This window comes from Corynebacterium sp. HMSC05D08, assembly GCF_001807215.1.
Classification (GTDB): Bacteria; Actinomycetota; Actinomycetes; order Mycobacteriales; family Mycobacteriaceae; genus Corynebacterium; species Corynebacterium striatum.
The window spans coordinates 1-85,493 of record NZ_KV788324.1 but is presented as its reverse complement, the minus strand read 5'-3'; the positions used below and the strand labels follow the sequence as shown (position 1 = coordinate 85,493).

The window sequence follows — 85,493 nt, the reverse complement described above, 5'->3', positions numbered from 1 at the left end:
TACAACGTCAGGGACCAGCCCTCTTTTGATCGTTATGCCGTAGTTGACCATAAAGGTTGTCCGGAATGTGACCCGCAGGTGCGCGGTGTTACCTATGGGGCGCTAGTGTAGGGGAGATAGTTTTGTTTCATTTCATCCCTCACCGTTAGGAGACCCCTTTATGAGTCCAACAAGCAGCGCAGCGGCCCGCGCCGTCGAGCTATTCAAGCAATACGGTCAAGGCGATACCGCAGTTACTGCACTGGACCATGTCAACGTGGAATTCGAGCGCAACAAGTTCACCGCAATCATGGGCCCGTCTGGCTCCGGCAAGTCGACGCTGATGCACACAATGGCTGGCCTGGACTCCGCAACGAGCGGCTCGGCTTTCATCGGCGATACGGACATGTCGCAGCTCAAGGATAAAGAGATCACCGCGCTGCGCCGAGACCGTCTAGGCTTTATCTTCCAGTCCTTCAATCTGGTGCCTACCCTCACCGCTGCAGAAAACATCACTCTGCCGATGAACATTGCGGGCAAGGACGTCGACCAGGCGTGGTTTGAAGAAGTGACCACGCGTCTAGGGCTCGCACAACGACTTACCCACAGGCCGGCTGAACTCTCCGGCGGTCAGCAGCAGCGCGTCGCCTGTGCGCGTGCGCTCGTGGCACGTCCAGAGATCATCTTTGGCGATGAACCCACCGGTAACCTAGACTCCAATTCCTCGGCGGAAGTGCTCGATATTCTTCGTACCGCCGTTGACCAGGATGATCAGACTGTGGTCATCGTGACGCACGACGCTAAGGCGGCGTCATACGCAGATCGCGTAATTTTCCTCGCCGACGGCAAGCTCGTTAATGAGCTAGAGAACCCAACCATGGAATCCATCCACAAGGTCATGGCGGAGATTGAGAGCTAATGGCAAAAAACAACACTATGCGCAAGGTCTCCTTGCGCAATATCATCGCGCATAAGCTGCGACTTACGCTGACGCTCCTTGCGGTGGTGCTGGGCACCGCGTTCATCGCTGGTTCCTTCATGTTCACCAACTCGCTTTCGAACACGTTTGATGCCGCGGTCTCCAACAGCTTCACCGGCGTGGACGCTGCGGTGAGCAAGAAGGACTCGGGCCCAGAGCTGGACGAGAAGCTGCGTAGTGAGCTCGCCAAGGACACCAAGGTGGGCAACGTTAACATCGAAGGCGCCCAGACGGTCGTTGTGGCGAATGACAAGGCAGAAGCCTTCCAGACCTCCGGGGGTACTGCCCACGTGCGCCCCTATTACCCGGCCGACCAGACCGTGGGCGAGCCCGGCGAGATCGTCGAGGGCGAGGCGCCGCAGGGCCCCGGCGAGGTTCTCATCAATGACTCCGCAGCAGAAAAGTTTGGTGTCACGGTGGGGCAGAAGCTCATCGTGGTCCATCCGGACAAGCGTGACGAGGTGAAGGTGGTTGGCATCGAGAAGCCAGCTGTCGACGCAGGTCAGGCGCTGACACTGCAGATGGACAACAAGGCCTTCGCGCAGCGCTATGGAAATCCCCGGCAGCTGAAGGTCTCTGCGGCGGAAGGTGTAACTCCCGAGCAACTCGTGAACCACCTGAACAAGACATACGACGTCGAGGCAGAGTCCGGCGAGAAGCTAGCCGAGGAGATCTCTGACGCCATTTCTTCCGCGCTGAAGTTCGTGAACTATTTTCTTATCGCCTTCGGCCTCATTGCGCTGTTGGTCGGCACCTTCATCATCGCTAATACCTTCTCGATGATCGTCGCGCAGCGCACCAAGGAATTCGCTCTCTTGCGCGCCCTTGGCGCCTCCCGCCGCCAGATCACCCGCTCCGTGGTGGTCGAGTCCTTTATCGTGGGCCTCATCGGTTCCGCGGTGGGCGTCGTCGCAGGCATGGGCTTGGTGGCCATCATCAAGGCAGTGCTGAAGTCCCAGGGCATGCCGATGGATGGCAACCTTGGCTTGAGCCTGAGCGCCATTATCGTCCCCATTTTGTTGGGCGCAGCGGTCACGGTGGTATCGGCGTGGGCGCCGGCTCGCCGTGCCGGTACGGTGGAACCCGTCGAGGCAATGCGTACCACCGAATCGGCCGCTGGTTCCTCGCTGAAGGTCCGCACCATCATCGGCGGTTTGCTCATGGTGCTGGGCGCCATTTTCGTTGTGGTGGGTGTGCTTATCGACGCCGGTACCGGCATCCGAGCCAGCCTCGTCGGCCTCGGAGCCCTCAATTTGATTCTGGGATTTGCCCTCGCAGGCCCGGCGTTGTCGCTGCCCATCGTTCCTACTTTGGGAAGAGTCATCGGTGCACCTTTCGGGGCCGTCGGCAAGCTTGCGTCTACTAACTCCAAGCGCAACCCACGGCGTACCGCTGCTACCGCCTTTGCTTTGACCTTGGGCGTGGCGCTGGTGACGGCGATCGGCATGCTTGGCGCCACGATGAAGTCTTCCGTTGCGGATACTCTGGAAAAGGACATCAGTGCCGATTACCTGCTCTCCGGCCCATCCCAGGGCAATTTCCCGACTCCGGCCGAAACTGGCGAGCGCGCTGCAGACACCGAGGGGGTGGGTCAGGTGGTTACGGTGGGTACCGCTCCGGTACAGATCGATGGCCAGGCCTCGATGCAATATGGCTCGCGATATTCCATGACTGAGACGGTCAGCGGCAATCCGAGCGATGTCTTCAAACTTACGATGACGCAGGGAGATGCGGGCATCGCCGAGGGCGGATTCGTGGCTGATAAGACCACTGCGGAGAAGCAGGGCTGGAAAGTCGGTGAGTCCTATAAATTGACTGGCCCGATTCCTGGCAAGTCCGCCAAGGTGAAGCTCAAGGGCATCTACGAGGACTTCCAGATGCTGCCCAAACTTGCGGTATCCCAGAAGAGCGCCGAGGAGCTCGTGCCTGCCGACGCCATCACGGTCGCCATGGTGGGTGTCAACGGCGAGGAAGGCGTGGATCTCGAGCACCTGCGTGGCAACCTCGAGGAAGCAGTTAAGGACCTAGTCGTGGTCCAGGTTGCATCTGGTGAAGAATACGCCGGCGAAGCTGCTGGCATGATCAACCAAATGCTGTCCATCCTTTACGCGTTGCTCGCCCTCGCGGTGATCATCGCGGTGCTGGGCATCGTCAACACGCTCACGCTGGGCGTTATCGAGCGCCGCCAGGAGATTGGCATGCTGCGTGCGGTGGGCACCCAGCGTCGCCAGATCCGCACCATGATCACGCTTGAGTCTGTGCAGATCGCCGTCTTCGGTGCGGTCATGGGCATGTTGATGGGCCTCGGACTTGGTTGGTCCTTCATCAAGGTCTTGGCAGATGAAGGCCTTAATAACGCCGTTGTACCGTGGGGCATGCTGGCAATTCTGCTCGTGGGTTCCGCGGTGGTTGGTGTGCTCGCCGCACTGTGGCCAGCGCAGGGCGCATCGAAGACGCCGCCACTCGATGCCATTGCGGACTAGAAGTTGTTGTAGATAAGCGGGGCCCACATGGCCCCGCGCCAAGCCAGGACCACGCCGAGGGCGAGGGTCCAGAAGAGGTACTGGGTGAATTTCCAGTACCTCTTCTTTTTGATCATTTCGCCTAGTTCCTTGGCCAAGGTCGACCAGGTGGAAAGGCCACCTGCGAAACCTACGATGGCGAGGGGATAGATGGTGTTGGCTAAGGAGGCGTCGACAAGCATGGCGAAGCCATAAGCCAAGCCGATTGCCAGCGCTCCGCACATGTTGGAAGCGAAGGTACAGACCGGCGCGGGGAGCACCTTGGTGAAGCCGTAGCGCCCCATGCCGCCTAAGAAAGCGCCAAACAGGATATAGAAAAGTGTCATCGTGGGGCCACCTTGTCACCGATGAGGTAAGCGCTCACGCATCCAAGCACCGTGGCCACCACGTAGCCCGCAGCGATGGCGGGGGAGGCGCCCGAGGTGAGGTAGGCGAACGTGGCGAAGCTGGTAAAACCTCCCAGCACACCCGTGCCCCAGAAAGGCTTGGGCTTGAAATAGCCCATTAGTGCGCTGCCGAAGATGTTAATAATAAGCAGCGGCAACATCCCGCCGCCTAAGAGTGCGGACAAAAAATAGCGGGCCACGGCGCCAAGTGCGGCGCCGGACCCGACTACTAGTGCTTGAGGCATGCCCTACATGTTACTTCCAGTCCATCTGCTGGGAGCGCACGAACTCCTCAACGTCCTCGATTGGCTTGTTGAGCTTGGGATCGAACTCCAGGTAGGCCTTGGTCTCGCGGGCGATGAGACCGGAGAGGATAAGCAGGCCGATGAGGTTCGGGATGGCCATGAGGCCGTTGGCCAGGTCGGAGAAGGACCATACGACGTCAAGCTCGGTCACCGCGCCGATGAAGACGACGACGGTGAAGAACATGCGGTATGGGATGGTGGCCACTCGGCCGAAGAGGGAGGACAGTGCACGCTCGCCGTAGTAAGACCAGCCGACGATGGTGGAGAAGGCGAAGAAGATGATGGACAGGGAGACAATAGTGCCGCCCCAATGGCCGGGCAGGCCGGCCTCGAAAGCCTTGGCGGTCATGATGCCGGCTTCGTCGCGTCCCATGTCCCACACGCCGGTCACCACGATGACAAGGCCGGTGATAGTCACGACGATGAGCGTATCGATGAATGTCTGAGTCATGGAGACGAGTGCCTGACGGGCTGGGTGCGGGGTCTTGGCGGCAGCTGCTGCGATTGCGGCGGAACCCATACCAGACTCGTTGGAGAAGATACCGCGGGCGACACCGTATTGGATGACCATGATGATGGAGGAACCGACGAAGCCGCCGGCCGCGGAGGTGCCGGTGAAGGCATCAGTGAAGATGAGGCCCAGTGCTTCTGGAATCTGGCCGGCGTTGACGATAAGGACTACGAGGCCGCCGACCACGTAGATGATGATCATCAGCGGAACGAAGGCGGAGGTGATACGGCCAATGGCCTGGATGCCGCCCAGAAGAACTGCGCCGACGAGTACGAACATGAGCGCGCCGGAGGCTACTGGGGTGACTCCGAAGGCGGATTCCATGTTGGTGGCCACGGAGTTGGCCTGCGTCAGGTTGCCGATACCGAAGGATGCAAATACTGCGAAGATGGCGAAGGCGGTAGCGAGAGTTGTGCCGAGTGGGCCTTTGATGCCGCGTTTCAGGTAGTACTGCGGTCCGCCGGCCTGCTCACCCTTGGAGTCGGTAGTGCGGAAGCGGACACCGAGGTAAGCCTCGGCGTACTTCGAGGCCATGCCCATGAGGCCCGTGACCCAGATCCAGACGAGGGAACCTGGGCCGCCGATGGACAGCGCGGTGGCGACGCCGACGATGTTGCCCACACCGACGGTGGCGGCGAGTGCAGTGGTAAGCGCCTGGTAGTTGGAGATATCGCCTTCGGCGGACTTGTCGTCGGGGTGGTCGACGAAGGCGTGGCGCAGGGCACGACCGAGCGTGCGGAACTGAATGCCGCCGAGGCGGATGGTCAGCCATAGTCCAGTACCGAGCAGGAGCGGAATAAGGACGAAGGGTCCCCAGACCACACCGCCCACCGTATCGAGAGTATTTTGCACTGAATCCATGCTGAGAAACTACTACATAATAGAAATTCAGTTAAGGGAGTTAGTGATTTGAGTTCGCATTTTCCCCCTTGTGGGGGTTGAAAGTGCTGCGAAATCATGTGGGAAAGGGCAAGCTTGGCAGGAGAATTAATCGCAGACGTCTAAGGAGACTCCCCCCATGGCCCACGAGCGCGCCGGTCAGTTGGCTCAGACGAGTGACCTCATTGATATTGCTGAGCTGGTCACCGCGTACTACACCCGTACTCCGGATGTGGAGAATCCGGATCAGCAGGTAGCTTTCGGCACCTCGGGCCACCGCGGTTCCGCGTTGGATACGGCCTTCAATGAGAACCACATTCTGGCGATTACCCAGGCGATCGTGGACTACCGCGCGGAGCAGGGGACTACCGGTGCTATCTTTATCGGTCGCGATACCCACGCGCTTTCGGAGCCGGCAATGGTCTCGGCCTTGAAGGTTCTCTTGGCTAATGGCCTCGAGGTCCGCGTCGATGACCGCGGCCGCTACACCCCGACTCCGGCTGTCTCCCACGCGATTCTCACCCACCCGGGTACCGACGGCATCGTGATTACGCCGTCCCACAACCCACCGCGCGATGGTGGCTTCAAGTACAACCCGCCAACTGGTGGACCGGCCGATACCTCTGCCACGGACTGGATTGCGGAGCGCGCCAACAACTACCTGCGTGCTGGCCTTGAGGGCGTCAAGCGCGTGCCTGTCGACGGCGTGCTCGACGAGCGCTGCGTCAAGCACAACTACGTGGATAACTACGTGGCTGATCTGCGCAACGTGGTGGACATGGATGCCATCAAGAAGTCTGGCCTGCGCATCGGCGCGGACCCGATGGGCGGCGCTTCTGTCGATTATTGGGCAGCAATCGCCGCGCACTACGAACTCAACATGACCGTGGTTAATCCGGAGGTAGACGGAACTTTCCGCTTCATGACCCTGGATACAGACGGCAAGATTCGCATGGACTGCTCTTCGCCGAACGCCATGGCTTCTCTCATCGGCAACCGTGACAAGTACGATCTCGCCACCGGCAACGATGCCGACGCTGACCGCCACGGCATCGTCACCCCGGATGCTGGTCTCATGAACCCGAATCACTACCTCGCTGTGGCTATCGAGTACCTGTTTAGCCACCGCCCCAACTGGGGCAATGCCGGCGTGGGTAAGACCTTGGTTTCCTCTTCCATGATCGATCGCGTGGTGGCCAAGCTGGGCCGCGAGCTCGTCGAGGTGCCGGTAGGTTTCAAGTGGTTTGTGCCGGGTCTCGTGGAGGGAACCATCGGCTTCGGTGGCGAGGAATCTGCGGGTGCTTCCTTCCTGCGCTTTGACGGAACCGTGTGGTCGACTGACAAGGATGGCATCATCTTGGACCTGCTTGCGGCCGAAATCACAGCGGTGACTGGAAAGACCCCTTCGCAACGCTACGCGGAGCTGGCCGAAGAGTTTGGTGCGCCTGCCTATGCGCGTACCGACGCCCCCGCCAACCGTGAGCAGAAGGCGGTTCTGAAGAAGCTGTCGCCGGAGCAGGTTACCGCCACTGAGCTGGCCGGAGAGGAAATCACTGCCAAGCTGACGGAGGCGCCAGGCAACGGTGCGGCCATCGGTGGTCTCAAGGTGACAACGCAAAATGCATGGTTTGCCGCGCGCCCATCTGGTACGGAAGACAAGTACAAGATCTATGCCGAATCCTTCCTCGGTGAGGAACATCTCAGGAAAGCCCAAGAGGAAGCACAGGCTCTCGTTTCCCAAGTCCTAGAAGTTTAGGGTTAAACTAAATCGCGTGACCAAGAAAATTGACAAGAAGCTGATTCTGGACGTCGTCAGTGCGTTTGCTCGCTTCTATATGGCTTATATCTGGATTAAGGCCGGCGTGGCCAAGCTTGGCGAACCGCTGTCCGTAATGCAATCCATCAAGGCCTATGAAATCTTTACCCTGGAATGGTCGGGGTACCTGGCCAACATCATCGGACCGCTTGAGATTATCGGCGGAGTGCTTTTGCTCCTCGGCTTGTTCCTGAAGACTTCCGCCAAGGTGGGGACCATCGTTTTGGCGCTGTTCATGATTGGAATTGGTCAGGCTTGGTTGCGTGGTCTTGGGATTGACTGCGGCTGCTTTGAAGCAAATCCGGAACAGGATGCGCAGGTTATGAACTATATGATGACCTTGTTGCGCGATACCTTCTACATCTTCCTCATGGCGTGGACGATGGTGCGTCCGTTCAAGAAGTTTGCACTCCACCCATAGTCCCACTGATTTCCAAGACAATTCATTGCCAATGTCACGTTTTTTCTGATGGAAATGCCCAGTGTGTTGGGTATATTCTCTGTTGAGATCGTGAAACAAAACCCGCGCGAGCGGGCAACCCATAAAGGCTAGGTTTATTCACTATGGCTTCTAAAGCTACAAAAGTTTCGGACCCTAACGCGAAGGGAAGCAGTGGCTTCCTCTGGGCAGTTGGTGTCCTCCTCGTCATCGTCGCCGTGGTCATAGGCTTCATTGTGTGGAAGGGTCAGGGTGCAAAGACCGAGGCCCTCGGCGATATGCCGACTGAAGAAACTTCCATGAACATGGAGTATGACGACAACGCGGTTGTCCTCAAGGCTGCTGACGCTAAGAAGGACGCCGTTGAGGTTGAGCTCTACGAGGACTACTCGTGCCCTCACTGCGGTGATCTTGCTATTGCGAGCGACGGCGACATGAAGACTGCCATCGAAGAGGGCAAGCTCATTGTGCATGTCCGTACCCTGAACTTCCTCGACGGTAGGGATATCGAAGGTAACACCGGTCACTCCACTAAGGCTGCCGCCGCGATGGAGCAGATTGCCAAGGCCGGTGACGTTAAGACCTACTGGAACCTCCGCAAGTACCTGATGGAAAACCAGCAGGAAGTTGCTAACCAGTGGTCCTTTGAAGACTTTGCTGATGCTGCTAAGCAGCTCGGTGCTGATGACTCCTTGGTTGACTCCATCAAGAACGTTGACATCAAGAATGGCAACAAGCTGGCCAAGTTCAACTACGACAAGCTGGAGAAGGACACCGGCTCGGTTTCCTCCCCGCGCATCATCAAGGATGGCAAGGACTTCCCAGAAGAAGGCTCCGGCAAGTCAATCATGGAGTGGGTCTCCCTGATCACTGCCTAATGTGCAGGACAATCGGCATCTAGCTGGATGCTGTTCTGCTTTTCAAATTTGCGCGCTTGAACACCAGAAATATTGTTCAAGCGCGCGATTTGGTTGGGTGAAACATTAAACGATATATTTAAACGAGTTGCAACCGTCACGGTTGTACCTCCTAAGAGGGGCTATGGCGCAGTTGGTAGCGCACCACACTGGCAGTGTGGGGGTCACGGGTTCGAATCCCGTTAGCTCCACCGCATCGCAACTACGCGAAGCAACCACAATTTAAATACCTACTCTGGGGCTATGGCGCAGCTGGTAGCGCACCACACTGGCAGTGTGGGGGTCACGGGTTCGAATCCCGTTAGCTCCACCACCTAGAGGGCAGACCGTGATGTCTGCCCTCTCTTTTTTGTTTTCCCACGGCAGAGGTGCTGTTTCGGCGCGCTGCTTTGGCATTGGATCTGCGTATCTGCCAACGAAGGTGTCAGTTTCTCGTTGGTGGGGCGCTTCGTTGTCAGTTATGCAGGTTTTGGGCCTAGGTAGTCTGGGCGCCATGGATGTTTACACCAAGAAAGTGCGCACCGCCGACCAAGCTGGCGCCGAGGCCGCTGGTCTGCGGTGGCTGGCCGAAGCCCGCCCCGACGCGGTGGTAGAGGTGACGGGGGTTAGTGCGACGTCGATAAGCACGCGGCGTGTTGTGCAAGCGACGCCAACCGCGAAAGCTGCCCGTGCGTTCGGCAGGGCGCTGCGCGAGGTCCATGAAGCAGGCGCCCCGGCATTTGGTGCGCCGCCAGCGGGATGGGAAGGCAAGAACTACATCGGACGAATCGAGCAGGACTGCACGCCCACCAGCGAGTGGGGTGAGTTCTACGTGGAGCAGCGCGTTTTACCCTTTGTGGAGGGCACGGATCTGCCAGGCGACGTCGCAGACGTAGTGCGCCGGGCTGCCGACGCCGTCCGTAGCACGCAGTGGGACGTGTCCCCAGCCCGCATCCACGGCGACTTGTGGGCGGGAAACGTGCTCTTCACGGCAGATAGTGCAGTGATGATCGATCCGGCAGCGCACGGCGGTCACCCGTATACCGACCTAGCCATGCTGGAGCTTTTTGGAACGCCCTTCTACGACGACATCCTCCGCGGCTACGGTGCCGGGGACGATGTGGCGACGTGGATTCCGATGCATCAGCTGCATCCGCTGGCGGTGCACGCGCTCACCCACGGACCGGTGTATTACCGGCCATTGGGTGCGGCAGCGCAGGCTACTTTGGAAGCGCTGGGGGAGAGCTAACGCGCCAGCGTGTGCGGGCCCGGCGGCATGATGCGCTTGTGTGCGCCGCGGTACCAGAGTTCCTCGATGCGCTGGCGTGCGGCTTCGGGAACATCTTTGCCCTCCAGGTAGTCGTCGATGTGGGTGTAGGAGACGCCGAGTGCTTCTTCGTCGGCTAACTGTGGGCGGTCTTCTTCGAGGTCAGCCGTGGGGATCTTTTTCCAGGTGGACTCAGGAGCACCCAAGTGCTGGAGCAGCAGTGCGCCCTGGCGTTTGTTGAGTCCCTCGAGTGGGAGCAGGTCGGCGGCGCCGTCGCCCCACTTGGTGAAGAACGCCGTGATGTTTTCTGCAGCATGGTCGCTGCCGAGAACGAGTGCGCCGACCTCGCCGGCGATGGCATACTGCGCGGTCATGCGCACGCGAGCCTTGACGTTGCCGCGGTTAAAGTCGCCGAGGTTGAACTCGCCGTTGTCAGAGTTGCCGAGTGCAGTGGCGACGGCGTCGTCAAGCTCCTTGGTCGCAGGGGCAATGTTGACCGTAAGGCGGTGATCCGGCTGGATGAAGTCCAACGCAATTTGGGCGTCGTCCTCGTCGGCCTGCACACCGTGCGGCAGGCGCACAGCCCAGAACTGAGTTTCCTCCACGCGCGCCACAGCAAGCTGTGCCAAGCGGCCGGCCAAAGTGGAGTCTTGGCCGCCAGAAATCCCCAGCACGAAGCCCTTCGCGCCAGTCTTGCGAAGGTAGTCTGCGAGAAATTCGACGCGTGACTCCACCTCTTGTTCTGGATCGATCAAGGGCTTTGTACCCAGGTGTTTTATGATGTTTTGCTGCAGTTGCGCTCCGGTCTGTGACATGACGCCCATGGTAGCGGCCTGTAAGGATAAACGAGTGAAAAATCATTCTTTCGTCAAAGCCGTTGCCATCGTTGCCGCGCTCGGTGGCTTGCTCTTTGGCTACGACACCGGCGTCATGTCCGGTGCTCTTCTGTTTATTGGCCCCGAGTTCGACATGAATTCCCACGAAGAAGGCTGGGTTACCTCCATGCTGCTCGTGGGCGCGGCTTTCGGTGCGCTCGTTGCCGGCCGCGTGGCAGATGCGTTGGGCCGCCGCAAGACGCTGATTCTCGGCGGCTGCGTCTTTGTCCTTGGCTCCATCTGGTGTGCCCTGGCCGACTCCGTATTTATGCTGGCCCTGGCGCGCGCGTTTCTAGGCGTGGCGGTCGGTGCGGTATCTATTGTCTCGCCGATGTACATTTCGGAAATCTCACCGGCGCGTGTACGCGGGCGTTTGGTCTCGCTTAATACCTTGATGATCGTGGTGGGCCAGCTGCTGGCTTACCTGGTCAATTCCGCACTGGCTGGAACCGGCTCCTGGCGCTGGATGCTAGGTCTTGCCGCAGTCCCTGGTCTGCTGCTGGCAGTGGGCATGCTCTTCCTGCCCGATACGCCGGTGTGGCTGCTGAAGAAACGCAGAGTCGATGAAGCCTGGAAGCTGGCTGCGCGCGTGGGCATCCGCGGCACGGAACTCGGCACGGGTGGATCCGCGGATAGCGGAGCCGCTGGGGGAGCGGTTAAGCGTAGCGAGTGGCAGCGCCTGAAGGGGGAGCGTTGGCTCCAGGTCACCGTCCTGCTCGCAATGCTCATGGGGCTCACGCAGCAAATCACGGGTGTAAACGCGATTGTCTACTTTGCCCCGACCATGATGAATCAGGTGGGTATTTCCACCTCGAACGCGGTCTACACCTCGATCCTCATCGGCACCGTGTCCGTCATTGCCTGCTGGTTCGGGCTCAAGGCTGTGGACCGCATCGGGCGCAAGCGCCTGCTCATGATCGGCCTCATCGGCAATGTGGTTTCCTTGTTGGTGCTCTCTATCGCCTATCGCTTCGCCGAAGGCTCTACCACGATGGCTTTGGTTTCGCTGGCGTTCATGGCGCTATTCATTGCTTTCCAACAAGCTGCGGTCTCGCCAACGACCTGGCTGCTCATCTCGGAACTCGTACCCGTCGAGGTGCGCGGCATTGGCATGGGCATCGCGGGCCTGTCCCTGTGGGTGACTAACTGGGCGGTGGCGCAGTTCTTCCTGCCAATGGTGGACTGGTTGACTGGCCCGGTTGCTTTCATGGTCTTCGGTTTTCTTGGCATCTTGGCTATTGCCTACACCAAGCTACTCATCCCGGAAACGATGGGGCGCAGCCTCGAGGATGTGGGCGATGAGATGCAAGAGCGATACGCTAATTAATCAGTGTTTTGGTTATGGCGCGCGCGTGGGGTAATATTTTCCCTCGTGTCATGGCCGAGCATCATCTCGGTCACGCTTTAATTATTCAACCGCATGATGTTTGCGCATAACGAAAGGAGCGCCCGATGAAGGTTCGCAAGTCGCTTCGGTCGCTGAAGAAGAAGCCGGGCGCCCAGGTTATTCGCCGCCACGGTAAGGTCTTCGTGATCAACAAGAAGGATCCGCGCTTCAAGGCTCGCCAGGGCTAAGAGTAAAAGGATTTACCTTCCAGACGCCTCCCCGGGACTTCGGTCTCGATGGGAGGCGTCTTTTTGCTTTGGGCTACGTTTGGGCGGCTTTTGAGCGGCGTTTGAGCACTGTGCTTGGCGACGCCTTCCTGGGGCGCCGGCGGCAAGCGGTGCAGGTGGTGCGTGAGTGGCTGGAGTGAATTATGGGTTAAAATTTAGGGGCTAATTGTGTTCTTGGTCATAGTTTTAGGTTACGGCCAGGTAAACCTGCAGGAAATCTCATCGGTGTAGTTACAGGGCTGATCGACCCTCGGGTCAACATGTGGGGTGTGGCCGGGTTGCATCCTGGGAATATCAGGCATGTAACTACTACATGTAGTGCCGTTTGCGGCTTTTGGGCACAAAGTATAGTGTCGTTGATGTTGCTCCGGAGGGCTTAGGGGAGCGCGATAAGCGCACCTGCTCGGCCGGAATCCCAGCACACTGCATACCTGAAAATCGCGTCAAAGGACTTCCCAAATGAGCATCACCCTCTACACCAAGCCAGCCTGCGTCCAGTGCAATGCAACCAAGAAGGCTCTCGACCGTGCAGGTCTCGAGTACACCTCCGTGGACGTTACCCTCGACGAGGAGGCTCGTGACTACGTGATGGCTCTCGGATACGTCCAGGCTCCAGTGGTTGAGGCTAACGGTGAGCACTGGTCCGGTTTCCGTCCAGAGCGCATCAAGGCCCTGGCTACCGTCGCTGCTTCTGCCTAAGCACCAGCTGCGCTAGGAGTTAAGCAATGCTGGTCGTGTATTTTTCCTCAGCGACGGAAAATACCCGCCGCTTTGTAGACAAACTGGGTCTGCCAAGCGCTCGCATTCCTTTGTATAAGAATGACGAGCCGCTTATCGTGAACGAGCCCTACGTCCTCGTTTGCCCCACGTACGGTGGAGGCGCTTCTATTAGCCACGAGAATTCGCGCCCGGTACCTAAGCAAGTAATTCGATTCCTAAATAATGAGCACAACCGCGGTTTGATTCGAGCCGTCATTTCTGGCGGCAACAGTAACTTTGGCGCAGACTTCGGTAAGGCGGGGGATGTCATCTCCGCAAAGTGCAAGGTCCCTTACGTCTATCGCTTCGAGCTGATGGGCTCAGATGAAGACGTAAAGATCTGCAGGGAAGGCCTCATCTCCCAGGCGGCAGCCCTCGGGCTGGACGCCGCGGCCTAAACCTTGAACAATAGGTAACTGTGAATCGAGCCAAGACGGCTCGGGCCAGCTACCTTACATATTTTCTCCACCATTTTCTCCAGCAGCGCTGCGGCGCTGTTTCACACCTCAAGAGAAAGGCTCCATCAGCCGTGACCACGCAATTGGGCAAGACCGTAGCCGAACCAGTAAAGCCAGAAGAACAGCTGGATTACCACGCGCTGAATGCATTGCTCAATCTCTATGACGAGAATGGAAAGATTCAGTTCGACAAGGATCGCGAGGCTGCGAACCAGTTCTTCCTGCAACACGTCAACCAGAACACGGTCTACTTCCACGACTTGGAAGAGAAGATGCGTTACCTGGTGGAAAACAAGTACTACGAGCCGGAGCTGCTCGAGCAGTATGACTTTGACTTCATCAAGTCCCTGTTTAAGCGCGCCTACTCCTACAAGTTCCGTTTCAAGTCCTTCCTTGGCGCGTACAAGTACTACACCTCCTACACGCTGAAGACCTTCGACGGCCGCCGTTACCTGGAGCGCTTCGAGGATCGTGTCTCCATGACTGCTTTGTTCTTGGCAGACGGTGACACCACCGTGGCTGAGCACTTGGTTGATGAAATCATGACTGGCCGTTTCCAGCCGGCCACCCCAACCTTCCTCAACGCCGGCAAGGCCCAGCGCGGCGAGCTGGTTTCCTGCTTCCTGCTGCGCATCGAGGACAACATGGAGTCCATCGGCCGTTCCATCAACTCCGCTCTGCAGCTGTCCAAGCGCGGTGGCGGCGTTGCCCTGCTGCTGTCGAATATCCGCGAGTCCGGTGCGCCGATTAAGCACATCGAGAACCAGTCCTCCGGCGTCATCCCGGTCATGAAGCTTCTGGAGGATTCCTTCTCCTACGCTAACCAGCTGGGTGCTCGCCAGGGGGCAGGTGCGGTCTACTTGAACGCCCACCACCCAGACATCATGAACTTCCTCGATACCAAGCGCGAGAACGCTGACGAGAAGATTCGCATCAAGACCCTGTCTCTCGGCGTCGTTATCCCAGATATCACCTTCGAGCTGGCCAAGAAGAACGACGATATGTACCTGTTCTCGCCATATGACGTCGAGCGCGTTTACGGCAAGGCCTTCGCTGACATCTCCATCACGGAGCATTACGAAGAGATGGTCGAGGATCCACGCATTCGCAAGAAGAAGATCAACGCCCGTCACTTCTTCCAGACCGTTGCTGAGCTGCAGTTCGAGTCCGGCTACCCGTACATCATGTTCGAGGACACCGTGAACAAGGCCAACCCAGTCAAGACCGGCTGGATTAACATGTCCAACCTGTGCTCGGAGATCCTCCAGGTTAACTCTCCGTCCGTGTTCGCCGATGACCTGAGCTACGAAACCATGGGTTCCGATATCTCCTGCAACCTAGGCTCGCTCAACATCGCGATGACCATGGACTCGCCGGACTTTGGCTTGACCGTTGAGACTGCTATCCGTGGCTTGACCGCCGTGGCAGATAAGACCGCCATCAACTCCGTGCCTTCCGTGCGTAAGGGTAACGATGACTCCCACGCCATCGGCCTTGGCCAGATGAATCTGCATGGATACTTGGGCCGCGAGCACATCGAGTACGGCTCTGAGGAAGGCTTGGACTTCACCAACGCCTACTTCGCGGCAATCATGTACGCAGCGCTGCGTGCTTCCAACAAGATCGCTCGCGAACGCGGGGAGTACTTCTCCGAGTTCCCACAGTCTGAGTACGCATCTGGCGAGTTCTTCGACCGCTACGATCCAGAAGAGTTCAAGCCACGTACCGCACGTGTGCAGGAGCTTTTCGACGCCTCCTCCATCCACACCCCAACCGCTGAGGACTGGGCGGCGCTGAAGGCGGACGTCGCCAAGCATGGCCTCTACAACCGTAACCTGCAGGCAGTGCCGCCAACGGGCTCGATTTCCTACATCAACAACTCGACCTCCTCGATCCACCCGATCGCTTCGAAGATTGAGATTCGTAAGGAAGGCAAGATCGGCCGCGTCTACTACCCGGCGCCGCACATGGATAACGACAATCTCGAATACTTCAAGGACTCCTACGAGATTGGCTACGAGAAGATCATCGACACCTACGCTGAAGCCACCAAGTACGTGGACCAAGGCCTGTCCCTGACCTTGTTCTTCAAGGACACCGCCACCACGCGTGACATCAACAAGGCGCAGATCTACGCATGGCGAAAGGGGATTAAGACCCTGTATTACATCCGCCTGCGCCAGATGGCACTGGAAGGTACCGAGATCGAGGGCTGCGTCTCCTGCATGCTCTAGAAATCGGCAGCGTCTAATCAGCAAACGAATCACGCCCCCAACCACCGTGAGTGGCTGGGGGCGTGATTTGGTCTTGTTGAGACTTTTGCGGCGAAACTATGGACTTTACGCGTTCTCGTCGACGCTAGCGCGTGCTTCGTCGAGGATGGAACGAGCAATTCGCTCGGCATCGTCAGGGCGGGAATTCTGGATCGCGTGCGCCAAGTCCTGGTGCAGATCGGAGGTACCGGCGATTGGGTTTCGCTTTTCAGAGCCGAAGACGGACTTGCCCTTGAGCATCGACAGAAGGGAAGGCGTCAAAGCGGCGAACATCTCGTTTCCTGAAGCATATAGAACCATGCTGTGGAAACGCAGGTCCGTCGCAAGCTCTTCGCCAACTCGGCGGGAAGGGTTGATCTCAAGTTCGTGGAGGCGATCTGCCAGTTCCACGATCTCTTGCTTCTCGGCCTCTGAGGCACGGGTAGCTGCCATACGAGCGGCAATAGGCTCGATGGCAAGGCGCAGTTGATTGAGGGAATCTAGCTGCTCTTGTCGGCCTTTTTCGCAGGCTAGACGCCAATTAATGATGGATTGATCGAAGACGGCCCATTCACTTAACGGCAACACAGTGATTCCAACTCGGCGAGATGAAGACACCATGCGCAGTTGCTCGAGTGCACGCATAGCCTCTCGGGCGACGGTACGGGAAATGTCGAAACGCGCGCAGATATCTTGCAGGGTAAACCGTTGTCCGGTTTCGATAGTTCCGCTAACAATTTCGGCCCCTATTTGATCGAGCACGGCGGTGAGCAGAGGAACTGGAGACTCGCTGGAATTAGCCACGGTAGGGGGGGCCTCCTTGTGCAGAATTTGAAAACTAAAAGCGCTTACCGGCAATTGAATGCGAAATCCATATCAAGAAAAGAATGGCCTTGAATTGGCACCCCTTCCATGAAACGTAAATACATCCTAAGGGATGCCAATGTTAACTACCCGTAAGAGCTGTAAAACTATTGAATTGCGTTCAATTTACCGCTTATTCTGGGGGTTAGGAAGCCTTCTTCTGTGGAATGGGTCGAAATGGCTGCCGAGGCGCGGTGTAGATCTGCTCAATTGCTGCTTTATGGAGCGTTGATACGGCTACCAGTGGCAATGCGTTTAGACCGTCGATTGAGTACGATTGAGCAAGTTAGAGTCCATTTAAATAAAGAGGTGGAAGCCCCTTGTCTCACGAGTATGACGAGTACATCGCAAGCCATGCGGAGCCAGTGAAAGCCATCAACTGGAACACTGTTCCGGATGACAAAGATTCTGAGGTGTGGGACCGCCTCACCGGTAATTTCTGGTTGCCTGAAAAGGTCCCAGTGTCCAATGATCTGCAGAGCTGGAAGACGCTTACCGAGCATGAGCAGCAGACCACTATGCGCGTTTTTGCTGGGCTGACCCTCCTGGACACTATCCAGGGAACCGTCGGTGCGGTTTCCTTGCTGCCTGACGCCAAGACCCCGCATGAAGAGGCGGTCTATACAAATATCGCCTTCATGGAGTCTGTGCATGCGAAGTCTTACTCCAACATCTTCATGACACTGGCCTCCACGCCAATGATCAATGATGCTTTCCGTTGGTCTGAAGAGAATGAGAATCTTCAGCGCAAGGCAAAGATCGTAATGTCTTACTACAAGGGTGCAGACCCGCTGAAGAAGAAGGTCGCCTCCACGCTGCTGGAGTCCTTCCTTTTCTACTCCGGGTTCTACCTGCCGATGTATTTCTCTTCCCGTGCGAAGCTGACCAATACCGCGGACATCATCCGCCTTATCATCCGTGACGAGGCAGTGCACGGTTACTACATTGGCTACAAGTTCCAGAATGGTTACAACGAGCTGCCGGCTGAGAAGCAGGAGGAAATTAAGGGATACACCTTTGATCTTCTCTACGAGCTCTACGACAACGAGATTGATTACACCGAGGATCTCTACGACGAGCTCGGCTGGACCGAGGATGTAAAGCGCTTCCTGCGATACAACGCCAATAAGGCGCTGAACAACCTCGGCTTTGAGGGGCTGTTCCCGGCTGACGAGACCCGCGTTTCCCCGGCCATCCTGTCTTCCCTGTCGCCGAATGCGGATGAGAACCACGACTTCTTCTCTGGCTCCGGTTCCTCCTATGTCATTGGCAAGGCTGAGGACACCACTGACGATGACTGGGATTTCTAAGAACTAGGAACCTCAAAGGGAAGTGGACGGCTTTATGAGCCGTCCACTTCTTTGGTTTTCGGGTGAATAAAATACTGAATAAAAGGTGGAATAGTTCACTGAAGTATTCTCTTTTATGCGGAAATCCCATTGGGCGCACCTATAACAGGTGAATTAGGCGAGCGGGAGGGACTCGCGGCGCCGCCCGCGAATCAACCTTAAGGATGATTACCTTAGGGGGTGTGTTTTCTCCTTCTGGCTCAAAGGTCCGAATAAAACTTGTGGCGAGGATCACGTGCTTTGAGGTGAGTTTTTGAGCTTATTGCAGAAACGCAGCCCGCGTGCTGGGGGTTCTTTAGTTGGGGTGCCTAAAAACGGGGTTAACTAGCTTTGATGGGCATTGGGGAAAGCTGGAAATTTCACAGGTGAGTCCCCTAATATAAGTCGAGTAAACTTAGGTGTTGTGCCGACAGGTCCATTTAACCGGAGCTGGCGTGCATAACACTTGTTCTTCAGGAGGAATTAAATGACCGCTGTGGCGCCAAGGCTCGACGATTACGTCGCGCCAACTCGTCCAGAGCCGACTGGCAATGCCAAGACCGGCTCTAAGGCTTGGGTAATGCTCACCACCACCGACCACAAGCAGCTGGGCATCATGTACTTGATCATGTCCTTCAGCTTCTTCTTCCTCGGTGGCTTCATGGCCCTGCTGATTCGTGCTGAGCTCTTCAGCCCGGGTCTGCAGTTCCTGTCCAACGAGCAGTTCAACCAGCTGTTTACCATGCACGGCACCGTGATGCTGCTGCTGTTTGCTACCCCGGTTGTCTGGGGCTTCGCTAACTACATCCTGCCGCTCCAGATTGGTGCACCTGACGTGGCCTTCCCGCGTTTGAACGCATTCGGCTTCTGGATCACCCTGACCGGCGGTATCGTCATGCTGCTCGGTTTCGCTACCCCAGGTGGTGCTGCTGACTTCGGTTGGACCATGTACGTCCCGCTCGCTGACTCTGTCCACACCCCGGGTATCGGTGCTGACATGTGGATCGTCGGCGTCGGTGCAACCGGTGTCGGTACCATTGCTTCCGCAGTCAACATGATCACCACCATCCTCACCCTGCGTGCGCCAGGTATGACCATGTTCCGTCTGCCGGTATTCACCTGGTGTATCTTCACCGCTTCCGTCATCGCCCTGATGATCTTCCCGCTGCTGACCGCAGGTGCACTTGGTGTGCTCTACGACCGTAAGCTTGGCGGCCACATTTACGACTCCGGCAACGGCGGCGCGATCCTGTGGCAACACCTCTTCTGGTTCTTTGGCCACCCTGAGGTTTACGTCCTGGCACTGCCATTCTTCGGCGTTATTTCTGAGGTCATTCCGGTCTTCTCCCGTAAGCCAGTCTTTGGCTACATCGGCTTGGTCTTCGCGGTTCTGGCTATCGGCTCCCTGTCCATGGCTGTGTGGGCACACCACATGTTCGTTACCGGCGCTGTCCTGCTGCCGTTCTTCTCCTTTATGACCTTCCTCATCGCCGTTCCTACCGGCGTTAAGTTCTTCAACTGGGTTGGCACCATGTGGAAGGGCCACATCACCTGGGATACCCCGATGATTTGGGCAATGGGTTTCCTGTCCACCTTCCTCTTCGGCGGCATGACCGGCGTTATGCTCGCTTCCCCGGCACTTGACTTCCACTTGGCAGAGTCCTACTTCCTGATTGCTCACTTCCACTACACCCTGTTCGGTACGGTTGTGTTCTCCGCTTTCGCAGGCCTCTACTTCTGGTTCCCGAAGATGACCGGCCGTATGCTCGACGAGCGTCTTGGCAAGATTCACTTCTGGCTGACCTTCATCGGCTTCCACGGCACCTTCCTGGTCCAGCACTGGGTGGGCAACATGGGTATGCCACGTCGATACGCTGACTACCTTGAGTCCGACGGCTTCACCGTTTACAACCAGATCTCCACGATCTTCTCCTTCGTTCTCGGTGCTTCCGTTATCCCGCTGGTTTGGAACGTCTTCAAGTCTTGGCGCTACGGCGAGATCGTCACCGTCGACGACCCATGGGGCTACGGTAACTCCCTCGAGTGGGCTACCTCCTGCCCGCCGCCACGCCACAACTTCGTTTCCCTGCCGCGCATCCGTTCTGAGCGTCCGGCATTCGAGCTGCACTACCCACACATGGTTAAGCGCATGCGCGAGGAAGCACACTACGGCCACACTACAAAGGATTCCGGTGCTCACTAAAGCTATAGGCTGAGACACCTAACTCCTGGCAAACCGCCTCCCCAAAAGCACCACGCGGTGCACTGGGGAGGCGGTTTTGTGATCTCTCCCGAACAAGTGGGCTTAGTTGAGTAACAGAACAGGCCGAATAGCCCCAATTCTTTCCAAAAATATGTCTTGACGTGCGATACTGTGCACGTGGAAAACCAAACTGAAAACAATGTCACGCACGCACAGGCTCCTGAACCGGCCACCAACCTGGATACCTTTGCCGTCATTACGACCTCGGGGCCAGATAAGCCGGGCGTGTCTGCGGCATTCTTTCGAGTGCTGTCGTCGCACAACATCGAACTGGTCGACGTCGAACAAGCGATCTTCTCTGGCCGCATTTCGCTCGCAGCTTACGTGCGCCTCGATAGCGCGCGTCTAGAGCAACTAGAGCAGGGACTGCGCAATACCCTGAGCATCTATAACCAAGTCATCAGTCTCGATATCAAAGCGGATGAAACGACTTCCCGCGCGCGTTCGACCCACTCGGTTGTCATCCTGGGGGAAAGCGTCACAGCGCGCACGATGTCGGCAGTCGCACAGGAGCTAGCAAACTTCGACGCCAACATTGATCGCATCCGCGGTTTGTCTACCTATCCGCTGATGGGCTTCGAGCTCTTTATCAGTCTGCAGGGCTCTGGGGACCCCGTGCGTTCCGCGCTGGCGCAGCTATCGAAGGAACTCGGCGTCGACATCGCAATTGAGCGTGCCGGCCTTCAGCGCCGCGCTAAGCGTCTCGTTTGCTTTGACTGCGACTCCACCCTTATCACCGGCGAGGTCATCGAGATGCTTGCCGCACACGCGGGTAAGGAAGCAGAGGTCGCTGCCGTAACCGAGCGTGCCATGCGCGGCGAGCTCGACTTTGAAGAATCTCTTCGTGAACGTGTTGCCACTTTGGCTGGGTTGGACGCTAGCGTCATCGACGAGGTGGCCGCGCAAATTCAGCTTACGCCGGGTGCTCGCACCACAGTGCGCACTCTCAACCGCATGGGATACCGCACGGCGGTCGTCTCTGGCGGCTTCATCCAAGTGCTTGAAGACTTGGCAGCGGACCTGCAGTTGGATTACGTCCGTGCCAACACGCTCGAGATCGTCGACGGCAAGCTCACCGGCCGCGTCATAGGCAAGGTCGTTGACCGCAAGGCCAAAGAGGAGTTCTTGCGCGAGTTCGCTGCAGACTCAGGTTTGCGCATGAGTCAGACCGTTGCGGTGGGCGATGGCGCTAACGATATCGACATGATTAGTGCCGCTGGCTTGGGAATTGCCTTCAACGCAAAGCCAGCGCTGCGCGAGGTCGCGGATGCGTCAGTCAGCCATCCATACATGGATGAAATCCTGCAGATTCTAGGAATCCCAGCTGAGGAGGTCGTCAGTGAGTGACCCCGAGTTACTGCGGGTAGCCCACGAGCGGCTGGTGCGAGCTTGCGATGATCGGAGCTGGCGAGAAGACCCTGAGGATCCCGATCGCCCTGAGACCATCCAGGCCATGCAGCTGGCGCTGAACCTGCCGAAGGAGGATACGCCTGCACGCTCGGTGGTCCTAGAGTCCGCCGCGCGTGCCGTCGTGGCGCTGTGCTTAGACGACCGCGCCGGCCAGGACTCAGCCTTTGCTGCGGCCCTGGGCCAGTGGTACGGCCATCGTATCCGCAAGGTAGCGCGTCGCGCGCGTAACAAGGCATGGACGGACGTTCAAACGGTCCCCGGTGTCACCGTAGATAATATCGCCCGCGCCTTCGTACCATCGGCGGTCTCCGAGGTAGATCCGCTCGTGCGCAAGCTCCAGATCGGGCACACCGATCTGGAAAAGGATGAGCCAGGAGCCCCGCTTGGCGACGCTCCGGTAATCTACGTCGATTCGAGCCTTGAGATGAGCGCAGGAAAAGCCGCGGCCCAGGTGGGCCACGGCTCCATGTTGTTGGCTGCGAAGATGAGCTTCGAGGAAGTTAAGCGATGGGCAGCACGCGACTTCGTGCTGTCTGTGCGCGAGATCGACTCTGAGGGCTTCCTCCGTGCGTGCGCAGCGCCTGGGGCAGTCGTGGTGCGTGACGCCGGATTCACCGAAGTTGCGCCCGACTCAGCTACGGTCTGCGCGTTGCGCGCGCCGCTGAGCTAGCGGTCCGTAACGAGGCGCTGCAATGCCCCCTGGACCACCGTGGAGTCGGTGGTCTGCCAGAACTGCGGCATCGATGCCTTGAGGAACCCACCGTAGCGTTTTGTTTCGAGGCGGTTATCGAGGACTGCGACGACGCCACGATCAGTAACTGAACGCAGCAATCGCCCAGCCCCCTGTGCCATGAGGAGTGCCGCATGGGTTGCGGAGACCTCCATGAAGCCGTTGCGTCCAGCGGCCTGGGCGGCTTCGGTGCGCGCCTGCATGAGGGGATTGTCCGGGCGGGGAAACGGGATTCGGTCGATGAGGACCAAAGAGCAGGCGGGGCCGGGCACGTCGACGCCCTGCCACAAGGTGAGGGTGCCAAAGAGGCAAGAATTCTCGTTCTTAGAGAAACGCTCCACCAGCGCGCCGATTGAGTCCTCGCCTTGGACGAAGACGTCGAAAGGCAGCTTTGGTTTGAGCTCTAGCGCAGCCTGCTCGGCAGCACGACGCGAGGAGAACAACCCTAGCGTGCGCCCGCCGGCGGCCATGATGAGCTCGCGCATCTCCTCGATGGTCTCCGGTGCAAGGCCATCGCGGCCGGGCTGTGGCAGATGCTTGGCCACGTAGAGAATGCCCTTCTTAGCAGGATCGAAAGGATAACCCACGTCGAGTGAGTCCCAGGTTCCCTTCGGCATGCCCCACTGCGCGGCCATAGCATCGAAGCGCCCGCCGAGCGCCAAGGTCGCGGAGGTAAGCACCACGGTCTGTTCGCCGAAGAGCTTCTCGTGCAACATGCCGGCGATGGAAAGCGGTGCCACGGCAAGGGTGTCGGTGAAGCTGCGTTCGTCGCGCTCGAGCCAAACCACGTCTTCGTGGGCCGAGGGGTCCCCGGTGGCAAAGACGTCAAGGATGCGGGCTACGGCCTCGGCCATGGTGGCGAGGTGGTTGGCCAAGTTCTGGCGCTCAGCAAACTTCTCCGGATCATTGGCCTGCTCGCCTTCGGGCGTCCGGGCAATTGCCTCGCGGCATTCGCGCAGGGTGTCGCCTAAGGCAGTGAGCTGAGACTTGGCGTTGTCCGGCATGTCTGTCCAGCGGCCAGGCCCGAATTCGCTGAGGAGGATGGTGAATTCATCGGCGAGTTCCGCCAAGCGCTGGTCTTTGCCGTTCGCGCCCAGGCTCTTGGCACGGTTGGCAGCCATCTTGATGGCGCGGGCGGTGATCTCTGCGGTGGACACCGATGTGATTCGGCCATCGAGCTCGTGGGCCTCGTCCACGATTACTACCTCGTGCTCGGGAAGCACGTTGACGTCAGAGACGGCGTCGATTGCCAGTAGCGCGTGGTTGGTCACCACGACGTTGACGTCCGCGGCCTTGCGGCGAGCCAGTTCGGCGAAGCACTCCTCTCCGTGAGGGCAACGCGTGGCACCGAGACACTCCGCGGAAGTTACCGATACCTGGCGCCACGCCAAGTCCGGAACACCTTGGTCCAGATCGTCGCGGTCGCCAGTCTCGGTCTCATCAGCCCAGTCGTAGAGCCGCTTGATGTGGCGGCCTAGACGTGAGGCTTCGTGCTCTTCGAGCAGTTCGCCTTGTTCCTCAGCGAGCTCGTCGGCGCGTGCCACTTTGTTGAGGCACAGGTAGTTGGAGCGTCCCTTCATGATTGCGAAGGTGGGCTTGGACTCCATGACGGGCTCGAGAGCGTCGACAAGCCGCGGCAAATCGCGCTCGACCAGCTGACGCTGCAGTGCCAGTGTCGCTGTCGAGACGATGACGGTGTGCCCGGTGTTTTGGGCGTGACGAATAGCGGGCACCAAGTAAGCAAGGGACTTACCAGTACCGGTGCCGGCCTGGACGGCTAAGTGACGCTCGGATTCCAGGGCCTTGGTGACGGCGTTAGCCATTTTCAGCTGCCCCTCGCGACGCGCGCCGCCGAGGGATTCAACGGCGGCGTCGAGAAGCGTCTCAGTGCTTTGGTTTAAAGGCTCGTCACTCACTCGGTCGAGTCTAGCGCAGCCGCAGAATCTTTCAGGAAGCCTGCAAGCCCCAGGCTCTTCCAGGTAACTTTCGTGACCAACTAACGCGAGGTGGGCTTAAAACCCACCATGCGGGTTGGCACTGCCGGCTCGTCACGGGTCAGCGCGAGGCCTTCCCACGGCAAGGTGGTGATTGCCTTGGCCCGGTACTCGCGGGATTCCTGCAGGGTGGGCAGGTCCTTGACGATCTCGCCGTCGCGCATCAGCGGGACGGTGATCTCGCGCGCGCTAAGAGTGCCCGTCTCTGGGTCTGGGGCGCTGAATGGAAGCACGAGCTCCTCCACGGCAACACCCGTGGAGCGGTAGGTACGGATTGCGCGCTTGGCGCCGCCTTGGGACTTCTTGGAGGAGGAACGCTTCGCCACCGGATGGCCCTCAACCTCAACGACCTTGTAGACCATGCCCGCGGTAGGGGCACCGGAGCCGGTGACCACGGAGGTGCCGACACCGTACACGTCAACTGGGTCGCCTCGTAGTCCGGCGATGGCGAACTCGTCGAGGTCGGAGGAGACCACGATCTTGGTGTTGTGGTTGCCTAGCTCGTCGAGCTGCTTGCGCACACGGCGAGTCACAGGGCCGAGGTCGCCGGAGTCGATGCGCACGCCGCCGAGCTCAGGGCCGGCCACCTTTACTGCGGTCTCGACGCCCTTGGTGATGTCGTAGGTATCGACCAAAAGCGTGGTCTCTACGCCGAGGGTCTCAATCTGGGTGCGGAAAGCTGCTTCCTCATTAGGGGTGCCGTCTTCGTTGACGTGTGCGAGGGTCCACGCGTGTGCGGCAGTGCCGGAGACTGGGATGTCGTAGCGGTAGCCAGCCTCGAGGTTCGACGTGGCCTGGAAGCCCGCGAGGTAAGCGGCGCGAGCTGCGGTTACTGCAGCGTACTCTTGGGTGCGGCGCGAGCCCATCTCAATGATCGGGCGGCCATCGGCAGCGACCACCATGCGGGATGCGGCGGAGGCCACGGCGGAGTCGGAGTTCATGATGGAGAGGATGACCGTCTCCAGGATGAGGCACTCGCCAAAAGTACCGCGCACCGTCAAAAGCGGGGAGTTAGGGAAATAGATCTCGCCCTCACGGTAGCCATCAATCTGCCCAGAGAAACGGTAATTGCGCAGGTATTCCTTAGTCTGCTCATCCAAGAAATCCATCTGGGCTAGTTGTTTTGCGGTGAATTGGAAGTCACGCACTGCGCGTAGCACGCGCTCGGTTCCAGCCACCACACCATAACGGCGCTCGTTGGGGAGGCGGCGTGCGAAGACCTCGCAGGCCACTTGACGATGCGCAGAACCGTCCTTGAGCGCCGCTTGGAGCATGGTTAGCTCGTATTTATCAGTCAGCAGCGCGGTAGAGCGATCGGTAGTGGAAGGATGGCTAGGGATAGTTTCGGAGATGTTAGTCACATCGCAAATGGTACCTAGCGGGTGATTGCCTTGCAGCTATTGCTCCCAAAAGAGGTAGATCTATTTTTCCAGCTGAATGACCACGTACACCTGGCCGTTGGCGTAGGCGGTACCCACGGCAGCGAAAGTAGCGTGCGGATCGCGCAGAACCGCGACGTGTTCAGGTGACTGGCGCCACGCCTCGATGAAGGCGTAACCACTGGCTTTGCTCAGGGGTAGATGGTGCTGGACCATCGAGACATTTTCACTGGTGAAGCTCTCTGTCCCGGTTGCTGCGTTGTACTCTGCCTTCTTGCGTGCTGCAGATTGGCGGTCAATCCACGGGGCAAGTGGTGCGCTCCCTGCATCTATGCGCCATTGATTGAGGGCCTCGTTGATATCGATCGCAATTGCATCGAGTTGTAGCTGAATCTCTGGAGAAGGCACCTCGTAATGGTTTTCGGGCGAGTCTTGAGAAGAACCACTCGGATCTCCACCGCCAGGGGCGCTCGATGTGCCTAACCCGATGCCCGCCATGATGATTGTGCCGAGAAGCGCCACGACGGTGATCACGCCTTGTGCAAGGTGCACGATCTCTTCATGGCTAGGCATGCGGCCTTCCCGGATAGCCGTGAATGCGGGTGGAATTGAGGAGAGGTTCATCGTTGGGTATTCCTGAAGCTCGGGGAAACATGAAATACAGTGAGAATCCCCGTCAGTCTATCGTGAATTTTCAATGTCGGGGGCGAAAATTGGTTAGGGTAGAGGGCATGAATCCGCACTTTGCCCAATTAGTTGCCCTGCCAGGCGGTGGAGTCCGCCTCGGGTCACCGATGGCTACTCCTGAACTGGATGAGGCCATTGAGGTCGATGTTGCATCCAGCGAAAACCTGCCTTGGATGTGCATCGTTTGGGATGATCCAGTCAACCTGATGAGCTATGTTTCCTACGTCTTTCAGACGGTTCTGGGCTATGACAAAAAACGCGCCAATGAGCTGATGATGCAAGTCCACACCGAGGGTAAAGCCGCGGTGTCCACGGGCGAGCGTGACAAAGTAGAAGCCGACGTCAAAAAGCTCCAGATCGCTGGCCTTTGGGCCACGATGCAGCAGGCGGGCTAAGGGAGTAACTACAGCTAATGCAGGCTTGGAAAAAGAAGAAGTCGCTCATGCGTGCGGCCAAGTTCACCACCGTCTTGGAGCCCATGGAGCGCGAGGTTTTAGGTGATCTCACGGCCACCGTCTCGGAAGCAATCATCGCCCGTGCACAGTCCGCCCCCAAGGACGAACTGGCACAAATGCTGGACATGCCCACCGGCCACACAGAAGCTCCAGAGGATCCTTCCCTGGCGCGCCTGTTCCCAGACTTTGAAAAACCTGGGGACGAAGAATACGACGGCGATAATTCGCTGCTGCGTTCCTTGCACGAGAATGACATCGCCCGTGCGAAGCTACAGAACCTGCAGGTCATCAACGCCGCACTCGGCCCAACCGGTGGGGTAGAGGTCACGATCTCCGAAGAGGAAGCGCATGCGTTCCTGATTGGTCTCAATGATCTGCGCCTTTTCGTTGCCGCCGGTGACGTCCCCGAGGAGTCGATGCAGGATGACCGCGACACATTGGTGGAATGGCTGGCTTATTGCCAGGATTCCCTTCTCCAAGTGTTGATGGGATAGACAGTGTCTGACGTACCATCGCCTGCCACAACGTCCGGCCTCTTTGGTCCCACCGGAGTGTCGATTGGCCACGTCAGCCACAACAACACGGGCGTGACGGTTCTGTACTGTGGCTCGCAAGGCGCGGTCGCTAGCATCGATGTGCGTGGCGGCGGACCAGGCACCCGCGAGACGGATCTGCTGGAACCACACAATACCGTCGAGCGCGTCCATGCCATCACGTTGGCGGGCGGCTCGGCCTTTGGCTTGGCTGCTGCTGACGGCGTTATGCGCGAGCTGGAATCCCAGGGAATTGGTTTCCCGGTCCTTGGCGAGGGCAAGCCAGGTCCGCGCGTTCCCATCGTGCCCGGCGCGGTCATCTTTGATTTGCTACTGGGTGACGAGCGCCCCACCGCTGAAGATGGCGCGGAGGCGGTAAAGCGCGCCGTCGCCAAGCATGATGCGTCAACCGGAACCGTGGGCGCGGGAGTGGGCGCAACCGCCGGAAAGATGCGCGGCGGCTTTGGCTTGGCCGAGTTGCCAGTGGAAACCCTGCAGGGGACCTTCGCTGTGGGTGCCGTGGTGGTGGCCAATCCGGTCGGTAGTGTCGTGGACCCGCGCACAGGCCGTCTGTTCGGCGCCCCAGATGAGCAGGCGGTGAACCTGGAGCGTTTCGCGGCGCTGCGTCACCCGGCGGAGTCCAAGCTCAACACCACCATCGGAGCTGTGCTTTGCGACGCCCCACTGACCAAGGCCCAAGCCAAGCGCTTGGCGCTGACAGGGCACGATGGAATCGCACGCGCGATTCACCCGGCGCACTCGCCGCTGGACGGGGATACGCTCTTTGCACTGTCGACGGCGTCAGATACCGCAACGCGGGGCGTCGACACCCCAACCATGGCGGCGCTGTGCCAGGCTGCGGCCGAAGCCGTGGAACAAGCAATCGTTGCGGCAATCGTGAAAGCTAAGCCTGGCCTGGGATTAGAGACCTATTCTTCGTTGCTGGACTAGAGTTGTTGCCATTATGACTTCAGGTGGCACCTCTGGATATTCCTTCCCTAATTCAGCCTTCGGGGCAAACCAGCCCCACGGCGCTTCTTCGCCCGTGCGCACAAATCGCGGCGACCCGAAGAACTACACGCGCGGTGGCCGCATCCGCACCGGCATCAGCCTCGCCGTGGGCTTCCTCGTAGTGGAATGGCTCGTTCAGATAATCAACTTCCTCATCTTCGGCGGGGCGCTGTCGAACTACGGCATTCGCCCCCTCGACTTCAACGGCATCTGGGGCATCTTTACCGCCCCGCTCTTGCACGCGAACTTCGAGCACCTCATCGGTAACTCCGTGCCGGGCGCAATCTTCTGCTTCCTCATCGGCTTGTCCGGACGCAAGGCCTGGTGGGAAGTCACCATTATCACCGTACTGGTCGCCGGCATCGGCACATGGTTGCTGGGTGGGCCGGGTACCTCCCACATCGGCGCATCCTCGCTGGTCTATGGCTGGCTGGCCTACCTTATTATCCGCGGCCTGTTTAACCGTTCCTTCTCGCAAACGGCACTGGGCGTGGTTCTCGGCTTTGCCTACTCCGGCCTGGTGTGGGGCGTGCTGCCGGTCTATGAAGGCGTGTCCTGGCAGGGCCACCTTTTCGGTGCAATTGGTGGCGTGATTGCCGGCATGACTATCACATCGGATGACCCGGTAAAGGTGGCGAAGCGCTAATGCCGGACGCAACCTCGCCTATTGGAATTTTCGACTCGGGCGTGGGCGGACTTACCGTGGCGCGCACGATTATTGAGCAGCTGCCCAACGAGTCGGTGATCTACATCGGCGACACCGAGCATTCCCCGTATGGCCCGCGTCCCATCGCGGAGGTGCGCGAGCTCTCCACGAAGATCGCTGACGAGCTGGTGGAGCGCGGCTGCAAGATGATCGTCATCGCCTGCAACACAGCTACTGCGGCCTTCTTACACGATGCTCGCGAGCGCTATGACATCCCGGTGGTGGAGGTCATCCGCCCGGCAGTGCGCCGCGCGATTGCCACGACCCGTAACGGAAAGATCGGCGTCATCGGTACCGAAGGCACCGTGAACTCCGGGGCTTATCAGGACCTCTTTGCCGTTAACCCGCACGTGGAGGCCCACGCCGTCGCCTGCCCTGACTTCGTCGGTTTCGTTGAGCGCGGCATTACCGCCGGGCGTCAGATCCTAGGTGTCGCCGAGGGCTACCTTGCGCCCCTGCAGTCCGCAGGCGTGGATACATTGGTGCTGGGATGTACCCACTACCCGTTGCTGACCGGCGTTATTCAGTTGGCGATGGGGGACAACGTCACTTTGGTCTCCTCTGCGGAGGAAACGGCCAAGGACGTCATGCGAACTTTGACGGAGACCGACATGCTGGCGCCGGAGGGACAAGAAGCGGTGTGCAAGTTTGAGTCCACCGGAGACCCAGAGACTTTCTCCCGCCTGGCCACGCGTTTTCTAGGCCCGCAGATCTAAAATGCACGGCTCACGTGCGTGAGCCCGGTGTTGCAGGCAGGCGCCTGTCCTAGAAATGTGACCTGTGGCTGCTTAGACTGCTTTAGGTCTTTTTCACCCCAAATCCAGCAATCGAGAAGGTTTCGTGGAACTATTGAACCCATGAAGCTGACGATTCTTGGCTGTTCCGGCTCAGTTCCCGTTCCGGGAAACGCTGCCTCCGGATACGTTGTGTCCTTCCCGGACGCGCCATCCATCGTGATGGACATGGGCCCGGGCACGCTTGCTCGCCTCCAAGAAGTGCAGGATCCTTGCGATGCGCACATCACCTTTAGCCATCTCCATGCTGATCACTGCCTGGACTTTCCGTCCCTGATGGTCTGGCGCCGCTTCCATCCCACCGCGCCTGCGGCTTCACGCAACTTCTGCATTGGGCCGGAGCATGCGCCTCGCCATCTGGGGCGCTTGTCCGCTGATGAGGTCGATGGCGTCGACGACATGTCGGATACCTTCGCTTTTTCCCCGTGGATCGACCGCGAGCGTCAGCTGCTCGATGACGTCTACATGACGCCCTTTAGGGTCATCCACCCAGTTGAGGCGTATGCGTTGCGCATGGAACATGCCAAGACGGGCAAGACCATTGCTTACTCTGGGGATACGGCGTTTACGCCTGCGCTTGTCGACGCCGCACGGGGCGCCGATGTGTTTCTTTGCGAAGCCGCCTGGGGCGAGACCTCTGAGGGCAAGGCCCCGAACATGCACATGTCGGGTGCGGAAGCGGGACGCGTGGCACGTGAGGCCGGCGTCGCAAAGCTGGTGCTCGTTCACCTGCAGCCTTGGGGCGATACCGCGGCAACGTTGCGTGCTGCGCAAGCGGAATTCAAGGGGGAGATCATCCTGGGCGCGCCGGGCATGGAGTTTGAGCTCTAGCTAAGCCGGTAGGGTGGTGGGCATGACTGATTTTTCTCGTGCCGATGGTCGCGCGCTCGACCAGATGCGTAGCGTTCGCATTACCCGTAATTTCACCACCAACCCGGCGGGCTCCGTGCTCGTTGAGTTCGGCAACACCCGCGTGATGTGCACTGCCTCCGTGGAGTTCGGTGTGCCGCGCTTTAAGAAGGATTCCGGTGAAGGCTGGCTGACCGCTGAGTACTCCATGCTGCCGGCTGCCACCCACGACCGCATGCCGCGTGAGTCCATGAAGGGCAAGGTCAAGGGGCGCACCCACGAGATTTCCCGCTTGGTGGGTCGATCCCTGCGTGCCGCCGTGGACCTTTCTGAGCTGGGTGAAAACACCATTCAGCTCGACTGCGATGTGCTCCAGGCTGATGGTGGTACCCGCACCGCGTCCATCACCGGTGCTTATGTGGCCTTGGCGGATGCGATTGAGTACTTGAAGTCCGAGGGCGTCGTCCCTGGTGAGCCTCTCTTGGACCCGATTGCTGCGGTTTCCGTGGGCATCATCGACGGTCAGATTTGCCTGGACTTGCCATATGAGGAGGACTCCCGCGCGGAAGTTGACCTCAACGTGGTCATGCAGGAAGGCGGTGACTTCGTAGAGATTCAGGGCACCGGCGAGCACGGCCTGTTCGGCCGCGACGAGCTGAACTCCATGCTCGATGTGGCGCAGAAGGGCTGCGAGGAGCTGATCGAGGCACAGAAGGCAGCGCTGGGATGGTAAAGCTCCTTGTCGCCTCGAATAACAAGAAGAAGCTAGGAGAGCTCGAACGCATCCTCGCAGACGCGGGAATCGAAGGCGTCGAACTGCTGTCGCTTTCCGCTGTGCCAGCGTATGACGAACCGGTGGAGGACGGGCGCACGTTTGCTGATAATGCACTGATTAAGGCCCGTGCTGGCGTTGCCAATACTGGTATCGCCACGATTGCGGATGACTCGGGTATCGCCGTCGAAGAACTCAACGGTATGCCGGGCGTGCTCTCGGCACGCTGGTCCGGCCAGCACGGCAACGACCAGGCGAACAATGACCTGTTGCTCGCGCAGATGTCCGACGTTCCTGACGAGCGTAGGGCAGCTGCATTCGTTTCGGTTTGCGCGCTCGTGACGCCAGCCGGCAAGGAGTACGTTGCCGAGGGGCGCTGGCCAGGGACCCTCCTGCGCGCGCCGCAGGGCGAGAACGGCTTTGGCTATGACCCGCTCTTCCAGCCGGAAGGCGAGCAGCGTTCCTCCGCCGAGATGAGCCCCGAGGAAAAGAACGCGGTTTCTCACCGCGGCCGTGCGCTGGCGCAGCTCACCGACATCATCGCTCAGCTCGCAGCCATCAACTAGTAAGCAGGCTGCAAGCACTAATTTCGCAAAACAAAAAGCAGGGAGACACCGGCGCTAGCCGGAGCCTCCCTGCTTATTTTAAGTTTTGTGTGCTTTAACGCTCAGTCATGCTTGAGCACGGAAACGGTGCTCATAGCCGCGCTGGTATTAGCGGTTGAGCTGGAACTGTTCTGTGACTTCGAGGCGGCGCTTGTGCTCCATCCAGAAGGAGAGGAAAGGAACAACACCAGCGAGGGCGGTAGTGATGAGCTTGCCCGCCGGCCACAGTGCACGTGGTCCGAGGATCAAGATGGAGACCAAGTAGACCATGTACGCGAGGCCGTGGGCCTGCGCGATGTAGGTGGCCCAGTGCGGAATCTCGACGCCGACGATGTACTGCAGGATCATGCGGGCTACGAGGATGAGCAGGAAAATACCGGTGACCGTTGCCGCGATGGAGAAGAACTTCAGCGGGCCGCGGATGCGGGCCTGGCGGTCTGGGTGAACTTGGTTAGTCATGGATTCTCTTTCTAAAACTGATCATCGTAGGCGGCGCCGCGCTTGCGGCGCTGTTGGTTCATGGCATTGAAAGTCTCCACGTCCATCTGCGGACGCTGCGGAAGGAAGTCCTCATCTATCTTCGTGACCTCACCGCGTTTTTCTTTCTCGGCTGCCGCTTCATGTTTATAGTCGGTAATGCCCATGGCGGAGGCTTCATTTTCAGCCTCAATACGCTCGTTCTCGTAGCTCAGTGCTGTCTTGTAGGCGTAGACCACAAAGACTGCGAAGAGCGGCCATTGGAGGGCATAGCCCAAGTTCTGGAATGTGCCCGACCCGGAGCGAAAGCGGGTCCACTGCCAGTAGGCGAGGAACAAAAAGAGCACTACGAAAAAAGCGATGAGGACGATATGCCACCATCGCACCTTCAACTTCTGCTTTTTCGGCATGCTGTCATTGCTCACCCGTAATAGCCTACCCATTGTTTTGGGAAAAGTGGATTTATGCTTTAGCCTGCACGATTGTGGGGCAGCGCACGGTTGTGAGAAGGAACGGGTGCGTCCCCGCGCGTGCCTGGGTTTAGTGATACTGAAATCAGTGTGTAAACTACTGTCGCAGTTGCATTGCGGTACTCCTCCCCGCACTTGAGTGGAGTGGTGGTTCCAATGTAATGAATGCGCCCGTGGCGGAATTGGCAGACGCGCTAGATTTAGGTTCTAGTGTCTTATGACGTGAGAGTTCAAGTCTCTCCGGGCGCACAGCACGCCTCCGCACTGTTGCGGGGGTCTTTGTTTGTGCCCGGTTTGTGCCCGGATTAGGGCAGAATCTAGCGCTTTTTTATGTCCGTTTAGTAACGAATAGACCACAACTATGTCCGATGGGAAATCGGAAGAGATGGGGCGTCGTTGACCTCAATGGATAACAAACTTTGCTGACCTCCCCGTGCGCATTTCGGCGCGTATCCCAAGTACGTGCTGCGATTGCCCGCCACGGGAAAGACGGCCGCCAATTCACTGACAGTGAGGAAGTAAACCGATGAAAAAGTTCAAGACAGCCCTGATTGCCATTCTTTTGGTCGCCGTAGTAGCGCTTGGCGGAGTTGCAATTTTGCAGAACAAGGGCATCATTGGCACCCAGGGGGATGCGTTGAACACACAGGTTATCAAGTCTGTGGAACGGGAAGAACAGGTTGTGCTGCTTAGCCTGGGTATCGAGGGCTTGGCCGAAAAACCATCGAATAAAGAGGTACTCGGCGTCGGTATTCCGTGGACTGACCGTACCCAGTTCGTGCAATACTCTTACAAGGCCAAACTTGGAATCGAAGGCAAGGACGTAAAAGTCGAGCAAACCGGCGAGCACGCCTACAAAGTGACCATCCCGAGGTTCATTTTCATTGGCCACTCCGATGAGCATTTTAAGACCGCCGTCAACGATAATGGTGCTCTTAGCTGGATTACCCCCGAGCTCGGTGCTGCCGATACGGTTTCGAAAATTCTTGACGAAGGTGAGAAAAAACAGAACATTTCGGACAACCGGGGTGTCTTGCAGGACCAGGCAAAAGACTTCTACACGGGAATCATTAGGTCAGTAGATAATAATGCTGAGCTGGAGTTTAGCTTCAAGTAGGAGTGGAAAATGATGGGGTCGCTACGGCGACCCTTTGCTCGTTTTGATGATAAAAAATCTATCAATTTAACGTGTGGAAACTCACGTTCGGGGGCAAAATACCCCCGATATAAACGGTATATTCGTCTTTTTTAAAATGGGTGACCTGCAAGGGGGCTGATTTGTTACGGATGTGCCCTGTTGCACATTTTCTCAAGTAGGAGGGGTGCAGTCACGGCTTCTAAACTTGGAGACAAGAGGCGCTCGTCGCTTAGAAGGTGAGACCAAAGTTTCCGGCAGGAAACGCGTGGAACACAGTGACAGGTAACAGCGGCAAGGCGCCCCGACTCACTTGAATGAAACGTGTCAAACAAGAAGGGAGTCACAACAGTGACCACCGCAACGCAACCGCTGCAGTTTGAAGCCTGGAAGGGATTCGAGCCTGGCCCATGGGCTGAAGGCATCAACGTCAGGGACTTCATCCAGCGCAACTACACTCCGTACGATGGAGACGCTTCCTTCCTCGCGGGCCCAACCGAAAAGACTCAGCGCACGTGGGACACCCTCGAAAAGGACTACCTGTCAGTAGAGCGCCAAAAGCGCATTTTCGATGTCGACACTCACACCCCAACCGACATCGACGCTTTCCCAGCCGGCTACATATCAGAGGACGATGACGTCATCGTCGGGCTGCAGACCGACACCCCGTTGAAGCGTGCCATGATGCCGAACGGTGGTTGGCGCATGGTCGAGCAGGCCATCCGCGAAGCGGGCAAGGAGCCAGAGGCTGAGATCAAGAAGATCTTCACTCGCTACCGCAAGACCCACAATGATGCCGTCTTCGACATCTACACTCCGCGCATCCGCGCTGCCCGATCATCACACATCATCACCGGTCTGCCTGACGCATACGGCCGCGGCCGCATCATCGGTGACTACCGTCGTGTCGCCCTCTACGGCGTTGACTACCTCATCGCCGAAAAGGAAGCTAAGAAGCACGAGGTCGGCGACCTGGGCTTCAGCGAGCACTGGGCACGCTACCGTGAAGAGCACGCAGAGCAGATCAAGGCCCTGAAGAAACTCAAGATCATGGCAGAGTCCTACGGCTTTGACATTTCCGGCCCTGCAAAGACTGCTCATGAGGCAGTCCAGTGGACCTACTTCGGCTACCTGGCTTCCATCAAATCCCAGGACGGCGCCGCAATGTCCATCGGCCGCCTGTCCGCATTCTTCGACTGCTACTTCGAGCGCGACCTCGCAGCCGGCCTCATCACTGAAGAGGATGCACAGGAAATCATCGACCAGCTCGTCCTGAAGCTGCGCATCGTCCGCTTCCTGCGCACCGAGGACTACGACCAGATCTTCTCCGGTGACCCATACTGGGCAACCTGGTCCGACGCTGGCTTCGGCAACGACGGCCGCCACATGGTCACCAAGACTTCCTTCCGTCTGCTGCAGACCCTGGTCAACCTTGGCCCATCACCAGAGCCGAACATCACTATCTTCTGGGACCCAGCACTGCCAGAGGGCTACAAGAAGTTCTGTGCGCACATCTCGATCACCACTTCTTCCATCCAGTACGAGTCTGACAAGCAGATTCGTGAGCAGTGGGGCGATGACGCAGCGATTGCTTGCTGTGTTTCCCCGATGGAAGTTGGCAAGCAGATGCAGTTCTTCGGCGCTCGCGTTAACGCTGCAAAGGCCCTGCTTTACGCCATCAACGGCGGTCGTGACGAGGTCACCGGCAAGCAGGTCGTCGAAGGCTACGACGCAATCCAGGGCGACGGCCCACTGGACTTCGACGAAGTCTGGAAGAAGTACGAAGAGATGCTGGACTGGGTCGTTGGTACCTACGTCGAGGCACTGAACATCATCCACTTCTGCCACGATAAGTACGCTTACGAGGCAATCGAGATGGCTCTGCACGACTCCAACATCGTCCGCTCCATGGGCTGCGGCATCGCAGGTCTGTCCATCGTTGCTGACTCCCTGTCCGCCATCAAGTACGCAAAGGTTTACCCAGTGCGTGACGAGACCGGCCTGATTGTGGACTACAAGACCGAGGGCGACTTCCCGTTCTACGGCAACGACGATGACCGCGCCGATGACATCGCCGCCACCATCGTCCACACCGTGATGGCAAAGATTAAGGCCATCCCGATGTACCGCAACGCAATCCCAACCCAGTCCGTTCTGACCATTACCTCCAACGTGGTCTACGGCAAGGCAACCGGTGCCTTCCCATCCGGCCACAAGGCTGGTACCCCGTTCGCACCAGGTGCTAACCCAGAAAACGGCGCCGACAGCCACGGCATGGTCGCTTCCATGCTGTCCGTGGGCAAGCTGGACTACAAGGATGCGCTGGACGGCATCTCGCTGACCAACACCATCACCCCGTCTGGTCTCGGCCGCACTCCGGAGGAGCGCATCGACAACCTGGTGGGCGTTCTGGATGCAGGCTTCATCATGGAGTCCGAGTAAGCCACCCGCAGTCAATCAAGTTTCCCAAACCAACCTCAACCAATTTCAAGGAGAAAACCATGGCAACCCCAACCTTCGACGAGCGTCTTGCAGCCATGAAGGCAAACCGTGACGAGCACCAGATGAACTCAGGTCTCTACCACGCAAACATCAACGTTCTGGATAAGGCAACCCTCGAGGACGCTGTCGAGCACCCAGAGAAGTACCCGAACCTGACCGTTCGTGTTTCCGGCTACGCAGTGAACTTCGTCAAGCTCACCAAGGAGCAGCAGCTCGACGTCATCTCCCGTACCTTCCACCAGGGTTCATAAACAATGGCTGATGGCATTACTGGAGTGGTGCACCTCGACCCCCAAGCGGGCGAGAAGGTGCGCGGAGCGGCCGCCGGCCTAGGTACCGATAACTCCCTCGACGAGATCAAGCGCCCAGAGCTCATGGAGGCACGTCGCACTGGCGACATCGCCCTCGTACATTCCTGGGAGCTAGTAACCTCCGTCGATGGTCCCGGTACTCGCATGACGATGTTCATGTCCGGATGCCCGCTGCGCTGTCAGTACTGCCACAACCCTGACACGATGGAGATGAAGGTGGGCACCCTCGAGCGCATCGAGGACGTCGTCAAGCGCATCAAGCGCTACAAGCCCATCTTCAAAGCCTCCGGTGGCGGACTGACCATCTCAGGTGGCGAGCCGCTGTTCCAGATTGCGTTCACGCGACGTGTGCTCAAGGAAATCCACGATGCTGGTATTCACACCACCATCGATACCTCCGGTTTCTTGGGCTCCCGTCTGCGGGACGAAGACCTGGAAAACATCGACCTCGTCCTCCTCGACGTCAAATCTGGTGACGAGGAAACCTACAAGTTGGTCACCCGCCGCGAGCTGCAGCCGACTATCGACTTCGGTGACCGGCTGTCGGCGATGGGTAAGCCGGTGTGGATCCGCTTTGTTGTGGTTCCAGGACTTACGGATTCCCCTGAAAACGTGCGAAACGTCGCTGAGATCGTGGGGCGTTGGAGCAACAACGTCGAGCGTATCGAGGTGCTTCCGTTCCACAACATGGGTGCTGATAAGTGGCATGAACTGGGCTATCCGTACACGCTGGAAGACACGAAGCCGCCAAAGCCGGAGGACATCGAAGCAATTCGTGACGTCTTCCGCGCGAAGGGATTCACCGTTTACTAAACGAGTCTTCCCTGAATAAGAAAAGCTTTTAGCGCTGCGCCACTATGGTGCGGCGCTAAACTTTTATCTATGACTCGTCGATTTGGATACCCAGTAAAAGAGCACACACTTTCCGTCCCGTGGGACTACAACGACCCGCAACAGGGCACGTTTGAGCTCTATGCTCGTGAAATCGGTGACCCGGATAAGCCCGCCATTCTCTATAACCAGGGCGGGCCAGGCTTCCCAGCCCCGCGTCCACTGGGGGCGTCAGGTGTCATCGGCAAGGGCCTGGAGCGCTACCGCTGGATCCTCATGGACCAGCGTGGCACCGGCCGCAGCCATCGCATTGATGAGCTTTCCGACGCCGCCGACTTAAGCGTCGAGCGCCTTAAACTGCTGCGCCAGGACAACATCGTGCGCGATGCGGAGCGGCTGCGTGAGTACCTTGGCATCGACAAGTGGTCTTTGTTCGGCCAGTCCTTTGGCGGATTTTGCATCACGAGCTACGTCTCCTTGTTCCCCGAGTCTGTGGACAAGGCCTTCCTGACCGGCGGCCTCCCGACCTTGGACAAGGGCGCAGACGATCTTTATCGTTCCACGTTCACCAAGCTCAAGATGCGCCAACAGCGCTTCTTCGACTACGTACCTTTCGCGCAGCAGCGCATCGCGGAAATCATCGATCACCTGGACAACTCGCAGGAGGTTTTGCCTACTGGGGAGCGCTTGAGCTCGCTTCGCTTCCGCACCATCGGCATCGAGCTGGGCCGTGGCTCCGGATTCGATTCCCTGGGCTACCTGCTTGAGGAGCCTTTCCGCACCGTGGGTGGGGAGAAGCGCTTGCGCTCCGATTTCCTCCACGAGGTCGGTGCTCGCGTGAGCTTCCAGGGTGGGCCATTGTATGCGGCCATCCACGAATCCATCTATGGCAGTGTGGGCGGCCAGCACGTCACGGGCTGGGCGGCGCACCGCGTGCGCGAGGAGTTCCCGGAGTTTGCTGAGTCAGGCACGTGGCTGACAGGCGAGCACATCTTCCCGTGGCAGTTCGATGAGGATCCGGCGCTGCTTGCCTTCAAGGATTCGGCAGAAGCGTTGGCGCAGCTTGAGTGGGACGCCGCGCCTTACGACGCCGCGGCATTGGGCAACGCCGAAGTGCAGGCCGCCGCAGCTGTCTATCTGGATGACATCTTCGTGCCCTTCGAAGAGTCGATGCAGACCGCTAGTGCCTACCGTGACCTGCGCCCAATGGTGACCAACAAGTTCCAACACAACGGAATCGGCCACGACGGCGAGGGCATTCTGGGCGAGCTCTTCCGCTTGGTTGATGACCACTAGAACGCCCGTTTGCGCCGGCCGGCCCCCGGGGTCGGTCCCCGCTGCCTAGCCCCTTGTCTTGTTCGATAGCAGTTTCATTAAGATTTTTCTTTCCCGCTCGCGCACTTATTTAAGGTGTGGAAAGGTGAGGAGGAATCAAGAATTGAACGAAAAATGGACGAGAGGAAGAACCAATGTTCGGAATGTTTTTTGTTGGTGTTGTGCTGCTGGCGATTGTTTTGACCATTTTCGATGGTTACTACATCGTGCGCACCCGTGAGGCTGCCATTGTGGAACGCCTGGGTAAGTTCGTGACCGTGGCGCACGCTGGCCTGCACTTCAAGCTGCCGTGGGTTGATCGCGTGCGCGACAAGATCAGCTTGCAGGTGCGCCAGCTCGATGTCATGGTGGAGACCAAGACCAAGGACAACGTCTTCGTACAGATTCCGGTCGCCGTCCAATACGAGGTTGTGCAAGGCCGTGAGCGCGAGGCCTACTACATGCTCTCCAACCACGAACAGCAGATCGTGGCTTATGTCCAGGACAACGTTCGCTCCTCCGTGGCGAACATGGACCTGGATGATTCCTTCTCTTCGAAGGACACCATCGCGCAGAACGTTGCGATGTCGCTGCGCGACAACATGGCTGCATATGGCTGGCACTTCGTGAACACCCTGGTTACCGATATTCGTCCGGATACCCGCGTGCGCGAGTCGATGAACTCCATTAACGCTGCGCAGCGTGAGCGTGAGGCGGCTATCGCACAGGCTGAGGCGGAGAAGATTCGCGTGGTTAAGGAAGCCGAAGGTGCCGCTGAGGCTAAGAAGCTGCAGGGTCGCGGCGTGGCTGAGCAGCGTAAGGAAATTGTTGAGGGTATCGCGCAGCAGTACGAGATGCTGCGTGCTGCAGGCGTTCAGGAAAACCCAGAGACCCTGATGTTGGTTTCCCAGTACCTGGACGCCATGGTTGATGTTGCTGATCGCTCCCACACCAACGTCCTTTACATGCCGTCCAACCCAGGTGGCATGCAGGATCTCTTCGGCGGCATGCGCGACGTACTGCTGTCGACTCAGGCTATTAACAACGAAGCCTCTGGTGGACTCGACCGCGAGCAGCGCGAGCGCTTGGAGCAGCTGCGTGCGCAGAAGACGCAGCGCGCGCAGCAGGCGGCGCGCGAGGTGCAGCAGCAAGCCCAACAGAGCGCTCAAGCTATTGAGCAGCCGCCGTACTCCGGCGGTGCACCACAGAGCAATACACCGCAGACGGCACGCCAGTATTTCGACGAGCTGCGTAACCAGCTCAAGGGCGATAACTAGGGCGATTACTAAGACAAAAAAGCTGGCTCCACCAAATGACTCATTGTCAACGAGTGGAGCCAGCTTATTGTTTGCGGCTGAGGTTTTACTCGGTGTAGCCGATGTTTTCGACCTCGAGTACAGCGAAGGAAGCAGCACCGAAGTTAGCTAGTTTCGGGCTGGTAGCGACCATGGCCGGGCCGTTGTAGATAGGCATGATGCCATAGGTGGACAGGGCCTCGCGCTCCAGCTCGTTGCCCTTCTTGATCTGCTCGTCAGGATCTGCGATCTTGGCCAGCTCCTCGATCTTCTTATCCATCTCCGGGGTACCGGTGCCGGACTTGTTCAGCTCGGAGTCGGAGCGGTAGACCTGACCAAAGTACGCGACGCCGAATGGATCGCCGGCGGTGAACCCCATCGGGAAGATATCGAAATCCTTCTTGGTGGCGATCTCCGAGAAATCGGAGGAAGGACGCTCTTCGACCTTCAGATCGATTCCGATGTCCTTGAGCATCTTCTGCGTTGCGGTGGCCATTGCTTTGATAATGGAGCTGTCACCCAGCATGGTATAGCGCAGCGAGAGCTTCTTGCCGTTCTTCTCGCGGATTCCGTCGGCTCCTTCCTTCCAGCCGGCTTCGTCCAGCAGCGACTTGGCCTTTTCGGCATCGAATTTCACGACGGCACCAAAGTTGTCCTCGTAGCCCTTCTGGGTCTGATAGAGGTTGAGGGAGCCCGGCAGCTCTTCCTTGTAACCGTCGAGACCGTTGAAGCGAATAGCGGCTAGCTGGGAGCGGTCGATGCCGGTCAGCACTGCTTCGCGGACCTTGATGTCCTTCAGGATCTCGTTGCCAGAGTTCAAAACAATCAGGGAGTTAGAAGGCATCATTGCGGTGCGGATCTCAATGTCATTCATGCCCTTAACCGCAGCTAGGCGATCCTTATTGCCCACGCCGGTGGCATCGATTTCGCCTGCCTTGAAGGCATTGATGGAAGCTTGGTCTTCCATCTGGCGGTAGGTGACCTTGTCGAGGAATGGCTTGTCGCCCCACCACTTTTCGTTTGGCACGAAGGAAACCGTGCCACCGACGAAGTCGACATTGTCGACCTTGTACGGGCCAGCACCCCACTCTGGGCGCAGCTTGCCCAGGTATGCCTTGTTGAACTTCTCGGCGGAGTCGACCTGCGGAGGAAGCAAGAAGTTGAACAGGCCCTGCCACCATGGGTATGCATGCTTGTAGGTGACCACAGCTTGCTTGTCGGTCTCGCCCTTGGTCACAGACTCGATGAGATTGTAACCTTCGATGCTGGAGACATTGAGGGACTTATCCTCGCCGTTGTTGTACTTCCAGGTGTGCTCGAAGGACTTCCAGTCAATCGGCGTGCCATCGTTGTACTGGGCCTTGTCGTGGATGGTGTAGGTGATGACGGTCTTGCCGTTCTTCTCCTCTTCTTTGATGTCGGTGATGTAGTCGTTGTTGGGGTGGAACTCACCGGAGCCGTCGAAAAGCCCGATTTGCGGGTTGTAGTACTTCCACACGTCGCTGGTATACCGGGTGCCGTCAGCGTGGAATGGGTTTTCCTGCTGGGAAATCTCATCCAGTGCCAGGCGAAGTTCGCCGCCTTCCTTCAGCTCGGAGCGGTCCTTTGGATTGTAGGAACCGTCGAGCTTGACGTCGATGGCTTCGCCCGAGGATTCTGAATCGCTGCTAGAGCAGCCGGAGATGACGAGAGCGGAGGCAGCGATGACCGCCAACGTAGCATTACGGAGTTTTAGGTTCATGGTTCGAATCTTCCTTGTGGGAGGGGGGAGGAATTACAAAGAGATGAAATATTGAGTTTTAGGTCGAGCGCGGGGGTTCTAAGAGGCATGTTCCTCGTAGATCACCCGCTTGCGGTTGCGTTCCACGGCAGGATCCGGGATAGGGATAGCGGACAGCAGCGCCTTGGTGTACGCGTGCTGCGGGTTATCGAAGACCTCGTCGGTGGCGCCGTATTCCACGAAGTCGCCCTTGTACATGACGGCGACTTTGTCGGAAAGATTGCGCACCACGGATAGGTCGTGAGCCACGAAGACCAAGGAGATACCCAGGCGGTTTTTCAGGTCATGCAGCAGATTGATGATGCCGGCCTGGATGGATACGTCCAGAGCAGATACTGGCTCGTCGAGGACGATGATTGACGGGTTTGTAGCCAGTGCGCGGGCCAGGCCGATGCGCTGACGCTGGCCACCAGAAAAATGCCCTGGGAAGCGGTCTACCTGGTGGGATTCCAAGCCGACGAGCTTCATGAGCTCGCTCACGCGCTTGCCGACGTCGCCGTCATAGCCCAGCGATTCCAGCGGTTCCGCGATGATCTCGCGGATTGTCATGCGCGGGTTCAGCGAGCTCATTGGGTCCTGGAAGACGATCTGGATGTCCTTGCGCAGGCTGCGGCGAGCTGAGCTGCTAAGACCGGAGGTGTCGGTGCCATTAACAACGATGGTGGAACCCTTAGGTGGGTTAAGATCCATGATTTCGAGCAAGGTGGTGGTCTTGCCGGAACCGGATTCGCCCACGATGGCGAAGCACTCGCCTTGGTGCACCGTGAAGCTGATGTTGTTGACCGCATGCACGGTGCCCACGCGACGCTTGAGGATGGCGCCCTTGATGAGTGGGAATTCCTTGACGAGGTTTTCTACCTCCAGGGTCACGGGGCGCTCGTCATACGGGGTATCGCCTAGGGCATCGGGGGAAATCTGTGGCAGCGGGTACATTCGCTCGCCACCGATGCTGCCCTGATTGATCTCATCGGAGCGCAGGCAAGCGGCGGCGTGCCGCGGGGCGTCGTCAAGTGCACGCAATTCAGGCTCCTGCTTCCAGCAGCCTTCCTGCGCCACGGGACAGCGGGCAGCAAACGAGCATTCCGGCACAATCTCGATGAGGCGCGGCGGGGTGCCGTTAATCGGTACGAGGGGCTGGTCGCTTGACTTATCCACGCGTGGGGTAGAGCCGAGCAGTCCCACCGTGTAGGGCATCTTGGGGTTGCTAAAGATGGTGTCTACGTCGCCATATTCGACGGCGCGCCCGGCATACATGACGAGGACGTCATCTGCCGTGCCCGCGACGACTCCCATGTCGTGGGTAATCATGATGACCGCAGCGCCGGTTTCGCGCTGAGCGACCTTGAGGACCTCAAGAATCTGCGCCTGGATGGTGACGTCGAGAGCGGTGGTTGGCTCGTCGGCGATGATGACCTTGGGGTTGTTGGCCATCGCGATAGCGATGACCACGCGCTGGCGCATACCGCCGGAGAATTCATGCGGGAAGGACTTGATGCGCTTTTCAGGCTCGGGGATACCCACCAAATCCAGAAGGCGGATGGCCTCTTGCTCGGCTTCCTTATCCGACAGTGAGCGGTGAATCTGGATGGCTTCCTTGAGCTGGTCACCGATGGAAAAGACGGGAGTCAGCGAAGAGAGCGGATCCTGGAAAATCATGGCGATGTCTTGGCCACGGATTTCGGACATCTTTCTGTCGGACATTCCGATCAGCTCAGTGTCCTGGAATTTAACAGAGCCCTCAACCTTGGCGTAGCCAGGCAAAAGCCCCATAATGGCCATCGACGTCACGGACTTTCCGGAGCCGGATTCACCCACAATCGCGAGGGTGCGCCCTGGCAGAAGATCGAAGTTGACGCCACGGACAGCATGGACCGAACCAGCTTCAGAAGGAAAGGTGACGGCGAGGTCGCGGACTTGCAGCAATGGGGTAGTAGGCGTTGTCATGCTCGGCCTCCGGAGTTCGAGTTGGGGTCAATGGCATCGCGCAGGCCATCCGCGATGAATGCCATGGACACAGTGAGTAGGGTCAGCACGCCCGCTGGGAAGTAGAACTGCCAAGGCGAGGATTCGACGGCGTTGGCGCCGACGGAAAGCAGCGTGCCCAAAGAGACGTCGGGAAGCTTCACGCCCAAACCCAAGAAGGACAGTGCTGTTTCTGACATGACGGTGCTCACGACGCCCAGTGCGAACTGGATGATGAGCAGCGATCCGATGTTGGGCACGATGTGGCGAACGATGGTGCGAAAGCGCGATACGCCCATGTAGTCGGCCGCTCGCACGTAGTCGTTTTCGCGCACGGACAGCGCCATCGCCCAAATAACACGGGCGGGGTACATCCAGCCAAAGGCGATGAGGACCACGATGAGCAGCTTCCAATCGCCGCCGGAATCCGCCACCACGAGGGCGATGAGCAGGAAGGTCGGGATGGCGAGCAAGAAGTGGATAATAGCCAGAATCGCCTTTTCGATGCGTCCGCCGTACATGGCTGCGGCAGCGCCGATGAGCGCCGAAAGGACGGTCGTGGCAATGGAGACGACCAACGCGATGATGAGCGAGCGCCCCAAGCCATGAACGGTTTGGGCGAAAAGGTCGTTACCGGAATCGGTGGTGCCAAACCAGTGCTCCGGCGAAGGTCCTGTGGCGAGGTTTAAGAAGTCAGGCTCGTCGTAAGGCCACTTCGCAACAAAGCCGCCGAAGAGAGCCAACAAGGTTAGAAGCAGGAAGATGAGTGCGCCGATTAAAGCGAACTTGTTGCGGAAGAAGCGCCGCGTGTACAGCTTCAGCTTCGACGTGCCGCGGAAGACCTCTTCCTTTTCGTCTCCGTCGTTGCCTGTGAATTGGCGGCGTTGGGCATCATCGACATCAACACCGGAAGCCAGTGCAGATTGGGCGCTTGGCTCCGAGGCCATGCTGAAGTCGGCGGTGGCGGCGTGTGGGCGAACACCGAGGTTATCCGCCGCGGAGTCGATAGCGAGGTCGTTTCGCCGGTGGCGTTCCGAGTGACGTGCCGAAGCGCGAGGAGTCGTGGACTTTTTCTCTGGAGACATTTAGCTCACCCTCACTCGTGGGTCGAGTGCAACAACGACGAGGTCGGCCAGAATTGCTGAGAATGCAATCATCACTGCGCCGAAGGCGGCGACCGCGGTGGTGCCGTTGACGTCGTTGCGGCTGATGGTTTCGATGAAGTACTGGCCCATGCCTTTCCAAGCGAAGATCTGCTCGGTCATGATCGCGCCAGTGAAGATTCCGGGCACGGAGAAAGCAACTGACGTTGCCACCGGGATGATGGAGGTTCTTAGCGCGTGCTTGCGGATGGCTTGGGCACGGGTTAGCCCTTTCGCGCGGGCAGTGCGAACGTAGTCGGCATTGAGGTTGTCCAGCAGGAGAGTGCGCTGCATCATGTGGTAGCCGGCGTAGCTGATGACGACCAGGGAGATGGTGGGAAGGACAAGGTGCTGGGCGTAGTCAATCAGCTTGGGGATAAAACCAGTGATGTCCGGATTAGCAGATCCGGTGACGTAGACGACGCGGTGGCCAGTCACGCGGTTTAACCAAAGGCCACCTGCAACCACCAGGATGGAAGCAACTACGACGTGGGTGTTCATCGTGATAATCGAAACACCCTGCCATACGCGGTCAGCAGCCTTGTACTGGCGCGCAGCGGTGTAGACACCCAAACCAACACCGATGACAACAGAAAGCACGGTTGCTAGGAGGAGAAGCTGGGCAGACACGAGCGCACGGTGGCCGATCTGGGCGCTGACTGGGTCTCCCAAAGGGGAGCTGCCCCAGTCCCAGTGGAACAAAATCCCACTAAACCAGTTCCACCAGCGCTCAAGGAGGGGCGTTTCTGGGTCGAGACCCAATGGCTGGAGGATATTGGAGATTTCTTCCGGGCGAAGAGGCGGGTTGCGGCCTATGTAATTCGAACGCGGATCAAGGAAGGTTGCCGCGAGAAAGTAGGCGATGTTGGTCGCGAGGAAGATAACTAGCAACCAGCTAGCGGTCTTCTTCAGGATGTATTTGAACATCGGGTGGGTTCCGTTCGCAGAGACGACAGTTGAGAGTTGCGTCTTTGAGCCCTTCGGCACATACGTGAGGGAAATGTGACTTGGCTATCAATTTCGCTGAAGTTGATACTAGGAAATTGGAAAAGGGTTGGCCGCCTATTTGTTCAAATTTTTAAAGTTTGGGGGTGAAGCTTATTAGCCCCGGATTGTATTTATTTCGGGTCTTTATATAAGCCGTTACTTTGCTTGGGTGCTCACGTTTTCTGTGACATACAGGCATATTGTCTAAAAGGTATGCTCTATTTTAGGGTCAAACTATGCGCAAAATATGCAGATTCTTGGCAGGTAAAAAGTGGGGGTAGCTCAAGGGCAGGTTGCTAGCTGGGTAGCCAGCGCGTCATATTCGGCCTGTGTTACCCACAGCCCGTAGGTAGCTTTAACTTCAATGATTTTCTGCGCGTAGGTGCAGCGGTATTCCTTGCTTGGTGGAAGCCAAGTGGCTGCGTCGCCTGCGGATTTCTGCTGGTTAAGTGGGCCGTCGACCGCGAGGAGGTTGCGCGGGTCGTTGGCAAAGTCGCGGCGCTTTTCCGGTGACCATTCTTGGGCGCCTTTTTGCCAGGCGTCGGCAAGCGGCACGATGTGATCAATCTGTACCAACTCGGAGGTGCCTTGCCCGCGCTGGAAGCTGATATCAGTGCCGGAATAGGGATCATGCAGTGTACCTGTCAGGACCACGCAGTCATGAGTGTTTTCTTTGAGCGTGATATCCACGAGGTCACGGCGCAGAATGTCGTTTCGCGTATCGCAGCCGTTGTGGCCAAATTCCACGGTGACATCGTCAGACCATGCCTGCCCGAACTGCTTACGTTCGTAGCCAGTCTTTGGCGCGCGGCCCTTAACCGGCAGGGCGGTGAGCTGTTCTAATGCTGGATTTGGGGCAGGTGCCGCAGGGGGTTCGGGGGCTGCCGGAGCTGCGTCTGAAGCTGTTGCTGGAGCCGGTGCTGCGGGGGTGTTGGGTGCAGTCGCTGAGGTGGACGAAGTCGGGGCGTCGAGAGTTGCGCCAAAGATGACGAGAGCTGCGACGATGAGGTTGAGGATGCCGACTACGTAGTACGGGCGAAAAGGGGAGCGGGCTGCCATGATGGGGATGATTTTAGCGGCTAGACTGGCGCCGGTAATGAGTATCGATAAGTTCTTTGATGAATACACGCAACAGCGCGGGATTGTCCGTAGTGCGCCTGTGGTTCCGGCGAGTGCATGCGAGATTTATGCAGAGGTAGAGCCCGAAGGACCTGTCGGGGATGGCGTGCGCCGGGGTCAATCGCGCGTGGAACTAGAGCGTGCTAAAGAGCTAGTTTCCCGGCTCTTGGGTGATTTCTAGCCGTATCCTCGCCACCGTGATTTACGGGCAGCATCCACACACGCCGTCAAAAGATGATGGTTTCCTCATGATTTTGTGGCATGCTGTATCTCTGACTTTCTGATACGAAACAATTCTGGCCGCACTCGCATAGGAGCAGCAACCACAGTGAGCATCACCCCGCGTACCGAAACTACGACCATTACCCAGCCGCTTTCCACAGGCAAACGCTTGGTCAACCGCCTAGACGCCGAACCCTTCGCGCTGTCATTTTCAGGACAGGGCTATGCCTGGCTTCCCAATCTGCAGGCATCTATCGCCGCAGGCGCAGGCACCCGCCTTGCCGGGCACCTGAAGCAGGCGGAAGAGATCCTCGAGCCACTCGCAGACGATCTCGCCGCCGCCTTCCCGCACGGCTTCGCCCCGCTCGAGTGGGCAGCAGCAGCGAACTCGCCGCGCATTAACCTGGCGGATTCTGCTATCTCTACCCCGGGCATCGTCACCGCCCAGGTTGGTGTGCTTGAAGCGCTTGCTGCCCAGGGGCTCGACGTCTCGCAGGCGGTCGCGGCCATTGGACATTCCCAGGGCACCTTGAGCACGTTTGTTGCCACCGGCCGCGCCGCAGCCGGCGAGGTCATCGCCTTGGCGCAGCTCATCGGTGCCGCTATCACGCGTACAGCCCGCACTCACGGTTTGGTCCGCAACGCTGAGGGTTCTCCTATGGTGGCAGTCTCCGGTGCCACTCAAGAGCAGATTGAAAAGGCCGGCGGTCGCATCGGCCTGCGCAATGGCCGCGACAAGTTCATCATCGTCGGTACCCCGGCGGAGGTAACCGCAGTTCAAGGCCGCCTCGAAGCGGCGGCCTCCAAGGACGCCAAGCTCGTCGAATCCAAGCAGCGCGGCGGCGCCCCGTTCGCACCTCGCTTTAGCCAGCTCGACATCCAGGCTGCCTACCACCACCCGGCAATGGAAGAGGCCGTTGCGCAGGTCATCGAGTGGGGCAAAACCGCAGGTCTTGACCCCGTGCTCGTGGAGGAGGGCGCCCGCGCCGTCCTCACCGACATCGTCGATTGGCCAGCCCGCGTCACCGAGGCCATCGAGGCAGGCGCCCGCTGGATCTTCGAGTGCGGCCCTGATGGCGGCGTCGAGCCGCTGACCCGAGACATCGTCGCAGGACGAGGAATCGGCACCTTGGTGGTGTGCGGTTCGCACGGGCAGTCGCAGCTTTTCGACGCCGGCCAGGCACCCGCCCTGACCATGTCCTGGGAGTGCTTCCGCCCGACCCTGCGCGCAGGTCGCCTTTCCACCAAGTTCACCGAGGCAACCGGCTACTCGCCAGTCATGCTGCCCGGCATGACCCCTTCCACCGTCGACTCAGAAATCGTGGCTGCAGCAGCCAACGCCGGTCACTGGGCAGAGCTCGCAGGCGGTGGCCAGACCACCAACGCCTTGCTGGCACGCAACTTGGAGAAGCTAGAGGAACTCCTCGAGCCAGGCGTGAACGCACAGTTCAACGCCATGTATCTCTCCGCATCGCAGTGGCGCCGCCAGATCGCTGGCGAGCGCGCCCTCCCCAAGGCACGCGCAAACGGTGCGCCCATCAACGGCGTGGTTGTCTCTGCTGGTATCCCACCGCTCGAAGAGGCAGTGGAACTCGTAGAGTCCCTGCACGCGGACAACTTCCCGTGGGTCGCATTCAAGCCAGGCACCATCAAGCAGATCGACCAAGTACTGCGCATCGCTGAGCAGGCCCCAGGACTTATCATCATGCAGATCGAAGGCGGTCACGCCGGTGGCCACCACTCGTGGGAGGACCTCGACGAGCTGCTCGCTGCCACCTATGGCCGCATCCGCGAGCACGACAACGTGGTGCTGGCCGTCGGCGGCGGTATCGGCACCCCAGCCCGCGGTGTTCAGTACCTGCTGGGCACCTGGGCACACAAGCAGGGGCTGCCGGATGCGCCTGTCGACGCCATCATGGTGGGCACCGCCGCCATGGCGACCAAGGAATCCACCGCTTCCGAATCCGTGAAGCGCGCACTCGTGGCCGCGCAGCCGACCGTCCAGAACGGCGGCTGGGCCGGCGTGGGCGCTGCAGCCCAGGACTTCGGCGGCTCCGTGACCTCCGGACTGTCCCAGCTGGGCGCGGACATCCACGAGATCGACAACTCCTTCGCACGCGCCGGGCGCCTGCTCGACGAGGTCGCGGGCGACGCTGAGGCCGTGGCCGCACGTCGTGACGAGATCATCGAGGCCATCGGCAAGACCTGCAAGCCTTACTTCGGTGACCTTGACTCTATAACCTACGCGCAGTGGCTCGAGCGCTACCTTGAACTTTCCTACATGGGGCAGTGGGTCGACGAATCCTGGTTCCAGCGCTTCGTCGCAATGGTGGAGCGCACCGAAGCCCGCCTCAACCCGGCGGACCACGGCGAGATCGAACTTCAGGTCACCGCAGAGCGCGAGAACCCGGAGCAGGCAGTCATGCAGCTGCGCGAGCTCTTGGGCAGCGCCGCCGTCGACCAGCTCGTCCACCCAGGCGACGCCGCGTGGTTCCTGCAGCTGCTCAACCAGAAGGGCAAGCCCGCCAACTTCGTCCCCGTCATCGACGCGGAGGTCCGCCGTCTGTGGCGCCAGGACTCCCTGTGGCAGGCCCACGACGAGCGCTACGATGCCGACCAAGTCTGCATCATCCCAGGCACCACCGCAGTCGGCGGCATTGAGCGCGTTGACGAGCCGGTGGCTGAGCTGCTTGCCCGCTTCGAGCAGGCCGCAACAGATGAGCTGACCCAGGCCGGTGTACAAGACAAACCAGAGCACTCGGACTTCGACAAAATCCTCAAGGCACCAATGGTCAATTGGGCAGGCCGCGAGCAGCTTAACCCGCTTCGCCTCGTGCTTGGCACCGGCCAGTTCCTGGCTGAGTCGATCGAGAGCAAAGACAACGGCTCCCGCTTTGAGAAGCTTGCCGAAGACGAGTACTGGCTGAGCGTCCCGCTCAAGGGCGCGATTGCAGGCGCGCAGCTGCGCCTGCGCATCACCCCACCGCAGATTCCGGGCGCCTCGCCGCTTATCACCGAGGCCGATGCCGCTGAGTCCATGCGCGAGCTGGCTCGCGTCGCTGCCGGCGGCACCCTGCCGGAGGTAACCGGTGGCACCGCCATCTGGTCCGGCGAGCTCAGCGCCGCGGATTCCGCAGACTATGAAAACGTCACCGCGGGCTATGCGCCTGCCGACGCCCTTTCCGCAGACGTTGCCGAGGGCGCACACGTGGCCCCAGACGTCCTCGTGGGCAAGGCCTGGCCAGCCGTGTTCGCGGTCATCGCCGATGCAGTTACCGAAGACGGAACTAACGTCGTTGAAGGCCTGCTCAACCTGGTCCACTTGGAACACAACCTCGAACTCAAGTCCGCGCTGCCGCGCGAGGCGAAGCTGCGTATCACCGCCACCGCGGGCGAGGTCCGCGACACCCCAGTCGGCCGCGTCGTCGACGTCGCAGTAGATATTGACACGGCCACTGATGGTGCTTCCGCAGCTGGTGCAGACACCGCAGGCACCCCGGTTGCACGCCTCTTCGAGCGCTTCGCCATCCAGGGCCGTCGCGGCGAGCAGGAACTCGGCGCAGCGGACTCCGTCGCAGGTGCAGCGTCCACCACTGCGGAAAAGCCGCGCAGCTTCCGCCACGAAATGACCGTGACCGCCCCGCAGTCGATGCACCCATTCGCCGTGGTCACGGGCGACCGCAACCCGATCCACGTTGCCGATCTCGCCGCCCAGCTGGCTGGATTGAAGGACGGCGTCATCGTCCACGGCATGTGGACCTCCGCGCTGGCGCAGCTGGCCGCCGCTTTCGACGGCGCCGCAGTCCGTGAGTGGAGCGCCACCATGCAGGCGCCTGTCCTGCCCGGCGCGCAGGTCACCTTCGTGGTCGAGCGCGTGGGCCTGGACACCCGCCCAGGCTTCGGCGAGGTCCGAGCCGTCACCGCTTCCGTCGACGGCGTTCCAGTCCTTGAGGCTCGCGCAACTGTCGCTGACAAGCTGACCTTCTACGGCTTCCCCGGCCAGGGCATCCAGTCGCAGGGGATGGGCATGGACGCCTTCGCGGCGTCGTCAAGCGCCCGCTCCGTATGGGAACGCGCGGACAAGCACACCCGCTCCAAGTTGGGATTCTCCATCCTGGAGATCGTGCGCAACAATCCGCAGTCCGTCACCGTGCGCGGCGAGGAGTTCACGCACCCAGACGGCGCTCTTTTCCTGACCCAGTTCACGCAGGTAGCCATGGCCACCCTGGGCTGCGCGCAGATCGCCGAGATGCAGGAGGCCGGCGTCCTTGACTCTGGCGCCTACTTTGCGGGCCACTCCGTGGGCGAGTACAACGCCCTCGCCGCCTACGCGCAGGTGCTCTCCCTCGAAGCAGTAGTGGAGATCGTCTACGCCCGTGGCCTGACCATGCACCGCCTGGTCGAGCGCGACGCCGAGGGCAACTCCAACTATGGACTGGCGGCGCTGCGTCCGAACAAGATCGGCGTCTCCGCCAAGGACGTGTTCCCGTACGTTGCTGAGATTTCCGCGCAGACCGGCGAGTTCCTGGAGATCGTCAACTACAACATTGCAGGCGTCCAGTACGCCGTCGCCGGTACTCGCGCGGGGCTTAACGCCCTGCGTGCCGACGCCGAGCGCCGCGCGCCGGGGGCGCGTGCCTTCATCCAGATCCCGGGCATCGACGTGCCGTTCCACTCCTCTCATCTGCTGGACGGCGTGCCTGCCTTCCGCGAGCACCTCGATTCCCTCATTCCGGCGGACATCGACCTGGATATCCTCGTGGGCCACTACGTGCCGAACCTGGTTGCGCGTCCATTTGAGCTCACTGAAGAGTTCGTGCAGGCCATTGACTCCGTGGTGGACTCTGATCCCGTCAAGGCCATCCTGTCTGACTTCGCGGGCGCCCTTGAGAACCCGGTTCAGTTGGGCCGCACCCTGCTCATTGAGCTTCTGGCCTGGCAGTTCGCTTCACCTGTCCGATGGATCGAAACCCAGGATCTCCTGCTTAGCGAGCCGGGCGCCATCGGCGGCGCCGGCACCCCGGGCCTGGGCGTGGAGCGCTTTGTTGAGGTGGGCGTGGGTTCCTCGCCAACGCTGGCGAACATGCTGGGCCAGACCCTGCGCCTGCCGCAGTATGCAGGCCACGGCATCGAGGTGCTCAACATCGAGCGCGACCGCGGCGTCGTCTTCGCTGAGGATGCCATCGCTCGCCCGGAGCCGGAGCAGACTGCGGCGGCGGATGCAGCGGCTGAATCTGGTGCCGAGGATGGCGCCGAATCTGGCGCTACCGCAGCAAGCCTGGTCTCTGAGACCCCGGCAGCAGCGGAGACCGCGACCCTCGTGGCTCCGGTTCCGGCACCTGCTGCGGGTGGGGAGACCCCAGCGGATAAGCCGCTGAGCGCGCAGTTCGCCACCGAAATGCTCGTGGCGGTGTGGACCAAGGTCCGCCTGGATCAGATGGGTCCTGCCGATACCATCGAACTGCTCGTCGAGGGCGTGTCCTCCCGCCGCAACCAGCTCCTGCTGGATCTGGGTGTGGAGTTCGGATTGGGCGCTATCGATGGCGCGGCCGATGCTGCGCTGTCGGAACTCAAGGAGACTGTCGCAGGCATGGCCAAGGGCTATAAGACCTTTGGCCCGGTCCTGGGCGGGCAGGTCGCTGATGCGCTGCGCCGCCTTACTGGACCTGCCGGAAAGAAGCCTGGCTACGTGGCTGAGCGTGTCACCGGCGCCTGGGGCTTGGGCGAAGGCTGGGCAGATCGCGTCATCGCTGAGCTTGTCCTCGGCACTCGCGAGGGCGCGTCCCTGCGTGGCGGCGACCTGGCCACGCTCGGCACGGGCGCTGCGAATGTCAAGGAGCTGGATTCGCTAATCGACGCCGCCGTGACCGTCGCCGGACAGCGCGAGGGGATTAGCATCGCGATGCCTTCCGCGGGTGGTGCTGCGGGCGGTGGGGTAGTGGACTCCGCTGCTTTGGATGCCTACACCGCGGAAATGACCGATACCCTTGCGGAGACCGCCCGCACCTTGCTGTCCAAGCTGGGAGTTGCGGCGCCTGCCACCGAGTTTTCGGAAGTAGATGAGAACGCCGCACTGGCGGAGCTAGTCTCCCGTGAGCTGGGCTCCGATTGGGCTAAGCAGGTCGCGCCGTCCTTCGATGCGGATAAGGCAGTGCTAATCGACGACCGCTGGGCTTCTGCCCGCGAGGATCTTGCGCGTGTTGCCGCGGGCGAGCTCAACGCTGCGGACGTCGATGTTCTGGGCGCTGGCGAAGCCGTGGCGCGGCTGGCGGAGCACTTTGGTCTGCCGGATCACGCGCAGGATGCGCGTGAGGATGCCGCTGTCTTGACCATGAGCAACGACGTTGCCGTGGTTACTGGTGGCTCCCCGAACTCGATTGCGGCCGCTGTCATCGGCGAGCTGCTCAACGAGGGCGCCACCGTGGTGGCAACCACCTCGCGCCTAAACCATGACCGCGTGGAGTTCTACAAGGAGCTCTACCGCACGCACGCCGCTGGTTCCGCCGCGTTGTGGGTGGTCCCTGCGAACTTGAGCTCCTTTAAAGATCTCGACGCCTTGGTGGAGTGGATTGCTAACGAGCAGACAGCCACAGTGGGCGGCAAGTCCAAGCTGGTCAAGCCGGCGCTGGTGCCGACCTTGCTCTTCCCGTTCGCTGCTCCGCGCGTGCAGGGCACGCTGGCCGACGCCGGCGCCCAGGCCGAGTCGCAGATGCGTCTGCTGCTGTGGTCGGTGGAGAAGCTCATCGCGGGCCTGTCTCAGCTGGGCGCGGATACCCACGTGGGCCAGCGCCTGCACGTGGTGCTGCCAGGCAGCCCGAACCGTGGTCGCTTCGGTGGCGACGGCGCCTATGGTGAGGCCAAGGCGGCACTCGACGCCCTGGTTACCCGCTGGAAGGCGGAGCCTGTCTGGGGCGAGCGTACCTCGCTGGTCCACGCCCACATCGGTTGGGTACGTGGCACTGGCCTGATGGGCGGAAACGACCCAATGGTCGAGCTTGTCGAGGCCAAGGGCGTGGAAACCTACTCCACCGAGGAAATGTCTATCAAGCTGGTCGACGGCGGCGCCAACGCCGACGTGCGTGAGCAGGCGGCCCAGGACCCGGTCACCCTTGACTTCACCGGCGGTCTGGGCGAGGCCGACCTCAACCTGCCTGAACTGGCCCGCGAGGCCGCACGGCGGGCGGAGCAAACAAGCGCATCCAATGGCGGCGTCATCCAGGCCCCGAAGACGGTGCAAGCACTGCCGAACCCGCTGTCCCCGTTGCAGTGGACCACGCCAGACTTCAGGGGCGTGACGCAGTCGCTCGATGACATGGTCGTCATCGTCGGCGCAGGTGAGCTCGGCCCGCTGGGTTCCTCGCGTACCCGCTTCGAGGTCGAGCTTACCGGCGAGCTTTCCGCTGCCGGCGTGCTTGAGTTGGCCTGGACCATGGGCCTCATCGAGTGGGATGCCCAGTCGGCCCAGTGGACCGTGCTGGAGACCGGCGAAGCCATTGCCGAGGAAGACGTCTACGAACAATTCCATGACCAAGTGATGGCCAACATCGGGGTGCGCCGCTACCACGATGACTTCGGCCCGCACATGCCGATGGTGGACAACCTCGCTCCTGAATTGACCACCATCTACCTGGAGAAGCCGCTGACCTTCACCGTGGACGATGAAGCAACCGCCAAGTCCTTCGTAGAAGAAGTTGAGGGCGCTACGGCGCACTTCGATGGTGAGGAATGGCAGGTTACCCGCCCGGCCGGCTCGCCAGTGCGTGTGCCGCGCCGCGTGGCAATGTCGCGCTTCGTCGGCGGCCAGGTGCCGACCGGATTCGACCCGGCGGTCTATGGCATCCCGGCCGACATGATCGACAACCTCGACCGTGTGGCGCTGTGGAACATCGTGTGCACCGTGGAGGCATTCCTTTCGGCGGGCTTCAGCCCGGCAGAGCTGCTCGCGAGCGTTCATCCCGCACGCGTGTCCTCGACGCAGGGCACCGGCATGGGCGGCATGGCCTCCCTGCGCTCGCTCTACGTGGACAAGCTGCTGGCGCAGTCGCGCCCGAACGACATCCTGCAGGAAGCCCTGCCGAATGTGGTGGCAGCGCACGTGATGCAGTCCTACGTGGGCGGCTACGGCCAGATGGTCCACCCGGTTGCAGCCTGCGCTACCGCTGCGGTCTCCGTGGAGGAAGCGATGGATAAGCTGCGCCTGCACAAGGCAGACTTCGTGGTCGCTGGTGGTGTCGATGACCTATCTATTGAGAGCATCACCGGCTTCGGCGACATGGCTGCGACCGCGGAGACCGCAGAGATGGAAGCAAAGGGCATCGACCACAAGTACTTCTCCCGCGCCAACGACAGGCGCCGCGGAGGCTTCATCGAGTCTGAAGGTGGCGGCACCCTGCTGCTGGCCCGTGGCTCATTCGCCGCGGAGCAGGGACTGCCGGTTCTGGGCGTGGTGGCCTTCGCGGAGTCCTTCGCGGACGGCGCTCACACCTCCATCCCCGCGCCGGGCCTGGGCGCGCTGTCTGCGGCCCGTGGCGGCGTGGATTCCCGCTTGGCGCAGGCCCTGCGTGCGCATGGCGTCACGCCGGATGAGGTGTCCATCATCTCCAAGCACGACACCTCGACCAATGCGAATGACCCGAACGAGTCGGATCTGCACGAGCGCATTGCTGCCGCGATGGGACGCCACAACGGCAACCCGATGTACGTGATTTCGCAGAAGACCCTGACTGGCCACGCCAAGGGTGGTGCCGCCGCGTTCCAGATGGTTGGCCTGACGCAGGTCCTGCGTGAGGGCATCCTGCCGCCGAATCGTTCCCTGGATTGCGTGGACCCAGTGCTGGCTAAGCATGAGCACCTGGTTTGGCTACGTCATCAGCTGGACCTGCGCGGTCGTGACGAGTACGCACCGAAGGCAGGCCTGGTTACCTCGCTGGGCTTCGGTCACGTGTCTGCGCTAGTGGCAATTGTGCACCCGGGCGCATTCCTGGCTGCACTGGCGGCGGCGCAGGATGCGGAGGCCGTTGCTCAGTGGCAGCAGCAGGCGCACGAGCGTGAGCGCGCCGGGCTGCGCCGCATCGAGTCTGCGATGCGCGGCGGGGCAGTTCTCTACGAGCGTCCGGTGGATCGCAACCTGGGCGGTACTGGTGACGCTGTGAAGGAACGTGAGGCCGCAGTGCTGCTTGACGACGCCGCTCGTCTGCGCGACGGAATCCTTGAAACCGGGCAGATGCTGAACTAATCAAGAAGGAAAAACGCCTTTAGGACATTCACGCCAGTCACCGAAGCGGCAGAGAGGGCTTCCCAGAAATGGGGAGCCCTCCCTTTTGTGTATTTGTGGCTTTGTGTTGGGGGTTTGGGAAGCTGTAACGGGGGTAAAAACGGCGTCGAAAGTGCCAGCTTGCGCCACCTGAAACGATAAAGATGCAGGTCAGCGGTTTGAGTCCCTGTTGCAGGTGGGGCACTATGCAAGCATGAACTTCAACGTTAAAGCTTGCAAGATTGTGGGAACCGGGGTGGCTTTGGCCGCCGCGCTAGCAGTGACGGGATGCTCCTCCACCGGTGGTGCGCCGCGCGAAAACAGTGAGAACGAACTCGCCGGGGGAGTGGACACCGAGCGCATCGTCGTATCGATGATCTCCCACGGTGCCCCTGGCGATACCTACTGGGATCTCGTGCGCAAGGGCGCCGAGGACGCAGCCAAGAAGGACAACATCGAGTTGCGCTACTCTTCCGATCCGCAGGCCCCTAACCAGGCCAACCTCGTGCAGTCCGCCATTGACTCCGGCGTCGACGGCATCGCCGTCACCATGCCAAACGCCAGCGCCATCGGTCCTGTAGCCAAGAAGGCCGCCGACGCAGGAATCCCCACCGTCGGCCTTAACGCCGGCATGGATTCCTACCAGAAGTACGGCATGACCGCGTTCTTCGGCCAAGAGGAGAAGGTCGCCGGCACCAAGGCAGGCGAGCGCCTCAAGAAGGACGGCGCCAAGCACACCCTGTGCGTCATCCACGAACAAGGCAACAAGTCCCAGGAGGATCGCTGCGCGGGTCTGCAGGACGGACAGGGCGGCAAGGTTGAGCTGCTCTATGTCAACGGTCAGGACCTCACTGCAGCACAGTCCACCCTGAACGCGAAGCTCGAGCAGGATAAATCCATTGACTGGGTCATGGCTCTCCAAGCGCCCGTCGCCATGCGCGCCGTCGACGCCATCGCTGACTCCGGCGCCAAGGCAAAGGTAGCCACCTTCGATACCAACGCTGAGCTTGTCGACGCCATCGCTTCCGGCGACGTCGCCTGGGCCGTGGACCAGCAGCCTTACATGCAGGGCTACATGGCTGTCGACGCCTTGTGGCTCGCACACCGCAACGGCTCCACCGTGGGCGGCGGCCGTCCCGTCTACACCGGCCCTTCCTTCGTCGACTCCACCAACGTCGACGTAATCTCAGAGTCCGCTAAGGCAGGCTTGCGATGACCGAGACGTCGCCAAGCATCGATGCGCGGCTAGCATCGCGGAGCCTAAGCGCCCGCATCATGCGCCGCCCCGAGCTAGCCAGTGTCCTTGGTGCCATCGTCATCTTTGCCCTGTTCATGATTGTCGCTCCATCGTTTCGTTCGATGGAGGCCTTCTCCACGGTGCTCTACGCCAGCTCCACCCTGGGCATCGTAGCCTTGGCCGTGGGCCTGCTTATGATTGGCAACGAGTTCGACTTATCCTCCGGCGTCGCCGTGACTACCTCTGCGCTCGTGGCCACCATGCTCAACTACAACCTGCACCTCAACTCCTGGGTTGGAGCAGCCCTCGCCCTCGTGACGGCCCTGACCATTGGTGCCATCAACGGCCTGCTTGTCGTGCGTACGAAGATCGACTCTTTCCTCATCACCCTTGCCGCATTCCTCATGCTGCAGGGGCTGAACCTGGCCGTGACCAAGCTCGTTACCGGCCAGGTGGCCACACCTCCCATCTCTGACATGCAGGGCTTTGCTGCCGCACGCGCCATCTTCGCTGGCACTATTCACCTCGGCTCGCTGAGCATCCGTGCCACCGTGTTGTGGTGGATCTTGTTCGTCGCTGTGGCCTCCTTCGTCCTCTACAAGACCCGCTTCGGTAACTGGATCTTCGCCGTCGGTGGTGACGAGGACGCCGCCCGTGCCGTCGGTGTTCCTGTGCGCCGCGTCAAGGTTATCCTGTTCATGGTCGTCGGTTTCGCCGCCTGGTTTGTGGGCATGCACACGCTTTTTGCCTTCGACTCCATCCAGGCGGGCCAGGGCATTGGCAACGAGTTCCTCTATATTATCGCGGCGGTTATCGGTGGCTGTTCGATGACGGGCGGCCGCGGCACTGCCGTAGGCACGGCCATCGGTGCAGTCATATTCGGCATGACCAACCAGGGCATCGTTTACGCGGGGTGGAACCCCGACTGGTTCAAGTTCTTCCTCGGCGCCATGCTGCTGTTTGCGGTTCTTACCAACATGTCTGTGGCCAACTTCAACAAGCGGAAATAGGAGGCAGTGATGACTGAGAATGCACACAGCATCGAGCTGCACGATATTCAGCAATCCTTCGGTAATTTCCATGCCCTGCGTGGTGTCAACATGACGCTGCGCCCAGGCACTGTCACCTGCGTCCTTGGCGACAACGGTGCAGGCAAGTCCACGCTCATCAAAATCCTGTCGGGTCTCAACACACCCACCTCGGGCGAGCTGCTTGTCGACGCCGCCCCTACCACCTTTTCCAGCCCCCGCGACGCCCTCGATGCGGGCATCGCTACCGTGTACCAGGATCTCGCGCTGGTGCCGCAGCTTTCCGTGTGGCGCAACTTCTTCTTAGGCCAGGAACTCGCAGGTCCTTTCGGCCTGTTGAAGGAAAAGGAGATGCGCACCATTGCCCGCGAGCAGCTGCAAGAAATGGGCGTAGACCTAGCCGACATCGACGTGCAGCTGGAAGCGCTCTCCGGCGGCCAGCGCCAAGTGGTGGCCATCGCGCGCGCCATCTACTTCGGTGCGCGCTACATCGTGCTGGATGAGCCCACGGCGGCGCTTGGCGTTAAGCAGTCCGGCATGGTGCTGCGCTTTATCGATGCCGCTCGTGAACGCGGCATGGGAGTGGTGCTGATTACCCACAACCCGCAGCACGCGTTCTTGGTCGGGGACCGCTTCGTGGTACTTAACATGGGCGAAGTGGTTCTCAACGCTTCGAAGGCGGAAGTAAGCGTCGAAGATCTGACCCAGTGGATGGCTGGTGGCGGAGAACTCGAAATGCTCAAGACTGAGCTCGCGAGTTAGAGTGAGAGGCTATGAACGCCGCTACCTTCGCCGTGGGAACTGACCTTGTTTGTATCTCGGAGTTTGCCCAGCAGCTCAGCGTGCCGGGCACTCGTTTCGAGGCGGTATTCAGCGCCACGGAGCTGCGCGTGGCTACGCGCAAAGGCGACTCCGCGCGCCGCGCCGAGCACCTCGCCGGGCGGTGGGCGGCGAAGGAAGCTTTTATTAAGGCATGGTCGCAGGCGCTTTATGGCCGCCCGCCGGTGGTGGCAGAAAACGACGTCGACTGGCAAGAAATCGAGGTTCAGCCGGACGCCTGGGGGAGAGTCGGACTGGTCCTGCGCGGCCACATCAAAGAGAGCGTGGCTGCAAGTCTCGGGGATATGCGAACGAGCCTGAGCATCAGCCACGACGGAGACTACGCCACCGCTACCGTCCTGCTCACGGTTCCTAACCTTTAGCTAGTGGCTACGGAGAACAAGTACGCAATAAGCATACGCTTGATTTCGCCCACGACGTCGTCAAAGTTCTCTGGCTCGCCAGATGCTGCGTAGTTGAGCATCGAGACCACCGTGTGTACGAGGAATCCGGCCAGCTCCACGCGCTCGTCATAGGTCATACGCTGGGCCAGCGGCTCCAGGATTTCCGCCACGGGCTTGAGCAGCTGCAGCTCCGTATCTGCGGCCGTGGCGCGTGTGGCCGGAGTGGACTGCACCGCATGCCACACCGCACGGCGGGAGGGGTCTTCGCGCCACATGCGGGCGAGGTGGTCGATGAACTCATCAAGGAAGTCCGGCCACTGCAGGGCCGGGACGTGCTCAGAAAAGCGCCGAATCTCCTCCAGATTCTCGCCGGTATCCTCGCGGTCCAACTCGCAGATCAGCACGTACTTGTTGGCAAAGAATTGGTACAGCGTGCCGATCGGCACTTCCGCGCGGCGCGAGACTTCGTCGAAGGTGAAGGACTCGAAGCCAACGTCGACAAGCACGCTTCGCGCAGCCTTGAGGATCCTGTTGTATCTCTCGCGGCTACGTGCCTGGGCCGGGCGCCGGCGTGGAACCAGCAGCTCGGTATCGTGCTTGATGCTCATCTGAATTGTTTAGGTGATTGTGTACGTGCCGAAGTTTAAGACAGCCCCTTCATCACACGGGCGACGTGACCTGTAGCCTTCACGTTGTACATGGCCTGGCCGATGGTGCCATCTGGCTCAACGAGGAAAGTTGAGCGAATAACGCCTTGTACCACCTTGCCGTAGTTCTTCTTCTCGCCGAACGCGCCGTATGCCGCGAGCGTTTCCTTCTCAGGGTCAGACAGAAGTGGGAAGTTCAGCTCGTGATCGGCGCGGAACTTAGCCAGGGCCTCTGGCTTATCAGGGGAGATGCCTACGACCGCGATGTCGAGACCATTGAGCTGCTCAAGGGAATCACGGAAGTCACACGCCTCTTTGGTGCAGCCTGGCGTGTTGGCGCGCGGGTAGAAATACACGAGCACGCGCTTTCCAGCGAAGTCGCTGAGGCTTACAGAATTGCCCTGATCGTCGCTCAAGGTGAAAGAGGGGGCAACGTCTCCGATTTCCAAACGCTTTGCTTCAGTCATGTCTTTAACCATACCGTGCCCTCGCGATGGTCTGGGCCATCCTAGGCGCAGGTGCCGGTATCCCCGCGTGCACGTATTGCGTCGATGCCTGTAGACTGGTCCTTTGACTGACTCGGTGGAAGCTGAGCCAAAAGGCCTATAAAGCGAAATTACGAATTCAGGAGTTACAACGTGGCACGCGATATTAATGACATTCAGCGCGACATCGAGCGCACCCGCCGCCAGCTGGCTAGCACCCTCGACGAGCTCGCTGACCGCAGCAAGCCAAAGAACTTGGTCGATGACGCAAAGGGCGCCGCAACCGAGAAGCTGCAGGATCGCAACGTTCAGATGGCACTCGCCGGCGTTGGCGCAGCTGTAGTCGGCCTCGTAGCGCTAGCAGTCTTCCGCTCCAACCGTCGCAAGAACGACATCAAGGAGCTGCAGCGCCTGCTCGCTGAGCGTCGCTAATTCGACGCGGCATTTTTGCCCCCCGCCTTAGACGACCTTTGCCCCTGCCTCGCGCAGTTCGGCAAAGGTCTTTTTTGCGCGCTCTTCACTGACTGGAGAGCAGTAGCTCTCCAAGACGTTGACGGTGAAGCCTTCCCGTAACGCGTCGATTGCGGTGGCGCGCACACAGTGATCGGTGGCGATGCCCACGATGTCGAGCTCGCTTACCTCACGCTCGCGCAGCCACTCCGCCAGGGTTGCACCATCGTCGACGCACTCGGCCTCAAACCCGGAATAAGCTGCGGTGTAGGCACCTTTGTGGAAGAAGGTGTCGATGGGGGCGTCGGCAAGCGCGGCGTGCATGGCCGCGCCCTCCGTGTCGGCGACGCAGTGCACCGGCCACGTGTCCACGAAGTCCGGGTCTTCAGAGAAGTGCCCCTTGGGGTCGATGTGCCAGTCCTGCGTAGCAACAATGAAGTCATAATCCTGGGTGCGCACCAGCTTGGCGACGTCGCGCGCTACCTCGTTTCCACGATCCGTCGCGAGGGAGCCGCCAGGACAAAAGTCGTTTTGCACGTCCACAATGACAAGAGTTCTGTTCATGCGGGCAATCATAGTCATCCGTAAGCTGGGCGGAGATGAAAACACCAATCCCATTTTATTTGCAGGAAATCCTCGACAGCGTCCGTGATAAGGACGGTGGAAAGGTAGCTGACTATATCCCAGAGCTCGCGGCTGCGGAACCGGAATACCTAGGCGCTGCGCTGTGCACCACCACGGGCCACGTGTATTCGGCGGGTGACGCGGACGTCGAGTTCACCATGCAGTCTTTGTCCAAGCCATTTGTCTACGCCTTGGCGCTGCAGGAACTGGGGTTGGACGCAGTGCGTGAAATCGTCGGAATGGAGCCTTCCGGCGAAGCGTTCAACGAGCTCTCCCTCAACCGCGATGACCACCGTCCGGTCAACCCAATGATCAATGCTGGTGCAATTGCGGTTACCCAGCTCATCAATGGCGTTGACTCCGGGGTTGAGGAACGCGTGGAGCGCATCCTTACCTATATGTCGCGCCTGGCGGGACGCGAGCTGGAGATCGATGAGAGCGCGTTCAGCTCGGAGCTAGACCACGCGGATCGCAACCTCTCTTTGGCGCACATGCTGCGCAACTACGACATTATTAAGGACGAAGCGCACGACGCCGTGCTTACTTATACCAAACAGTGCTCTATTCGAGTGACGGTGAAGGACCTGGCGGTGATGTCGGCGACCTTGGCTAATGGTGGCCGCCAGCCAGTAACGAATGACAAGATTCTGGACGCCGATGTCTGCCGGCTAACTCTGGCGCTGATGAGCTCGGCCGGAATGCATGACGGTGCCGGCCGCTGGATGGCCGAGGTAGGTATTCCGGCGAAGTCCGGTGTGGCCGGCGGCTTGCTCGGAACGCTGCCGGGGCAGCTGGGTGTTGCTACCTTCTCGCCGCGTCTGAACGAGGAAGGCAATTCTGTCCGTGGCGTGGAAGCTTTCAAGCTCTTATCTAAGGACATGGGCTTGCACCTGATGTCAACAGAGGAGCGCTACGGTGTCCAGCCGATTCGCCACATTATTGACGACGGCGACGCTACGGTCATCTATCTCCAGGGTGTTCTCAACTTCAACGCGGCTGAGACGGTCCTGCACGAGTTGGAGCGCTATGACTTGAGCGCGGACAAGGTGGTCTTGGAGTTGTCCAACGTGACCGCGACGAACAAGATGGGTCGTAGGATGCTCAAGGAGGGGCTGCGCCGAATTCGCGAGTCGGGCTTCGACATCGAGCTGGTCGACCCTGAACAAGAGTTGGAGGATCTGAAGATGTCCGACGGCACCGAGGTACCTGTGGGCGACCCGGAGGACTACCAAATCGCGGGCGAGCAGATTTAAAACCTGCGTAGTTGCCAACGGGGCGTCGGAAAGCTACGCCGGCGCCCCCTTCGTTGTCAGTTATGCAGATCCTGGGGTGGGGGCTCCCTCGCAAAACCAAAAGTCCCGCAACCTCATTTTTGGGAATGAAGCCGCGAGACTTTCTATTGTGCGCCATCAGGGACTTGAACCCCGAACCCACTGATTAAGAGTCAGTTGCTCTGCCAATTGAGCTAATGGCGCATGTGTTGTCCGGCTGGCTTGTTTGCCTGCCGTGCAACGAGAAGTAACTTTAACACTCTTGTTGGAAAACTGTAAAATCGGCAGGTCACTTATGGTTTTCGTGGCCGTTTTGGCGTTTTGCTTTGCTTGCGCATGGGAGGGGGTGCCGAGCAGATAACAATTGGTTAACACGTGAAGCGCCGTGTGGTGTTTTAAAGAAGCTCGTTATAGGCTGATTGAGAAATTCTTAACCGACTCCTCTGTGCTTTATAAAAGGGCTCCCGTGATTAATCCCCTACCTCTTGCCCGTCGTGTTATCGCAGTCACCGCCGTTGCTTTGACTGCGACTGTTGCCGCAGCTTGCACCATTGATTCCACAGCTCAAGATAAGAGCTCCGAGCAGTCCGCAGCTGCCGCCGCTGGAAATGATGCTGCTGCAGAAAGCTCTGCCGCCGCTAAGAAGAAAGGACTTGAAGTCTCCGTTAAGGACGGTGCGACCGACGTCGATCCTTCCGAAACCATTACGGTAAAGACCGAAGGCAAAATGAAGACGGTTACTATGACGAACGAGCTTGGCGTCGAAGTCGCAGAAAAGCTGTCCGCCGACTCTAAGACCTGGTCCACCGATGAGGTCCTTGGATACAATCACACCTACACAATCCAGGCAGAAGACGTTGACGGAAACAAGAAGACCGTAACTTTCGCTACCCCACAGGCAGCGGGTGTTTCTGAGGTCGCTTTGTCGCCGATCCCCGGCGCCGAAGTAGGCGTTGGACAGGTTATTGGTGTTCGCTTTGGCAACTATGTCACTGACCGCAAGGCCGCCGAGGAAGCTATCACCGTCAAGACCACCCCTGAGGTTGAGGGCGCTTTCTACTGGATCAATAACCAGGAAGTTCGCTGGCGTCCGAAGGAGTACTGGGAGCCTGGTACCAAGGTAGAGGTTAACGTTGATCTCTACGGCAAGAATCTCGGTGGCGGTATTTACGGTGGCGAGGACTCTTCCACGAACTTCACTATTGGGGACCGCGTAATTTCCTTAGTCGATAACGCCACTAAGACCATGCAGGTCTTCAAGAACGGTCAGTTGCTGCGTTCTATCCCAGTTTCCTTGGGCACTGACGGTATGTGGGATACGCCGAACGGCCGCTACATCATTGGTGATGAGTACGAGTCCCTCGTCATGGATTCCACTACATATGGTCTAGCACTGGATGCAGGTGGTTACCGCACGAACGTTAACTACGCGACCCAGATGTCTTACTCCGGAATTTACGTCCACTCGGCTCCATGGTCCATTGGTGCCCAGGGCGTCTACAACCAGTCCCACGGTTGCATCAACGTCTCTCCAGAGGCTGCGCAGTGGTTCCAGTCGGTGGTTAAGCGTGGCGACATCGTGCGCGTGTTCAACACCGGCGGCGAGCAACTCAGTGCGTTTGATGGCCTCGGCGACTGGAACATGGACTGGGAGACGTGGTCCAAGGGCAATACAAACGCAAACGCTTAGAATAAGTTTCACTTCGAAACGGGGCGCATGGCTACAGTGGTGGACATGCGCTTTTCTGTTTTGGACCGCGCGGATTCAGGTTGGCACGGCGGGCATTATGGTGCCGAATCACCCGCCATTGATCATCGCGGAGCAGGCCGCGATGTTGGAGTCGCTGTATCCAGGGCGCATCATTATCGGCTTGGGCTCTTCGGTGGGGTTTACTAAACCAGTACGCGAGGCGTTGCGGCAGACCGTGGAGGCCAAGCAACGCTTCGATTCCGACCTTGCCCAAGTACGCAATTTCTTGCTTGGCGACGCCCCCATCACCCTCCGGCCCCATGCTGGGCCGCCGCTTTTTGTCTTGGCCGGTTTCCGCTCTGCGCTTTCTGCGGCCAAGCTGGGCTTGGGCGTCATCCTTGGCGGCCCAGCCGAGACGCAGGTTGAGGCTGCACGGGTTTATCGGGAGAACTTCCAAGGCACCTCGCCGGTGGTCATTTCCTCACTCAACATTGCGGTGGCCGAAGACGAGGCCTATGCCCGGCGCCTTCTCCTTCCCGAGGCCTATGCCCAGGTGCTTTCCCGAAGCACCGGCGTGTTTGGTGCACTCGACCCAGATCCCGACTTGAAAGGATTAACCGGCCAACAACGCGAACGCCTCGAGCAGACGCTTGCCAATACGGTCTACGGTACTCCCGCTGCGGTGGAAGCCAAGCTTGCCGACATCGCAGAGAAACTCGGCGTCGAGGAGTTCTTAGTCACCGGCGATATGCCCGACCGCGAGGGCAGAGCGCATTCAGAGGAGCTGCTCGCCGGGCTGGACTTGTTCATTCGCTAGCGCTCGTGTGCATTCGAACCATCTAGTGCGGCTGAGCGGGTTTCGTAGGGGCAGAAAGATGGTTCGAATGCACGCACCGCCGAAAAAGAGGCCTAATGAAGATGCGCGAGCGGCGCAGCCGTGGTGTCGCCGTGCATTCGCTTGAGAATGTTCTCTGCGGAGATAAGACACATAGGTACGCCAACGCCAGGAACGGTCGTGGCGCCGGCATAGTAGAGGCCTTTGACCTTGGAGGAGACATTTTTGCCGCGGAAAAAGGCCGACTGCGCCAGAGTGTGCGCTGGGCCAATCGAGCCGCCGCGCCAGGCGTGGTAGCGCTCCGCAAAGTCGGCCGGCCCGAGGGTGTGGCGCACGACGATGCGAGAGGCGAAGTCGTCGATGCCAGCCCAGCGGCCGATTTGTGCGATGGCGGCATCGGCAATGGCTTCCACGCGAGCAGACGGGTGAGCGCCGTAGGCATCGCCGTGGCCCAACGCGGTGTCCGCGGGGACCGGAACCAGCACGAATAGGTTCTCGTGGCCGACCGGCGCCACCGCCGGATCGGTGGCGGAGGTCTTAGAAATATAGATGGAATGCGAAGCATCCAGCACACGCGTGGGCTCTGGGCCGTGGTAGACCGCACGGAAATCAGGCTCCCAGTCCTTACTGAACAGCAGCGTGTGGTGCGCCAACTGCGGCAGCTCACCCTTTACGCCCAGCAGTACCAAGACCGTGCCCAAACCAGCATCGCGCCCCGCAAAGTACTTCGCTGAGTAGGAACGCAGATGCGCAGGCAGCAGCGAGGTTTCGGTGTGGTGTAGATCGGCGGCGGAGACGACGGCGTCGGCAAGCAGCTCTTGGGAGCCTGCGGAAGTCATGATCCGGACACCTGTTGCGCGGGCCGAATCGTCGGTGAGGATTCCCGTGACCTCCGTTCCCAGCAAGAAGGTAACGCCAGCATTGCGGGCCTGCCGCGCTATAGCCTCGACCACCGCACTGAAGCCGCCGAGCGGATAGCGCACGCCTTCAACCAGATCAGTGTGGCTCATTAGCGAGTATATTGCCGGTGCTGCGGAAGGCTCGCTAGAAAGAAAGACCGCCGGGTAACTGAGCACCTGGCGTAGGCGGTAATCCCGGAAAGACGCCGCCACGTGCTTATCTAAGGTGCGGGTGAGTAGCTGAGCCAAAGTTCCTAAACGGGAGCGAACAGTTGGCGCGAGGAGCTCGCGGGCATCACTAAATGTGGTGTACAGGAAGCGCTCAAGGGCCACGTTGTAGACGTCCGTGGCCTGGTCCAGATAGTCCCTTACGCGCTGGCCCGCGCCGGGCTCGATGGACTCGAAGAGCGTGGCCACCTTATCCACGCCGGTCTCGACGTCGATGAACTGGCCCGAGTCGTCATAGACGCGGTAGGCGGGCGTGAGGTCAACCAGCGAAAGCTCCTCCGCAGTCGAGGTACCGCACAGCTCAAAGAAGTGATCGAAGGCCTCCGGCATCAGGTACCACGACGGGCCGGTATCCCAGCGGAAGCCCTCTGCAGACAGCGAACCTGCGCGCCCACCGACCTCTTCGAGTTTGTCCACCACCGTAACCTGCTTGCCGTCGCGAGCGAGCAAAGCCGCAGTTGCAAGCCCTGCAATGCCAGCACCAATCACGATGACGGACTCTGGCTGTTTAGCCACAGCGCCACGCCTAAAGGTTTTCATCAACGCGTCCTCCTTAGGGACTTCACGGTTGCCCGCAGCAGAAGGGCCAGCTTGCGCGGGATGCTGACGCTGACGCGCTTAGTGGGCAAGGCGCGAGCGGGCAGTGCAGCAATATCGTCGGTCAAAGCTTCGAAGAGATCCGTGGCGGCGATGACTCCCACCCGTGCCGTGAGCGGCAGCTGATCCATCACCGCGCGGGCGGCGGCTAAGTCGGCGCGGATGTCGGTGATGAGTTCATCCTTTGACTCCGCGGACAAGCCTGCCGAGCCGGCCTGGGGAAAGTAGGAGCGACCAAGCTGGCCGGTGTCCGCGCCCAAATCCCGCAGGAAGTTGACCTTTTGGAAGGCCGCGCCCAAGCGGCGGGCGCCGGCCTCGAGCTCCCGGCGTTGCGCGCTGGAAACCGGCTGGCCCACCAGAAACGCGTCCAGGCACAGCAAGCCGATGACCTCAGCTGAGCCATAGACATACTGATTCAGCTCGGCCGCCGTAAAGTAAACGCTCTGGTGCAGGTCGCGCCGCATCGACGCAAAAAAGGCCTGGATGTGCTCGTCCTTGAATCCACAACGGCGTGCGCTCAATCCATAGGAATGCAGAATCGGGTCGGTATGAAAGCGGCGATGCGGTGCTTGCAAGACAGCTTGCTCGTATGCGTCGAGGGTCTCTTGGACCTCCTGCGGGCTTAGTCCAGCTGCGGCGGCGGCACCGTCGACAATCTCATCTGCAATACGGACCACGGCATAAAGATTGCGGATGTCCGTGCGGGTTTGTGGGCTCAGCATTTGAGAGGCCAGCGAAAAACTAGTGGAGTAGGCCGCGATGATTTGCTCAGCAGCCCGCTCAGCGCCGTTGTCATAACGGGGCAGTGGGTTGGGGGTGTGAGTAAAGAGCCTGAACAATGTACGCCACCTTTTGAAGGAGAAAGACCTGCCACCGCGCGGGCATTACGCAAGTCGCTCACGGCTATCGTAGCCCGTCATATCAAGAAAGACCCTAGTCTGCGAAAGTGCAGGCTAGGGTCTCATTCGGGGTGGCTGACGGGGCTCGAACCCGCGACACCCAGGATCACAACCTGGTGCTCTACCAGCTGAACTACAGCCACCATCGCTGCCTTAAAAGCAGCACGGATAAGATTAACTCACACCGCGAGATTTACAAAAACGCCTGGTAATCGGCGGTAGTTGACTCCTTGAGTTTCGCTGCTTCCTCGGAAGAGGGGCCTTCGTCGGTGCGGAACACACTGCGGCGGTAGTAGTCCAACTCGCGGATGGACTCGATGATGTCCTGGAGCGCGCGGTGCGCCATGCCCTTGTCAGGCTGGTTGTAGTAGGCGCGCGGGAACCAGCGGCGACTGAGCTCCTTGATGGTGGAAACGTCAATCATGCGGTAGTGCAGCGCTTCATCCAGGCGTGGCATATAGGCGCGAATGAAGGTGCGGTCGGTGGCGATGGAGTTGCCTGCCAGGGGGGCGGGATGCTCAGGGTTGCAGTGCTCAGTGATGAGCGCCAGGACGGCATCTTCGGCTTCCCGCAGGGTGGTGGTAGATTCGCGGATTTCCTTATCCAGGCCGGAGTTGGCGTGCATGTTGGTGACAAAGTCATCCATCTCAGCGAGCTCCGCTTCCGTGGCATGGACCACTAGGTCGATTCCCTCACCAATGACGTTGAGGTTGCCGTCGGTGATGATGGCGGCCACCTCCACGATGACGTGGCGCTTCGGGTCGAGCCCGGTCATTTCCAAGTCAATCCAGACGAGTCGGTCATTCTTCGGGGCGATGTCAGTCATGGGTTTAACCTTAGTCCTCCTAGAGCCGTGCTTGTCGACGCCTCCCTTCCCGCCGTCTGACTCAAACCACCGGCGTGGAAGGTGTGGCGGGGGTAGGCAAAGGGTGTGTTTTAACGCAGATAGTTCAGATTTTCTAAAAGGTTTCTGTTAGCGGTATTGACGGTTCTTGAGCTGTACATTAAATTTTGGTCAACCAACAGGTAATGCGAAGAATTAGATTCTTTCAAAAACATTTCCGTGATTGCCCTCACAAATTTCGATTGAAGTAGTGCATGATTCTTTATGTCACTCTTTATGCTAGAGATCGCAATTTTGGAAAGTAGGTTCCCTCATATGGCCGGGTTCTTGGATGCTCTCAATTCCCTCATTTGGTCCCCAGCACTCGTGTTCCTGTGCTTGGGCGCCGGTGTCTATTTCACGATCGTGACCAAGGGGTTGCAGATTCGCTGTATTCCCGACATGATTGCGCAGCTAAAGAACGGCGAGAAGTCAGACTCCGGTGTTTCTTCTTTCCAGTCCTTGATGATTTCCCTCGCCGGTCGCGTCGGCGTCGGCAACATTGCCGGTGTTGCCACGGCGATCGCCTTCGGTGGCCCAGGTGCTGTCTTCTGGATGTGGGCGGTGGCGCTGTTGGGGTCGGCTACCTCGTTCGTGGAATGTACTCTCGCCCAGGTCTACAAGGAAAAGGACCAGGACACTGGCGAGTACCGCGGTGGCCCGGCGTACTACATCGAAAAGGCTTACCGCCACACCTCTGTGGGCCCGTTCATGCTGGTCTACGGCGTTATCTTCGCTGTCTCCATGATTCTGGCTACCAGCTACTTCCTCCCAGGCATCCAGGCCAACGGTGTGGCCGCTGCAGTGGAGAACGCCTGGGGCGTCAACGTCACCTGGTCCGCAGTCATCTTGGCTGGCGTCTTGGCCTTCATCATCATCGGTGGCGTCAAGCGTATCGCTAACTTCACCTCGCTCATCGTTCCATTCATGGCAGCCGCTTATATCATCATCGCGCTGACCATCCTGTTCATGAACTTCGGCGACATTCCACACGTATTTGGCCTCATCTTCAAGTCTGCATTTGACATGGAAGCAGGATTCGCGGGCATGCTGGGCTCTGCAATCATGTGGGGCGTAAAGCGCGGTATCTACTCCAACGAGGCAGGCCAGGGCACCGGCCCGCAGTCGGCAGCAGCTGCCGAGGTATCCCACCCAGCAAAGCAGGGCCTCGTTCAATCATTCGCCGTCTACGTCGATACCCTCTTCGTCTGCTCGGCCACCGCCTTCATCATCATCTCCACTGACATGTACAAGGTCTTCGAAGGCGAGTCCGAGGACGGCGCCGTTCGCTACGCCGGCTCCCTGCCTGACGGCATTGCGGTCGGCCCAGGCTTCGTTCAATCCGGTATGGACTCTGTATTCAGCGGTGTCGGCGCTTCTTTCGTGGCAATTGCTATCGCGTTCTTCGCCTTCACCACCGTTCTGGCTTACTACTACATGGCAGAGACCAACCTCACCTACTTCAACCGCTGGATCAAGAATGCTGGCGCACGCCGCGCGCTGGTGTGGGTCCTGCGCGTCCTCATCATCATCTCCGTCATCATTGGTGCTACCACCACCCCGGGCTCAGCGTGGGCACTAGGCGACATCGGAGTGGGTGCCACCGCATGGCTCAACATCATCGCCATCCTCTTCCTCCAGGTCCCGGCACTCAAGTGCCTCAAGGACTACAGCGCGCAGAAGAAGGCCGGCAAGGATCCGGACTTCGACCCTGAAGCTCTGGGCATCAAGAACGCCGACTTCTGGGTAGAGCGCAAGAACGCTCGCTCTTCCTCTGTAGCCGAGTAAGGCACACCAAAAGCAGGCTCGCCGAAAGGGTGGGAGTGCCTTAGGCCATCTTTGAGTAGAAGCTGCCGATGAGCGGTGCGGCAATCGGGGTAGGGACGATTTGGCCCAGAGCGTTCATTGCCTTGGACAGCGGGCCCGGCACCACGCGGCGCTGGTTGCGCGCCATTGCCGCGAGGGTTTCCGCGGAGCAGGACTCGTAGGTGGTCCACAGGAAGTCCGGCACCACCTTATCCACGATGGACTGCTCTTCTTCCGGAATGACCGCATCGCGGACTGGGCCTGGAGCCAGCAGGGTGCAGCTCACGCCCGTGCCCTTGAGCTCGTAGTGCAGCGCCTCGGTGAAGGCGTTTACTCCGGCCTTGGTGAACACGTAAGTCGCGTTGTTCGGAATCGAGACATTGCCCGCAGCAGAACCCACATTGCATATAGCGCCCGAGCGGCGCGGCAGCATCTGCTTGAGCGCTGCACGCGTTAGGCGGTGCACGGCCTTGCCATTGAGATCGAACTGCTTGGTCTCATAGTCCCAATCCTGATCCATGAACTTGCCAAAGCTGGCGATGCCAGCAGAGTTCACGATGATGGAAATCTCCTTGTCTGCCATGAACTCGACGACGCGGTCGACGTCGGCTTCCTTTGCTAAGTCGGCGGCCAGAGCAATGGCATCCACCTCATGCTGGGCCTTAAGTTCCGCAGCGATGCGGTCGAGGACTTCCTGGCGGCGCGCCACCAGGATGACGTTGTAGCCGCGTGAAGCAAGGTCGCGCGCCATCGCCTCGCCGATGCCCTGGCTGGCACCAGTGAGCAAAGCATAAGAAGTGCGGGTGGGGGCGGGCAGCCCTGCGTGCTTAGTCATGAGGTGAAAACCCTTTCGCCGTGTTAACAACTCCGTCTAGCGTAGACGAAAAGCCAGAAATCAGGGTGTTTATCAGGGCTCTCCCTGATGCAACATGGCGTGACATTAGGTTGAATTGAAAGTGAAAGGAGATGACAGAAATGAACAACAACCGTTTGACCCGTTCGACCACTGACACCTACATCGGAGGCGTGTGTGGCGGAATTGCCCAGGCCTACAACCTCGACCCAACCTTGGTTCGCGCGCTCTTCGTTATCGCAACGCTCCTCGGATTCTCCGGGATTTTGCTCTACATCCTGTTATGGGTGATCATGCCGGTTGCGTAATAAGCGCAAACTCGCTCGCTAATCTGCCGCAGCGGGCCTTATTGCAGCGGCCCAAAGCGCATGAACCGATGCCAGGTCTCCCACTCATCGCGGAGCCTGGCTGTATGGTGTGCGGGGCTTGCCACGGCGTCGATAAGCACGGCGTCCTGCATGCGCACACCGTTGTCGAAGAACAACGCCGCATGCCCCGACGCGCCATAACGCACCACCGGGACTAGGTTGAGGCCGTCGAAGGAAAGCTGCGCGTTCGGGCGTACATCAAGGCCCGCAATTGCCGCGAGCGTGGGCGCCAAATCCATGGGGGAGACCAGCTCCTTGCAGGAAGTGGCGGCGGTGTCCGTCACGCCCGGCCAAGCCAAGGACATGGGGGAAGGCCCGCCGCTTAAGGAACACACGGCGACCACGCCATGCTTGGCGACGTCGCGCAGCCGCGCCGGGTCCGCAGGTTCTTCCAGCAGGCGGAATACCGGGGCGTCCTCGGTACCTGGTGGGGAGTCGATGTCCTCGCTTATGCTGTAGCCTGCTTCGCGGAAGATATCCGTGATCCGGGTCTTAGCTTCGCGCTGCGGATACTGGCCCGTCAAGACGCTGTTGCGGGACTGCGCATAGCTGGGGGAAGGAGCCCACGCGTTGTCGAAGCGCATGCCGATGAGGGCGGCTGCAGGGGCCGTGACGAAGGTAGCCAGGGTGATATCCATGGATTCCATCCTAAGCTTGCGCCCCGAGCCGTGTGGAGAGGAAAGATACAAAGAAAAGGCCACCTTCTGCCGTGAATTCCGGCAAAAGGTGGCCTTGACCTGCGTGCCCCCAGCAGGACTCGAACCCGCGACACATGGGGTAGAAACCCACTGCTCTAATCCGCTGAGCTATGGAGGCATATCCCACATATTAGACCAGAGTGCTGGGCAGGCTGGAAGTGGGGGCGGCGCCTCTCGTCAGCCGCCTTTCACCGGCGAAAGCGGCGAGGGCTAGTAGGCCTAATGTTTAGAGCAGGTTGGCATTGTCGAGGAGGGATTCTTCGCTTTCGCCGCCGACGTCGAGGATCAGGTCCACCAGTTGCTTTGCCGCAGGGGAGAGATCGCGGTCGCGGCGGAAAATCAGCAAGGCTTGCATCGGAGGGATACCCTCCGCAATGCGGCGATAGTGAATACCGTGATGGTTTAGCGCTTGCGCTGAACTCGGCAACAGGCATATGCCGATTCCGCCAGATACCAGCGGGAGGCCGGTTTGCAGCGTGGAAATTTCCTGGATTCGGCTAGGAACTGCGCCAGGGGTCTTTAGGAAAACCTGGTCGAGCAGTTCAGGCATGCCAATGAACTCAGGGTGGCGGGGCGGCAAGATCCACGTTTCTTTGGAAAGGTCTGCCAAAGAAACCGGATCCGGCAGGTGGCTGAGGCGTTCTGGAACTGCCACGCGGAATTCCATCTCGGTGGCTTCGTGGACAATGAGCTCGTCGCGATAACGCTGCGCAAAAGCCTGCGGATCAGTTGAGGGCATGAGGCCTAGGTCGATGGAGCCTTCCAACACGCGGTTTAGGGTGATGGTGGGCTCTGGGTCATCGAGGAAAATATTGACGTCAGGGGCGCTCTCAAACATTCGGTGCAGGACCTCCGGCATGAACAACCAGTTGAACTCAGGCGCCGAGGAAATAGAAACACTGCCTGCAGCGCCTTCGGCGATTTCGGATATGCGCTGGGTAGCGTCGCTAAGCAGCGTTTCAACTTTGGAGGCGATGCTGTAGAGATAAACTCCTGCTTCCGTAGTCTTCACGCCAGCGCGACCGCGGGTGAGAAGTTGGACGTTGAGTTCTTTTTCGAGCTTTCGGATGGAGAGGCTAAGAGATGGCTGAGTCATGTTTAATGCTTCAGCCGCATGAGTAAACGAACCGTGATCAACAACGGCTCGGAAATAGAGAAGCTGGCGCGAATCCATAGCTCGTGATTATGCCAAAATTTAGAGAATTATTCGTTTTAGGTAAGGCAATGGTTTCGGCGGTACACTGCGCCTATGAAAAAACAGGACGGTACTGCCAGTTCACAGCTGCATGCAGCAGGGGCTGGGAAAGAAAGCCCGCAAGGCGCCGCCGTTAAGCCCGCTAGCGCTGCTGCCGCCAGCGGCGGTGCGAAAAATGCAAAATGGTTGTACGCCAGTGCAATATTCTTTGCGGGATTCGTGGGTGGCTTCATCTCCTTGTTCTTCCTCGCGGATTCGCTTGCTGCGCTCGGTATCCCTGACCCAGGCCGCCTGACCACCTTCGGACTGCCGTTCTTCCGCGCCGTCGCCTGGCTGCTTATGGCGTTATCTGTGGGATCGTTCATGGTCTCTGCCTTCCTTATCTCGCCGCAGATCCCCGACAAAGACAATGAGCGTCTCATTGAATCTCGCCTCACCGTGGATGGGCATATTGCGGCCCGAACGGGTGCCTTTGCGGCATTCGGCGTTGCCATCGTGGCTCTTCTTGAAGTTCCTTTGGTGATGTCGGACCTCACTGGTACTCCTTTTGCCCAGGTGCTCAACCCGCAATTGATGAGCATGGCGCTGGAAAGCATTGCTACCTCCCAGGCTTGGCTCGTCACCGCAGCTATTTCAGTAGTCGTTGGTGTCTTAGGCCTAGCCTCCAGAAAATGGTCAATGCAGCCCATCGCTTTCATGGTTTCGCTCCTGCAAATGGTGCCACTCGGCATGGAGGGACACTCGGCTGCTGGCGGCGACCATGACTATGGAACGAACTCCTTGCTCTTCCACCTGTTCTTCTTGGTGCTGTGGGTGGGTGGCCTGCTGGGGCTCATCGCCCATAGCCGGCGTTTGGGCCCGGGAATGGCTACGGCGGTTTGTCGCTATTCGGTGGTCGCGTTTGTATCTATCGTGGCCATGGCGGCATCCGGCATCATCAATGCGCTTATCCGCGTGGAGTTCAGCGATCTCTTTAGCACCCGTTACGGCCTGCTCATTGTCACCAAGACGGTACTGACCATCCTGCTTGCTGTCTTTGGACTGGCGCATCGTCAAATCACCATTCCGCAGCTGGAACGTCGCCCTGAGCTGTTTAGGCGAGTGGCCTTCGTGGAGGTCCTCGTCATGGCTGCCACGGTAGGCGTAGCGATTTCTATGGGGCGCACCCCGCCGCCACCGCCCCGGGATCCGAATCTGAACAACATGCAGGTGCTGTTGGGCTATGAGCTTCTCGACGCCCCGACCGTCACCAACATTTGGACCATGTACCGCTATGACCTCATGTTCGGCACCCTCGGTCTCGGACTCGCGGCGCTTTACGGTTACGCGCTGCTGCGCTTGCGTCGCCGTGGTCTGAGCTGGTCTCCAGTGCGCACCGCGTGGTTCATGTTGGGCGCGCTTGGTCTGACCTTCATCATGAGCTCGGGCATTGGTCTCTACATTCCGGCGTTGTACTCGATGCACATGCTGGGGCACATGTTCTTGTCTATGGCCATCCCGCTGTTCTTGGTGCTTGGTGCACCGCTGACGTTGGTAATGGAAGCTTTTGAGCCAGGTGCTCCCGGCAAGCCGACCATCCATGATGCGGCTGTGGCCGTGACCAAGGCCAAGGTGCTGAAGTTCCTGACGCATCCGGCAGTCAACCTCATCCAGTTCCTCGTATTCCTCTACGTGCTCTACCTGTATCCCGATCTCTATCAGGTGGCGGTGTCCGAGCACGCCGGTCACCTCATTATGAACTGGGCATTCCTCATCTCCGGTTACATCTATTACTGGGAGGTCATCGGCCCAGACCCATTGCCGTTCCGTGCGCCGACCAACCTGCGCCTGCTAGTGCTGTTCTTCTCCATGCCGCTACACCTCTTCGCTGGCGTCTACCTCATGCAGCTGCAAAGCGTGCTGGGCGAGGCGTTCTACCTGTCGCTGAACCTGCCGTGGAACCCCGACCTATTGCAAGATCAGCGCGTGGGTGGCGGCATCGCATGGGGCTTTGGCCAGTTCCCGTTGGTCATCGTCTTTGGCAAACTCTTCCTAGACTGGCTGCGCGACGACCGCGCTATAGCGCGTCGCCACGATGCCAAGGCGGAGGTTGATGGCGATGCGGACTTGGAGGACTACAACGAGATGCTGCGACGCATGAGCGAGGGCGACGCTACCGGCTTCCGGCAGCAGTAATTTCACTGAGAAACAGCGCAATCTGTGAGTAACTCTCACCAACTGGTGGGAGTTATTTGCGTTTTGTTGACGCTGCCAACTAGTTATCCACAGCTTGCAAAACTTCCTCTTGTAGCCCTTGTCCATTCGCAGTGATGATGCAGGCAGGAAGGGGCGCGGCCCTTTCCGCCAACTGAGACCCTAAGACTCTAAAAGAAAAGGAATTTAAGGACATGTCCCAGCTACCCATCACCATCACTGGTCATCTCACCCACGAGCCGGAGCTCGTCAAAGTTAATACCGACATGTACAAGGCGCGCCTGCGCATGGCGTCTTCGCGCCGTGTCCCCGCGGATAGCACGGTAAACGGCGAGCGGGAGTGGCGCGATACTGATCTGATTTACATCGATGTTGAGATGTGGGGTCAGTTTGCCATCAACGTGAAGAAGTCCCTGCACCGTGGGATGCCGGTTATTGTCGTTGGTTCGGTGTGTTCGGACTCGTGGACCAGCCCGAACGGTCAAAACAAGTTCCGCACCTTCGTGAAGGCCTTCTACGTGGGGCTAGACCTCAACCGCTACATCATTTCTTCTCGCAAGCTGGAACACGTATACACCACGGATGGCCTGGAGCCACCGGCATCGGGCGATGAGATGCCGGAGATCGATCTGGATAGGACGGCGCAGTCAAACGCTGCTCCAACAGACGCCACCACCGAGTCCGAAGCCGAACGCGATGACGAGCACGACACTGCCGCTGACCGCCGGCAGGCAGCTCGCGGGCTCGGTGGCCAGAACGCCCTACATGTGGATGCTGAGAATGAAACAAGCGAGGAAGGCGAAGCCCAAGAGCTAGAAGAGGTATCCGTATAAAAAGCGGTGGATTGCTCCTCGGGTGAGGGGAGGAAAATACCTGCGAAGGATAACCCTAACCCGGGGCGCTTTGTCCTCCCATGTGATGTACTCTTTGTTGTGTTATAAACCATTCCCAAGTTAAGCAAAGGGTGAAACATGGGCGAATTCATCTACACGATGAAAAATGTGCGTAAGGCAGTCGGCGAGAAGCTCATTCTCGACAATGTAACGATGGCCTTCTACCCAGGTGCCAAGATTGGTGTCGTTGGCCCGAATGGTGCAGGTAAGTCCTCCATTCTGAAGATCATGGCCGGCATCGACCAGCCATCCAACGGTGAAGCATTCATCGATCCGGGCAAAACCGTGGGCATCCTTCTACAGGAGCCACCACTCAATGACGAGAAGACCGTTCGCGGCAACGTCGAAGAGGGCTTGGGCGAGATCTTTGAGAAGAAGCAGCGCTTCGAGGCCATCGCAGAAGAGATGGCCACCAACTACACCGATGAGCTCATGGAAGAAATGGGCAAGCTCCAGGAGGAGCTCGACGCTGCCGATGCTTGGGAGGTCGATTCCAAGATCGAGCAGGCCATGGAAGCGCTGCGCTGCCCGCCTTCCGACGCCCTGGTGAACAACCTCTCCGGTGGTGAGCGCCGTCGCGTCGCCTTGGCCAAGCTCCTTCTCTCCGAGCCGGACCTGCTGCTGCTCGACGAGCCGACCAACCACCTGGACGCCGAGTCCGTGGAATGGCTGGAGAAGCACCTCGCTGACTACAAGGGCGCCGTTCTGGCGGTTACCCACGACCGCTACTTCCTCGACCATGTTGCGGGCTGGATCTGTGAGGTTGACCGCGGCAAGCTCTACCCATACGAGGGCAACTACTCCACCTACCTGGAGAAGAAGGCCGAGCGTCTGGAAGTTGCTGGCGCCAAGGATAAGAAGCTGCAGAAGCGCCTGAAGGAAGAGCTCGCTTGGGTTCGCTCCGGCGCCAAGGCTCGTCAGGCCAAGAACAAGGCTCGTCTCCAGCGCTACGAGGAGATGGCTGCGGAGGCTGAGCAGTACAAGAAGCTCGACTTCGAAGAGATCCAGATTCCAACCCCGCCGCGCTTGGGCAACAAGGTCGTGGAGGTCAAGAACCTGGTCAAGGGCTTCGACGGCCGAACTCTTATCAAGGACCTGTCCTTCACCCTGCCGCGCAACGGCATCGTCGGCGTTATCGGCCCGAACGGTGTGGGTAAGTCCACCCTGTTCAAGACCATCGTTGGTCTGGAGCAGCCGGACTCCGGCTCCGTTGAGGTTGGCGAGACTGTTAAGCTTTCCTACGTTGACCAGGGCCGTGAGAACATCGACCCTGAGGCAACCGTCTGGGAGGTTGTTTCTGACGGACTGGATTACATCCACGTCGGCCAGAACGAAATGCCATCGCGTGCTTACCTGTCCGCGTTCGGCTTCAAGGGCCCGGACCAGCAGAAGCCTTCCAAGGTTCTCTCCGGTGGTGAGCGTAACCGCCTGAACCTGGCCCTGACCCTGAAAGAGGGCGGAAACCTGATCCTCCTCGACGAGCCGACCAACGACCTGGACGTCGAGACCCTGGGCTCCCTTGAGAACGCCCTTGAGAAGTTCCCGGGCTGCGCCGTGGTCATTTCCCACGACCGCTGGTTCCTGGACCGCACCTGTACCCACATCCTTGCCTGGGAAGGCAACGTGGAAGAGGGCAAGTGGTTCTGGTTCGAAGGCAACTTCGGCGACTACGAGAAGAACAAGATCGAGCGCCTCGGCGAGGACGCCGCTCGCCCGAGCCGCGTGACCCACCGCAAGCTGACCCGCTAGCGTTTAACGCAAAGGGCGTCCGGAAAACGGACGCCCTTTTAGCTTTTCCCTAAACCCCAACCCCAATTGGAAAGAGATTTTTAAAGAATGTCTTCTGAGAACGTGCACGCGCACACCGTTGGTGTCCGTTGGTCTGACTTCGACATGTACGGCCACATGATGAACGCCAACTACATCGAGCTGGCGCAGGAGGCCCGTTTGGCTTTTGCCATGGACCACTTCTACAAAAACGGCCTGGACATGATTGCGTTCGTGCGTCACCTCGACGCCGACTACGTTCGTCCGCTCAAGTGGGATGGCAAGAACAGCACGGTCACGGTTGAGACCACCGTGGTGCGCCTGGGTAACACCTCGTTCACCACCCGCCAGGAGATCAAGGACAGCACCGGCAACGTCGCATGCGTTATCACTTGCACCCAGGTTGTCATCGACAAGGCAACGCAGATGCCGCGTGCTATCTCTGAGGAGGAGAAGAAGATCATTCTTGAGAATGCTTTGGTTAAGCTGGACGCATAGCGTGAGCTGAATTCGAGCTCGCCGCGCATCAGTACGTCGAAGGAGGGCCTGCAAGCCATGGTCAACGAATCACTCGAATTAAGAGGTGGTGGACCTGGATTGCGGGCCCTCATCGCGCGTGCAGTGGGGCTGGACGTGGCGGCGTTAGTGCGCTTGCGCCAGCTCGACGAGAACACCGTCGACGTGTTTGTCACTACGCCATTTGAGGTGGTGGCCTCCCGCCGCGTGGAGGGCACGGTCTCCCGCGACGGGGCAGTGGTCTCTGCGAATGCTCTGCATGAGGCTTTGCTGCTTGGCGACGCCGAACCCGGCACCCTTGAGCTCGGCCCCGCTCGGGACCCTTCGTGGCCGGGCGCCCTGCCGCCAGCAACCGGATTCGTCTTGCTCGATACCCTGCCCGTTGAGGTAGTGCGGGAGCTTTCCGATAAGGGCCAGCAGCTCGCCCGCCAGTTCTCTGGACCCCTCGGCCCACCGGCGAGCCTGCTGAATCAGACCGTGGTTACCGTCACTGGTCCGGAGAACCAAGAGGTGGGAATCCCCATGCGCATGATTTTCGCCTGCACCAACCTGGGGCTTATTCCCGGCTTCGCTGCGCCGATGGATATTCCACGTCATCTACGCGTATCCGGCCTTGGCCGGTGGGTCCGCGTCGACGCCCCCTTTGGCAGTGTGTATCGCTCGACGCGGCTCTCCCTGTTCTAACCGATACCTCGTCGGCCACGGCGCTAGAGTAGCGCCCACCCCAGCAGCGCCGCACCCACGGCTACAGACCACGGCGGCGCCTTGAAGAATTGCAAAGCAACGTAGGTCGCAACCGCAATTCCGGCGCTAGCCCAGCCAGTGACGCCGTGGGTGATAATCGGGTCCCACAGCGCTGCGATCAGTAGGCCGATGACCGCGGCATTTACCGCCGCGAAGGCGGTGCGCAGCCACCTTAAGTGTTGCCACCGCGACCAAAAGTGCAGTGCGGCAAGTGTTAGCAAAGCGCCAGGCAAGAAAATCATGACCGTGCCCAACACGGCGCCGCCCACGCCGCCGTCGACCGCGCCAAGATAAGACGCGAACGTGAACAACGGACCCGGCACGCCTTGCGCCACTGAGTACCCGGCCAGGAACTCCTGTTGAGTGAGCCAGCCTGCGCCCACGAATTTATCCTCGAGCAGCGGCAGCACTACGTGTCCGCCGCCAAAGACCAGAGCGCCTGATTGGTAGAACGCGTTGAGACGGGTGATGAGCCAAGCATCGCTTAAACGTGCAGCTATGGCCAGCCCGCCGAGCAGGAGGAAGAACGCGCCCAAGCAGCCCCACGCCAGCCGGACCGACACCGCACGGAGCCCGTGCTCAGCGCCCGCTTGCTCACCGACGCCCAACTGCCCGCGCAAGATGGTAGCCCCGAGGAAACCCGCAATGAGGATGACCGCGAGCTGCCACGAGGAGCCCGCGAAGATCAGCACGAGGGAGCTCACCACCGCCAGCGCCCAGGCCACAGGTGTTTTGAGCAGCTTCTTACACATGCCGATGATGGCGTGCAGGACCACGCCGGCTGCCGCTGCCAACAGGCCAGCCAACCAGCCTGCGCCTACAGGCGAGGCAGTGGTTTCGCCGCCGACCACTAGGCCAAACACTGCCAATATGAGTGCGGAGGGGATGGTGAAGAGGAACCATGACAAGGCCATGCCCGGCAGGCCGGCGCGGTGATAGCCCACCGCCATGCCCACCTTGGAGCTGGCCGGGCCGGGCAGAAACTGGGACATGGCGACGAGATCTGCGTAGGTGGCGTCGGTGAGCCAACGGCGGCGCTCGACAAACTCGGTACGGAAGTACCCCAAGTGCGCGGCCGGTCCACCAAAAGCTGTCCAGCCAAGCGGACCAAAGGATCGGTTGACCTCTGAAAAGCCGCCTTGTGAAGTCGTCATTCTAAGGATGCTAATGGCGTGGGGGCGCCTTCGCGAGCTGGGGATGTAAATCGCATTCGCATCAATAAACTTTTTCTTTTCTAAGGAGAAAGCAATGTGTATCGCCGTCCCTAAAGAGGTCATGAATAACGAAAATCGCGTGGCTCTGACTCCGCTTGCGGTGTAGACCTTGGTTAAGGATGGCCACGAGGTGTTAGTCGAAACTAGCGCTGCTGATTAGCCCTGGCGGTTGATTAGCATCTGCGCTACGCGCTCCATGTGGTCCCAGATCATGTGTCGGTAGGCCGGCGGAATGGTCTCCTCATCGATCTGGGCCAGCGAGTTGGCCATGAGTTCGAGCCAACGGTCATGCGCCTCAAGATTGATGGGGTATTCCGCATGGCGCATGCGCAAGCGCGGGTGCCCGCGGTTATCGCTAAACAGCTGCGGGCCTCCCCAATATTGCACGAGGAACCACTTCAGGCGTTCCTCGGCGCCCTCCCAATCTTGGTCGGGATACATTGGGCCGATGACGTCGTCGGTGCGGACCTGGGCATAGAAACCGCCGACCAATTTGTCGAAGGTCTCCATGCCGCCAACTGCTTCATACACGCTTGTGGGCTGCATAGTGTTTAAGACTCGTTTCCGGGATCTGCGGGATTAAGAGAGCTCTCGATGAATGGGTATTCGGCCTCATCCATGTCATAGAAGCTCACTCCCTGAGGATATGGGGTGTCGATGTTGTGCGCGTGCATTGCGTTGAGAATCTTCGCCTGCAGCTTGCGCTGAACGCCCCATTGCTTGCCCGGCAGCGTCTTCACGGTCACGCGGAAGGACATGTGATCGACCTCGAGGCTGGAAATGCCGTTGACGTCGGGCTGATCAAGGAGGTCGTCGCGGACGGCGTCGTCAAGCGCAGCGTCCTGGACAGCCTTGGAGATGACCTCAAATGCCTTGTCGGGATCGTTAGAAAGCGCGACTGGAACCTGCACACGGGCCACCGAGTAGTGGTCTGAGTGGTTGGCTACCTGCAGGATCTCGCCATTGCGGACGTACCACAGGGCGCCGTCTATGTCGCGAACCGTGGTGATGCGCAGGGAGATGGACTCCACGTCGCCGAAGACGCCATTGCCCAAGTCGATGGTGTCGCCGATGCCGTACTGGTCCTCCAGCAGCATGAAAATGCCGGAGAGGAAGTCTTTGACCAGCGACTGCGCACCGAAACCAAGAGCGACACCAACCACACCGGCGGAGGCCACGAGAGGTGCGACGTTGACGCCGACCTCGGATAAGATAGCGAGGACTGCCCACACCCAGACGAAGATGCCTGCGGCGGAACGGCCCACGCTCGCGAGGGTCTGCAGGCGCGAAACGCGGCGTGCCTCGTGTGTTTTCGCCAGTGCGGTGTCCTGCTTAGCGACCTTGCGGCGTGGACGAACCTGTGATTTCAGGCGCCCGTTCTTGATGCTGTTATCGGCGAGCTTGGTGATGAGCCGGCGCAGAAGCCAGTGGGCGACCAAAGCGATGAGCAGGATGATCGCGATGCGAATTGGTTTGTCGACGAGCCACGATTGTGTGGTTTCGTTCTTCCAAAACCCAGTGACGGTTTCGACTGCTTGCTCGGCATTAGGGCTAGCTGCAAGGAGCGCGGTGCTTGCGGTGGTGGTAGGAAAACTCATGGTGCTTTCTACTCGGGGAAAAGTTCAAAGTGTACGCCGGAACCAGTCATGGTTCCGTGTGGCGCACAACCACACCATGGTAGGGAAATTCTCAAAGCTTAAGGGAACGCTCATTGATGAGATGAATAAAAACATTGCAATCACTGTTTGGAATGGACAGCTTGGTCTAGAGTTTCTAGACATGACTGAGAACCGCGCCCCAGGCTTTTCCTCCCAATCGATTCATGCTGGCTACCACCCAGACCCCTACATGGGCAGTATTAACGTGCCGATTTACGCGTCGACTACGTTCCAGCAGGACGGTTTGGCGCAGTTGCGCGGTGGTTTTGAGTATGGACGCGTGGCCAACCCCACCGTGCGTTCGCTTGAGTTAACGCTCGCGTCCCTGGAAAACGCTGAGTACGCGCGATGTTTTTCCTCCGGCATGGCGGCGGTGGACACGCTGATCCGCATCATCGTGCGCCCGGGCGACCATGTCATCTTGGGCAATGACGCATACGGTGGAATGTACCGCTTGCTGCACCACGACTATGGCCAGTGGGGTATCGAGCTATCCATCGTGGATACCACCGATGCCTCTGCCGTGGCTGCGGCGGTGCGTGAGAACACCAAGCTCATCTGGCTGGAGACCCCAACCAACCCGGCTACCAACATCACGGACATCGCTGAGGTGGTCAAGCACAAGGGCAACGCTCAGATCGTTGTGGACAACACCTTCGCTACTCCTTACCTGCAGAACCCGCTGGATCTCGGCGCAGACCACATCCTGCACTCCACCACGAAGTACTTGGGCGGACACTCTGACGTGCTGGGCGGTGCCGTGGTGACCAATTCGGCGGAGATGGACGAGCGCCTGCTCTACTTCCAGGGCAATGTCGGCGCAGTGTCCTCGCCATTCGACGCCTACCTCACCGTCCGTGGCATCAAGACCTTGTCCGTGCGCATGGACCGCCACTGCTCGAATGCGCAGGCCGTGGCCGAGTTCCTGGAATCCTGTCCTGAGGTCAAGCAGGTCCTGTATCCGGGTCTGCCTTCGCACCCAGGCCACGAGCTGGCGAAGAAGCAGATGCGCGGCTTCGGCGGCATGATGTCCGTGCGCTTCCACGATGCGGAGCATGCAAAACAGGTATGCCTGAACACCAAGCTGGTGACCTTGGCAGAGTCCTTGGGCGGCGTGGAATCCCTCATCGAGCACCCGCAGAACATGACCCACATTTCGGCGGAGGGCTCCGAACTGGTCCCGCCGGAGGATCTGGTGCGCATTTCCATTGGTATCGAGGACGTTGCGGACCTCATCGCGGACTTCGAGCAGGCGTTGGACGCGCTGCACTAGATAGTGTTGGGGCGCCACAACCGCTAAAGGTGAGTGCTTGGTGCCTCATTGCCAAAAGCCCAGCCCTAAGCACCCGGCCCTGGATTACCAGACCCTGAGGTTGCGTTTTATCGCGTCGGGGACTGCGGATGTTTTGAATTCTTCACGCAGCTTGGTGGTTGTGTGTTGTGAAGCGTCCTGGGTTTAGTTCCTACCTCAGCTA

At 59.4% G+C, this 85,493-nt stretch carries 75 protein-coding genes and 6 tRNA genes; 50 read left to right on the top strand and 31 right to left on the bottom strand.

All coding sequences use genetic code 11. The annotated features are described in order from the left end of the window. Positions 1 to 160: 160 nt before the first annotated feature. Together HMPREF3148_RS05530 and HMPREF3148_RS05525 are read left to right on the top strand one after the other, a co-directional pair. Positions 161 to 898 carry an ABC transporter ATP-binding protein gene (locus HMPREF3148_RS05530; RefSeq protein WP_046645826.1) on the top strand — a complete coding sequence of 246 codons (738 nt, stop codon included), beginning with the start codon at positions 161 to 163 and terminating at the stop codon, positions 896 to 898. Continuing rightward, positions 898 to 3,441 (top strand): ABC transporter permease, encoded by a 2,544-nt coding sequence (locus tag HMPREF3148_RS05525; RefSeq protein ID WP_070508850.1) that lies wholly within the window; start codon positions 898 to 900, stop codon positions 3,439 to 3,441. The genes HMPREF3148_RS05530 and HMPREF3148_RS05525 overlap by 1 nt, the downstream gene beginning before the upstream one ends. Here the strand turns inward: HMPREF3148_RS05525 and HMPREF3148_RS05520 are convergent. Genes HMPREF3148_RS05520 through HMPREF3148_RS05510 form a run of 3 tightly spaced genes read right to left on the bottom strand, consistent with a single transcriptional unit; the run spans position 3,438 to position 5,543 of the window. Next, on the bottom strand, positions 3,438 to 3,806 hold the full coding sequence (locus tag HMPREF3148_RS05520) for a fluoride efflux transporter FluC (RefSeq protein ID WP_070508849.1): 369 nt from the start codon (positions 3,804 to 3,806) through the stop codon (positions 3,438 to 3,440). The genes HMPREF3148_RS05525 and HMPREF3148_RS05520 overlap by 4 nt on opposite strands. After that, positions 3,803 to 4,111, bottom strand: coding sequence for a fluoride efflux transporter family protein (locus tag HMPREF3148_RS05515; protein WP_070508847.1), 309 nt, complete (start codon positions 4,109 to 4,111; stop codon positions 3,803 to 3,805). Before HMPREF3148_RS05515 ends, HMPREF3148_RS05520 begins: the two co-directional genes overlap by 4 nt. A gap of 10 nt (positions 4,112 to 4,121) precedes the next feature. Further along, on the bottom strand, positions 4,122 to 5,543 hold the full coding sequence (locus HMPREF3148_RS05510; protein WP_049062432.1) for an alanine/glycine:cation symporter family protein: 1,422 nt from the start codon (positions 5,541 to 5,543) through the stop codon (positions 4,122 to 4,124). Between the two features lie 157 nt (positions 5,544 to 5,700). Between HMPREF3148_RS05510 and pgm the strand changes: the two genes are divergently transcribed. From pgm to HMPREF3148_RS05495, 3 genes are all read left to right on the top strand, one after another. Continuing rightward, positions 5,701 to 7,317 (top strand): phosphoglucomutase (alpha-D-glucose-1,6-bisphosphate-dependent), encoded by a 1,617-nt coding sequence (gene pgm, locus HMPREF3148_RS05505; RefSeq protein WP_070508846.1) that lies wholly within the window; start codon positions 5,701 to 5,703, stop codon positions 7,315 to 7,317. A gap of 16 nt (positions 7,318 to 7,333) precedes the next feature. Further along, positions 7,334 to 7,798, top strand: coding sequence for a MauE/DoxX family redox-associated membrane protein (locus HMPREF3148_RS05500; protein ID WP_070508845.1), 465 nt, complete (start codon positions 7,334 to 7,336; stop codon positions 7,796 to 7,798). Positions 7,799 to 7,941: 143 nt separating this feature from the next. Beyond that, on the top strand, positions 7,942 to 8,694 hold the full coding sequence (locus tag HMPREF3148_RS05495; protein WP_049145164.1) for a DsbA family protein: 753 nt from the start codon (positions 7,942 to 7,944) through the stop codon (positions 8,692 to 8,694). On the opposite strand, the gene HMPREF3148_RS13665 is transcribed toward HMPREF3148_RS05495, so the two are convergent. After that, a complete protein-coding gene (locus HMPREF3148_RS13665; RefSeq protein ID WP_160310049.1) occupies positions 8,691 to 8,834 on the bottom strand; it encodes a hypothetical protein in 144 nt (47 codons plus the stop codon). The two genes, HMPREF3148_RS05495 and HMPREF3148_RS13665, sit on opposite strands and share 4 nt — an antisense overlap. Before the next feature lie 17 nt (positions 8,835 to 8,851). On the opposite strand from HMPREF3148_RS13665, the gene HMPREF3148_RS05490 reads away from it, so the two are divergent. From HMPREF3148_RS05490 to HMPREF3148_RS05480, 3 genes are all read left to right on the top strand, one after another. Continuing rightward, a tRNA-Ala gene (locus tag HMPREF3148_RS05490) sits at positions 8,852 to 8,924 on the top strand. A 46-nt stretch (positions 8,925 to 8,970) separates the two neighbouring features. After that, a tRNA-Ala gene (locus HMPREF3148_RS05485) sits at positions 8,971 to 9,046 on the top strand. Between the two features lie 180 nt (positions 9,047 to 9,226). Further along, positions 9,227 to 9,961, top strand: a complete 735-nt coding sequence (locus HMPREF3148_RS05480) for a fructosamine kinase family protein (protein ID WP_201271427.1) — start codon at positions 9,227 to 9,229, stop codon at positions 9,959 to 9,961. Here HMPREF3148_RS05480 and nadE read toward each other — a convergent pair. Further along, the gene (gene nadE / locus HMPREF3148_RS05475) at positions 9,958 to 10,803 is read right to left on the bottom strand and encodes an ammonia-dependent NAD(+) synthetase (RefSeq protein WP_070508842.1); all 846 of its coding nucleotides are present in this window, start codon (positions 10,801 to 10,803) and stop codon (positions 9,958 to 9,960) included. The two genes, HMPREF3148_RS05480 and nadE, sit on opposite strands and share 4 nt — an antisense overlap. Between nadE and HMPREF3148_RS05470 the strand changes: the two genes are divergently transcribed. The 5 genes from HMPREF3148_RS05470 (at position 10,802) to nrdE (ending at position 15,919) form a co-directional block, all read left to right on the top strand. Next, on the top strand, positions 10,802 to 12,181 hold the full coding sequence (locus HMPREF3148_RS05470; RefSeq protein WP_005531109.1) for a sugar porter family MFS transporter: 1,380 nt from the start codon (positions 10,802 to 10,804) through the stop codon (positions 12,179 to 12,181). The genes nadE and HMPREF3148_RS05470 overlap by 2 nt on opposite strands. Before the next feature lie 125 nt (positions 12,182 to 12,306). Beyond that, complete coding sequence (ykgO, locus tag HMPREF3148_RS05465) at positions 12,307 to 12,429, top strand: type B 50S ribosomal protein L36 (RefSeq protein ID WP_003847162.1); 123 nt, start codon at positions 12,307 to 12,309, stop codon at positions 12,427 to 12,429. A gap of 498 nt (positions 12,430 to 12,927) precedes the next feature. Next, positions 12,928 to 13,167, top strand: coding sequence for a glutaredoxin-like protein NrdH (gene nrdH, locus HMPREF3148_RS05460; RefSeq protein ID WP_005531104.1), 240 nt, complete (start codon positions 12,928 to 12,930; stop codon positions 13,165 to 13,167). 26 nt (positions 13,168 to 13,193) lie between these two features. Beyond that, positions 13,194 to 13,625, top strand: a complete 432-nt coding sequence (gene nrdI, locus HMPREF3148_RS05455) for a class Ib ribonucleoside-diphosphate reductase assembly flavoprotein NrdI (protein ID WP_005531103.1) — start codon at positions 13,194 to 13,196, stop codon at positions 13,623 to 13,625. A gap of 131 nt (positions 13,626 to 13,756) precedes the next feature. Beyond that, positions 13,757 to 15,919 carry a class 1b ribonucleoside-diphosphate reductase subunit alpha gene (nrdE, locus tag HMPREF3148_RS05450; RefSeq protein ID WP_005531102.1) on the top strand — a complete coding sequence of 721 codons (2,163 nt, stop codon included), beginning with the start codon at positions 13,757 to 13,759 and terminating at the stop codon, positions 15,917 to 15,919. A gap of 105 nt (positions 15,920 to 16,024) precedes the next feature. On the opposite strand, the gene HMPREF3148_RS05445 is transcribed toward nrdE, so the two are convergent. Further along, a complete protein-coding gene (locus HMPREF3148_RS05445; RefSeq protein WP_034657391.1) occupies positions 16,025 to 16,741 on the bottom strand; it encodes a FadR/GntR family transcriptional regulator in 717 nt (238 codons plus the stop codon). 380 nt (positions 16,742 to 17,121) lie between these two features. On the opposite strand from HMPREF3148_RS05445, the gene nrdF reads away from it, so the two are divergent. From nrdF to HMPREF3148_RS05425, 4 genes are all read left to right on the top strand, one after another. Beyond that, the gene (gene nrdF / locus HMPREF3148_RS05440) at positions 17,122 to 18,111 is read left to right on the top strand and encodes a class 1b ribonucleoside-diphosphate reductase subunit beta (protein WP_005531098.1); all 990 of its coding nucleotides are present in this window, start codon (positions 17,122 to 17,124) and stop codon (positions 18,109 to 18,111) included. Between the two features lie 505 nt (positions 18,112 to 18,616). Next, positions 18,617 to 20,332: an aa3-type cytochrome oxidase subunit I gene (gene ctaD / locus HMPREF3148_RS05435; protein WP_005531096.1), complete on the top strand. Its 1,716-nt coding sequence runs from the start codon at positions 18,617 to 18,619 to the stop codon at positions 20,330 to 20,332. Between the two features lie 237 nt (positions 20,333 to 20,569). Continuing rightward, the gene (gene serB / locus HMPREF3148_RS05430; protein WP_034657429.1) at positions 20,570 to 21,739 is read left to right on the top strand and encodes a phosphoserine phosphatase SerB; all 1,170 of its coding nucleotides are present in this window, start codon (positions 20,570 to 20,572) and stop codon (positions 21,737 to 21,739) included. Next, complete coding sequence (locus HMPREF3148_RS05425; protein WP_005531089.1) at positions 21,732 to 22,472, top strand: aminoacyl-tRNA hydrolase; 741 nt, start codon at positions 21,732 to 21,734, stop codon at positions 22,470 to 22,472. The genes serB and HMPREF3148_RS05425 overlap by 8 nt, the downstream gene beginning before the upstream one ends. On the opposite strand, the gene HMPREF3148_RS05420 is transcribed toward HMPREF3148_RS05425, so the two are convergent. From HMPREF3148_RS05420 to HMPREF3148_RS05410, 3 genes are all read right to left on the bottom strand, one after another. Next, on the bottom strand, positions 22,469 to 24,448 hold the full coding sequence (locus tag HMPREF3148_RS05420) for an ATP-dependent DNA helicase (RefSeq protein ID WP_049145152.1): 1,980 nt from the start codon (positions 24,446 to 24,448) through the stop codon (positions 22,469 to 22,471). The two genes, HMPREF3148_RS05425 and HMPREF3148_RS05420, sit on opposite strands and share 4 nt — an antisense overlap. Positions 24,449 to 24,528: 80 nt before the next feature. After that, positions 24,529 to 25,887 carry a nicotinate phosphoribosyltransferase gene (locus tag HMPREF3148_RS05415; RefSeq protein WP_371440706.1) on the bottom strand — a complete coding sequence of 453 codons (1,359 nt, stop codon included), beginning with the start codon at positions 25,885 to 25,887 and terminating at the stop codon, positions 24,529 to 24,531. Between the two features lie 60 nt (positions 25,888 to 25,947). Continuing rightward, a complete protein-coding gene (locus tag HMPREF3148_RS05410; RefSeq protein WP_246818804.1) occupies positions 25,948 to 26,529 on the bottom strand; it encodes a CAP domain-containing protein in 582 nt (193 codons plus the stop codon). 107 nt (positions 26,530 to 26,636) lie between these two features. On the opposite strand from HMPREF3148_RS05410, the gene clpS reads away from it, so the two are divergent. The 8 genes from clpS to rdgB all read left to right on the top strand — a co-directional run bounded on the left by clpS (position 26,637) and on the right by rdgB (position 32,278). After that, entirely contained in the window at positions 26,637 to 26,987 is a 351-nt protein-coding gene (gene clpS, locus HMPREF3148_RS05405; RefSeq protein WP_083280983.1) for an ATP-dependent Clp protease adapter ClpS, read from the top strand. A 17-nt stretch (positions 26,988 to 27,004) separates the two neighbouring features. Beyond that, the gene (locus HMPREF3148_RS05400; RefSeq protein ID WP_005531083.1) at positions 27,005 to 27,541 is read left to right on the top strand and encodes a DUF2017 domain-containing protein; all 537 of its coding nucleotides are present in this window, start codon (positions 27,005 to 27,007) and stop codon (positions 27,539 to 27,541) included. Between the two features lie 3 nt (positions 27,542 to 27,544). After that, positions 27,545 to 28,531 carry a P1 family peptidase gene (locus HMPREF3148_RS05395; protein WP_049063344.1) on the top strand — a complete coding sequence of 329 codons (987 nt, stop codon included), beginning with the start codon at positions 27,545 to 27,547 and terminating at the stop codon, positions 28,529 to 28,531. Between the two features lie 13 nt (positions 28,532 to 28,544). After that, positions 28,545 to 29,237, top strand: coding sequence for a rhomboid family intramembrane serine protease (locus HMPREF3148_RS05390; protein ID WP_070508840.1), 693 nt, complete (start codon positions 28,545 to 28,547; stop codon positions 29,235 to 29,237). Next, the gene (gene murI, locus HMPREF3148_RS05385) at positions 29,237 to 30,013 is read left to right on the top strand and encodes a glutamate racemase (protein ID WP_070508838.1); all 777 of its coding nucleotides are present in this window, start codon (positions 29,237 to 29,239) and stop codon (positions 30,011 to 30,013) included. The genes HMPREF3148_RS05390 and murI overlap by 1 nt, the downstream gene beginning before the upstream one ends. Positions 30,014 to 30,154: 141 nt before the next feature. Further along, complete coding sequence (locus HMPREF3148_RS05380) at positions 30,155 to 30,922, top strand: MBL fold metallo-hydrolase (protein WP_049063347.1); 768 nt, start codon at positions 30,155 to 30,157, stop codon at positions 30,920 to 30,922. Positions 30,923 to 30,944: 22 nt separating this feature from the next. After that, complete coding sequence (rph, locus tag HMPREF3148_RS05375) at positions 30,945 to 31,673, top strand: ribonuclease PH (RefSeq protein WP_049192603.1); 729 nt, start codon at positions 30,945 to 30,947, stop codon at positions 31,671 to 31,673. Beyond that, positions 31,667 to 32,278, top strand: coding sequence for an RdgB/HAM1 family non-canonical purine NTP pyrophosphatase (gene rdgB / locus HMPREF3148_RS05370; protein ID WP_049152120.1), 612 nt, complete (start codon positions 31,667 to 31,669; stop codon positions 32,276 to 32,278). The genes rph and rdgB overlap by 7 nt, the downstream gene beginning before the upstream one ends. 147 nt (positions 32,279 to 32,425) lie before the next feature. Here rdgB and HMPREF3148_RS05365 read toward each other — a convergent pair whose 3' ends face one another. After that, positions 32,426 to 32,776: a DUF3817 domain-containing protein gene (locus HMPREF3148_RS05365; protein ID WP_049063349.1), complete on the bottom strand. Its 351-nt coding sequence runs from the start codon at positions 32,774 to 32,776 to the stop codon at positions 32,426 to 32,428. Positions 32,777 to 32,787: 11 nt separating this feature from the next. Next, the gene (locus tag HMPREF3148_RS05360) at positions 32,788 to 33,237 is read right to left on the bottom strand and encodes a hypothetical protein (protein ID WP_046645809.1); all 450 of its coding nucleotides are present in this window, start codon (positions 33,235 to 33,237) and stop codon (positions 32,788 to 32,790) included. Between the two features lie 194 nt (positions 33,238 to 33,431). On the opposite strand from HMPREF3148_RS05360, the gene HMPREF3148_RS05355 reads away from it, so the two are divergent. The 7 genes from HMPREF3148_RS05355 to HMPREF3148_RS05325 all read left to right on the top strand — a co-directional run bounded on the left by HMPREF3148_RS05355 (position 33,432) and on the right by HMPREF3148_RS05325 (position 40,634). After that, positions 33,432 to 33,513, top strand: a tRNA-Leu gene (locus HMPREF3148_RS05355). A gap of 277 nt (positions 33,514 to 33,790) precedes the next feature. Beyond that, positions 33,791 to 34,381, top strand: a complete 591-nt coding sequence (locus tag HMPREF3148_RS05350; RefSeq protein ID WP_070508837.1) for a hypothetical protein — start codon at positions 33,791 to 33,793, stop codon at positions 34,379 to 34,381. Positions 34,382 to 34,750: 369 nt separating this feature from the next. After that, positions 34,751 to 36,841: a pyruvate formate lyase family protein gene (locus tag HMPREF3148_RS05345; protein ID WP_005531072.1), complete on the top strand. Its 2,091-nt coding sequence runs from the start codon at positions 34,751 to 34,753 to the stop codon at positions 36,839 to 36,841. 59 nt (positions 36,842 to 36,900) lie between these two features. After that, positions 36,901 to 37,152: an autonomous glycyl radical cofactor GrcA2 gene (grcA2, locus tag HMPREF3148_RS05340; protein WP_005531071.1), complete on the top strand. Its 252-nt coding sequence runs from the start codon at positions 36,901 to 36,903 to the stop codon at positions 37,150 to 37,152. A 3-nt stretch (positions 37,153 to 37,155) separates the two neighbouring features. Further along, entirely contained in the window at positions 37,156 to 38,025 is an 870-nt protein-coding gene (pflA, locus tag HMPREF3148_RS05335) for a pyruvate formate-lyase-activating protein (protein ID WP_049145143.1), read from the top strand. A gap of 69 nt (positions 38,026 to 38,094) precedes the next feature. Continuing rightward, positions 38,095 to 39,339: an alpha/beta fold hydrolase gene (locus HMPREF3148_RS05330; protein ID WP_070420573.1), complete on the top strand. Its 1,245-nt coding sequence runs from the start codon at positions 38,095 to 38,097 to the stop codon at positions 39,337 to 39,339. Between the two features lie 173 nt (positions 39,340 to 39,512). Next, entirely contained in the window at positions 39,513 to 40,634 is a 1,122-nt protein-coding gene (locus HMPREF3148_RS05325) for an SPFH domain-containing protein (protein ID WP_070508836.1), read from the top strand. A gap of 85 nt (positions 40,635 to 40,719) precedes the next feature. Here HMPREF3148_RS05325 and HMPREF3148_RS05320 read toward each other — a convergent pair whose 3' ends face one another. The 5 genes from HMPREF3148_RS05320 to HMPREF3148_RS05300 form a co-directional block, all read right to left on the bottom strand. Next, positions 40,720 to 42,393: an ABC transporter family substrate-binding protein gene (locus HMPREF3148_RS05320; protein WP_049145138.1), complete on the bottom strand. Its 1,674-nt coding sequence runs from the start codon at positions 42,391 to 42,393 to the stop codon at positions 40,720 to 40,722. Between the two features lie 78 nt (positions 42,394 to 42,471). Continuing rightward, the gene (locus tag HMPREF3148_RS05315; protein WP_049063362.1) at positions 42,472 to 44,376 is read right to left on the bottom strand and encodes an ABC transporter ATP-binding protein; all 1,905 of its coding nucleotides are present in this window, start codon (positions 44,374 to 44,376) and stop codon (positions 42,472 to 42,474) included. Further along, on the bottom strand, positions 44,373 to 45,479 hold the full coding sequence (locus HMPREF3148_RS05310; protein ID WP_046645804.1) for an ABC transporter permease: 1,107 nt from the start codon (positions 45,477 to 45,479) through the stop codon (positions 44,373 to 44,375). The genes HMPREF3148_RS05315 and HMPREF3148_RS05310 overlap by 4 nt, the downstream gene beginning before the upstream one ends. Beyond that, entirely contained in the window at positions 45,480 to 46,463 is a 984-nt protein-coding gene (locus HMPREF3148_RS05305; RefSeq protein WP_049063363.1) for an ABC transporter permease, read from the bottom strand. It abuts the gene before it with no gap. Positions 46,464 to 46,805: 342 nt separating this feature from the next. Beyond that, positions 46,806 to 47,582: an HNH endonuclease family protein gene (locus HMPREF3148_RS05300; RefSeq protein WP_049063366.1), complete on the bottom strand. Its 777-nt coding sequence runs from the start codon at positions 47,580 to 47,582 to the stop codon at positions 46,806 to 46,808. A gap of 37 nt (positions 47,583 to 47,619) precedes the next feature. On the opposite strand from HMPREF3148_RS05300, the gene HMPREF3148_RS05295 reads away from it, so the two are divergent. The 6 genes from HMPREF3148_RS05295 (at position 47,620) to HMPREF3148_RS05270 (ending at position 60,584) form a co-directional block, all read left to right on the top strand. Next, complete coding sequence (locus tag HMPREF3148_RS05295) at positions 47,620 to 47,823, top strand: hypothetical protein (protein ID WP_129721038.1); 204 nt, start codon at positions 47,620 to 47,622, stop codon at positions 47,821 to 47,823. A gap of 147 nt (positions 47,824 to 47,970) precedes the next feature. Further along, positions 47,971 to 57,099: a type I polyketide synthase gene (locus HMPREF3148_RS05290; RefSeq protein ID WP_141741069.1), complete on the top strand. Its 9,129-nt coding sequence runs from the start codon at positions 47,971 to 47,973 to the stop codon at positions 57,097 to 57,099. A gap of 232 nt (positions 57,100 to 57,331) precedes the next feature. Continuing rightward, entirely contained in the window at positions 57,332 to 58,333 is a 1,002-nt protein-coding gene (locus tag HMPREF3148_RS05285; protein ID WP_005531059.1) for a substrate-binding domain-containing protein, read from the top strand. Continuing rightward, positions 58,330 to 59,364, top strand: coding sequence for an ABC transporter permease (locus HMPREF3148_RS05280; RefSeq protein WP_049063369.1), 1,035 nt, complete (start codon positions 58,330 to 58,332; stop codon positions 59,362 to 59,364). The genes HMPREF3148_RS05285 and HMPREF3148_RS05280 overlap by 4 nt, the downstream gene beginning before the upstream one ends. Before the next feature lie 9 nt (positions 59,365 to 59,373). Beyond that, positions 59,374 to 60,144 carry an ATP-binding cassette domain-containing protein gene (locus tag HMPREF3148_RS05275; RefSeq protein ID WP_046645595.1) on the top strand — a complete coding sequence of 257 codons (771 nt, stop codon included), beginning with the start codon at positions 59,374 to 59,376 and terminating at the stop codon, positions 60,142 to 60,144. Between the two features lie 11 nt (positions 60,145 to 60,155). After that, positions 60,156 to 60,584 carry a holo-ACP synthase AcpS gene (locus tag HMPREF3148_RS05270; RefSeq protein WP_049063370.1) on the top strand — a complete coding sequence of 143 codons (429 nt, stop codon included), beginning with the start codon at positions 60,156 to 60,158 and terminating at the stop codon, positions 60,582 to 60,584. Here HMPREF3148_RS05270 and HMPREF3148_RS05265 read toward each other — a convergent pair. Continuing rightward, positions 60,581 to 61,213: a TetR family transcriptional regulator gene (locus HMPREF3148_RS05265; protein WP_049063371.1), complete on the bottom strand. Its 633-nt coding sequence runs from the start codon at positions 61,211 to 61,213 to the stop codon at positions 60,581 to 60,583. The two genes, HMPREF3148_RS05270 and HMPREF3148_RS05265, sit on opposite strands and share 4 nt — an antisense overlap. Positions 61,214 to 61,248: 35 nt before the next feature. Beyond that, positions 61,249 to 61,719 (bottom strand): thioredoxin-dependent thiol peroxidase, encoded by a 471-nt coding sequence (gene bcp / locus HMPREF3148_RS05260; RefSeq protein ID WP_034657419.1) that lies wholly within the window; start codon positions 61,717 to 61,719, stop codon positions 61,249 to 61,251. Positions 61,720 to 61,890: 171 nt separating this feature from the next. On the opposite strand from bcp, the gene HMPREF3148_RS05255 reads away from it, so the two are divergent. Beyond that, positions 61,891 to 62,169 carry a DUF3618 domain-containing protein gene (locus tag HMPREF3148_RS05255; RefSeq protein WP_005531048.1) on the top strand — a complete coding sequence of 93 codons (279 nt, stop codon included), beginning with the start codon at positions 61,891 to 61,893 and terminating at the stop codon, positions 62,167 to 62,169. A 27-nt stretch (positions 62,170 to 62,196) separates the two neighbouring features. Here the strand turns inward: HMPREF3148_RS05255 and HMPREF3148_RS05250 are convergent, their stop codons facing one another. Continuing rightward, positions 62,197 to 62,751, bottom strand: coding sequence for an isochorismatase family protein (locus HMPREF3148_RS05250; protein WP_034657417.1), 555 nt, complete (start codon positions 62,749 to 62,751; stop codon positions 62,197 to 62,199). Between the two features lie 35 nt (positions 62,752 to 62,786). Between HMPREF3148_RS05250 and HMPREF3148_RS05245 the strand changes: the two genes are divergently transcribed. Further along, positions 62,787 to 64,064, top strand: a complete 1,278-nt coding sequence (locus HMPREF3148_RS05245) for a glutaminase (protein ID WP_070508834.1) — start codon at positions 62,787 to 62,789, stop codon at positions 64,062 to 64,064. Between the two features lie 149 nt (positions 64,065 to 64,213). On the opposite strand, the gene HMPREF3148_RS05240 is transcribed toward HMPREF3148_RS05245, so the two are convergent. Continuing rightward, positions 64,214 to 64,286, bottom strand: a tRNA-Lys gene (locus HMPREF3148_RS05240). A 262-nt stretch (positions 64,287 to 64,548) separates the two neighbouring features. On the opposite strand from HMPREF3148_RS05240, the gene HMPREF3148_RS05235 reads away from it, so the two are divergent. Together HMPREF3148_RS05235 and HMPREF3148_RS05230 are read left to right on the top strand one after the other, a co-directional pair. Beyond that, positions 64,549 to 65,772, top strand: a complete 1,224-nt coding sequence (locus HMPREF3148_RS05235; protein ID WP_034657386.1) for a L,D-transpeptidase — start codon at positions 64,549 to 64,551, stop codon at positions 65,770 to 65,772. After that, positions 65,705 to 66,589 (top strand): LLM class flavin-dependent oxidoreductase, encoded by an 885-nt coding sequence (locus HMPREF3148_RS05230; RefSeq protein ID WP_080548649.1) that lies wholly within the window; start codon positions 65,705 to 65,707, stop codon positions 66,587 to 66,589. Before HMPREF3148_RS05235 ends, HMPREF3148_RS05230 begins: the two co-directional genes overlap by 68 nt. A gap of 92 nt (positions 66,590 to 66,681) precedes the next feature. Here HMPREF3148_RS05230 and crtI read toward each other — a convergent pair whose 3' ends face one another. From crtI to orn, 4 genes are all read right to left on the bottom strand, one after another. Next, on the bottom strand, positions 66,682 to 68,274 hold the full coding sequence (gene crtI / locus HMPREF3148_RS05225; protein ID WP_049145971.1) for a phytoene desaturase family protein: 1,593 nt from the start codon (positions 68,272 to 68,274) through the stop codon (positions 66,682 to 66,684). Further along, positions 68,274 to 69,170, bottom strand: a complete 897-nt coding sequence (locus HMPREF3148_RS05220) for a phytoene/squalene synthase family protein (RefSeq protein WP_070508833.1) — start codon at positions 69,168 to 69,170, stop codon at positions 68,274 to 68,276. Before HMPREF3148_RS05220 ends, crtI begins: the two co-directional genes overlap by 1 nt. A gap of 130 nt (positions 69,171 to 69,300) precedes the next feature. Further along, positions 69,301 to 69,373 (bottom strand) — tRNA-His (locus HMPREF3148_RS05215). A gap of 50 nt (positions 69,374 to 69,423) precedes the next feature. Next, positions 69,424 to 70,056, bottom strand: a complete 633-nt coding sequence (gene orn / locus HMPREF3148_RS05210) for an oligoribonuclease (protein WP_049152134.1) — start codon at positions 70,054 to 70,056, stop codon at positions 69,424 to 69,426. Positions 70,057 to 70,389: 333 nt separating this feature from the next. On the opposite strand from orn, the gene HMPREF3148_RS05205 reads away from it, so the two are divergent. Beyond that, entirely contained in the window at positions 70,390 to 71,901 is a 1,512-nt protein-coding gene (locus tag HMPREF3148_RS05205) for an alanine/glycine:cation symporter family protein (RefSeq protein WP_049063383.1), read from the top strand. A gap of 40 nt (positions 71,902 to 71,941) precedes the next feature. Here the strand turns inward: HMPREF3148_RS05205 and cmrA are convergent, their stop codons facing one another. After that, a complete protein-coding gene (gene cmrA / locus HMPREF3148_RS05200; protein WP_049152135.1) occupies positions 71,942 to 72,754 on the bottom strand; it encodes a mycolate reductase in 813 nt (270 codons plus the stop codon). Positions 72,755 to 72,894: 140 nt separating this feature from the next. Here cmrA and HMPREF3148_RS05195 point away from each other — a divergent pair, with 140 nt between their 5' ends. After that, positions 72,895 to 73,080 (top strand): PspC domain-containing protein, encoded by a 186-nt coding sequence (locus HMPREF3148_RS05195; protein ID WP_034657383.1) that lies wholly within the window; start codon positions 72,895 to 72,897, stop codon positions 73,078 to 73,080. A gap of 38 nt (positions 73,081 to 73,118) precedes the next feature. Here the strand turns inward: HMPREF3148_RS05195 and HMPREF3148_RS05190 are convergent, their stop codons facing one another. From HMPREF3148_RS05190 to HMPREF3148_RS05180, 3 genes are all read right to left on the bottom strand, one after another. Continuing rightward, a complete protein-coding gene (locus HMPREF3148_RS05190; protein ID WP_049152136.1) occupies positions 73,119 to 73,778 on the bottom strand; it encodes an alkaline phosphatase family protein in 660 nt (219 codons plus the stop codon). A gap of 104 nt (positions 73,779 to 73,882) precedes the next feature. Further along, positions 73,883 to 73,956, bottom strand: a tRNA-Arg gene (locus tag HMPREF3148_RS05185). 108 nt (positions 73,957 to 74,064) lie between these two features. Next, positions 74,065 to 75,012 (bottom strand): LysR family transcriptional regulator, encoded by a 948-nt coding sequence (locus HMPREF3148_RS05180; protein ID WP_049152137.1) that lies wholly within the window; start codon positions 75,010 to 75,012, stop codon positions 74,065 to 74,067. 75 nt (positions 75,013 to 75,087) lie between these two features. Between HMPREF3148_RS05180 and HMPREF3148_RS05175 the strand changes: the two genes are divergently transcribed. The 5 genes from HMPREF3148_RS05175 to HMPREF3148_RS05155 all read left to right on the top strand — a co-directional run bounded on the left by HMPREF3148_RS05175 (position 75,088) and on the right by HMPREF3148_RS05155 (position 81,086). Continuing rightward, positions 75,088 to 77,208 (top strand): bifunctional copper resistance protein CopD/cytochrome c oxidase assembly protein, encoded by a 2,121-nt coding sequence (locus HMPREF3148_RS05175; RefSeq protein WP_049063394.1) that lies wholly within the window; start codon positions 75,088 to 75,090, stop codon positions 77,206 to 77,208. Between the two features lie 212 nt (positions 77,209 to 77,420). Beyond that, entirely contained in the window at positions 77,421 to 78,059 is a 639-nt protein-coding gene (locus HMPREF3148_RS05170; RefSeq protein ID WP_053085013.1) for a single-stranded DNA-binding protein, read from the top strand. Between the two features lie 138 nt (positions 78,060 to 78,197). Then, complete coding sequence (gene ettA, locus HMPREF3148_RS05165) at positions 78,198 to 79,868, top strand: energy-dependent translational throttle protein EttA (RefSeq protein WP_049152139.1); 1,671 nt, start codon at positions 78,198 to 78,200, stop codon at positions 79,866 to 79,868. A gap of 87 nt (positions 79,869 to 79,955) precedes the next feature. Beyond that, positions 79,956 to 80,384: an acyl-CoA thioesterase gene (locus HMPREF3148_RS05160; RefSeq protein WP_005531026.1), complete on the top strand. Its 429-nt coding sequence runs from the start codon at positions 79,956 to 79,958 to the stop codon at positions 80,382 to 80,384. A gap of 57 nt (positions 80,385 to 80,441) precedes the next feature. Continuing rightward, positions 80,442 to 81,086, top strand: a complete 645-nt coding sequence (locus HMPREF3148_RS05155; protein WP_005531009.1) for a DUF8185 domain-containing protein — start codon at positions 80,442 to 80,444, stop codon at positions 81,084 to 81,086. Between the two features lie 23 nt (positions 81,087 to 81,109). On the opposite strand, the gene chrA is transcribed toward HMPREF3148_RS05155, so the two are convergent. From chrA to HMPREF3148_RS05140, 3 genes are all read right to left on the bottom strand, one after another. Then, entirely contained in the window at positions 81,110 to 82,300 is a 1,191-nt protein-coding gene (gene chrA / locus HMPREF3148_RS05150) for a chromate efflux transporter (protein WP_005531004.1), read from the bottom strand. A 216-nt stretch (positions 82,301 to 82,516) separates the two neighbouring features. Next, complete coding sequence (locus HMPREF3148_RS05145; RefSeq protein WP_049063396.1) at positions 82,517 to 82,906, bottom strand: globin; 390 nt, start codon at positions 82,904 to 82,906, stop codon at positions 82,517 to 82,519. A 5-nt stretch (positions 82,907 to 82,911) separates the two neighbouring features. Beyond that, entirely contained in the window at positions 82,912 to 83,958 is a 1,047-nt protein-coding gene (locus tag HMPREF3148_RS05140) for a mechanosensitive ion channel family protein (RefSeq protein WP_046645581.1), read from the bottom strand. Positions 83,959 to 84,139: 181 nt separating this feature from the next. Here HMPREF3148_RS05140 and HMPREF3148_RS05135 point away from each other — a divergent pair, with 181 nt between their 5' ends. Further along, the gene (locus HMPREF3148_RS05135) at positions 84,140 to 85,291 is read left to right on the top strand and encodes a cystathionine gamma-synthase (RefSeq protein WP_070508851.1); all 1,152 of its coding nucleotides are present in this window, start codon (positions 84,140 to 84,142) and stop codon (positions 85,289 to 85,291) included. Positions 85,292 to 85,493 lie beyond the last annotated feature (202 nt).

Bases quoted from the DNA above. Each gene is read 5' to 3' on its own strand.
- HMPREF3148_RS05530 (WP_046645826.1), top strand. From the start codon at position 161: ATGAGTCCAACAAGCAGCGCAGCGGCCCGCGCCGTCGAGCTATTCAAG.
- HMPREF3148_RS05525 (WP_070508850.1), top strand. From the start codon at position 898: ATGGCAAAAAACAACACTATGCGCAAGGTCTCCTTGCGCAATATCATC.
- HMPREF3148_RS05520 (WP_070508849.1), bottom strand. From the start codon at position 3,806: ATGACACTTTTCTATATCCTGTTTGGCGCTTTCTTAGGCGGCATGGGG.
- HMPREF3148_RS05515 (WP_070508847.1), bottom strand. From the start codon at position 4,111: ATGCCTCAAGCACTAGTAGTCGGGTCCGGCGCCGCACTTGGCGCCGTG.
- HMPREF3148_RS05510 (WP_049062432.1), bottom strand. From the start codon at position 5,543: ATGGATTCAGTGCAAAATACTCTCGATACGGTGGGCGGTGTGGTCTGG.
- pgm (WP_070508846.1), top strand. From the start codon at position 5,701: ATGGCCCACGAGCGCGCCGGTCAGTTGGCTCAGACGAGTGACCTCATT.
- HMPREF3148_RS05495 (WP_049145164.1), top strand. From the start codon at position 7,942: ATGGCTTCTAAAGCTACAAAAGTTTCGGACCCTAACGCGAAGGGAAGC.
- HMPREF3148_RS05480 (WP_201271427.1), top strand. From the start codon at position 9,227: ATGGATGTTTACACCAAGAAAGTGCGCACCGCCGACCAAGCTGGCGCC.
- HMPREF3148_RS05470 (WP_005531109.1), top strand. From the start codon at position 10,802: ATGGTAGCGGCCTGTAAGGATAAACGAGTGAAAAATCATTCTTTCGTC.
- nadE (WP_070508842.1), bottom strand. From the start codon at position 10,803: ATGGGCGTCATGTCACAGACCGGAGCGCAACTGCAGCAAAACATCATA.
- ykgO (WP_003847162.1), top strand. From the start codon at position 12,307: ATGAAGGTTCGCAAGTCGCTTCGGTCGCTGAAGAAGAAGCCGGGCGCC.
- nrdH (WP_005531104.1), top strand. From the start codon at position 12,928: ATGAGCATCACCCTCTACACCAAGCCAGCCTGCGTCCAGTGCAATGCA.
- nrdI (WP_005531103.1), top strand. From the start codon at position 13,194: ATGCTGGTCGTGTATTTTTCCTCAGCGACGGAAAATACCCGCCGCTTT.
- ctaD (WP_005531096.1), top strand. From the start codon at position 18,617: ATGACCGCTGTGGCGCCAAGGCTCGACGATTACGTCGCGCCAACTCGT.
- HMPREF3148_RS05410 (WP_246818804.1), bottom strand. From the start codon at position 26,529: ATGAACCTCTCCTCAATTCCACCCGCATTCACGGCTATCCGGGAAGGC.
- clpS (WP_083280983.1), top strand. From the start codon at position 26,637: ATGAATCCGCACTTTGCCCAATTAGTTGCCCTGCCAGGCGGTGGAGTC.
- HMPREF3148_RS05400 (WP_005531083.1), top strand. From the start codon at position 27,005: ATGCAGGCTTGGAAAAAGAAGAAGTCGCTCATGCGTGCGGCCAAGTTC.
- HMPREF3148_RS05390 (WP_070508840.1), top strand. From the start codon at position 28,545: ATGACTTCAGGTGGCACCTCTGGATATTCCTTCCCTAATTCAGCCTTC.
- murI (WP_070508838.1), top strand. From the start codon at position 29,237: ATGCCGGACGCAACCTCGCCTATTGGAATTTTCGACTCGGGCGTGGGC.
- HMPREF3148_RS05380 (WP_049063347.1), top strand. From the start codon at position 30,155: ATGAAGCTGACGATTCTTGGCTGTTCCGGCTCAGTTCCCGTTCCGGGA.
- rph (WP_049192603.1), top strand. From the start codon at position 30,945: ATGACTGATTTTTCTCGTGCCGATGGTCGCGCGCTCGACCAGATGCGT.
- rdgB (WP_049152120.1), top strand. From the start codon at position 31,667: ATGGTAAAGCTCCTTGTCGCCTCGAATAACAAGAAGAAGCTAGGAGAG.
- HMPREF3148_RS05365 (WP_049063349.1), bottom strand. From the start codon at position 32,776: ATGACTAACCAAGTTCACCCAGACCGCCAGGCCCGCATCCGCGGCCCG.
- HMPREF3148_RS05360 (WP_046645809.1), bottom strand. From the start codon at position 33,237: ATGGGTAGGCTATTACGGGTGAGCAATGACAGCATGCCGAAAAAGCAG.
- HMPREF3148_RS05350 (WP_070508837.1), top strand. From the start codon at position 33,791: ATGAAAAAGTTCAAGACAGCCCTGATTGCCATTCTTTTGGTCGCCGTA.
- grcA2 (WP_005531071.1), top strand. From the start codon at position 36,901: ATGGCAACCCCAACCTTCGACGAGCGTCTTGCAGCCATGAAGGCAAAC.
- pflA (WP_049145143.1), top strand. From the start codon at position 37,156: ATGGCTGATGGCATTACTGGAGTGGTGCACCTCGACCCCCAAGCGGGC.
- HMPREF3148_RS05330 (WP_070420573.1), top strand. From the start codon at position 38,095: ATGACTCGTCGATTTGGATACCCAGTAAAAGAGCACACACTTTCCGTC.
- HMPREF3148_RS05325 (WP_070508836.1), top strand. From the start codon at position 39,513: ATGTTCGGAATGTTTTTTGTTGGTGTTGTGCTGCTGGCGATTGTTTTG.
- HMPREF3148_RS05320 (WP_049145138.1), bottom strand. From the start codon at position 42,393: ATGAACCTAAAACTCCGTAATGCTACGTTGGCGGTCATCGCTGCCTCC.
- HMPREF3148_RS05315 (WP_049063362.1), bottom strand. From the start codon at position 44,376: ATGACAACGCCTACTACCCCATTGCTGCAAGTCCGCGACCTCGCCGTC.
- HMPREF3148_RS05310 (WP_046645804.1), bottom strand. From the start codon at position 45,479: ATGTCTCCAGAGAAAAAGTCCACGACTCCTCGCGCTTCGGCACGTCAC.
- HMPREF3148_RS05305 (WP_049063363.1), bottom strand. From the start codon at position 46,463: ATGTTCAAATACATCCTGAAGAAGACCGCTAGCTGGTTGCTAGTTATC.
- HMPREF3148_RS05300 (WP_049063366.1), bottom strand. From the start codon at position 47,582: ATGGCAGCCCGCTCCCCTTTTCGCCCGTACTACGTAGTCGGCATCCTC.
- HMPREF3148_RS05295 (WP_129721038.1), top strand. From the start codon at position 47,620: ATGAGTATCGATAAGTTCTTTGATGAATACACGCAACAGCGCGGGATT.
- HMPREF3148_RS05285 (WP_005531059.1), top strand. From the start codon at position 57,332: ATGAACTTCAACGTTAAAGCTTGCAAGATTGTGGGAACCGGGGTGGCT.
- HMPREF3148_RS05280 (WP_049063369.1), top strand. From the start codon at position 58,330: ATGACCGAGACGTCGCCAAGCATCGATGCGCGGCTAGCATCGCGGAGC.
- HMPREF3148_RS05275 (WP_046645595.1), top strand. From the start codon at position 59,374: ATGACTGAGAATGCACACAGCATCGAGCTGCACGATATTCAGCAATCC.
- HMPREF3148_RS05270 (WP_049063370.1), top strand. From the start codon at position 60,156: ATGAACGCCGCTACCTTCGCCGTGGGAACTGACCTTGTTTGTATCTCG.
- HMPREF3148_RS05265 (WP_049063371.1), bottom strand. From the start codon at position 61,213: ATGAGCATCAAGCACGATACCGAGCTGCTGGTTCCACGCCGGCGCCCG.
- bcp (WP_034657419.1), bottom strand. From the start codon at position 61,719: ATGACTGAAGCAAAGCGTTTGGAAATCGGAGACGTTGCCCCCTCTTTC.
- HMPREF3148_RS05250 (WP_034657417.1), bottom strand. From the start codon at position 62,751: ATGAACAGAACTCTTGTCATTGTGGACGTGCAAAACGACTTTTGTCCT.
- HMPREF3148_RS05245 (WP_070508834.1), top strand. From the start codon at position 62,787: ATGAAAACACCAATCCCATTTTATTTGCAGGAAATCCTCGACAGCGTC.
- HMPREF3148_RS05230 (WP_080548649.1), top strand. From the start codon at position 65,705: ATGGCCTCGGCGACTGGAACATGGACTGGGAGACGTGGTCCAAGGGCA.
- crtI (WP_049145971.1), bottom strand. From the start codon at position 68,274: ATGAAAACCTTTAGGCGTGGCGCTGTGGCTAAACAGCCAGAGTCCGTC.
- orn (WP_049152134.1), bottom strand. From the start codon at position 70,056: ATGACTGACATCGCCCCGAAGAATGACCGACTCGTCTGGATTGACTTG.
- HMPREF3148_RS05205 (WP_049063383.1), top strand. From the start codon at position 70,390: ATGGCCGGGTTCTTGGATGCTCTCAATTCCCTCATTTGGTCCCCAGCA.
- cmrA (WP_049152135.1), bottom strand. From the start codon at position 72,754: ATGACTAAGCACGCAGGGCTGCCCGCCCCCACCCGCACTTCTTATGCT.
- HMPREF3148_RS05195 (WP_034657383.1), top strand. From the start codon at position 72,895: ATGAACAACAACCGTTTGACCCGTTCGACCACTGACACCTACATCGGA.
- HMPREF3148_RS05190 (WP_049152136.1), bottom strand. From the start codon at position 73,778: ATGGATATCACCCTGGCTACCTTCGTCACGGCCCCTGCAGCCGCCCTC.
- HMPREF3148_RS05180 (WP_049152137.1), bottom strand. From the start codon at position 75,012: ATGGATTCGCGCCAGCTTCTCTATTTCCGAGCCGTTGTTGATCACGGT.
- HMPREF3148_RS05175 (WP_049063394.1), top strand. From the start codon at position 75,088: ATGAAAAAACAGGACGGTACTGCCAGTTCACAGCTGCATGCAGCAGGG.
- HMPREF3148_RS05170 (WP_053085013.1), top strand. From the start codon at position 77,421: ATGTCCCAGCTACCCATCACCATCACTGGTCATCTCACCCACGAGCCG.
- ettA (WP_049152139.1), top strand. From the start codon at position 78,198: ATGGGCGAATTCATCTACACGATGAAAAATGTGCGTAAGGCAGTCGGC.
- HMPREF3148_RS05160 (WP_005531026.1), top strand. From the start codon at position 79,956: ATGTCTTCTGAGAACGTGCACGCGCACACCGTTGGTGTCCGTTGGTCT.
- HMPREF3148_RS05155 (WP_005531009.1), top strand. From the start codon at position 80,442: ATGGTCAACGAATCACTCGAATTAAGAGGTGGTGGACCTGGATTGCGG.
- chrA (WP_005531004.1), bottom strand. From the start codon at position 82,300: ATGACGACTTCACAAGGCGGCTTTTCAGAGGTCAACCGATCCTTTGGT.
- HMPREF3148_RS05145 (WP_049063396.1), bottom strand. From the start codon at position 82,906: ATGCAGCCCACAAGCGTGTATGAAGCAGTTGGCGGCATGGAGACCTTC.
- HMPREF3148_RS05140 (WP_046645581.1), bottom strand. From the start codon at position 83,958: ATGAGTTTTCCTACCACCACCGCAAGCACCGCGCTCCTTGCAGCTAGC.
- HMPREF3148_RS05135 (WP_070508851.1), top strand. From the start codon at position 84,140: ATGACTGAGAACCGCGCCCCAGGCTTTTCCTCCCAATCGATTCATGCT.